Source organism: Acinetobacter soli (assembly GCF_000760595.1).
Lineage (GTDB): Bacteria > Pseudomonadota > Gammaproteobacteria > Pseudomonadales > Moraxellaceae > Acinetobacter > Acinetobacter soli.
Map to the genome: position 1 here is coordinate 57,672 of NZ_BBNM01000005.1, position 115,343 is coordinate 173,014.

The window sequence follows — 115,343 nt, forward strand, 5'->3', positions numbered from 1 at the left end:
TTTTTAGAATTTCTTTATTGGCCCAACTGGCACCTAATTTTTTTGTTTTAAAAATTGTGCCCATGCGCGCCATGTCACGAAAACTAAAATCGTAAACAAAATGTCCATTTTCTACCAGTCCCGCCGAAATTTTACGATCGGTACAGTAGAAATGCGCGCCTTGCTTGTTAAAACCAAAATTTGCAATATGCAATATTTTCATTAACTTAAGAACTCGATAAGCCCAAAATTTGAGATGCCACCCGATCGGCTTCACTCAGTGGAGCAGCATGATGCAGTAGACGAATAACATCCGTAATCTGATCATGTGCCAGTTGATCGATCATGTCCGTGATTCTATCAGATTTCAGCCGGTCAATTGCAATCACCCCCACGCGACACCCAGCAGTTTGGGCTTCAAAGATCATCGAGACACTGTCTTCGGTCACATAAACCGTATCGGCCAGTTGCATTTGCTCAAAGATCCAGCCTTGCGGCGTACGCTCCACCGGATAAATATCTAATCGCGCTGCATAGGATTGTTGGCCCAGATGTGCCAGAAAATTTTCAGGGGTACGACGCGATGTGGTCAAGATGACGCTCGATTGTGGATGCTGCTGCACAATCTGTTCAATGGCTTTGAGTACCTGCGCCTCGTTCCATTGATGGCGTTTAGAACTTCCACCGAGTGCAATCAGAATGCGTCCAGTGATATGACGCTGCTCATTTTGAAGCGGATTAAGTGCCCCTTGAGTGACCAATACATGCGGCGATGCTGCAACACCATCATGTGCTGGCACAACGGTGTAATCAAAACATGATATAGGCAGACTCGGCTTCATCAAAATGATGGTTTTGGCTTTTGGATAAATTTTCCCCAGCAACCATACCCGTAAATGTGTATGACTGCCCACCCCTACAATATAATCTGGTGCGTGTTCAAGATATGACAACCGATGCGTCCAGAATGCGTAAATTAATGAAAGCACGGATAACTGATCGAGTGGCAATTCTTGTAACTGTGCATGTGGCACCTTGCGCTTAATCGCACCAAACAATCCCAGTGCCTGTGATCGATGCCCTGCTTTACCGTCACTCACGTACACAATCTGCATATCTGAATTATCCAAAACCACAAAAAAAGGCGAAACTTTCGTTTCGCCTTGATCTTAACTGATTCGCTTACTTCACGTAAGTTAACCAGTGTTCATATTTTGGATTTTTACCCTGAACCGCATCAAAGAAGGTTTTCTGGATTTCTGTGGTAATTGGGCCACGGCATCCTTCACCAATTTCACGGTCATCGTATTCACGAATTGGCGTCACTTCTGCGGCAGTACCAGTAAAGAACGCTTCATCGGCAATGTAGAATTCGTCACGGGTGATACGGCGCTCAACCACGTCATAACCTAAGTCTTTGGCAATAGTAATGACTGTTTGACGTGTAATACCATCTAACGCACCGCCTGCGATATCTGGGGTATGCAGCACGCCATCTTTTACCAAGAATACGTTTTCACCAGAACCCTGACACACATAGCCTTGTGGGTCCATCAACATCGCTTCGTCATAACCTGAATGCGCGACTTCCTGATGTGCAAGAATCGACAAGGTATAGTTACCTGACGCTTTGGCTTTACACATGGTCACGTTAGGATGATGGTGCGTAAACGATGATGTTTTCACACGAATCCCTTTCGCCATTGCTTCTTCGCCAAGGTAAGCACCCCAGCTCCATGCCGCAACAGCAGCATGAATAGTATTGTCGGTTGCAGCGATACCCAGTTTTTCAGAACCGATCCAGATCAGTGGACGTAAGTAGCATGATGCGAGCTTGTTTTCACGTACAACATCAATTTGTGCCTGTTCAAGCGTTGCTTGATCAAATGGCACTTTCATTTGATAAATTTTTGCTGAATTTAACAAACGTTTTGTATGCTCTTTAAGACGGAAAATTGCTGTGCCTTGAGGCGTTTCATAGGCACGGACACCCTCAAACACACCCATACTGTAATGTAGTGTATGAGTTAAGACGTGGATTTTTGCATCACGCCAGTCGATTAATTGTCCATCTTGCCAAATAAAACCATCACGATCAGCCAAATTCATGGCACACACTCCAAATTTTTTTACACAATTATTTACTCTCCAACGCCATAAAATTTGCCGTTGGATCTATTAATCTTTGCCATAACTTGCAAACGATCACTCGGGTATCGTGCCAATCCGCAGCGTTCACTTGCATGGATTGATTTGCAAGTGCTAAACGGTGGCTCTCGGCTCGTTCGCTTAGATAAGCGTGTATTAATGCTGTGGCATCTTCACTGGATAAGCAGCCTGCTTGAGCAGCATCTTCTAGAATTCTCACATTATCGGAAAAATGGGCGAGATCAGAATTCGACCCACTCCATGCTAGAACCACATACTGTGCCATAAATTCGATGTCAACGATACCTCCCGCATCCTGTTTTAAATGAAAAATCCCATGTTTTTTTTGTTCATTTGATGAGCCTAGATGATCTTTCATCTTCTGACGCATTTTGAGCACTTCAGCGCGCACATGTGCTTCATCGCGCGGCTGAGTCAGAATCTGACAGCGAATCGCCTCAAACTTTTCGCGTAGTTCAGGCTCACCGGCAATCGAGCGTGCACGAACCAGCGCTTGATGTTCCCAAAGCCATGCATTTTTAAGCTGATACTGCTCAAAGGCTTTTAGGCTCGTCACTAAAAGCCCGGCCTCTCCAGAAGGTCTGAGTCGCGTATCAATTTCATAAACACGACCATCAAGCGTTTGTGTGGTCATGTATGAGAGAAATTTCTGTGCCACCCGCATGGCAAACTCAAATCCGGTAATGGTTTTATTGCCATCAGTTTCGGCTTGCTCATCAAAAGAATGAATAAAGACCAGATCCAGATCTGAGCCATAACCCAGCTCAATGCCACCGAGCTTGCCATAGCCTATTACGGCAAATCCTAAATGATCGGCTGAGCAGCGGTTACCCGTAACATCTTGTGGATAGCCGTGTTTTTTAGCCACGGTCTGATATGACAGTTGCAGTGTGGCCGCCACACTGACTTCTGCAATATCGGTCAATGCATCAGAAACTTTCATGAGTGGACTTTCAGCCAGCACATCACTGGCTGCCACAGTCAGGACATTGCTTTTCTTAAACAAGCGCAATACCTGCATTTGTTCTTCGACTTGATCTAGCTCAATCCGTAATAGCTGCTGACGTAATGAGTCTTCAAGATCTTGACGGGTAGGCAGACCAAAATCCATAGTCAAAAACTCATCGAGCAACACTGGATACTGGCTCAGTTCTTCACAGATCCATGGACTGACGGTAGCCATTTTGACCAAACGCTGCATGGCACCGCGACTTTCCATCAACATGACCAGATAGACCGTCCGGCGCATAACCGACTCGACCAAAGGCATCAAACGCATCAAGGCCAGTTGAGGGTGTTCAGATTGTAAAATTGCCTCAATCAAGTATGGCCAAAAATCTTTTAAACGCTGTACAGCTTTCGCAGGTAGTTTTTTTAGGGCATTACCGTGCCAAAACTCGTGAATTAAATTTTTAGATGCATCATCTAGCACTTCTGCAAGTCGCTGCTCAAGCTGTGTATCGGTCTGCTCAGGTGCTGTTATTTCATCCTGAATCAAATGCTTAAATTGTTCGCTGACTTTTTCACGTTTGGTGTTGAGTGTATTTAAAAACGCATCCCAAGTCGGGTAATGCAAGGTATCCAAAATACGCTGACGCAGCTCTGGATCATGTGGCAAAGATTGGGTTTGCTGATCATTCAAGGCCTGAATCGCATGTTCGACGCGTCTGAGAAACAGATAAGCATCTTCAAGTTGCACCACTGCCTCAGGCGTAAGTAGCCCGACTTGCCCAAGATGATGCAAACTTACCAAGCACTGCCGATCTTGCAGCTCACGCTTTGAACCGCCATAAATGAGCTGAAATACCTGAACAATAAACTCGACTTCGCGAATACCACCTGCTCCAAGCTTGATGTCATCGGCGATATTACGACGTGCGACTTCACGCTCAATCATGCTTTTCATTTCACGCATGGCTTCAAATGCCGAATAGTCGACGTAACGACGAAATACAAAAGGCCGAGTCATCTCCATCAAATGTTCGCCATGAACGCCCCCACTGATAATACGGGCTTTGATCCACGCATAGCGCTCCCACTCGCGTCCGTGCTGAATCAAGTATTTTTCCAAGGCCACATGACTAATCGCCAAGGCTGAGCCATCGCCCCACGGCCTTAAACGCATATCAACACGAAAAACAAAGCCATCTGCGGTGATATGATCGAGCAGATAAATGAGTTTTTGTCCCCACAAAATACAAAATTGCTGTACATCGATGGATTTTCTGCCCTGCGTTTCACCTTGTTCATCGAAGGCAAAAATCAGGTCGATATCACTAGAGAGATTAAGTTCTTGAGCACCTAGTTTGCCCATACCAATTACAATTAAATCTTGAACTTCACCAGAATAACCCAGCGGTTCGCCGTGCTTGGCCAGCAAAGGCCCTAATGCAAAGCGTTTAGCGGCACAAATACTGGCATCGGCAAAATCGGAGAGTTCGCGGGTGAGCGTGACCACATCGGTCTGTTGATTGGCATCTTGCCAGATCCAGCGAAACATCAAACGTGCACGAAGAATCCGCAGGCTTTTCATCCATGTGGCTTCGTCTTCAATACCCTCGAGTGTTTGTTCAACTGTTTGGAAAATATCGTCACGGGAAAGGTGAGCAGTAAACCGATCAAGTTGAAAGTCCTGCTCGAGAAAGGTGCGGTGTAATTCGAGCACGTGTTCTGCGTATTGACTTGATCTTAAAGTTATTTGTAACTGCTCAGCATTCATTGAATCAAACCTGCAACTTGATTGTTTGCATAGTTATAGCAGTTACATGCTAAAGATGGGAAATCTATTTAAACCAATTTTACTTCTGTATCAGCATGTTCAATCACATTGTCGGTTACATGCTGCGCCGCAGGCAATATCACACGAAAAGTTGTGCCTTCGCCTTCTTTTGATTCAACCTTAATCGAACCAAGATTTAAATCGACAAAGCGCTTACACAAGGTGAGCCCTAAACCTGCACCTTTTTCTCCAGCGGTTCCACGAAAACTTACCGTAATACGTGGCTGAAAGACTTCTTTAAGCTGCGACTCGGTCATGCCATGACCCGTATCCTGTACAGCAATTTCAACATTTTCAGCAATTTGTTTGGCCGAAATACTGACCCGGCCTGTACCGTCCATAGGCGTGAATTTCAGTGCATTCGACACCAAGTTTTGAATCAGCGAAGTAATCATGTTGATATCGGCAAAAAGCTTGATGTCTTCAGGTACATCGTCGATGAGCTGAATATTTTTTTTCAGCGCAAAGGTATTCAAAATACTCATGACAATGGTGGTCACTTGCTTAAGATTAAAACTGATGGGATGGTATACGAATCGCCCGCCCTCAGCCATCGCCCAATTGAGTAAACTTTCAAGCAAGTTGTAAGTCGACTGCGAAGTGTCATAAAGATAGTCTGCTATATTTTGAACACTTGACTCATCTAATGTTTCACGCTCTTTGGCCAATACTTCAGAGAAACCCAGCAAACCATGAAATGGAGCACGTAGGTCGTGCGCAATAATTGAAAAGAATTTGTTTTTACTAAAATTCAGCGCTGACTGCTGCTCATAGAGTTCTCTGAGCTCTTCAAAATTAAACTTGAGTTCGGCATGGCGCACAAATCCAGCGGTATAGCTCTGTACCAGTTCAATACTGGTTGGATCAAAAGATGTCAGTTCATCATCAAAAAAGATAGCAACCCCTATCGACTGCTGATCGGATTTTTGTAAATTAATCGCAATTAAACGCTGATAATTTACACCCAATGTCTGTAGCACCTGACATAAATGCATATATTGCGGGTGCACAGCATCGAGAACATCCATGTTATGGACTGCACGCAACGATGGTATTAATTCGATTTTAGATAAAGCATGAAGACCGTCATGATTGATATGCCATACGTACGGTTCTTCCTCAAAGCTGAGAATGGCATATTTGACATTGAGAAGCTTAGTGGTAAAACTGACATAGCGTTGTACTAGGTCATTGTCACTATTGAGTCCAAGCAGAAGCGATAGGCGGCATGCACTTAGCTGATCTGCTTGATCAAGTCGTATTAGTTGCATTTTCATGCGAGCCTCGCCAGGATTGTGATTATTATTGAGTAGATTTAATAAATTTAAACAACAGCGCAACAAAATAGAGATACACCTTATACATTTAACAAATTTTTCTAATAAAAGCAATTAGAAAACGACAGACCCTCTCCTGTTACCAACGTAAAACACGTATAAAAAAACCACCCCATGCGAACATGAGGTGGTGACTGAATTTTTTGTGCATGAGCGTATTTGCTATCCACCGACAATCCGATAAATACGGTTGCTCTTTTGGCTTTCAAAGAGTAGCTCTGTCGAAGGGAGAATCGTTTCATTTTCCACCTCGATTTTCTCGACACGCTGATACAGGCTCAGTTCTGCACCTGTAGGCGATTTGAGCTGATCTTTTAATAGCGCAATCGCGGGATATACTTTTTCAAATTGATCTTTCACCTTAATTTCTAAACGATTCATCTTGTTCTTCCTAAATTTTTTACTGTCTTTTTGTATAGCATGATTTTTGCTCAACCATCTCGCTAAGTTGTTAAATTTTATGGCATTGTTTCAGTGTGTAATATCAATTTGATCTGTGCTGCTATCCATCTCATTTGCAAGACTATTTTGAGTTCATTAAAGAGCTACTTTAGATGGTGATTGTATTTTTAACGTACATCGCCTCAAAAAGTGGTTAGATGAATACTGAGTCAGCTAGACTGCATACTGGATGGCTTGCTTTTTGGTAAACAGCAGCAAGCCATCTAAACCAAACGCATACCCTAATCCAGACTGTTTCCAGCCTCCAAACTCTGCAAACGGTGACACATCAGCATGACTGTTAATCCACACTGTACCAGTCTGCATTTTTGCTGCAATTTGGTGGGCTTGAGTCATGTCTTGCGTCCATACTGAACCACCCAATGCATAGGAAGACTGATTAGATTGCGCAATCACTTCATCAATATTGCGAAAACTTACGACAGGTAATACTGGCCCAAATTGCTCATTTGCAAAGATTTCACTGTGCTCATCGACATCGGTCAAAATTAAAGGTGCAATAAAATAGCCCGCCTCAGGTACTCGAGCAAGATTCTGATTCGCAATTTTGGCGCCTTGTGCAACGGCATCCTCAATCATATTTTTGACTTTAAGATACTGGTTGCGGTTTTGCACTGGACCAAGCGTGGTGTCCGTATTGCGACCATTGCCCAGTACCTGAGCATCGGCAATTTGTGCAAGTGCCGCCACCATTTGATCAAAAATGCTCTCATGTACATACAAACGTTTAATACAGGCACAGGTTTGGCCGGCATTTAAAAAAGCACTCATAAAAATCTTTTGCGCCGTTTCTGCCACATCGACATCTTGTAACACAATCGCGGCATCATTCCCCCCAAGCTCAAGCACCACATGCTTGAGTTGATCGGTTGCCGCAGACAGGATTTTTTTACCCACAGCAGTAGAGCCTGTAAATACGACTTTCTCAATTTCTGGATGCTGACTCAATGCAGCACCTACCTCACCCGCACCCAGCACCAGATTACATACGCCTGCGGGTACATGTCGCTGAATGATTTCAATCAGTTTGATGGTGCTCAGTGGCGTAAATTCTGAAGGCTTGTTGATGACACAGTTTTTGGTTTTCAGTGCCGGAATTAAGTGCCAGATGGCAATCATAAACGGCCAGTTCCACGGTGTAATCGAGGCAATCACGCCCAATGGACGATGAAAAATGCTCATCTGTTTACCCATTGGATCGGTATGCTGCAAAACTGGCACTTCAAACTGATTGGTCACCTCAAGCCAGTACAGCGCCATATCCACTTCCATTTCGGCTAAAAATAGCGGCTTACCTTGCTCAAGAGTTATCAGCTCAGCCAATACTGAACGCTCAGCTTTAATATCTTGGGCAATTCGATCCAGACTCAAGCGAATCTGTTCGTCAGAGGTATATTGCCATTGTTCAAAGGCTTTTTTTGCAGCCAAAACAGCATCATTAACCTGTGCTGTGGTTGCCGCTTTGCATTTGACAATGACGCTTTCGGTCGCAGGATTAATGACCTCAAATGTTGGGCCCTGTCCTTCTATTGCCTTGCCTGCATAATACATCGCTGTATTCATGGTGATCTCCGTCATTGTATTTTTCCTTGGCATTTTTTGTTGATGCGTTTTTTATTACGTTGTATCGAACGCTTGTACTTCCCGACTTTCTTTCTTGTGACTGGCAGATGCTTTTTACAGATGAGCCAGCATTCTGCCGATCATGTCGTATCAACACATTTATTCATACATAATATTGTATTCATTTGTTATTTCATATCATATATAGTTAAAAAAATAATAAACCAATGATTAATATAATTTTAAAAAAATATTTACGATACATTTTAATTTTTTTATTTATTTTTATGTATCTTTTATTTATTTTTTAAACCATACTCAAGTGGCGATGTTTTGAACAGGAATTCATCTACATCGGCAGCATTAGAGCTAAAAATATGACAAGAATTGAAAAGGAAAACACCACATGGAAAAAGCCACGTCACTCCCCTTAAGCAGGCCACATGCACAGCAGAGTACACAAAAAATCGCCTTTGCCACTTTAGCCGGCACCACTATCGAGTGGTATGATTATTTTATTTATGCCGCAGTGGCCGGACTGGTCTTTAATCAGTTGTTTTTTAAACCCGCAGGCCCAGTTTTTGCGACACTATTGGTGTTTGCATCGGTTGGAATCAGTTTTATTTTTCGTCCACTTGGTGCCTTCGTGGCAGGCTATTTTGGTGACAAAATTGGCCGTAAAACTATTTTAAGTGTCACTCTCATCATGATGGGAATGAGTACTGTGGCCATCGGGTTACTCCCCAGCTACGACACGATTGGCATTGCAGCGCCCATTTTATTGATTATTCTTCGAATCATTCAGGGCATTTCGACAGGAGGCGAATGGGGTGGCGCCGTACTCATGGCGGTTGAACATGCACCTCAAGACAAGCGCGGCATGTTTAGTGCTTTTCCTCAACTGGGAGTCCCGTTGGGCTTGTTATTGGCGTCACTCATGCTCGTGATCATGACCGGATACGTTTCACCGGGGGACGAATTTGTACAATGGGGTTGGCGCATTCCTTTTCTGGTGAGTATTTTTTTATTTGTACTGGGACACTGGATTCGACGCTCGGTCGATGAGAGCCCAGTTTTTGATGATCTCAAGCAAAAAGGCACTGCCGAGCAGCCGTTTCGAACACTGTTTAAAAGCTATAAAAAAGTCGTTTTCACGGCTGCACTTCTGATTGCTGGCACGACATGTCTGGGCTACATGACCGCAGGTGGTTTTTTGCAAAGCTATACCACCAATCCAAATGGCCTCGCCTTGGATCGACCAACCATTTTATCACTGGTCAGCGTTTCTGCTCTAATCTGGACATTTTTTACTTGGTTTACTGCCGTGCTCTCAGACAAATATGGTCGTAAGCGTTTATATGTGATTGGCTCAGTAATTCAAATTGTGACCGCACTTTGCCTATTTCCGCTGGTACAAACTGGTGACTACCTTAATATTATGATTGGTCTGGCGTTATTGTCTGCGGGCATTGGAATGACCTATGGCGTACAAGCCGTGTTTTATGCGGAGCTTTTTCCCGCATCTATTCGCTTTACCAGCATTTCCATTACTTATGCAATTGGCACGATAATGGGCGGTGCATTTGCGCCCCTAATTGCAGCAGCCCTGATTATCAAACCAAATGGCATTTTTTGGGTGAGTAGTTATCTATGTTTGATGGCAACGCTGGCTTTTCTGGCTATTTGTGTGTTTAAAGATCGCACAGGCATTCGCCTAGAAACCGATAATGAAGAACAACAAAAAGCAGCGCCTTTTGTATGGTCATCAAAAAGAGAATAATATTGAGTCTAAACAAGAAAAAACCCAGACCATTTAAATGATCTGGGTTTTTAGAATCTTGGTCCCGAGGGTCGGACTCGAACCGACACGTTCTCTCGAACAGTGGATTTTGAGTCCACCGCGTCTACCAATTTCACCACCTCGGGAAGAGCATGATGCTGCTTTGTGATGCGTATATTATCTGATTTTAAAATCTTGTCAACGCTAAGATATTGAGTTTTGCTCACTTTTAGTACAAACAGTAAAAAATCATAAAAAAAGCGCGCTGCCCAATCGGTTTGAAAAGCTCTATACTATCGCCACGTTTTGGTTTGTACTCGAGTTATGCAACTTTCCGATTTCAATTTTGATCTGCCTGACGAGCTGATTGCCCGTTATCCACTTGAAACACGCTCCGCATCGCGTCTGCTTCATCTTGATGCGCAGGGTCAATATCATGACCATGCCTTTACCGACATTCTAGAGCTTCTCGATGAAGGTGACCTTTTGGTATTAAACGACACCAAGGTCATGAAAGCCCGACTCAAAGGCAAGCGCGCATCAGGTGGAGCAGTTGAGGTATTGGTAGAGCGTATGCTCGATAACCGGATTGCACATTGTCATATCAAATCCAGTAATTCACCTAAAGCTGGTGCAGAGCTATTTATTGGTGAAGATCAAGTCTCTGTCACTGTACAAGGCCGTCATGAAAATCTCTATGTGGTTGAATTTTCTCAGCCGATCTTGAGCGTGCTTGACCGTTATGGTCAATTGCCTATTCCGCCGTATTTTAACCGTGAAGCCGAAGCCATCGACACCGAGCGTTATCAAACGGTGTTTCACAATCCAGATAAAATTGCCAGTGTGGCCGCACCTACCGCCAGCCTGCATTTCGATGAATCACTCTTGGCCAAGCTTGAAGCCAAAGGCATTCAAAAAACATTCGTGACCTTACATGTGGGTGCTGGTACCTTTTTACCGGTACGTACAGACGACATCAAAAATCACATTATGCACAGTGAATGGTGTGACGTGCCTGAACATACCGCAGAATTGATTCGTCAGGTGCAAGCTCGTGGCAATAAAGTGATTGCTGTCGGGACAACGGCCACGCGTGCCTTGGAAAGTGCAGTACAGGCCAATGGCGGAAAAATCGGTGCATGGACAGGCGACACCCAGATCTTTATTTATCCGGGCTATCAATTTTGTGCGGTTGATCGCCTCATCACCAATTTCCATTTACCAGAATCGACCTTACTGATGCTGGTGTCGGCCTTGTCAAATCGCGACAATATCTTAAATGCGTATGCACATGCTGTAGAAGCAAAATATCGCTTCTTTAGTTATGGTGATGCCATGCTGATTGATCGCGCAGCAACCCAAGTCAACTAACAAGTTTAATACTTTAGGTTGTATCTGTTTGACTCAAAAATGCCCGACATATCGTCGGGCATTTTTTATACTTAAGGCAACGCCTTTAGTGTTTTCGTTATCTTGTACATTTAGTAGTAGCACTCTCAGGACAAATCAAGGAAAATAGCCGCCTTTAAATAGGTTAATCAGCGAACTGTTTTTTCGCCTTGATTTGGAAAGTTGCATGAAGTTTGAAAAATTAGGTCAATCTGGCCGCGCCCGTCGTGGTCGTTTAACCCTTGCACACGGCGTGGTCGAAACACCTGTGTTTATGCCTGTTGGCACATACGGCACTGTAAAAGGTATGTTGCCGCGCGATATCGAAGAAATTCAAGCGCAAATTATTTTAGGCAACACCTTTCACCTGTACTTGCGTCCGGGCCTTGAGGTAATTAAAGAGCATGGTGGATTACATGAATTCATCAAGTGGGATAAACCGATTCTGACCGATTCAGGCGGCTTTCAGGTGTTTAGCCTTGGCGCGATGCGTAAAATCAAGGAAGAAGGTGTGACCTTCCGCTCACCGATTGACGGTTCAAAAGTGTTTTTGTCACCTGAGATTTCTATGGAAATCCAGCAAGTGCTCAACTCCGACATCGTGATGATTTTTGACGAATGCACGCCCTACCCAGCCACTCACGAAGAAGCACAAAAATCGTTGCAGTTGTCTTTGCGCTGGGCCAAACGTTGTAAAACCCATCATCACGAACAACTCAATAATACCAATGCGCTATTTGGAATTATTCAGGGCGGTATGTATGAAGATCTGCGTGATGAATCCCTTAATGGTTTGCTCGAAATTGGATTTGATGGCTATGCCATTGGTGGGTTATCGGTAGGCGAACCGAAAGAAGAAATGATCAAGGTACTCGATTATCTGCCGGCTAAAATGCCAGAAGATAAGCCACGCTACCTAATGGGTGTGGGTAAACCGGAAGATATCGTTGAAGCGGTGCGCCGTGGTGTCGATATGTTTGACTGCGTAATGCCGACCCGTAATGCGCGTAACGGTCATTACTTTGTGACAGACGGTTTGGTGCGTATCCGCAACAGTAAATATCGTCATGATCAAAGCCCGCTCGATCCACATTGCGATTGCTATACCTGCAAAAACTTTACCCGTGCCTACCTTTACCATCTTGAAAAATGTGGTGAAATGTTGGCATCAATGCTCGGTACAATTCACAACTTACGGTATTATCAACGCCTGACTCAAGGCATTCGTGATGCACTTGAGCAGGGTACCTTTGATGAGTTTGTCACCGACTTCTACACGCGTCGTGGTTTAGATGTACCACCCGCACCGGTGGATTAATTCATCAGAATTTGCGCTCAACAAAAAGACAAGGTAAATTGCAGAGCGAACTGGTATTTTTGTCATAATTTGACGCCCATTTTTTAACTTTAGGAAACCAAAATGAGCTTTTTAATTTCTACTGCTCACGCTGCAGATGCGGCGCCGCAAGGTCCAGGCATGATGGCTAACATATTGATGATTGTTGTATTTGTTGCAATCTTCTATTTCTTGATCTGGCGTCCTCAATCGAAACGTGCCAAAGAACATCGTACTTTGGTTGAAAGCCTAGGTGTGGGCAGCGAAGTTGTTTTTGCTGGTGGCTTAATGGGCCGTATCACCAAAATCGAAGGCGATTATGCCGTGGTTGAATTGAGCCGTGGCGTAGAAGTTAAAATCCAACGCGCTAGTGTGATTTCAGTTTTACCTGAAGGCACACTCAATAACCTTTAATCAAAAAGACAGTCGTGCACCCCGCACGACTTTTTCATTTTAAGAAGAAAGCGAATGCGTTACCCTGCATGGAAATATGTGCTGATCATTGTTGTTTTGATTATCAGCACTTTATACGCACTGCCAAGTTTGTATCCAGACGAGCCTGCTGTTCAGATTTCTGGTGCCAAAGCCGGTACTCAAATCGACCAGAGCATGGTGCAAAAAGCAGAGCAAATTTTAAAAACTGCCAACATCACCAGTCATGACAACAGCTTTGCCAACAATGCTGCCCTGTTACGTCTTAACTCATCGGAAGATCAGCTCAAGGCACAGGACGTATTGCGTCGTGATTTAGGCGACAACTATGTGGTGGCGTTAAACCTTGCCCCGACCACGCCAGAATGGCTTCAGAAAATTGGCGCCAAGCCAATGAAACTGGGCCTCGACTTACGTGGTGGCGTACACTTCTTGCTCGAAGTGGACATGAACAAGGCAATTGCGCAGCGCATGGAAACGTCGGTCAGTGATATTCGCCGTCAATTCCGCGACAACAATATCAAGTTCAATAGCTTATCGCTTAACAACAATGCGATTGTACTACAATTTGCCAATAACGCAGATCGCGACACGGCTATGGACTTTTTACGTCGTAATGGCAACGAATACACACAACAGGCGGTCGCAACGGCAACTGGTGCATCACTGCGTCTGAGCTACACCGATGCTCGTCGTCAGGAGATCGAGTCGTATGCGGTCAACCAAAACTTAACCACATTGCGTAACCGTATTAACGAGTTGGGCGTGGCTGAAGCTTTGGTTCAAACCCAAGGCAGCAACCGTATTGTGGTGGAATTACCTGGCGTTCAGGATACTGCTGAAGCCAAGCGTGTTCTAGGTCGTACGGCCAATCTTGAGTTCCGTTTGGTTGCCGATCAAAATGATCAATATATCGACCCGTATACCGGTAAATATAATGGTCAGCCATTGCCACCGGGCACAGAGTTGTTTGCCTATGAGTCACTCGACAGTGGTCGTCAGTTGTTGCTTAATCGCAACCGTATCTTGACCGGTGAACGTGTGCAAAACGCAAGTTCTGGCTTTAGTCAGGATACAGGCGGTGCCGAAGTGAATATCACGCTCGACAGCGCTGGCGGTAAGCTCATGGCAGATGCGACACGAAATGCAGTGGGTAAACGTATGGCGGTGTTGTTTATCGAAAATAAACAACGCGTCAGTTATGTGACGGATCCGGCAACTGGTGCACAAACCGAAGTGCGTACACCATATACCGAATCGGTCATTATCAATGCCGCGACTGTTCAAGCTGTTTTGGGCTCACAGTTCCGAATTACTGGTCTCGACTCTCCTCAAGAAGCGGCTGAACTTGCGCTGATGCTTCGTGCGGGTGCGCTTGCAGCACCAATGTACTTTGTTGAAGAACGCGTGGTTGGTCCAAGCCTTGGTCAGGAAAATATCGACAAAGGGATTCTGTCTACTGAAGTCGGCTTCCTTCTGGTCGCGATCTGGATGGTGGTGTTCTTCCGCTTGTTTGGTTTGATTGCAAACTTTGCCCTCGTGTTTAACTTGGCAATGATTCTCACCGTAATGTCTTGGATTGGTGCCTCGCTCACCCTGCCGGGGATTGCCGGTATCGTCATTACCATCGGGATGGCGGTCGATGCGAACGTACTAATTTGTGAACGAATACGTGAAGAAATTAAATGGGGGGCTTCACCCAAGCAGGCCATTGTGGCCGGCTATGATCGTGCCTACAACACCATTTTTGACTCGAACTTAACCACATTTTTGGTGGCGTTCATTTTGTTTGCAATTGGTACAGGTCCAATCAAAGGTTTCGCAGTGACGCTGATGATTGGTATTGTCTGCTCGATGTTTACTGCCATTACCGTGACCCGTGCAATTGTACAGCTCATTTATGGCAAACGTCGTAACTTGAAAAAGTTGAGCATATAAGGAGATCGATGATGACTGATATGACTCAACCTAAACCCAAGCAGTATGGCCGTCCAGACAACGAGCGGGTAATTCCGTTTATGAAAATTGCCAAACCAGCGGCAATTTTCTCGGTCTTGCTCACCTTGGCCAGTATCTTCTTTATTGTAACCAAGGGTCTTAACCTCGGTTTGGACTTTACTGGCGGCGTTTCGGCAGAGCTGAATTATTCGCAACCGGTGAATCAGTCCGCTGTTTCACAAGCGCTTGATAAAGCCGGCTTTAAAGATGCTGTCGTACAAACACTTGGTAGTAATAAAGATCTGATCGTGCGGATGCCTGTACAAGATGATCTCAAAGTAGATGATCTTAGCAATGCGCTGACCCAGGCAGTGCAATTGCCAAATAACACGGCCGTGGTACACAAGGTCGATGCTGTTGGCGGACAGGTGGGTAACGAGCTTTACCTACGCTCTGCTGGCGCTGTGGCTTTGGCATTGATTCTGATGCTGGTCTACGTGACCATTCGTTTTGAATTCAAGCTTGCGATGGGCGCTGTGATGTCGTTATTCCACGATATCATTATTATCATTGGTGCTTTCGCGCTGTTTCAATGGCAGTTCGATTTAACCGTGCTTGCGGCTGTTTTGGCGGTCATTGGTTTCTCACTGAACGATAACATCGTGGTATCAGACCGTATCCGTGAAAATTTCCGTAAGATTCGCGGTGCAACACCACGTGAAATTGTCGACATTGCATTGACCGAAACTCTCAGACGTACCATTCATACATCTATGACCCTGTTACTGGTGGTTCTTGCCATGATGTTCTTGGGTGGTGATGGCTTGAAATGGTTCTCTGTTGCGATGTTTGTAGGTGTCTTTGTCGGGACCTACTCTTCGATTTATATCGGAACAGCATTTGCATTGTGGCGTGGTCTAAACCGTCAAGACTTTGTGGTTCAAGTTAAACCTGAATTTGAAGATGATATTCCATAATCTTTAAATTTGAGTGTTATTAAAAATGCCAGCAATCTGCTGGCATTTTTTTTAAGCAATACATTTAAGATGGTGTTTTGGTTTTGGCCTCTAAATCGAGCTGACGCTGGCGCTCTCGCCGATTAATCTGCTCAATCTTTTCGAGTGCATACTGAATCGCATAGTAAAATCGGGCAAATAACATCATGACAAAAAAGGTATAAAATGCAGATAGATCGAACTGGTCTGCGTGCTGAAAAAATTTTTCATAACAGGCAGCCACCATCGAAATCACCATCATCGTGGCAAAAAAATAGTAAATAAATTGAATGTCTTTATCACGTATTTTTAATTTCATACTTATGGTCCAAAACGTTAACAACAATAAGAAAATTTAATTTTAAGGACGAAAAATTTGTATTTTTGGCAGAATGAATTGACCACATCCGATGTCTGAGCGCCATGCCACACACAGCATGGCAGCGCCAAGATCGAAGCACTGATAGGCAAAAATACCCAATCGATCATCTACGATTTGACCTTGATCAGAAGTGGGATGCATGTGCGTATTTAGAGTGTTTAAATCGAGTCGTATACCCATACCATGCGCTTTTAAAATCGCTTCTTTGGTGGTCCATACCTTGAACCAATAACGCACATCTTCGTCTAAAGCTTTCCAGCATGCATACTCATCGGGATGAAAAGCATGCTGAGCCAAGGCATCGAAGCGGATTTTACGGTTCAAACTTTCGATATCTACACCGATATCTACCACACGATCACTGATTGCCAAGGCATAGTCATCCTGACTGTGTGAATGATTAAACGCCAAGGTTGAATGGCGTAAATACGGTTTTCCGTGCGCGGTTACTGCATAATCTAGGGTATCGATTGATGTGTCTAAATGTCGGGCAATCTGCTGGTCGCGGTAGCCATAGATTTGCTCGCGTTTATACTGCTGATAATCACGTCTGGAAGCAAAATCGATTATTTCTGCCTGAACAATTGCCGAAAGCGGACACACATAAACCTGAATCGTTTTCAAAGCTCAAGCCTCAATCAGGTGTCTTGAGCCAAACACAGCTTGAGTATAGCAACGCGACATCAATGCATTCCCCCATTGACGGAAATAACCTGACGGGTGATGTAGGATGCCTCATCGGAGCATAAAAACCGAACCAGACTGGCCACTTCGTTGGCTTGACCTAAGCGTTGCATTGGGATCATGGCTAAAGCATGCGACTTGACCTCTTCTGTGACCATCTCGGTTTCGATCAGTCCTGGTGCCACACAATTGACGGTGATTTTACGTTTGGCCAGTTCAAGAGATAAGGCCTTGGTTGCACCAATCAGTCCTGCTTTGGCTGCACTATAGTTGACCTGCCCTCGATTGCCCATCACGCCCGAAACAGAAGACAACGTCACAATACGGCCGCCTTTTCTCAACTGAATCATCGGCATGATGATGGGTTTCAATACATTGTAAAAACCATCGAGCGAAGTAGAAATCACTTGATCCCAGTCATCATCTAGCAGTGCCGGAAAGGCTGCATCACGGGTCAAGCCAGCATTGAGCACCACCCCGTAAAAAGCGCCATGCTGTTCAATAAAGGCCTCAAGTTGTTGCTTAGTTCGCTCACGATCGGTCACATCAAACATTAAGACATCACTGCGACGTCCCAGCGCTCGAATCTCATCAGCAACGTGATTGGCTTCGTCGATGCGTGAGCGCGCATGCACCACCACATCAAACCCCGCCTGTGCCAACGCCAACGCAATCGCTTTTCCAATGCCTCGACTTGATCCTGTGACTAAAATACGTTTGTTCATATTTGACTCTGCTCTGGCGTCATTGAAGGAGGTTCATATACGGTAAGAACGGCACAAATACGATACCCACCCTCATCAATACAACACTCAAATTGTCCTAGGCCATCATGCATCGACTGTTTCTCGACCCGAATGGTCAACTGTGTTCCCAAGGCAAAAAATGGCAAAGGCAGATTCAGCTTACGTGTCCCGAGCAAAAATCCCACCTTGGGCCCTGCGCTGTTTAAATGACCCTGATAACCTGAAAATGCACTAATGGTTTGTGCCATTAGCTCGATACTGGTCCAGGTGGGTAGCCCTTGTGCAGTACAAAACATTAAGTCTGGCTGAATGCTTAAACTTGCCACCGCATACGTATCGGTGATTTCAATCAGATCATCCACCAACAGCATCGGTGCCTCATGCGGAATATACTGGCTGGCTTTTTCTTGTAGGATCATTTTAGGCACCGTCCAAAAATCAAACTGACATTGCTGCCACCAAAGGCAAAGGAATTACTCATCACATAATTCAAAGTATGCGCATGATCATTAGCCATTACATAGTGCTGATCATTGAGTTCAGGGTCTAAGCCCGTATGTTGCTGATGGAGAGGCAGCCACGACTGATCAAGCAATACGTGCTGACAAATAAATGCTTCAATCGCGCCCGCAGCACCTAAACAGTGTCCGGTACGATGTTTGGTGCTACTCAGTTGAGGGCCTTGTTTGCCAAAAACTTGACGCACTGCTTTGATTTCCATCTGGTCATTTTGCGGGGTTGCTGTGCCATGTAAATTCAGATAATCAATTTGTTCAGGCAAAATACCTGCTGTATCGAGTGCGCGCTGCATAGCCTGTGCTGCTCCAACACCCTCTGGGTGCGGTGCAGAAATATGCCAAGCATCCATCGATTCACCTACACCTACCAGCATAATCGGGGCCGACTCACGGGTGAGTAAAAATAACCCTGCTGCTTCTCCAATATTGATTCCGTCACGCTTATCGCCACAGGGCTGACAAATCTCGCGTGAAAGACTTTCTAAACTGTTAAAGCCATTTAGAGTGAGTCGGCAAAGCGTATCGACTCCACCCACCAGCACTGCATCGACCAATCCAGCTTGAAGCAAACGCTGGCCGGAAATAAAAGCTTTGGCACTCGATGAACATGCTGTTGAAATGGTATAGGCAGGTCCTTGCCAACCCAAATAGGCACGCAATCCTTTTGCCAATGCATTCATTTGTTGTTTGTGATGATTAATTTTGGCATGCGGCTGATCATGAAAATGGGCGGTAAAGAGTGCCTCATTATCGGAAATACCAGACGTTGACGTTCCCACAACCACTGCCAATCGCGTTGAATCTAAGTGCGCTGTCATTTGACGAAGTGGCTTTTCAATTTGCTGTAATGCGGTAACAGCAAACCTAAGGTTACGTGATTGCCATTTTTCACATTCAGGTGGTAAATGCTCAACCATCTCACCGGTATAAGCACCCACCCAGACCTCGCGCTCTACAAGTAGATCCGAACGGAGGCTTAAACTCGGCGCAACATCCGAGCAGCCTAATTGTGTGCGCAGTTGACTCGGCTGGTCGCCCAATGCCGACAGGCTGGCACTCAGTTGTATCCCAATGGCAGCAGCATGGTGATGTTGATCTTGCATAATGATGGTTCTAGTTGGATTCTAAAGTGTTTTCAATAGATGAAAAGGTCATATGATACGGCACCTGAATATTATCAAGGTCGATCGTGTCGGAGCTGTGCCGAAGATTCAATACTTTTTGATTTTGAATATAAACGTCTTGGCCAGTTGCGGTGGGTTTTACCGTTATCGTAGCGTTTGATTGCTTGGTAAAATCAGGATAAGTGGCCACCAGAATATCGCGGACTAAAAATTCAAATGGCAACAGTCGCATTTCATCAATTCGCTGCTTCACGATCACCCGACGACCATCGTAGTCCACATCAAATAGTTGCTGTCCTGTCAAGGTCAATGCCACCATTTGCAATGCTTCGCCTTGCTGACGCTGATACAGCAAAAAACTAAACTGCTTGCTGCGCCAACGGACATCGACCTGATCCTGTCGGACGTAATCGCGATGTTGTTGCTGTAGTTGTGCCCACTGTGGCTGCGGCAATCCAGGTGCTTTGGGCATAAAGCTTTGACATGCACTCAGCACCGCCATGATTGCGCCAATCACCATCCATCGTCCGCATGCTTTTAAATACATCGGCATGACTTATACGGCCTCCTGACGACAATATTCAGCCAAGTTACTCAAACGCCGTTTGGCATTTTTATGCATTGGATTCTTCATGTCCCAAGCGTAACCTGCCAATAATGAGGCAATCATGCGCTCAATCTCGTGATTTTTTTTGCTAGAAAATACGACATCCTGAAATTCACCTGAATACCATGCCTCGACATAGGCACGAAATACACTGATCCCCTCACGCAGCGGTTTTTCATACTCGTTCAGCCAATCGATACACTCACCTTGTAAATGACGCACGACCAAAGGCACCGCCAAACTCGATGATTTCATGGCAATGGTGACTCCCGACGAAAAAACCGGATCGAGAAACTCGCCTGCATTGCCAAGCAGTGCATAATTGGACTGGGCCAAATGTTTCACATTGGCGGAATATCCGGTCAGGCTATTTACAGGCATATCGAACTTCGCCTGCGCAAGAACCTTCGATAAACTCTGGTCATCGGCTAGAATGCGGCGCAATAAAGGTTCAGGTTGATCTTGCGCAGGATCATGGCTTAGGTATGTTTCAAAAAAGTCATGTTCAGCCACCACCCCAAAAGAGCTGCGACCATCCGCAAAGGGAATTAGCCAGTACCAAGCACGGCGGTCTTTATCATGCACTGTAATTAAAATCTTTTGACGATCAAAGGCAGGGTTATCGCCTATGCCATCTTCAATATGCGTAAACAATGCCCGACGAATAGGAAAGTTCGACGGCGACTCCAAATCAAGCAATTTTGGCAGCACGCGACCAAAACCACTGGCATCGAGTAAAAATTTGGCCTGAATTTGATAGCTTTGTCCATCTTCGCTGCGCACGGTCACGCACGGCTCTTTTGAGTCGACATCGACGCTGAGCACATCGTGTCCAAAGCGGAGATCAGCACCCAATTGTTGGGCTTGCTGCGCTAAAAGATGATCAAAGTCGCTGCGGCGAACTTGCCATGTGGTGCCTGGGCCATCACTAAATTTATCGGTGAAATCATAGAAACTACGTTCGGTTCCACGTAAAAAAGCGGCGCCATTCTTAAACTGAAAAGCACAGGGTTCAACATGTGCTCGAATGGTCTCCAGCAGCCCTGCTTCTTCTAAAAACACCATACACTGCGGCAGTAAAGATTCGCCTATGGAAAAGCGCGGGAAATGCTGTTTCTCTAGCACTAGCACATTAAGGCCATGCTGGCGCAGCAATGCAGCGGCCGAGCTTCCCGCCGGGCCAGCACCAATAATCACCACATCGGTGTATTCATTCGAGTGTTTTAAACTAGATGGCTGCATACGACACATGACCTGTAAATTTTAGTTATTGGACGGATAATGTGAAATCACCTGATGCGCTTCATCGGCTTTGGTAAATAGCGTCGCATATACAAAGGAAAAAATGACGCCAAACAAAACCGTCAGACCAAAACAATGAATTGCATAGGTATTGCTTAATGATAATAAACCAAAACCGAGCAAAGTCGACATCATACACAAGAATAATGCCATCCCCACGACCTGTGGATGATCGTGACCGTGACGATAAAAAATGGCATAGTCCACACCAATTCCAACAATCAAAAAGGTGGCCATAATACTAAACAGATTGATCTCGACGCCAAGCCATGCCTGAATTGCAAAAGTCGTCAGTAAGGCCAGCGATACAGGTATCACCAGTGGAACAACCGACCTTGGCCCATAAATAGCACCCAATCCAACAGCCAAGGCGATTAATGCGTAAAACAGCAAGTGCTGGGCCTGTATGCGGTGTTGTTGGAATAAATCTGACAATTCTTGTACGGGCTGCTGCAAAATAATCTGATTATTTTCCAGCGCACGTAATGAACTACTGTCCTGAATACCACTTAGCATGACCAGTCGTTCGGTCGGACTCACCTGCAAAAATGCCAGTGGATGCTCGCTAAATGCGTCTAAGGTCAGCGCAGGTGTCTTTCCAAGCTGTTGCTGCCAGCGTTGCAACGTCTCCAGCGGCAAACCCAGCGCTGTTGCGTATTGTGCCAATTCAGTTGCTGGGATTGTTTTGAGCATTGCAATATGTTGCTGTTGCTGCGCTACCGTTGGAATCCATTGCCCGAGTGCCTGCACACCAGTCAACTGCCCTTTTGCCTGTAACTGGGCAAGCTGCCCTAGCAAACGCTGTTCGTTTTGTTGCATATGCTCGGGTGTATCGCCGCGCACAATAAAATACTCACTGCCTTGCTGTCCGGTAAAGCGACTACGCACATAGTGATCTTCCTGCTTAAGCATCTGATCCATGCTTTGCAAGTTGCGAATGTCATCATTAGGTTTTAAAAACAACAGACTGACACCACCAATTACAACAATCGAAAGCAGCGTCAGGTAGCGTACGCGTGTGTGCTGCAAGAACCAGACACGCACTTTGCCCACCCATGCCAAATGTCGAATAGCTGCTTCGGCATGCAATGGAGGCAATCGAGGCAATAGTAAAATGCTGGTGATCCACGCCGAGACCAGCCCCACAATAGAAAACACGGCAATCTGGCGAAAGCCCGGAAATGGCGTAATACTTAAAAACAGATAGGCCACCACAGTGGTCATAAGCCCCATAAACAAGCTGGGCAATAGCGGTTTTAAAACGGCAAATCCATTGAGCTTGCGATGTTGTGACTGCATCGCCATAAAGTAAAAAGAAAAATCGACACATACCCCGATCAAACTTGCGCCGAATACCAAGGTCATCAGATGTATTTCAGAAAAAATCCAGTGAGTGACAGCAAAAGCCACCAAACTGCCTGTAGTGACGGCAATAAACTCGGTAAGAAGTGGGCGAAGTGAACGAAAGCCAAACCAGACCAGAAACACCAATCCTAGCGTAGAGCCTAAGCCAATCGTGGAAATTTCTTGTTTGGCCGACTGGGTACCATAATTGGCAAACAGTAACGTACCTGTCCAGTGACTGGTCACCTGCATGCGATTCAATTGTTGCCGAGTCGTATCGATCCATGCCGATACTTGCTCTTGATAGTCGATATTGTACGGGCTTTTGCTCAGATTCAAGGTAAATAAGCGAGAGATTTTTCCCGGCTCATGCAGCGTGGCAAAACCATTTTCCAGTTCAATATTGCTGCTTTGCAGGTGCTGTGCATTGGCCATCAGATAGCGACTAAACAGCATGAATGGATCTTGGGTTAGTCCTTCTGCTGTCACGGGCATACCCGGCGTCACCAATTGCAGCAAACTTTTTTCGGTCAGTGCGGCATAGTCCTGCTTTTGTAGCAGGGCTTGATCCTCTGGGCTAAGCAGGCCATCACGATGCTGGTACATCACTCGACCAATCTGCTCTAAGTCGGCTTGAGGCTTTAAGGGTGTAAATAACGGATTATGCTGCAATGACTGCTGTAAACTTTGCGTGGCCTGCTGCATCTGCGCGGGTGTCTTGGCATCAAGCACTAAAAATACGGTCTGGTTGAGCTGTCCCGCGACATACTGCTGCGTACGTTCTAACTGGGTATCCTGACTGAGTTTTGGCAGTAGGGCAAAAACATTGGTTTGAATATGAATGTCTTTTTTTAACCATGCAACACCCAAGATTAGGCTAATGACCAGTAAGATCATGAGCCATACCAAGCCGAGCTTATTTTGCCAATTGGAAAAGTGCATTTTCATGAGCAGTGAGTGTCGCAGGTTGGGCGCGTTGTTGGCTAAAATTCAGAACAGTGCTGTTATTGCCTTTTTCAACAATCACGATTTGGTTAATAAATTGCTGACCATTTAAATCTACTTGTGAAAAAAGCTTTTTAAATAAAGTACTTTTTGGCGTCATTTGAATCGACCAGCCTTGTGGATTAATCTTGGCCTGCGTCACATTAAAGTGCTGATCCAATACTGCTGGATTACCCGACATCAATTGTAAAAACAATGTCGCCACAGAACCATAAGGTGATTTGGCCACATCTAACTGACTCATGCTTTTACTGGTTTTTTGAATCAGTTTGGTCGGCGTGACCACAATATCGGCTTGTACAGGACGCTGTAACTGCCACAGCACACCGCTGTTTTTTGAAAATACGAGCTGACCTGTTGAAACAAAAGTTTTATTTAACGACGCCAGCTTCTTTTTTTGCTCAAAATCAGCACGTACTGTCGAGGTTTGTGCCAGTTGTTTAAAGATCTGGTTTACCTCAGGCGATGCAGCATGCGCATTGTTGAAAAGAACGATACCCAATAACAATGCACTCAAAACCGCCATCACGGCGCTGTGCCAGCGATGTGCCACATGACCAAAATGCTGTGTACTCATGCTTATGACTCCTTTAAAGGATGGAAGTCGGCCCATGCATTCAAACGCTCGAACAAGATTTTGGGCGACTGAAAACACATGGCTTTGCTCTGGATATCCACTGCCACTTGTGTCGTGTAGCCTTTGGTTAGACGTTGACCTGTTTCATTGTCGAAGATCACATACTCAATTTTCAAACGAGTCTCCCATTCTTTTAAAATGGCGCGAACCCGAATTTTTTGCTGAAACTGAATGCCTTGCACATATTTGACATGACTTTCAATCACTGGCCAGAGATAGCCCGAGGCTTGCATTTGCCGATAGTTATAATCAAATTGATCCAACAATTTACAGCGCGCAATTTCGAAGTATTTCAAATAATAGCCGTGCCAGACCACATTCATGGCATCCACATCGTGAAAAGGCACTTCAATGATAACCTCAGCCTGCATATTGCTGCTCCTGTTGCTGCATCCAAGATGTATTGGACAATTCAAAGTTGGCGAAACGATCAACAATCTGTTGCAGTTCGGTTTGCAATGGTCGGTCTTCAATGAGTAAATCAAATGAGGCTAAGGTCCAATCGCGAAATGAGCCCAATACAGGGCTAATCTGAGCCGAACGTCCTTTTAAATGCAGTGCTTGTACACTGGCACAGCACAGCGCTGCCATCACCTGCTCGGTTAATGCAATCACACGGCTTGCATCTCGGGCGGCAATGGTGCCCATACTGACTTTATCTTGGTTATGACATTCGGTAGAACGAGAAAAAATTGAAGCCGACAATGTATGTTTTAAGGCTTCTGCAGTCCAAGCAGATACGGCAATCTGAACCGCTTTAAAGCCATGATTGAGCGGCAAACGCTCTGCTGTGGCACCCGTCAGATTACGCGGTAGGCCGTGATTCATTTTATGATCGACCAATTGCGCCAGCTGACGATCCATCAAATCGGCCAGATTGGCCACCATGATTTTCATGCTGTCCATGGCCTGTGCAATATGCCCGCCATAGAAATGACCGCCGTGCAAGACCCGTAACTGATCGGGATCAATCAACGGATTGTCATTGCTTGAATTGAGTTCATTTTCGATAAATTGACGTAGCCAGACTTTTGAATCTTCAAATACACCAATCACATGAGGCGCACAACGTAGCGAGTAACGATCTTGCAGACGCGGACTTTGCGCCGCTGTTTGAGCCGCCTCGTTAAGCCACGTACGCAATTGTGCCGCGATGTTTTGCTGACCCGGATGCGGTTTTTGAGCAAATAAAACTTCATCAAAATGGCTAGGATTACCGTCGAGTGCGACCACATTCAGTGCAGTAACCAAGGTCGCCGCCGTACTCAATTGTGCTGCACGCATATAATTCAGACAGGCCAGCGCGGTCATGACTGCCGTCCCGTTCATCAGTGCCAACCCCTCTTTAGGGCGTAATACCAACGGCTGTATGCCTTTTGCACGATACACATCGGCCACAGGCACGATTTCACCCTGATAATAGACTTCACGTTCGCCAATCAGGGTTGCAGCAATATAAGACAGCGGTGTCAGATCACCACTTGCGCCTACCGAGCCTTCCGAGGGAATAACCGGAATAATATTTTCATTGAGCATCCATGTGAGACGTTCAAGCAGCGTTAGTGATACGCCCGAAAAGCCACGTGCCAATGAGCATAAGCGCACCAAGACCACCGCACGGGCACTCACCAGATCCAGATTTTGCCCTAGTCCGCAGCCGTGAAAGCGTGACAAATGTAGCGGCAACTCATGCACCTGATGTGCAGGCACATTGACCAAGCAAGAATCACCATAACCTGTGGTCACACCATAAATAACACCATCTCGTTGCAGCAATTCATCCAGAAAGTCTGCTCCACGCTGGATACGCCCGCGCCACTCGGTATCGTTCGGCAAGGCCACCTTGGCCCCCGCATGTGCAACCTGAACCACGTCTTCAATCTGAAGCGGCTGTAGTCCAACGGTAATGGGTATGCTGGCTGCGATCTTCAAATTATTTGTTCCAAAAATGATAAAAGTTAAACCATTGATACGGTGCGCGTAGGCAATGCTGCTCTAATAATGCAACATAGCGCCCTGTGACCTGTTGCATGGCGTGCAGACGATCTTTTCGAGGTAAATTGACGACATCAGCGATCTTATGCACATGTACTTCAAACTGCTGCTGATGTCGATAACAAAACACGGCTAAAACTGGTACCTTGAGTAAGCTGGCCAGTATCCAGGCGCCTTGTGGCCATGTGGCTTCACGCCCTAAAAATGCAAGATGCTGAACGCGATCAGAATCTACAGGCGTTCGATCTGCCGCAATAATCACCCATTCCCCTTGTTTGAGTTTTTCTTCAAGTAAAATGGCGGTTTCAAGTCCAAGTTCATCGACTGAAATTAGATTGACATCGACCTGATCATTGAGACGTTTTAAAAAGCGATTAAATTCAGTGGCATTTTTTTGATACACCAAAATCGTGACTTTCTGCGGATGTTCCGCTTTAATCGCCCGAAATAATTCGATATTACCAAAGTGAGACACCACCATTAAGGTACCTTTTTGGTAGGCTTCACGAAAATGCTGATCGCCAAATAGCTTTAATTTTTGTTCGGGAACATCGCCCAGCCAGCCTTCCATTTTATCTAAAATACATTCGCCGAAATTCATAAAATGACGGTAGCTGTGTAGCCATGAAGGCGCCGAAATAAAGGGCGAACGCGCACCAGCAAACTGGTGTAATTGCCTTAAATAAGCCAGCGATGCCTGACGTGCAGTCACCGCAAATAACCAGTACCATGCAATCACGATAAGCATCAATTTGCGGCAGAGCCAGCGCCCGCCCAAGCGATAAAAATACAGCACGACCATCAGCAGGCTTGAACTGCCACGCTCTCGGATTTTGCTCCAATCTTGTGTCGGCTGCTGCATATTTAGCCCTTAATTTTTTGTTTCAACAATCGTGGTAAGCGCTTGAGCATACCGCCTACCAAGCGAATGTGTGCCTGCGTCACCCCAATATTGTCACGCAACAAATGATAGTGCGAGATTCCATCATCAGGATAAATCACAGGCGTTGGTACATTAATAAAATGCAGATTTTCCCATTTGAGACGTACTAAAATTTCGGTATCGAAGCCCATACGCGGTTGGAACTTGCTTGCTTGAATCAGTTTAAGGGTGGGTGCCAGCGGATAAACGCGAAACCCACACATACTGTCTTTAATCTCAAATGATAAACTTTGAATCCAGACCAAAATATGCGTCAGATAACGTCCATACAAACGTTCTTTCGGGATGGAGTCATCAAATATAGGCTGCCCGATAATCACGCGATCGGGATATTGCTGCGAGACCGTCAGAAATTTTTCAATATCATCCCAGTGGTGTTGGCCATCGCAATCGATTTGTAAGGCATGGGTCAGGCCCAACTGATCGGCATAGATCAGGCCTGTGATGACTGCCTGTCCTTTGCCCTGATTATATGGATGTTCGAGCAGATGAACCTTGATGTATTTCTGATCCAGCTCACGCATCTTTTGGGTACAATGGGCATCACTGCCGTCATTAATCAAAATGATCTGCAAATCGAATTGATCAAGCGTGGCCACGAGCTGATCCAAATGGTGCGGATGATTAAACACCGGAACAATAAAACCATAATTCGTCATGTTAAACATCCTGACCCAAATCTGTTTTGATAAAGCTTAAACGTCCAGTGGCCATGCTGGTTTGATCTTGAGCAAATGTATAGCTGATCTTGTTGGCCTTACGTATCAGCGTTAACTCAACAATAGAATATGGCAAAATTGCCTGCTGAAATTTCACTTGTTCATAACCATTGCACCACACCAAATCTGGCCAAACCTCCCGAGCAAAGGCTTCAGCACAGCCAATTAAGGCCACGCCCGGATAAACGGGTTGATTTGGAAAATGCCCTTTAAAGCATTCCAGTTCTGGCACAAATTCCAGCCGATAACGCCAAGCCTCATCGCATGATAGGCGCTGAAGCATCACGGGCTGCTGCATCGGCTCAAAAAGCCGCTTTAAATACCGATGATCGAGCTTGGACTGCGTATTGTGTGGCAGCTCTGTTAAAAAGCGCCACAAACGTGGAATTGCAATAGGCTCCAGCGCCTCTTGCAATGCCTGTTTAATTTTTACCACCCAGTGCTGCTTGCCTTCGGTGCTCAACTGTTGATGTGCTTCGTCATGCAACACCACAATACAGGCCAGCAACTGACGCTGCTGACGATCGATCAATAATGCATGGCAATGCTTGACCCATGGTAATGTGGCAATCGTCTGCTCAATGGCATCTAAACTCAGACGTTTCTCTTCAAGTTTAATCAATCGGTCGGCACGTCCGCCCAAATGAAAGCCATGCCCCAAATGATCCGAATCTGCCCATACGGCCAAATCACCCGTGATGATCCAGTCATCGGTATGCGCATGCGCGGTTTGCACCATTAAATGTTGCTGATCGATACGAATCTGAACATCGTCAAATGCCCGCCATGGGTGCAAATCCTGATCCCGAAAGGCAATCCCACCGGTTTCAGAACTCCCCAGAATTTCAGTAATCGTAAAATCGACCTGTGCACGCACACCATCATCGAGTTTGCCTCCCGATGAAAAGACGATCTCGTTACGACTCAAGGTGTGATCTGCAGGCCATCGCTTGAGCAATGCAGGGCTTGAAATCAATATATTCGCGATTCCCTGCGCAGCAAAAGCATTCTGAACAGCAAGGATTTCCTCTGGAAATGTCACTTGCGGCGTATAGAAACTTCGTCCACCGACCAAGGGCCAAAGTACTTTAAACAGCAGGCCATAAATATGCTGATGGCTAACTGTTGCCAAGCTGACGGCCGTAGGCGAAATTGCAAATGTTGCATGAAGCCCGATTACCTCAAGCAGCAATTGCTCGAGCGTTCGTGCAATGAGCTTTGGCTCTCCGGTCGAACCCGAGGTATAAAAATCAATTTGAGCCCGAGCAGCAAAATTCGGACTGACATCCAATACGAGCGGCGCAAGAGTACGGTCAACTTCCTGACGACTTAAAAAACAAATCGATTCAGCTTTAAATTGCTGTTCAAGCTGCGCCACTTTGTGTGGCGGCAAACGTAAATGTTTTCCAGCCTGCAAAGCGGCAAAGAAAAGCACCAGAAAGTCATAGCTGTCTTGTTCCCAGAGCGCCCAAACAGGCTCGATCCGCTGGGCAATCCAGGCGGCTTGCTCAGCCACATCCTGCCAGAAATCGGCAAATGATATGGGGTGTAAGTCTCGGTTAAAGGCCAGAGGCAAAGTTGACGCTATACGCTGGCTTAAAAGATCATTCATTATTGTGCTGCAAACGCTGGTGGCGTTTTCTTAAAATAAATTCGCCAATTAATAAAATTCCCATGAGGACATAGGAAATAAAACCATTATAAAGTACCCAGATTTCGGTGGATGCATACACACTGGTCCACCATGAAATGGCCGCATTGAGAATAAAAAAACCACACCATACAAAGGTCACTCGACGCGTCCACTGTACGCCCGAGGCTGGCAAGTCAGGCTGCATGATTCGGGCAAAACGTTCAATCATGGAAGGTGGGCGCCACAAGGTCGATGCAAAAATGGCAAAGGCCCCCAGACTGGTCAATACAGGATAGACTTTTAGCCACATATGGTCATTAAACAAGACGCTCATGGCACCACACACCACAGTAAATAGACTGAGAGGCCATAAAAAAGCGCTACTTTTGACCAGTAAACGTAGTAAACCAAGCGCAATCAGCATAATACTGACTGCCATAAAGCTGCCCCGGGCCAGACTCCAGCCCACCAAAAAGGGATAGGCCACAAACATAAGGGCAATCAACACCTGCATTAATTTTTGCATGGATGGGCGATTCCTATTTCATATTTGTGGATGAGTCCACTTCGATATCGACCAATGTCACCAGCATGAATGTTTATCACCATCATGCAGTCGCCCCGTGCGTATCACTCATATCCGTCAGGCTTTTTGCTGACTTTCAACCAAAGCCACCAAGCTCTGGATCGAACGAAAATGCTGTTTGGTTTCATCCGATTCAGCATTCAAATGAATGTTGTAGCGTTTTTTAAGGGCCAAACCCAGCTCCAAGGCATCAATAGAATCGAGCCCCAAGCCTTCACCAAAAAGCGGTGCAGTATCATCAATGTCAGCGGCTTGAATATCTTCCAATGCCAATACATCAATGATCATTTGTTTTAATTCATTCGCAAGATTGCTCATGTAAATCACTCATACCAAAAATCTGACCGATACCGATTGAAAGCGTAAACACATCTAAATGCGACACTTAAACCAGCGAAAAAAGTTGAAAACTGTCTTGTTGATCGAGAATGTTCAACCCATCACGCGACCTTCTTGTATTTTTGTTAAATTGACAGGCCCACGTCGCACCATTATAGCCTGCATTTATCGATTCGCGTGTACTGCGATGCAGTTTTGATGCGTCACAATTTGCCATCATCCGTGAAACGTTCGGGAATATTGTGCGATAAACGTGGAACACAATCATGAATAAATTGATGAGATCTTGCATCAGAAATGTAATCAGGCCAACACGCTGCACCATCGAGATAAATGCTACTACTTCAGCTTGTGCCAGCCGCGCCATGCGTGTTGTTCCAATGCATTCCAAAACGCATAAAAGCCAAGTGCTTCTATTTCCTGCGAAGAGATTAATCCTTCAAGCGATAAATTTGGCGCCTCCAAGCTGACCACTGCCGACATAGCAAAAGCGTCAAATGTCACTTTATCATCGTAAATCTCTGGCAATGGCTCTTCGTAAAACACCACCATGACGCGTTTTACCTGTGGTTGTGTTTTTAAAATGGCGTAGGCTTCAATCATGGCTTTCGACCATGAGCAGCTTAAGCTCGTCGAAATAGTGTCATCTTGACATAAAATCGAATATAGGCCGCCAATGGCATTATGAACCGATGTTGAAAACTGCGTGGGTGATGGGGTCTGGTCGGTCAAAACATCTTTTAAGATGCCATAGGTTTTGGTTTCATCGCCATAACATGAGGCCCAGACAATATAGTCGACTGCTTGCTCATTCACGGTCTCGATGGCCACATTTAAGGCCAGCTTGGCCAATGCCGAAAGTCTCCGACGCTGCATGGCGGGTACAGATTCTAAAGCACTTTGCCCCTCACCAGCATAACAATGTCGTAAAGAAGAAAGATGAAGTTTGAGCATGTAAAATTTCAGCCTATTTTCATTATTGTGTTGAAACCGCACGAATTATAGCATTAGTCGATTCAGTAAAAACAAACGCTAAAGGCGATGCATGAGGATGCATCCACACAAACACGCAATAAAAAACCCCGAACATGTTCGGGGTTTCTCGATTGAGCAATTAACGCTTAAATTTCTTCTCAGCTTTCTTGAACTTCTGCACGTAACGACGACGACGAGCAGCCACACGTTCATCGACTTGCGATTTACGCCCTTCAAATGGGTTTTCAGAGGTTTTAAAGTCGATGCGAACAGGTGTACCCTCAAGCTTGTATACTTTACGGAATACATTTTCGAGGTAACGGCGATAATCCGCTGGTGTTTTATCAACCTTGTTTCCGTGAATCACAATCGTTGGTGGATTTTGTCCGCCCATATGCGCATAACGCATCTTGATACGACGACCGCTCACCATTGGAGGTTGATGCGCTTCGGTAGCATCATTCAAAATCTGGGTCAGTTTGGCTGGCGAAACTTTCAGATTTGCCGACTCGTAAGCACGGTGAATTGATGGATACAGCTCACCAACACCTGTGCCGTGTAAAGCAGAGATCAAGTGAATTTTTGCCCATGGAATAAAGTCAAAACGGCGCTCGACATCAAGCTTACATTGCTTGCGGTCATACTCGGTCATGTTATCCCATTTATTAATGGCAATCACCATGGCACGTCCAGCTTCAAGCGCATAACCGATCAAGTGCAAGTCTTGCTCGACAATGCCTTCACGCGCATCGACCACCACCACAACCACATGCGCATCTTTCATGGCTTGTAGCGTCTTAACGACCGAGAATTTCTCAATCATTTCATCGACTTTACCCTTACGACGCACACCCGCAGTGTCGATCAGCGTATATTGACGTCCATCACGCTCAAATGGAATATAAATCGAGTCACGCGTTGTGCCTGGCTGGTCAAATGCCACTACACGCTCTTCACCTAACAGGCGATTGACCAAGGTCGATTTACCCACATTCGGGCGACCAATAATCGCCAAACGCAAGCCTGTGGCTTTGTCGTGTTCTTCAGGATTTTCATCTTCAGGCACATCTACCAGCACATCTTCAAGCATTTGTGCCACGCCACGACCATGGCTGGCCGCCACATGTAACGGCTCACCAAAGCCAAGTTTGTAAAACTCAACTACAGCGGCTTCTGCATGTACTCCGTCTACTTTGTTGGCTACAAGGTAGACTTTTTTACCTAAGCTACGGATTTCACGTGCGATTTGCTCATCCGATGCCAACAGACCTGCACGGGCATCGACCACAAAAATGATGATGTCTGCTTCATGAATAGCTGTTTTGGATTGTTCAGCCATGTAGGCATCAATGCCCGCCTCACCCTCACCAATACCACCGGTATCGACAACAATAAATGATTTATTTTGGTAAACCGCATCACCATATTTACGGTCACGGGTAAGCCCTGCAAAATCAGCCACGAGTGCATCACGACTCTTGGTAATCTGGTTAAACAATGTTGATTTTCCGACATTCGGACGACCAATGAGCGCAATAACGGGTTTCATAGAGTAACCTTTTTCAAGATCTGCCATCTCTCATGGCATCTGCATCAGAAACGATAAATAAGGAAGACAAAAGGCCAGAGGCCCAAATAAAAATACGGGGTTTTGAATGGTTTAGTATTCAAAATACCCCGATGAATTTGATAAGCGTTTCGCCGAGCGGCTAGTTTAACACAAGCTGAGGAAAAATTAACGTACTTCCCAGATGGTTAAGGCACCTTTTGCGGTAGAGGTATATAAATGACCGTCTACTACACGCAGCGAACTGACTTCTCCACGTGTTTTGGCACGCCCGATGAGCTGACCAGAATTTGGATTGATCAAATGAATCACGCCATCTAGATCACCCACCACCAAGTCTTTTCCGAGCATAACAGGATTACTTAACTGACGATTAAGCAATACATCACTCTCCCAGAGCTTCGAACCTGTACCTAAATCAAAGGCACTAAGTTTACCGTCACTTTGCGAAATAAACACTTTGTTGTCATAGACAGCCGGGCGCTTGTTACTGCTTGAATCCTGATTCCATACCACACTCAAATTGGTGAGGTCAGTAACCGTTACTTGACCTTGATAACTCACCGTCACCAAATATTGGCCAGAAACGACCGGATCACCATCGATGTCGATCAGGCGCTGTACGTCAGAACGTCCTTCACTTACAGCAACGCGGCGCTGAAAACGTGGAATACCGCTGATGACGTCAATACCATAAACATAGCCGTTGGCACTGGCCGCAACAACTGTACGGTCGTCAAGCATGACAGGTGATGGCTGGCCGCGCAAACTAAATTGGATGCTTGGCATTTTGTAGGTCCACACCTGCTGACCTGTGGCAGCATCGTGTGCAAACACTGTACCATCATTGGCGATGGTGGTGACGCGTCCTTGATAAATCAGAGACGGACTAAGCACAGCACCACTAAGCTGTACTTTCCACTTTTGCTCACCCGTTTGCTGATCAAGCGCGAAAAGTTCACCTTTTGCAGTCCCGACCACGACAATACCTTCACCTGCGACCGTACCCGCAGTCAGACGATGCTTGGTCACACGTGTAGTCCAGAGGCGATCTTTACCACGATATGCCGAAACTTTACCTTTCGGATCTGGTACAAAAATGACTCCATTGACATTATCAAGCTGAAGACGCAAAGGATCTGCCTTAGGCATTGATGACACACGTTGAGAAAAAACAGGTACGAGCGCTTGCGTTTGCGTCTGTGCAAGTTTAGGCAAAGGATTCGGCTTGGCCTCTTCCTTTTTTAACTTGTTGGTTGAACAACCGACTAAGGCGGCTGATACAATCATTAATGCAAACGGAAATTTATACTTTATATCCATTAAGACTCATCCACCTGTGTGTCTAGAATCGGGCGCTCGATCTCAGGATCATCTACTAAAACGCCTACACTTTCGAGTTTAATTTGTAAAATTTGACGCTCTTGTTTACGTTCTAGCAAAACATCCCATGCACTTTGATACGCCTTGCGAGCAGAAGCGATATCATTTTTTGCAACGTAGACATCGCCGCGAGCTTCTTCAGCTGTGGCTTTGAATGCTGGATCGGTAACAGATGATAGCGTTTTTAACGCCTCATCATACTTCTTTTGCGCAAGTTGCGCATTAGATAAACGTAATTTGATGAGTTGCACAAGCCCTTCATCATTTATTTTTGTAGTCTCGATTTTTTTCAGCGACTTTTCAGCGCCTGCATAATCACCTTTGTCGTAGGCAATTTTAGCCAGCATGAATTCAACTTGAATCGCTTGAATTGAATCCGGCGCATCTTTGACAATCTTGTCTGCTGCTGCGTAAAGATTATTGAGTGCATCTGGATTCGATTCAGCCGCTTGCGCCTGATCCATCAGTTGCTGAACTTTTGCGGTACGAGTCTGGTTTTCAGCCAAGGTTTTCTTTTGCCAATACTGCCAACCCAAAAAGGCAATGAGCGCAATAAGGATTCCGATAATAAGAGCTGAACCATATTTTTTACTGAACGACTTCAAGTTATCGAGTTGTTCTTCTTCACTTAATGCGCTCATGCGTGTGTCCTTTATCCTTCAAATCTTCAGCTTAATTTGCAATTTTTTCAATTAAAAATGGTACAAGCGCCGAGAGCGCAACCTGAGACTGTTCTGCCGTTGCCAACTCTTTAATCGCAAGCTCCTGTGCAGTCCACTCTCGTTCTCCAAGAATCACAGCAAAGCGCGCACCAGATTGGTCGGCTTTTTTCATTTGACTCTTCATACTGCCCTGAGAACCGGTTTTAATTCGAAGCGGATGGTTGAGCTGCTCAAGCTGATCACGCACCTGTTCTGCCAGCACCAGTGCCTTGCCTTGATAGGCTGGTTCGGCCACTAAAAAGACATCACAATCACGCACGTCTTGAACCTGTTCAACTTGCTCAAGCAAGAGTAAAAGTCGCTCCATGCCCATGGCAAAACCTACCGCAGGTACAGATTGATCCGCCTTACCTTTGAGTTGTCCGACCAGACCATCATAACGACCGCCTGCACATACCGTCCCTTGCGAACCCAACAACGTTGTGGTCCATTCAAATACCGTTTTGTTGTAGTAATCGAGACCACGAACCAGTTTTTGGTTAATGACAAACGATACGCCAGCCTGAGTCAGATAATCTTGCAATTGCTGGAAATGAGCCAGACTTTCTTCTTTAAGAAAATCATGCAATTTCGGTGCATTTTCCAAGATCTTTTGGGTTGATTCAATTTTCGAATCTAAAATACGTAGCGGATTGGTGCCCAAACGACGCTGAGAATCTTCATCAAGTGCATCTTTGTGCTGATTTAAAAAATCGACCAATGCAGCTCGATATTCAGCACGCTCATCCATTTCACCCAAGGTATTGAGCTCAAGTTGAACTTTATCGGATACACCCATGCGTTTCCACAAACGTGCCGTCATCATGATCAGTTCGGCATCGATGTCTGGCGTTGCCACCCCAAAGGTTTCGACACCGAACTGATGAAATTGACGATAACGTCCCTTCTGTGGTTTTTCGTAGCGAAACATAGGTCCAACATACCAAACACGCGGAGTGGCGCCACGCAGTAAGTTGTGTTCAAGCATGGCACGTACACAACCTGCAGTACCTTCAGGACGCAGTGTTAAAGATTCTGGTGGTGTTCCTTTGTCGAGAAAGGTGTACATTTCCTTTTCGACAATATCCGTTGCATCACCAATTGCACGCTTGAATAAGCCCGTTTGTTCAACAATCGGCAAGCGAATCTGTTGGTAACCGTATGCATCCATCAAAGAAGCGAGATGCTGTTCAAGACGTCTCCATGCTGGCGTTTGAGCAGGAAGAACGTCATTAAAACCTTTAATTGCGACAATTGAACTCATGATGAACTACGAATAATTTCTTTAGATTTAGCTTCTTCGATCTCTTTCACACGCTGACGAACCATTGATTCGATTTCATCAACCAACTGGTCCGTATCGATCAGGTGACTTTTTTCACCGTTACGATAGACCAATGAACGAGGAGAAGCACCCACAACACCGATATCAGCTTCCTTCGCCTCACCCGGACCATTTACCTTACACCCAATCACCGACAGATCCATTGGGGTACGAACATCTTCTAAGCGCTCTTCGAGCGATTGCATGACCTTGATCACATCAAACTCTTGACGAGAACAGCTTGGACACGCAATAAAGTTAATCCCGTTTGAACGCAAACCAAGTGATTTGAGAATATCAAAGCCGATTTTAACTTCATCTTCTGGCTCAGCTGCCAAGGAGATACGCATAGTATCGCCAATGCCTTCCATCAGCAAGCCACCGAGTGCAATCGCAGATTTGACCGTGCCTGTGCGGTAAATCCCAGCTTCGGTTACACCCAAATGCAGTGGATTATCAATCTGCTGCGAAAGCAGGCGATAAGCATCCATGGTTAAAAATACATTCGATGCTTTCACACTGACTTTAAACTCATGAAAGTTCAAACGATCTAAAATATCGATATGACGCATGGCCGATTCAAGCAAGGCTGCACCTGTCGGTTCGCCATACTTTTTTTGCAAATCTTTTTCTAGCGAGCCAGCATTGACACCAATACGGATCGAAATATCATGATGACGAGCCGCGGCCACCACTTCACGCACTTTTTGATCAGAGCCGATATTGCCTGGATTGATACGCAAGCAGTCTGCTCCGTAATCAGCCACAGCCAAGGCAATTTTGTGATCAAAATGAATATCCGCCACCAGTGGCACTGAAACACGTTTACGGATTTGACCAAACGCTTCAGCAGCCTCCATAGAAGGCACAGAGACACGCATAATATCAACACCCGCATCTGCACATCGTTGAATTTGTGCAACAGTTGCATCGACATCACAGGTTTCTGTATTGGTCATGCTTTGAATACTGATAGGCGCATCGCCACCGACATAGACAGAGCCAACACGAATTTTACGGGTCGGACGGCGTTTTATAGGATTTTCGATCATCGTTGGGTGCTCTACTTTCTCTGTCTTAACGCGATAAACGGAATTCTGCTTTGCCGTTTACGGTATAAGGCGACAATGAAATTTGCTCTTGATTTAAACTCAACGACACAGCAGACGCATCATCAAGTCGAATCTGAAAAGGTGACTGGCCCGACAACTCCAGTGTGGATGCCTGACGACCTGTTGCAAGCACCTTACCGGTTGAATCTACAATATGAATAGAGGTCGGACGGGTAAAGTTCAAGACCAATTGGTCGCCCGATGCTGCCGAAGCATTTCCCATCGGTAAAATTTCAACGTTCGATGCCGCAGGCGCAGTAGCATCATTTTTCTTACTTGACCAGTTTTGAATGGCGGTAAAAATCAGTCCAAGAATAACCAGAACCAATACAATCAGCACACTACGTTTTAACCATTTACGATTACGCTCGCTGTTTGAACCCGGCAATTTACCCATGATCTTAATCGGCGAGTTGGTCAGCGCATGATTCGGCAATAAGCCCGTATCATTGGCATAGATTTCATCAAAACGTTGAATAATGATCGATGCATCCGCATTTAAATACTTTGCATACGAACGATAATAACCTTTGATAAACGTGGCCTCTGGTAGCACTTTATAATCATCGTTTTCAAGTGCCGTTAAGGTTTTTACCGGCATTTTCAGCGCGTCCGCAACGTGCTCGAGCTCCAGCTTTTTCGCAATACGGATTTGACGTAAATACTCACCGGGACGTTGTACATTTCCTAATGCAGAAGTGGGTAAACTTGAGCCAGTTGGCTGCTGTGAATTAGGATTTATTTCCATACGGCCTCAGTACTGTACTGTAATTGCATATAACGTTGATATTCTGGACTATCTGGGTAAAAAATACGAAGCTGATTTACCAATACTTGCACCCCAGTCCGGTCGGCATTCGCTCTCGCGACGCGAATTCCCACCCAAAGTGCACGAGCACTCTGATTTTTCTGCCCAACAGTTCGAACATATTGTTCATACATCTCTGTCGAGGCAGGAATTTTGTGTTGCAAATAATAAATTTCTGCTAACTCTAACATTGAAACAGTTGAATCACGGTTTGCCTGAAGTGCCTGTTTGAACATTTTTTCAGCATTCGAAACACCCCCCAGATGCAAATAAATCCGACCTAAATTTTCCAGTGCCAGATAGCGCTGGTCATATCCTAATGTACTACCGGCGCGTGTCAATTGTTGAATTGCATCATGATAACGTTTCATCTGATACAAATAAGCGCCATAGTTGTTTCTGGCCTGAGCATTCTCCGGATCCAGCGCTACAGCACGTGCAAAATATTCATCGGCTTTTTCAAGATTTGGGCGACTGCCCTCTTGCTGCAACAACACCCCCATCATCATGTTGGCATTGCTGTCTCTCGGTTCGACTTTGAGTGCATGATCTAGCGCACGCTTGGCAGCATCAAGATCACCTGTTTTGATATATTCTGCTGCAAGTTGAGTCCGGACTTTCGCGCCTTTTTGCGGATCTTTTTTTATTGAAGTCGTTTGGCATCCAGATAAAAGAAGCGCCGCCAGCATAGTGGCAGCGAATGACTTTCTAATTGTATAGGCCTTACTCAACTTACCACTCCCAATGCTTATCCTTGTGAGCGCATAATCTCTTGTCGCTGCGCAACTTTCTTTTTCCATTGTTCGGCGCGACGTGTACGGTCAGCTACCTGCCCGACTAACTGGCCACATGCCGCATCAATGTCATCACCACGTGTCTGTCGAATCGTACACACAAAACCGGCATCAGACAAAGCTTTTTGAAACGCCATAATACGATTACGGCTTGAGCGACCATACGGCGCGTGCGGAAACGGATTAAACGGAATTAAATTAATTTTACTTGGTAAATTTTTCAGCAGTTTAATCATCTGCTGTGCATGTTCAGGATGATCGTTTACGCCATCGAGCATCACATATTCGATGGTCACGTGCTTACGTGCACTTTCATTGCCATCTTTGGAAATATAACGCTGTGCTGCCGGAATAAGCTGTTCAAGCGGATATTTTTTGTTGATCGGCACCAACTCATCACGCAGTTCGTTATTTGGCGCATGTAAAGAAATCGCGAGGGCGACATCCAACTCTTCAGCCAACTTATCGATCATTGGAACGACACCCGACGTCGACAAAGTCACACGGCGCTTCGACATACCGTAGGCAAAGTCATCTAACATGATCGACATCGAATGAACCACAGGCTTGAAGTTCAATAACGGCTCGCCCATACCCATCATTACCACATTGGTCACCGAACGGGTACGTTCTGCGACGGGTACATCTTCAACATAAGACTGATTGGCCACCCAAAGCTGACCAATAATTTCATCAGGCGTTAAATCACGCTGAAAGCCTTGTTTACCCGTCGAACAAAACGAGCAATCCAATGCACAGCCCACTTGTGAAGAGATACATAGGGTTTTACGTGAACCGGTTTTATCTTCTGCCGGAATCAGAACGGTTTCGACCAGTGAGCCTTCACCATCCCCCACACGAAACACCCACTTACGCGTGCCGTCTTTAGAATAATGACGATGCACCACATGCGGCGCTTTGACTTCACACACTTGCTCAAGTTTGGCGCGCAGTTTGCCCGAAATATTGGTCATTTCGGCAAAATCGGTAACAAAATACTGATGAATCCATTTCATGATCTGACCGGCACGAAATTTCTTTTCGCCAATCTGTTCAAAAAATTGTTCGAGTTCTTTACGCGACATCCCTAAAAGGTTTAATTTCGGCTTCACGACGTCTTTGTCCACAGCCATTTGAGATGTAGATGAAGAATGCGGTGCGTCTGTATTTGGCACTGAAACGCCTACTGCAGATGTCATGAGATTACCTAAACCAAAATAGAGATGAAATTCGATTGTTTAAAAATAAAACAATCACTTCATGAGAGAATAAAAAAACCAGATAAGTATGATACCACTTATCTGGTTTAATTGCTTTTAATTAGCGAGTGCGCGGGAAGATTTCGTCCGCAGCAAAGAAGTACGCAATTTCGCGCTCAGCAGATGCAACTGAGTCAGAACCGTGCGCAGCATTTTCGTCAATGCTTGTTGCAAAGTCTGCACGAATTGTACCAGGAGCCGCTTCTTTCGGGTTAGTTGCACCCAAGATTTCACGGTGAGCAAGTACAGCGTTTTCGCCTTCAAGCGCAGAAACAACCACTGGACCAGAAGTCATGAACGCAACGAGGTCAGCAAAGAAACCGCGTTCTTTGTGCTCAGCGTAGAAGCCTTCAGCTTCAGCTTGAGTCAAGTGCTTGTATTTAACAGCAACTGGCTTCAGACCTGCTTTTTCGAAACGAGCGATGATTTCACCAATGTGATTTTTACCTACAGCATCTGGCTTGATAATAGACAGAGTACGTTCAATTGCCATGAGTGGCTCCTATACGCTTTAAACGTGAAAAAAATTTGCCGCATTATACCGATGTCCGGGCCAATAATCAGCTTCGAATCGGTAAAAGTTTGGTTTTTTCTGTGATTTTTATCGAACTTCGTCAATCCAGGCCATTTGGATGGCCTCTAACAGTCCTTCTGTCGATTTTTGCGGATCATCATTAAAATCGGGTAAGGCGCACACCCATGCGTGTAGGTCGGTAAAACGAATCCATTGCGGATCGACCTCTGGATGTGCTTCTGAAAGCTCAATGGCAATATCAATGGTGTCTGTCCAACGTAGGCCCATTCGAGGTTCCTGTCTGTTTAAGATGAAGTCTGGTTACTTTAGCAAATTTATAAAACAGAGAGAATCGTTTCTCAAAGCACAACGCCCAACATTGGCGCACAAAAAATAATCATGCCAGCGATTGATGCACCAATCAGTGCGCCGACCATCACATCACTTGGATAATGTAAACCCAAAATCATGCGAGATAACGCCACCAGCAAGGTAAACGGCAGCATGAGCGTTACGAGTACAGGCATAACATAACCTAAGCAGATGGTTGCCATGACCGCGTGTAAGGTATGCCCAGACGGAAAGCTGAAATGATCTAGCGGACGCTCTCCCAGTACAATCACTTGATGCACTTGGTAAGGGCGAGGCCGAGTCGTTTTATGCTTCAAAAATTTGTATAGCACGGTTCCAATTGAGCTACCCAGCACGAGGTACACGATTTGTATGCCATAAGGCAAACCTTTTGTTATCCAGACCATCGCCAGCATAGCGTACCAAAACGAACCGTCACCCAAACGGCTGACCACTTTAAAAAATGTGGCAACACGCTGTGAGTGTGAAAAATGATTTAGATACACACATCCTCTTAAATCGAGGTCCAGTATTCTTATTTTTGCATTCTTAAAATTCATGGTGTGTTCTCCTCACGCTTAACGTTTAGAATGATGTCATGTAGGGCTCCTTGACCACCCGATATAAGGCTTGTTCCATTTGTTGTACGGGAAATTGCCAGCCATCTTGTTCTACGCGCTGCCGCGCGAGACGTCCCATTTGCCGTAGCATCATAGCAGCAGGCAGCTGACGCATGTTGTGAATAAACGTAGCAGGTTGCCCGACAGGGCTCAACCATCCTGTTACACCGTGTTGCACATATTGATGCGCACAGGCGTAATCGTAAGCCACGACAGGTAGACCACTGGCCATGGCTTCGAGCACCACATTACCAAAGGTTTCTACTTGACTTGCAAACACAAATACATCTGCGCTTGCATAAGCTTCTGCAAGATTCCTGCCACTTAAACTTCCCGTAAATATTACGTCACGATTTTGATCAAGTGCCTGCAATCGTGCTCGGTCTGGGCCATCCCCAACAATCACCAGTTTCTGGCGTACCCGCTCGGTACGCTGCATCGCCAGATAATTTTCAATCAGTAGGTCAATCTCTTTTTCAGGAGACAGACGCCCGACATAAAGCATCACGCATGTATCGGGTGCAGCCTGCCAAGATTGCCTTAAAGATTCGTTTCGATGGCTTGGTGAAAAAAAATCTGGATCAACCCCTCGCCCCACAATCGCTAGCGGGCAAGTTACACCAAATGCACGTAAGGCTTTCTCGGTGTCTTTACTGGGCACACAGGTCATTTGGGTATGATTATGAAACCAGCGTAAATAGCCCTGTATGGGTTTGAGTAAAAATGCCAAATCAAAAAAGCGGCTAAAATCCTGAAACGGCGAGTGAAACCCACTGGAAAGCGGGATTTTTCGGGCCTGCGCCGCATATAACGCACAGAGTCCTAATGGCCCTTCCGTTACAATATGTACCACATCAGGTACAAAGCTTTCTAAAGCTTTAGATACTTTCAGATACTGTGGCCAGCCGAATTGCAGCTCTGGATATTTGGGAATTTTTTGTGCATGCACCAAACATTCACGATGCGGCGTAAATTCAGCACAAGCTCGTTTTTGTTGTGGTCGAATCAGTAGAATTTTATGACCTTGTGCCTGTAAGCCCTTGCAGAGCTGTAGCAAAGACATGGCCACCCCATTGATTTCTGGCGGCCACGTTTCGGTTACGATCGCAATTTTTAAACGTGGGCGAACCAGCTCATTCAGGCAATCTAGATCCCGTGAAAAAGGATTGAAACGACGTTTAAAATAAAATTTAAAACTTTCTGGAATCTGTTGTTGTTTTAGTAGCGTTGTAGCGGGAAAACCGTACATACAAGCGTCCATTGGCGTATTTATCATAGCTCAAAGTTTAAGCAGCCTCTTTGACACTTTCATGATCTTGATATGACAGTTTTCTGACAACCCTATAAAAAAACCTCCTCACCATCCTTATACATTGATCGCGAGAAGGTTTTTTAAAGCATGTTAAGGCTTATTTTCCTTGGAGCTTTGAGTAGTCTAGCAACACATTCATCGCCTCATTCACAAAAGCCTCTTCTTCAGGAAGCGGCGGACGCTGCGTAGCTTTCATTTTGGCACGCGATTCACTGAGCGCATCCAAAGAAGCCTGATAGGTTTCCCAATTAGCATAAGGCTTCAAACCTGTCGCCGCACGGCGTTTGTTTTCCGCATCTAGGGTTTGCTTCTCTAATGCCAAAATTTCAGCCTTGCGTTGATCGATATCGAGCACAGTACGTTTCTGATCTTTGGTTTCTTGTGCAATCGACTTACGTGTTTCCAAGTAGTTAAATTGCGGATCTTTCGAAACACGTTGCGTTGATAACTGCGCCAATTTAGTCACGTAAGGCTGAATTGAACCTTCACGTTTGAATGGTGCGGTCGGAATGGTATCCCACTTCAATGCATTTTTGGCTTTACGCTCACCAAACTCTTCATCGTAAATATCCACCAGCTTAATGTCTGGAATAACCCCTTTATTTTGGGTACTTCCACCGGTCACGCGGTAGAATTTACGCTGTGTCAAGGTCGCCTGACCATAGGCCAGACTGTCTAACTGCACCTGTGCAGTTCCCTTGCCTGTAGTGGTACTACCAATCACCACGCCACGCTCATAGTCTTGTATGGCCGCAGAGTAAATTTCACTCGCCGATGCAGACGCCAGATTCACCAAAATCGCCAGCGGACCTGCGTAGGTCTGTGCGCCACCGTCGTTGTCTTCAAAGACACTGACATTACCGTTACCATCTCGAATTTGAACCACAGGACCAGATTTAATCACTTGCCCAAGCATACGCGCCACTTCTTCAAGCGAACCACCTGGGTTATTACGTAAATCGATGATAATCCCTTCAACATTTTTGGCAGAAAGTGCCTTCAAGGCATTATTGGTATCTTCAGAGACCGAACGATACTCGGTACCGGCACGACGGGCGCGATAATTTAAGTAAAACGATGGAATTTCAATCACACCGTACACATGTTTTTTACCGTCACGAGTCAGATCTACAGTACGTGAACGCACACCGGCATCTTCTTCCTGAATGACATCACGCACCAAAGTCACACTGCGGGCCTGACTCATCTGCGCCCCCGGACCCAACACACGAATCGTGACTTTGGTACCGCGTTTACCGCGAATCAGTCCTACAATTTCCGAACTTGGCCAGCCAATCACGTCGACCATCTTGTCGCCATCTTGAGCCACCCCAATGATACGATCACCGGATTTAATTTGACCCGACTTACTTGCCGGACCACCTTCTACAATGGTTTCAATTTTGGTGTAATCTTCATTACCACGTTCAGGACGAATCGATACCCCAATCCCTTCAAGCTGTAACGTTGTCTGGCGGTTGAGCTCAATGGCATCGATTGGCGGATAATAATTACTATGTGGATCATAGGTCGCCATCATCGCGTTGAGTGTCTTATCAAGCACGTCATCGCTTTTCACCCGCTTCAAACGTTCCAACTGACGTGTGTAACGTTTCACCAAGGTTTGAACAGGGGTTAAATCATCTGCACTGGCCAAGTCTTGTCCATTTGCAAGTGAAGGATTGTCTTTAAGTGCCTTTTGTTTGGCCAGATCCTCTTCTTTGCTGATGGTCATGTTGATCAACTGCGACACCAGCATTTTACGCCAGTAATCTTGCTGCTCGGCAGCCGTTTTAAAAAATGGTGCTTTTTCGCGGTCTGTCTCGATATAGACATTTGGCTGTTTGAGATTTTGTGGCTTTTTCAGCTCATTAAGTACAAACTCGTAAAACGCTTTAAGATGTTCACGGTATTGCGCATGAATGGTAAACGGACCAGATAAATCGCCTGCTTTTAAGGCAGCACCGAAGGTCGGTCCGTATTTTTGCTTATATTGAGCCACTTCAGCAGCAAGAAAAATCGAATGATCCGGATCGAGGCTATCGAGATACATATCTAAGATGCGGTTCGATGTGGTGGCATCCAGACGCATGTTGAGATAATGCTGACGATCCACCAGCGTTGCGAGTTGGCGCGACACCAGCGCTTGTTCTTTGGTAGGTTGAATCGACTGAGAAACAGAAACAGTATCGGTCGCGGCAATTGCCTCATTAATTGCATGGGAGAAGAAAAAACCGCCAGTTGCGAGCGCAACTGCACATGCGAGTACTTGAAGTTTCATAAATTCTTAATACGTCCTGAGCTTTCCATTATCAGGGTGGATTGCCTAGCCGTTGAAAATGCAATTCACCCCACACGCCGAGTCTTCGATCTTTATCGTCGATTCAACATCTTAATCAACTTAATTTGTGTACGTCGTGTAGTTTTATCATATTCTGTGCTGACAAAATGTAGCAAATCATTGCAAAATTCCGTTATCGTTCTTTAATTCACACCCCAAAACGGATTCTTATATGATTGGCGCATTGATGCTCGACATTGCTGGCACAGAGCTTACTCAAGAAGATATTGAACTCTTGCGCGCTCCGCAAGTCGGCGGCATGATTTTATTTTCAAGAAACATCGAATCACCCGCTCAAGTACGCGCCCTGACCGATCACATGCGTCAAATTCGTCCCGACATTTTAATTGCCGTGGATCAAGAAGGCGGACGTGTGCAACGCCTGAGAACCGGTTTTACCGCACTTCCTGCCATGGGTAAATTCGGTGAATATTATCTTGAGCAACCCGAGCAGGCAGTTGCTCTGGCCGAACAATGCGGCTGGCTAATGGCCACCGAAGTACTGGCTGTCGGAATCGACTTTAGTTTCGCGCCAGTACTTGATATCAATGCCATCAGTGATGTGATTGGTGATCGGAGCTTTGCCAACAATCCGCATGATATTACCGTGCTTGCGGCGGCCTTTATGCGCGGAATGAAACAAGCAGGCATGGCGACCACAGGAAAACATTTTCCGGGACACGGCTCTGTCAAAGCCGATTCGCATGTAGCCGCGGCGATTGACTCGCGTCACTACGATGAGATTTATCGGACCGACATGCAGACCTTTATTCAGTTGATGCCTCAACTGGATGCCCTGATGCCTGCACACGTGATTTATGATCAGGTCGATCCACATCCGGCTGGCTTCTCACCGTTTTGGATTCAAGAGGTGCTGCGCAAGCAACTTGGTTTTGATGGCGTTTTGTTTTCAGATGACTTGACGATGCAAGCCGCTTGCGTGGCTGGTGGCGCAGATGAACGCTTAAAAGCGGCACTTGATGCAGGCTGTGATATGGGACTGGTTTGTAATGATCGCGCAGCAGCATGTTTGGCGCTGGATGCCATTTCCACTTATGCACTTCCTAATCAAGATCGTTTAAGCCGCATGCGTGGTCAATGCCCTGAACTGAAAATTTCAAGTGCATTATCGCTCGGAGAAACATGGCAAACGACTAAAAATGCTATTGAAGCGTTTAAAAATTCATTTTAACTTGCATAGAGCAGCAACGATCTAATCTAAACCAGAAGCTGTACGCAGCTTCTGGTAAAACGCGAGAAGCAAAACACAACGATTAAAATAAAAATGAGTCAGGACGATATGAAGCCATCTCTTTCCAAACATCGACATATTTCATTTACCGCACATTATACCGGTTACATTTGGTACAAAATGGGTATTTCACATCAGGTGTTTGCCACCCGTAAAGGTCGATCGCTGGTCTCTTTGGCGCACCCACTGGAAACTTGGGCAGAAAAATTTGTGGGCGGCAGCATGCGCAGCACACTCAAACAACGCCATCAAATGCTGGATCAGACACTTGAAGCGCTGATTGCACAACATCCAGACCTTCAAGTACTTGAAATTGCTTGTGGCCTATCACCGCGTGGCTGGCGGTTTAGGCAGCAATATCCGAATATTGAGTTTCGCGAACTGGATTTACCAGATATGGCAGCTGTCAAACAGGCAGCTCTTAAACAACTCGACCCAAATAGTCCGGATGTATTATCGGTGGATCTGTTTACACCTGATTTTGCAACAGTATTTGAACTTTTCGATCCTAAAAAACCGTTGGTGATTATCAGTGAAGGATTGATCAATTATTTTAGCAAAGCCCTGCTGGGCGAATTATTAGATGCACTCTCGACTCATGGTCATGAATTTAAACAATTACATTATTTGACCGACTGGTATCCCGAGCCTACACAAAACAAACTGGCTGCTGTAATTTGGCATAGCAGTAAGCTTCTTAAATGGGTGTCACGCAGTGCATTCAGTTTTCACTTCACTACACCGCAAGAAATTCAGCGCTTTTTTAATCAGCACGGATTTGCGCAGGTTCAAATTCTTCAACCTGCACAATTATCTCAACCATTTAATTCAGTGAATCCAGAACAACACGCACATTTAGGTGATTTGGTCTGGATGGTCCATGCACAACACTTGGCGCAATCCTAGACGACCGCTGCAAAGTGCTGCTGACGTTGCTTTTGACGCTCGACATAACGCAATAAGCGATCGGCAAGCGTGAAGCTGCCATGTTTGAAGATCGCTCTAACTCCAGAGGCTTCAGCTTCAAAGATCAGACATTCAATCTGAAAGCTTCCTTCGTCATCATGTAAATGCAGTGCCAAATCACGAGGTGCATCATTGACTGCATTTAAATCCGTCAACTGCTCTAATCGAAAAAATACCCCAAAAAAACTCAGATCAACAATTTGCACATCAATCGAATGATCGTGTAATCGATGGGTCAGCTTCGTTTTAGACGGATTAACCGGAATACGAATTTCGCCGCGACGCTCCATCATCTGCATCTGATCGCGAGTCATCGGTAAAATTCCGTCTAACTGATGAATTGAACGACCACTTAAAAATGCCTCAAACAGACGCATGGTTTCCTTACGGCGCTGAAGCTGGGGAACATGATCGGCATTGACAATAAGCGCAAATTGCATATTCGGACATTGCAGTGCAAAGTTGGCATTTTCATAAGGCAAGGTAAAACTATCGAACTGCCCTGCCGCGACCAGTGTTTCGCATATTGGTACGGGCACATCGGTTAGACGTAACAAACGCTCACAGTTGATTTGATAGCGTAGTCGTTCAGTGGCATTAAACTCTGACATTTGCTGAAAAAACAAACGTTTTGCTGTAGGTGACATTCGGGTCTGATCTAGCTTGGCATGATTGACCAAATATAAAATCACCGCCTGACCAAATTCAGACATACGGTCTTCTTGCATGAGTTTGAGCGACTCTTCCAAAATCATGCGCCAGCTTTTTCGCGTTTTTTGCATAACCCCCATCAGCACCAAGCGCTCGACCATATCGGGGCGTAAGTCTGCAAAGCAAGAAGCGATCACCGAGCCCAAAGACATTCCCATGACCGAAATTTTACTTAGTTGAACCTGTTCAAGCCACTGTACAAGAATTCGCGCCAGATCAGGCAGCTCCAAGCTTGCCGCCGATACACCGCTGTCACGGTTGGTAATTTGCTGATTTGCGCCCATCGATGGCAGATCGATTAAAATCACAGGGCCGCACTGGAATAACTGTTCGACACAATATTTATAAGAATTAAAGTTTTGAAAGGCACCGCCAACAATTAAAATCGGCGTTTGATGCGCGGTTTCTGGTGTGGCAATCGCCATGTATTCGACTTTCCAGCCTGCGATCCAAGTTTCTCTTGCTGGCTGTTTAAAGCTATCTCGGTGGTATAAATCAAAAAAACCTGATGACATCCCTTCACGATGAACATCCTCATCCATGCGGATAATGGAATTCATGTTCTCCCTCCTGCTTGCATTGGATTTTTATTTCTACAAGCTATGTTCAACCATTCATTAAAATTTGAGTTTTACAGGTAACGCTGTTATTTCACTAAAAAAAAGAGTTAAGTGACCGTGTTTTCATTCTATACAGATGCAGGATTTTTAAGCAATACATTTCACCGCCACTTATCCAGATTCATTTTCAAATAGATTACAAAATATATCGCGCGCTATTTATGCACGCTTTTTGCATTGCAAGCATTCATTGTTTGTAAATTGCCTGCTACTATGGAAAGTCCAAGAATAATTCTTTGAAAGCGTATGCAAGATTCAATTGAACATTATATGCAGACAGTAGGTCAGCAGGCACGTCGTGCATCTCGACTGCTCTCAAGCGCATCTACGTCCGTCAAAAACCATGCACTGTCGTCGATTTATACAGCTTTGGCAGACCGTCAGAACGAGATTCTTGCGGCCAATGCCATTGATATGAAAAAAGGCCAAGAACAGCATCTTGACAGCGCATTACTGGATCGATTGGAACTTACCCCCACACGCTTTAAAGGAATGCTGCAAGGCTTAAACGATGTCATCGCATTGGTCGACCCCATTGGCGAAATTACCGATCTGGCCTATCGTCCATCTGGTATTCAAATTGGCAAGATGCGTGTTCCGCTTGGTGTAGTGGGCATGATTTATGAGTCTCGTCCTAACGTGACACTAGAAGCTGCTGCACTAGCCCTAAAATCGGGTAATGCGATTATTTTGCGTGGCGGCTCTGAGGCTTTTGAATCGAATAAAGCCATTGCGGCAGCCATCCAGCACGGTCTCAAACGTGCGGGCCTACCAGAAGCAGCCATTCAGGTGATTGAAACCACTGACCGCGCAGCCGTAGGTCAGCTCATTACCATGTCTGAATATGTAGATGTGATTGTGCCACGTGGTGGAAAAAGCCTGATCGAACGCATCACCAATGAGGCCCGTATTCCAGTCATCAAGCATCTCGATGGCAATTGTCATGTGTTTGTGGATGTTGAAGCTGATTTGCATAAAGCCTTACCCATCGCACTCAATGCCAAAACACATCGTTATGGCGTATGTAATGCCATGGAAACTTTACTGGTTCATGAGGAAATTGCCGAAGAATTCTTGCCGGGCATTGCCGAACTATATGCAGAAAAACATGTCGAGCTGCGCGGCTGTCATGCAACGCGTAAAATCCTCGGTAGCGGTGTAAAAACAGCGACTGAAGAAGACTGGTATACCGAATATTTGGCCCCTATCTTGGCCATTAAAGTGGTTGCCAATATTGATGAAGCCATTGAACACATTAATAAATATGGCTCGCATCATACCGATGCCATCGTGACCGAAAATTACAGTAAAGTCCGTAAGTTTCTGGCCGAAGTCGATTCAAGCTCAGTGATGATCAATGCCTCTACACGCTTTGCCGACGGATTTGAGTATGGTTTAGGTGCTGAAATTGGTATCTCAACAGATAAAATTCACGCACGCGGTCCGGTTGGTTTGGAAGGATTAACCTCACAAAAATGGATTGTGTTTGGCGACGGTCAAATTCGCCATTAAGTTAATAAACCATTCATAACTTTCAATCAAAGCGTCTGATCAATCTCAGGCGCTTTTATTTTTATCTTTAAATGTTTAAATAAAAAAACCAGCCCTCAGGCTGGTTTTTTTATATTTAGTGTTTAGAAAATAAAGTCGGTATTTACAAACTTCGAGTAATGCTCAGACACCATAGAAGCCAACATGCCTTTATTGTCGTCGGTTTGTTTGGTTGCAATCATTGAGCGGATAGAGAAGGCACGCAAGGCATCATGCACAGACAAGGTTCCTTCCGCAGAATCTTTACGGCCGCCAAACGGGAATACATCCGGACCACGCTGACACTGGCTGTTAATATTGACACGGCAAACCTGATGCACCAATGGATCGACCAAATGACCAATCTGCTCAGGATCACTACCAAAAATACTCACCTGCTGACCGTGATCAGAAGTTGTGACATAGTCCAGTACTGTTTCAACATCATCATACACACAGATCGGCACAACTGGACCAAATTGCTCTTCACGATACAGTCGCATCTCTTCTGTCACTGGATACACCACGGCCGGATAGAACATGGTTTTACAGTGCTCGCCGCCCTCTGGATTGATTACCTTCGCCCCTTTGGCTTCAGCATCTTCGATCACTTCGGTCATATAGGCTGTGCGATGCATACCTGGTAATGGCGTAATAAATACACCTGGTTCCCATGGCATACCGACTTTAAGCTTGCCTAGTTCAGCCGTTAAACGCTGTGCAAATTCATCGGCAATCGAGCGATGTACCATCAACATTTTAAGCGCCGTACAACGCTGACCATTAAACGACAATGCTCCGAGCAAGCACTCTTTCACTGTCAGGTCTAAATCTGCATCTGGCAAAATAATCGCTGCATTTTTGGCATCTAGTCCTAAAATTGAGCGCAGACGATGTGATTTTGGATGTTGTTTTTTCAAGTAATCTGCAACTTTACTCGAACCAATCAAAGCCAGCACATTGATTTTACCCGATGCCAGCAAATGAGGAACCACCAATGAGCCAGGCGCATAGATGGTATTGATCACACCTTTCGGGAATGAATCACGAAATGCCTCTAACAGTGGTTCGAACAATAAAGTACCAAATTGAGGTGGCTTAAATACAATGGTGTTACCCATCAGCATGGCCGGAATCAGGGTTGCAAAGGTTTCATTGAGCGGATAGTTGTATGGTCCCATACACAGCACGACACCCAATGGCGTACGACGGATCTGCCCGATGGTTCCTTCGGCCATCACAAAACGTGAGTTGGCGTTGTCCAGATCTTTTAAGGCATCAATGGTCTGACGCATATAGGTCACAGTACGATCAAATTCTTTTTCAGAATCTGCCAAGCTTTTGCCAATTTCCCACATGATCAGCTTCACAATCAAGTCACGCTGTTTCACCATACGCTGAATGAAGTTTTGCATGCACACAATGCGCTCGGCCACTTTCATCATTGGCCATTCACCACGGCCATTGCTGTAAGCACGTACGGCTGCGTCTAGTGCTTCATCACTTTCTTTTTCACCCATTAACGGATAGCTACCTAGCTCAACTTGCTGTAGGCTGCCATCTGGCTGCTGTGTCCAGATCGGAGACAATGTGGTCTTGGTTGCTCCTGCCCATGTCTTGAGTTCACCATCGACCAGTGAAACACGTTGATGAATCTGAGGTAGACGCATATTTTCAGGAACGCCGTCTACTGTAGGGAATTTCTGCTGCAAATGATTTGATAAGCCCATTGTTGTTATCTCCAATTAATTATATGTCTAAACCTGATCAATAGCGGTCAGATTTAGCTCCTGTAAATACCAGCATTGCAGCTGGTATGGATCTTGGCTTGTACCATAGGGGTCACAAGCCTTCGAGAATTGCATATTTCTAAAAACTACTACCCGCGACAGACACTGTTGCTTATGCCTAATTTTTGGGTCACTTGTTCGATAATTTGTCTCGGTGAAAGCGTGATATCCACAACAATCGCTTCACCGACACTCGGCTCTTCGAGTGTATCTAGCTGGGTTTGCAACAACGATGGATCAAAGAAGTGATCCGCTCGTTCAGCAAGTCGCTTTTGCAAGACCTCGAACGAACCTTTTAAATAGACGAACCGCACATCTTGATCATTCGCGCGCAAGATCTCGCGATATGCATGTTTAAGCGAAGAACAAGTAAACACTGCGGTCTGGCCCATCTGCTGTTTTTGCTCGATTGCCTGACGAATGGCGTGTAACCACGGCAACCGATCTTCATCGGTGAGCGGAATCCCTTGGCTCATCTTGCTTTTATTGGCAGCCGAATGCAGCGTGTCGCCATCAAGAAAATCACAAGACAACCGCTCGGACAATAACTTGCCAATTAACGACTTACCTGTTCCACAGACACCCATTGCGATCACAATCATGGCGATTCACCTTTAACTATATGAGGACGCTGAGTAACAGCGTAAAAGCCAAACCCAACACCGAAATAATGGTTTCCAATACAGACCAAGTTTTAAGTGTCTGCCCCACCGTCATACCGAAATATTCTTTGATCAGCCAAAAGCCTGCATCATTGACATGTGAAAACACCAATGAGCCTGAACCTGTAGCAAGAACCAACAGTTCCGGTCTAACTTCAACGCCCGCTGTGGCCGCAATCGGGGCGACAATACCGCAGGCTGTCGCCATTGCAACAGTAGCGGAACCCGTTGCCAGACGAATCAAGGCTGCAACAAACCAGCCTAAGAGTAATGGTGATAAATTTGCTTTTAATGCTGTAGAGACAATTTCATTCGAAATCCCGCTATCACGCAAAATGCCACCAAAACCACCACCCGCGCCAACGATCAACATAATGCCGGCAATCGAAGCCAAACAGCCGCCACAGAATTTTTCAATTTGTACGCGGGTGAAACCTTGCATGGTGCCAAAGGTAATAAAGCTCACCAGTACTGCAATTAACAATGCAATATCAGAGGTTCCAATAAAACGCAGCAAATCGTTGGCAAAAGTTTTAGGTGCAAAAAATAGATCCGCCCAGCTACCTACCAGCATCAAGGCCACAGGCAACATAATGGTGAAGATCGTGATACCAAAGCTTGGTAATTCGCGTGTTCTGTTGCTGTCTGCATCAATAAACTGCTGAGCCAAAGGGTTATGTTCAGGCAATTTGACATATTTGTTGATCCAGAGCGCATACACAGGCCCCGCAACAATCGCGGTAGGCACACCGACTAAAAGTGCATAAGCAATGGTTTTGCCAATATCAGCATTGTAGGCCTGCACCGCGAGTAGTGCTGCTGGATGTGGCGGAATCAAGCCATGCACCACAGATAAGCCTGCCAGCATAGGTAAACCCACAATCAGTAACGACTTACCCGTACGCTTGGCAATATTAAAAACAATCGGAATGAGCAGTACAAATCCGACTTCAAAAAACACAGGTAAACCCACCACAAGACCAATCACCATCATGGCCCAATGGATATTTTTCTCGCCAAACCATTGAATCAGTGTAATCGCAATGCGTTCTGCACCGCCCGACTCGGCCATCATCTTACCGAGCATGGTACCGAGTGCGATCACGATCGCAAGGTGGCCCAAAGTTTTACCAGTACCAGCTTCATATGATTTAACAATGTCACCCATTGGCATACCAACAGCTAAGGCCAAACCGAGTGAAACAATAATCAGCACCAGAAACGGGTAAATTCTGAACTTCGCGATCATAACCACTAAGGCAATAATCGCAACTATGGTGTAAATAAGTAACATGCCACCCTGTACGGTCTCCATGTGACACTTCTCCTTGATTTAATTCAATTTGAGCAAACCACCCAAACGAGTGTCTTCAATCGATTAATTTCCTGCGACTGAGACACTATTTTTTATCTTTAAGTATGATCAATATCAGATGATCACGTTCATGCAATATCTAAAAACTAATTAAAATTGATGCTTATTCAGTACGTAACTGACTTGCGGCTTGCGCCAAACGCGTAATTTCAGCCCAGTCTTGCGCCGCTACTAACTTTTTAGGTGTTAACCACGAGCCACCCACACACACAACATTGGGTTGCTTTAAGAAATCTGGAGCGGTCTCAACTGTGATGCCACCGGTTGGACAAAAGCGTAAATTTGGAAATGGGCCATAAAATGCCTGAAGCATTGCCACACCACCCGCTTGCTGGGCTGGGAAAAACTTAACTATGTCATAGCCGAGCTCAATCGCCTGAATCAAATCGCTTGGCGTCATCACACCAGGTAATAGCGGCAAACCGGCGTCTTGTGCTGCCAGATGCAAGTCTTTAGTCAAACCTGGCGACACACCAAATTGTGCACCTGCCTTTTTGGCTTGGGCGCAGTGTTCCGGTTTGGTGATGGTACCGACACCAACCACAATGTCATCAGCCAACTGGCTTGCACGCTCAATTGCAGCCAACCCGGCAGCCGTGCGTAAGGTGATTTCAAGCACTTTCACACCGCCAGCATGCAATGCACGAGATACATGCTCACCTTGTTCCGCCGAATCAAATGCCAGTACCGGAATCACAGGGCCTAACTGAACAACATCTTCCATCTTGATCATGATTTTTTGTTCCTATTCTTTATTCTTCAACGTTAAACTTGAACGTCTTCGCCGACCAAGGCACCAAATACAGAAGCACCATGCTCGGCAGGTGCGGCCGCCGAGCGAAATACACCAAATAACTCACGACCAAAACCAACTTCGTTTTCAGCCTGATGCGCTGGCTGTGCAACAGGACGTGATTGCCAAACTTGCTCATCAAGCTCCACATCAAGTACGCCAGCCTCGGCATCGATGATCAGCATATCGCCGGTTTGTACCTTGGCAATCGGGCCATTGAGTAAGGCTTCTGGAGACAAATGAATCACGGCTGGAACTTTGCCCGATGCACCCGACATGCGCCCATCGGTGACCAAAGCAACATGAAAACCCTGATCTTGTAATACACCCAGCAAAGGTGTTAAACGATGTAGTTCTGGCATTCCGTTGGCACGTGCACCTTGAAAGCGAACCACTGCGATAAAATCACGATGCAACTCACCACGATCAAATGCAGCTTGCACTGCCTCTTGTGAATCAAACACAATGGCAGGCGCTTTGACTTTACGGTGCTCCGGTGCAACCGCAGAAATCTTGATCACACCCCGACCTAAACGGCCCTGCATTAAACGCAGACCACCATCAGGCTGAAACGGCGCATCAATGCTACGCAATACTTTTTCATCTAAACTTTGCGCGACTGCATCCACCCAAGTCAGCTTACCCTCTATAAGTTTTGGCTCTTTGGTATAGTGCTGCAAACCTTTACCAGCTACCGTGTTGACATCGTTGTGCAACAACCCAGCCTCAAGCAAATTACGAATGAGGAAGGCAACACCACCGGCAGCTTGGAAGTGATTGACATCGGCCTTGCCATTTGGATAAATCTTCGCAAGCAATGGCACAACAGCAGACAACTCATCGAAGTCATCCCAGTCAATTAAAACGCCTGCCGCACGGGCAATGGCAATCAGATGCAAGGTATGGTTGGTTGATCCACCTGTGGCTAGTAAGGCCACAATGCCATTGATAATTGATTTTTCATCTACAACATGGCCAATTGGCGTATAGTTGCCGCGTTCAACAGTTAAATCGAGCACACGAATTGCTGCTTCTGCCGTCAGCGCATCGCGCAACGGCGTATGAGGATGAACAAATGCCGCACTCGGCAAATGCAAGCCCATCACTTCCATCAGCATTTGGTTGCTGTTCGCGGTACCGTAAAATGTACAGGTCCCTTGACCATGGTAAGCAGCAGACTCAGCCTCTAACAACACGTCACGCCCGACTTCACCTGTTGCAAACTGTTGGCGGATTTTGGCCTTGTCGTCATTCGACAAACCACTGGTCATTGGGCCAGCAGGCACAAAAATGGTCGGTAAATAGCCAAATTGTAACGCACCAATCAATAAGCCCGGTACGATCTTGTCGCAAACACCCAGACACAATGCCGCATCAAACATATTGTGAGACAGCGCAATGGCAGTACTCATCGCAATCGTTTCACGAGAAAATAACGACAGTTCCATACCTGCATTACCTTGCGTAATGCCATCACACATTGCGGGTACACCGCCAGCAAATTGTGCTACACCGCCATTTTCTCGCGCTGCTGTTTTAATTAAATCTGGAAATGATTTATAGGGTGCATGCGCCGAGAGCATTTCATTATAAGAAGATACAATGCCGATATTGGGTTCGCGTCCGACTTTAATAATGAGTTTTTCTGAATCGTCCATGCTGGCAAAACCATGTGCCAGATTGGCACATGAAAGCGCACCACGAGCAGGAAATTTGCCTTGCGCATCTTCAATACGCTGTAAGTATGCAGCACGGGTTTTTTGGCTACGTGCAATCACACGCTCGGTCACTTTTACTAATATCGGATTCGGCAAGTCCATGCTGGGCGCTCCTTTTACAACCGGATAAGCTGGCAAAAAAATAAACCAAATGATTCTAAGATCATTTGAAAAAATAAATAATAGTATTGGGGTAAAAAGCCACGTGCTATCTCAGTGAATACTAATTCGACAGTCCGTATACATACTTTAAATGGTATAGAGAAATTAGATTTTTAAAATCAGAAGCTCTTAAAAAAGCCTATATATCATTACACTCAAAACCGGTTTTTAAAACTACAGCAAGATTATCTCAATATCAATACCAAGAAATACATTTAAATACACACCATCCAATGACTGTATAAAATAAAATCATATTACAAATTAAATATTTGATTTTTATGTTTTTATTTTGATTATTTCTTTTAATTATACAAGAAATTTAATAGAAAAATTTCATTATATTTTTAAAATTAATAGTAGTATTTCTATTTTTTATATCAATTCATGATTACCAATTTTAATAGTACATATACTTATCTGTATACCTTGTTAAGTTAATACAGCTTATTTATATTCTGAATGGAAAGAATTTATTCAAATAAATCTAAAGGTATTTAAAAAATTAATTGTATGAGCCATGAATTATTTATGTACAAAAAAACTGAACTATTCACTGCTGTGAAAATAAACACATCGATTAAAATATGGACGAAATTAAGATTAGTGAGAAATGGTTTGAAGAAGATTATTCTGAGTGATTAATACTTAATATATATAAATCTTAAAGTGTATTAATTAGGCACCAAGCTTATTTATTTCAATTTTTATAAAAAACCAAACTGCCTTTCTGTTCGTAATGGCTTCTTAGTGATGCTTCATTTTTATCAGCGAATATTCTTTTCGCTTCATCTATCCCTATTGATGCTGGCTTATAGTTTGCATCGCGCAGTTTAGATTCACATCAATCAAATATCCGAAAAAATAAAAACAACTTAAAATAATGATTTTTAATCATTTATTTAAAAATTTAAACCATTTTTCAAATAAAATTATCTTACCAAAAGCCAAATTTTTATACAGGAGGTTCGCCCCTATAGAGTTCCAGATCACACGATTTTCATCAATCATTTACCTGACAGACAGTCTAATTCGCTATGATCAAAGCTCGGCATGGATCTTGTGCGTGGTGCAATTCCTTACAACCAATATCGTGCTCTTTTTTCAATGCCAGTGTGATTGGTGCTTGGCAGTAGGCTATAAATTGTTTAATCGTCGATAGTGCTTAAGTCTAATCTGCTAAAGTCTATCTTGGACATAAAAACAACACATGTTAAAACATTAAGTATGCGCTAACCTTCGAATCGTTCATGAATTTGAATTTCAAGTGAACAAATAATTTACAACAGCAATCGGGTAACCTATCGTGTCTACATCAGTATTAGTTATTAACTGCGGTTCTTCCTCTATCAAATATGCGTTGGTTTCTGAACGTCGTGAAGATCGGATCTATGGGCTGGCAGAGAATTTGGGTGGTGCAGATGCGCGTATCAAAGGTATTACCGTTGGAGGCGAGCCGCTTGAACTCTCTATTCCATATGCAGATCACGAAAAAGCACTTGAAACCTTATTGGCTCGACTCGCCAATTACAAACCGCAAGCCATCGGGCATCGCGTCGTTCATGGCGGCAGCTTAACCAAAGCCGAACTCCTCACGCCAGAAATTATTGATCGAATCCGCGCTGCCACACCGCTGGCTCCGCTACACAATCCAGCACATTTAATTGGTATTGACGCCACCATGCGTTTGTTCCCAGAATTGCCACAAGTGGCTGTATTCGACACGGCGTTTCATCAAACCATGCCGGCACATGCATACCGCTATGCTGTACCTAAATTTTTGTTTACCGAACACAATGTTCGCCGCTATGGTTTCCACGGCACCAGTCACGCTTATGTATCAGAGCGTGGAAGTCAGTTGGCAGGGCAAGTTAAACAAGGGGGTTGGTTAACTGCTCATTTAGGTAATGGGAGCTCGACCTGCGCCATTTGGAACGGCGAAAGCCAAGATACGTCGATGGGCATGACCCCACTTGAAGGTGTTGTTATGGGCACACGTAGTGGTGATATTGATCCTAGTCTTCATAGCTTTTTAGCCAGCAATCTAGGTTGGGATATTGCCAAGATCGACACCATGCTCAACAAAGAAAGTGGCTTACTGGGGCTTTCAGATCAACTCTCCAATGATATGCGCACGCTGATTGAGGCCGCAGATACAGGGCATGAAGATGCCCAACTTGCAATTGAAGTGTTCTGCTATCGTTTAGCCAAATCGCTGGCTGCATTAAGCTGCGCACTTCCACGCCTTGACGGTTTATTCTTCACAGGTGGAATTGGGGAAAACTCAGCATATATTCGTGAAAAAACCATGGCATATTTGCCACACTTTGGTTTTGCGCTCGACAAAACACGCAATAACGGCTTAAAACGTGGTACGGAAGGTCGAATCGACAATGGCACTGGACCTCAAATCTGGGTTATTCCAACCGATGAAGAAGGTCGGATTGCCAAAGAAACCGAACAGGTCGTCGAACAGGCTAAAACTGCTGATGTGCATGTGCAAATGGCGTAAGCATTCAATGATTTCTATAATTCTTTTTTGATAAGGCGGTTATGAATACTCTTTTACTGATTCCTACCGGGGAAGGCGTTGGCCTGACTTCAGCCTGTTTAGGCCTGATTTATGCACTCGATTGCAACGGTATTAAGGCCGGATTTTTAAAGCCATTTTCACAGGAACTCCCGAATCAGGTGGATCGAACTACCTCCTTATTCAGCCATCTTTTCCAAGGCACCACCGTGACCTCGATTGCGCACGAAAAAGTGCTACAACGCTGGGCACTCGGTGAGCGCGACGAACTACTCGAAGAAGCAGTGAGTCTACATCGAAATGTTGCAGCCAATTATGACGTGATTATTGTGGAAGGCCTTTTACCCAATGCTCAAGATCATTTTGCGACTGAACTAAATGCAGCGTTGGCTCAAGCACTCGATGCAAAGGTGGTGCTGGTGAGTACAGCAGATGTGCAAAATCCGCGTCGTACAGCAGAGAAAGTTGAAGCACATCTACATCAGTTTGGCGGTACATCCTCAAATCGTACCGCTGGTGTGCTGTTTATGCGTACCCGTGGCTTACCTGAAGAAACTGCGCATATTCCACTGACCATTGATCCGTCATTGCGCCTAGATACTGAAATTGCAGACTTTAGCAAAGAGTTACAACGCTATAATCGACATCTTGGCTCACCAACCTTGCCAATTATTGGCATGGTGCCTTTTAGCAATACCTTAAGTGTACCGCGCACGCTCGATATTGCCTCTGTGGTTGAAGGTGACTGGATTCATCAAGGTGATGCCAAACATCGTCGTATTTTGCATTCGAGTCTAATTGCGTCCAGTATCGAATATGAGCTAAATAAGTTTATTGCGGGTGAACTGATTATCAGTGCATCGGAGCGCACGGATGTCCTGTTGGCCAGTAGCTTAGCCACCAGTAACGGTATTCCACTGGCAGGCTTGGTGCTCACCGAACGTAAAGCGCCGAATCCACAAATTCTGGATTTTTGTCAGCATGCCATCAAGCAAGGCTTACCGATTTTACACACCCAACTCAATACACTGGAAACTGCACAACGACTGGCCGATTTTGGAAACGAGATCCCCACTGATGACACCGAACGTGCAGAACAAGTCACGCGTTTTGTCTCAAGTCATATCGATGTGACTTGGCTGCAAGCCCAGATTAATACAGGGGTTCAACCGCGTTTATCTCCATCGGCATTTCGTCATGAACTGGTACAAAAATCAATTGCAGCCAAAAAGCGCATTGTACTGCCAGAAGGCGATGAACCACGCACCGTTCAGGCCGCTGCCATTTGCCAGTCTCGCGGAATTGCGCACTGTATCTTGTTGGCCAAACCTGAAACTGTGGTAGAGGTAGCCAAAGCACGAGGAATTGAATTGCCCGATGATCTGGAAATTATTGATCCCGATCTGATTCGCAATCAGTACATCGCACCAATGGTGGAGCTACGTAAAGGAAAGCTGAGCGATCTTCAAGCCAAAGAGCAGCTTCAAGATACCGTAGTTTTAGGCACCATGATGCTGGCACTCGATCAGGTGGATGGATTGGTTTCTGGTGCAATTCATACCACCGCCAATACAGTTCGCCCCGCTTTTCAATTGATTAAGACAGCACCCAACTATTCTTTAGTTTCCTCTGTCTTTTTCATGCTGCTTCCAGATGAAGTTTATGTGTATGGTGATTGCGCAATTAATCCAGACCCAGATGCCGATCAACTGGCCGAGATTGCCATTCAATCGGCAGATTCTGCAAAAGCCTTTGGCATTGAACCGCGCATTGCCATGATCAGTTACTCTACCGGCACTTCGGGCACAGGTGCAGACGTAGAAAAAGTGGTCCGTGCCACTGAAATTGCCAAACAACGTCGCCCAGACTTACTGATCGATGGACCACTGCAATACGATGCCGCCTCGGTTGAAAGTGTTGGTCGACAAAAAGCACCAGATTCAAAAGTCGCTGGCCGCGCCAATGTATTTATTTTTCCAGACTTAAATACGGGTAATACCACCTATAAAGCAGTTCAGCGCTCGGCAAACGTGGTGAGTGTTGGCCCGATGTTGCAAGGCCTAAATAAACCGGTTAATGATTTATCACGTGGCGCATTGGTCGATGACATCGTGTTTACCATTGCGCTGACCGCGATTCAGGCCGAGCAGCAACTTGAAGCAAAAGCTGCTGCGCTAGCCTCATAATCACTTTTAATCGCTCTTTAAAAAGCCATTTGCCACGATCAAGTGGCTTTTTAAATTGATTACCAGTGTTACTTCTTTTGAGCCAACCATACCGTATGTCCAGTACATTCTGGATCTTCTGCAATCATTTTGATGATTTTAAAGCCATATCGAGCCAGTAAGTTCCGATATTCTGCGGCATCTAAACTGGCATGATAAAGTGGCTCACCAAACATATCACCAATCGCCTCCCCATCGCTTGGCCCACTGGTAAACATAAGCACACCACCTGATGCTGCATGCATTGAAAACTGTGCAAACATTTGGCGCTGATCTTCAGGATTAAGATGAAAAAAACTATCCCACGCCAAGATACCATCAAAGGTTTGCTCAGCACGAAACTGACGAATATCGGCATTTATCCATATCTGTTCAGGAAAATTTTGCTGTGCCATATCTAGCATGACTGTGGACGCATCAACTCCCGTCAATTGACACCCCTGCTCAATCAAATATTTTGCAATGGGTATCCCCGAACCACATCCTAAATCAACTACCTTTGCAGACATGGGTAATAGACCTAAAAAACGATCAAGCCATATTTTTTCGTGTAGAAAATCGCCTCTTAACTGTGTCCAATCACGACCATGTTTTTGATAAATTTCAATAATATTTTTTGCTAAATCACTATACTGCATTAGGATCTTCTCTGTATTAATAGCACAATTTCCTGCTCTGAATCGCAATCTATGTATCCCTTCGACCTTTAGCCAAAATCTCGCCAAAACTCCCCACAGCCTGATCGTTTTATCATATAATTTAGCCCGCTAGCTAACTGCCCGCTCAAGAGATTTTTTGGTATGACCACAATTATCAAACAAAAAGACTTGATCACTTCGGTCAAGGACGCCCTTCAGTTCATTTCTTACTATCATCCGCAAGATTTCATTCAGGCCATGAGCCGCGCGTATGACCGTGAAGCGAACCAAGCTGCAAAGGATGCAATCGCGCAAATTCTCATCAACTCTCGTATGTGTGCAGAAGGCCATCGCCCAATCTGTCAAGATACGGGGATCGTCAACGTTTTTGTTGATGTAGGTCTAGACGTTAAGTTTGATCTGAGCATGAGCCTAGACGATGCAATCAATGAAGGTGTACGCCAAGGTTATCTTGAAAATACCAACGTACTGCGTGCTTCAGTGCTTGCAGATCCGGCTTTTGGTCGTAAAAATACCAAAGACAATACGCCTGCCGTGATTCACTATAAGCTCGTTCCGGGCAACAAAGTTGACATTACTGTTGCAGCAAAAGGTGGCGGTTCTGAAAACAAATCTAAACTTGCCATGCTCAATCCATCAGATTCGATTGTAGACTGGGTACTCAAAACAGTTCCAACCATGGGTGCTGGCTGGTGTCCGCCAGGTATGCTCGGTATCGGGATTGGCGGTACTGCTGAAAAAGCCATGATGCTTGCCAAAGAAGCACTGATGGAAGAAATCAACATGGACGAGCTACTTCGCCGTGGGCCAGAAAACAAAATCGAAGAACTTCGTATCGAAATCTTTGAAAAAGTAAATGCGCTCGGGATTGGTGCACAAGGTTTGGGCGGCTTAACCACAGTCCTCGATATTAAAATTAAAGATTATCCATGTCATGCAGCAGGTAAGCCTGTTGGTATGATTCCAAACTGCGCCGCAACCCGTCATGCCCACTTTCAGCTAGATGGTTCAGGCCCAGCGCATATTCAAGCCCCTAAACTTGAAGATTACCCAGAAGTGACGTGGGATGCGTCTAAATCAAAACGTGTGAATCTCGACACCATCACCCAAGAAGAAATGAACTCTTGGCAGCCGGGCGATACCTTGTTGCTCAGTGGCACCATGTATACTGGCCGTGATGCAGCGCATAAACGCTTAGTCGAAATGATCGACAACGGTGAAGAGCTTCCTGTCGACTTAAAAGGTAAATTTATTTACTACGTTGGCCCGGTTGATCCTGTACGTGACGAAGTGGTTGGACCTGCTGGCCCAACAACCGCAACGCGTATGGACAAATTCACACGTAAAGTGCTTGAGCACACGGGTCTGTTTGGCATGATTGGTAAAGCAGACCGTGGCCCAACAGCCATTGAAGCGATTAAAGACAATCAAGCCACTTACCTGATGGCTGTCGGTGGTGCAGCGTATTTGGTTTCAAAAGCAGTTCGTGAAGCCGAAGTGGTTGCCTTTGCAGATTTGGGAATGGAAGCCATCTACAAATTTGTAGTTGAAGATATGCCGGTTTCCGTTGCAGTTGATGTAAACGGTACATCGGTACATGCCATTGCACCTAAAATCTGGCAAGAAAAAATTGGCAAAATCCCTGTGATTGATGCCACTGCGGGTTAATCAAAAGAGAAAGCGCCTTCGGGCGCTTTTTTATTCTTCAGATTTTGTGTTCACTCACCATGTGAGTGGATTCCACAGTTTAAACGGCTTGACCAACAATACATCACTCTTTTCATCGTACTTTGCCGGTTTAAGCTCTTGCGCTTTACTTCGAATCTTACCGTTTTGATCTTGTGCAACAAAATTATAACTCGATGATTTTAGACGGGTAAATGCAATCTGATTGCGCCCAGTTTTTTCAGGCACGATTAAAAATGGTCCAGAGCGCTCTTTGCGCCCCGGATTTTCTTCATCGTATTTCACGTAATAGCTTTGTCCAGCCTCAACACTCATGTCGATATATTTAGGGTCTTGAAAATGAAACACTGTGAGTGGACGACTGCTCGACAGTCGATAGGTACCCGCGGGAAGCTCAATCCAGTAATAATGATTGTTTAACAAGCTTGGAATGCGTTTACCATTGATAAATAAATTGGCTGCCGCAATTTCCTGCTGATTCCAGCGCGTGTCGGGTCGATATAGATACACCACGGCCGCTTGTGGATTTTGTGGCTGAATGGGTTGAAAGTATTGACCCAGTTTTTGATTGACCCACCCTCCCACGCTAAATTTCCCGACATGATACTGATCGGTAATTCCGGGTTTCTGCGTCACATCGACAGGCGGTAAAGTCGAGCGCAGTGCTTGCGCATCAGACGATTGAGGCACACTGTGCTGACATCCTGTAAGCAACCCCAGACCACACAATAAAAAACATAGATTACGCATGACATCCCTCGAAGCGCTTTTTTTGAATTATTTTTGAGCAATCACTTTGCATCTTTTGTTTTTTTAGATTAACACCAGCTGTTTTTAAAGCCAATAAAAAAGCATGAAATGCGTAAACAAATCATGCTTTTTCAGACGAAACAAATTAAGCTGATTTTGAATCAATCACCTTTAGGTCTGAAGCACTTAGCTCTTGACCAGATGTTTTGGCTAAATGTTCCTTCTTGTAAACAGGCGCAGCTTTGCCCTGAATCACCTCTTCATTGACAATCACAGTACCCACATCTTGACGGCTTGGTAGGTCGTACATGGTTTCAAGCAATACATTTTCCATGATCGAACGCAAACCACGTGCACCGGTATTACGCTCTAATGCCTTTTTGGCAATGGCTCGTAAAGCCGACTCTTCAAATACCAAATCTACATTTTCCATCTGGAATAAAGATTCGTATTGACGCGTTAATGCATTTTTTGGCTCAGTCAAAATTTGCATAAGTGCTGCTTCGTCTAGCTCTTCAAGCGTTGCAATCACTGGCAAACGGCCAATAAATTCAGGAATCAAACCAAATTTAACCAAATCGGTTGGCTCAACCTGACGGAAAAGCTCAGCCAGCTTTTTGCTTTCGTCTTTCTTTTTGACTTCTGCATTAAAGCCAATACCGCCTTTTTCATGGCGCTGCTGTACAATTTTTTCCAGACCAGAAAAAGCACCACCACAAATAAACAGTATATTTGAAGTATCAATCTGGATGAATTCCTGCTGTGGATGCTTGCGACCACCTTGAGGCGGTATAGAAGCCACAGTGCCTTCAATCATTTTAAGCAAGGCTTGCTGCACACCTTCACCCGAAACATCGCGTGTGATAGATGGGTTTTCAGACTTACGGGTAATTTTATCGATCTCGTCGATATAAATAATCCCTTTTTGCGCCTTCTCGACATCGTAATCTGCTTTTTGAAGCAGCTTCTGTACGATATTTTCTACATCCTCACCCACATAACCTGCTTCGGTAAGGGTGGTGGCATCGGCCATTGCAAACGGTACATCCAGCAAACGTGCCAGTGTTTGTGCCAGTAAAGTTTTACCAGAACCCGTTGGTCCAATCAGCAAAATATTACTTTTTGCAATTTCGACTGCATGTTGCTTGTTGGCCTGCCCAGACTGTCCTGCTTTTAAACGCTTGTAATGGTTATATACCGCAACAGATAAGGTTTTCTTTGCCAGATCTTGACCAATCACATACTGATCGAGTGCCGCCCGTATCTCATGAGGTTTTGGCAAATCACGACTTGCCCAATCTCCTGCTTCAACTTGCTGGCTCGTTTGAACAAGATCCAAGCACACATCCACGCATTCATTACAGATATAGGCGTTCTCGCCTGCGATTAGTTTCCCAACCTCAGACTGAGACTTGCCACAGAATGAACAGTGTTTTTGTCCTTGAGGATGTTCGGACATATCTACTCCACAACTTAAATCTTAAAAATTAGGGACGTTTAGAGAGCACTGCATCGACTAAACCGTATTCTTTTGCCGCTTGCGCAGTCATGAAATTATCACGATCGGTATCACGTGCGACACGCTCATAGTCTTGGCCACTATGCTCTGCCATCAGACGATTTAAGCGCTCTTTGATAAATAGAATTTCACGCGCGTGAATTTCGATATCCGATGCCTGACCACGGAATCCACCTAAAGGTTGGTGAATCATAACACGTGCATTTTCAAGGCAATAACGTTTGCCCTTGGCACCCGCATTCAGCAAGAAAGCACCCATAGATGCAGCCTGACCCATACAGTAAGTCACGACATCAGGCTTGATAAACTGCATGGTATCATAAATTGCCATGCCCGCTGTCACCGACCCACCTGGTGAGTTGATGTAAAGGTGAATGTCTTTATCTGGGTTCTCTGCTTCTAAAAACAACATCTGAGCAACAATTAAGTTTGCCATATTGTCTTCGACTTCACCCGTCAAAAAGATGACTCGCTCACGTAAAAGACGTGAAAAAATATCAAATGAACGCTCGCCGCGTGATGATTGTTCAACTACAACAGGAACTAAAGCATTTTCAATCGTTGGAACATACATACGTTTATTTATTCCTAAATTTTTTGTAACTTAACCCATAATCACAATATGAGGGATAATTACTGAAATTGCAAAAAGATTCCAAAGGAAATATCAGATAATTTCAGCTGAAGATAGCGGATTTGGTTGAAACACAACAAAATCACTACAACCATAAAAAAAGGCGCTTGCGCGCCCTTTTTTATCAACAACAATTAACGCGCTTGGCGAGCTTGCTGTTCTTTTAACAACTCTTCGTAAGATACCGCTGTATCTGTTACTTTTGCAGCAGCCAAGATGTGGTCCACTACTTGATCTTCAAGCACAACAGCTTCGATTTGAGCGCGTTGTTGCTGATCATTTTTGAAGTATTCAACGACTTCTGTTGGATCTTCGTAAGAAGACGCCATTTCGTCGATGTAGGCATCAACACGCGCTTGATCAACTTCAAGTTTCGCATCAGCAAGTACTTTGCTTACAAGTACGCCAAGTTTCACTGATTTTTCAGCTTGTTCCTTGAACAATTCGTCTGGAAGCATGCTCTTGTCAAATGATTGAGCGCCTGCACCACCAAACTGCTGCGTGAACTGCTGAATCATTTGCTGACGCTGACGATCAATTTCTTGTGCAACCATTGCTTCAGGCACTTCGATTTCGTTCGCTGCAACAAGTGCATCAAAAGTCGCTTGTTTCACTTGGTTACGAAGACCGTTACGTACTTCGCGCTCCATGTTTTTGCGTACATCTGATTTTAGCTTTTCTACGCCTTCTTCTTCAGTAAGACCGAAGATTTTTAAGAATTCTGCATCGATTTCTGGAAGCTTTGGTTTTTCAACTTGCTTCACAGTGATTTTGAATTTCGCTGCTTTACCTGCAAGGTTAGCCGCTTGGTAATCTTCTGGGAAAGTCACATCGATAACTTTCTCTTCACCCGCTTTCATGCCCACGATACCGTCTTCAAAGCCCGGAATCATACGGCCAGAACCCAAGACCAATTTAAAGTCTTCAGCAGAACCGCCTTCAAACTTCTCACCGTCTACTTCGCCTTCGAAGTCAAAAGTTACTTGCATGTCTTTTTTCGCCATGCCTTTGGTCACAGCCCAAGTTTGACGTTGTTTTTGCAAGTTTTCGATCATGACATCAACGTCTTTGTCGTTGATTTCAGTCGCTTTACGCTCAACTTCTAATGCATCAAACGCGTTTACTTCAACTTCTGGGTACACTTCGACAGTTGCTTCGTACACCAAAGCATCATCTTTATGTTCAACTTTTTCAATGTTTGGCATGCCAACAGCATTGATTTTTTCTTGTTGAATCGCTTCGAATACGGTGTCACGAATGATGTCATTGACCACTTCTTGGTAAATGCCAGCACCGAAATCTGAACGAACGCGAGACAAAGGCACTTTTCCAGGACGGAAGCCGTTGATTTTCACAGTTTTGGCAGTGCGTTTTAAACGAGCTTCAAATTGCTCATTAATACGGCTCGTCGGTACAGAAACATTTAAACGACGGGCAACGCCCGAAACCGCTTCAGTCGTTACTTGCATGGCTTCCTCGATAATTTGGTTAGGTAGTAACAATTTTTAAAGTGCCACATTATATGACAACTTTACCGATATACAAAACGGATCATGAAATTGCAACTTTTTTATTCATTTTTCAAGGTAAAGTTGGCTGAAATAGGTCTGATGAAGCGATCAAATCAGATTTGTAGCATCTTTACAGCACAGATTGCGCTAGATCACCACTTTATCGTGATGAATTGAATAGCTGAAAGAAAGTCTCAGCGCATTTACTTAAATGATGTAAAGTCTTTTAGCTGTTACTACCAAAAAAATTTATTTAAATCTTAAAAAATTCTTAAAAAATTTATAAAAAAATGATTTTTTCTCTTCTTAAAATTTAATTATTTTAAAAAATATAAATTAAAACAATAATCTATACCAAAATAGAAAATTTAGTATCGTTTAAATTCCATAATTTCTCCATTTTTAATAATTAAATCCAATTACATTCGACTACAAATTTTAATAATAATCATTATTATTCGCATACTGTTTCTTATTGCTACTGAGACTTCTATGGCGTTTATCACCACTCGAAAGAAGATTGTTTCTTCTGCTATTGCCTCTTCCCTCGCTGTTATGGCCACTCCCGTTATTGCGCAAGACGAGGTCTCTCACCTTGCGACCATTCGTGCACAAGCAGAACAAACAGAAAGCTTAAAAGTTGATACATCTGCCAACAAAAAATATGTCGCGCCGCTACTCGATACCCCAAAATCCGTTGCGATCGTTTCACAAAAATTACTACAGGACACGGGTGCAACTTCTTTAACCCAAGCATTGCAAAATGTACCAGGCATTACCTTTGCAGCCGGTGAAGGCGGTACACCATTTGGTGATACGCCTTATATCCGTGGATATAGCGCGCAGTCTTCCATTTATGTAGATGGCGTAAGAAATGCCACCACACAAAATCGTGATAACTTTGCAGTCGAACAAATTGAAGTCACCAAAGGCTCAAGCTCTACTCTTTCAGGTGGTGGCGGCGTGGGTGGTAGTATCAATCTGATCACCAAACAGGCACACCAAGGCGATGAATACCAAGGGACTGTTGCTGGCGGCACAGATAATTACCGTCATATTCAACTCGATGCCAACAAAGATTTCGGCAACGGTGTTGCAGGCCGTGTGGTCGTGATGGGACATCAAAATGAAAAGCCGGGCCAAAGCAATGGTGCCGAATACAATCGTGTCGGTTTAGCCCCGAGTATTGCGTGGGGGCTGGGTACTGCAACACGTGGTTTGCTCAGTTATTACTACTTACAAAGCTACGATGAACCAGATGCAGGTATTCCATTTCCAACCACAGGCGGCAAGCCGATTTCGGTAAAGCAAGGCACTTACTACGGCTGGAAAAATCGTGATTTTGATAAACGCGAAAACCACATTGGTACGTTCAAGCTTGAACACGATTTAAGTGATAATCTCACTGTATCGAATGTAGCCACCTATACCAAATCCAAAACTGACTACATTTATACTAATGCTGACGATTCAAAAGGTAATGTGGCTAATGGCACCGTATGGCGTGGTCATTCGTTGAGTCGTATCTCAAATACCGATGCCTTTGCAGATCAACTGGCTCTAACAGGTAAATTTAATACTGGCATGCTCAAGCACAGTTTTAATACTGGTATTGAATACAGCGATCAAAGCACTGATCTTGGTCTATATATCACACCTGCCACAAGTAGCACTTGTACCAGCACCAACTATCAATGCACAGATCTCTATAACCCAAGTAATCCGGCATACACGGGTACCATTACACCTTATGCCAATATGTATACCACACGCAGTAAAACAACTTCATTGTACGCACTGGATAGCATTGAATTCACGCCACAATGGTTACTGAATTTAGGCGTGCGTTGGGATAAATTTGATACCAGTGTGAAATATCATAAAGCCGCGATGAACTATGCTGGTGTCGCATCTACAGGTGTCGATGTAGACAGTGACAGTGACTTTTTCTCTTATCAAGCTGGTCTGACCTTTAAGCCAACAGAAAATGGCAGCATCTATGTAAGCTATGCCACATCTGCAAACCCTGTGGGAATTGGTCAAGGAGACAGCAGCGAATCCAGTGTGAGTACCTCGATTGCAGATCTTTCACCTGAAAAAGCACGTACTGCCGAATTGGGCACTAAATGGGATTTATTTGATAAGCGTGCTAATTTAACAGCTGCCATTTTCCGTACCGAAAAGCAAAATACACGCATTCAGGATGCATCTGGTCTGTACTCAAATGTAGGTGACAGCAAAGTTGATGGTTTTGAGCTGGAGTTAAACGGTCATATCACACAAAAATGGGATATTTCTGCTGGCTATAGCTACCTCGATAGCGAACTGAAAAATGGTGGCTATTCACGTGGTACAGCCGTACCATCGGGCGGTCCAATTCCATTTGTAGCCAAAAACAGTGCGACGCTTTGGTCAACTTATAAAGTGATGCCAAAATTCACCCTTGGTGCGGGTGCACAGTACAAAGACAAAGTCTTTGTAAACTCAAGTACAACCGCAGAGAAATACTTACCGGCTTATACCATTTATAATGCCATGGCCAAGTACGATATTAATCCGAATGTGAATCTACAGCTCAACATCAACAATATTTCGGACAAACGCTATTTCACTAGCGCACATGCGGCACACTATGCTTTTGAAGGTGACGGTCGCAATGCAGTGTTGGCAATCAACTTTAAATACTAATCGCTATTCAGCTCAACCTCGTTGAGATTGATGCTTGATCATTTAAAATAGCCTCAGCATGGGGCTATTTTTTAATTTTAAATCCACTGAACAGACAGGTTTTGCACGTGATCCATCATATTCCAAATGTTCTCAGTAAAGAACAAGTTGCTGAATTTCGTACCCTTATGCATAGTGCCAACTGGGTCAATGGAAAAGTTACCGCGGGAACACTGTCTGCCTCTGTAAAAAACAATCAACAACTTTCAGAGCAAGACCCGCTGACCCACGAGTTAAGTGATCGAGTCATGAAAGCCATCTGGAATCATCCGATGTTTCAGGCAGCTGCATTACCGCATCAAATGATCCCCCCCCTGTTTAACCGTTACGATGTTCAAGAAAGCTTTGGCTTTCATGTCGACAACTCAATTCGGTTGATTCGAGGCACACAGCAGCAAATGCGTACTGACCTTTCATGTACGCTATTTTTGAGTGAACCAGACGAATACGATGGCGGTGAGCTCGTGATTGAAGACACTTACGGCTATCACGAAGTCAAACTTCCTGCCGGAGATGTTGTACTGTATCCCGCGACCAGCCTACACGAAGTGAGCAGCATTACTCGCGGTACACGTTTTGCCTCTTTTTTCTGGGTGCAAAGCTTAATTCGTGATGACAGTAAACGTCATTTGTTGTTTAACTTAGATGAAAGTGTTCGTAGTCTTCGCATGCAGCATGGCGATGGTTATGCTGAAGTGGTTAAGCTAACCAACATCTACCACAACCTCATGCGTATGTGGTCTGAGCTGTAATAAGCAGATACTTACAATATTCGGAAAATGTTTTAGAGATAATAATTTTTATCGAATTAAGAATTTTAAGTGGGAAAAATTTCCACTTAATTTAAATTATATGCAAAACTCAGGGAAATATTTTCCAGTTTTTCAAATTAAAATCTACACTATAATTTTGCATGCCTGTGGTTTTTCGCCTAGACTCAAATGATCAACAATGGTATTGAGTGAATTGAAATACCTCAGCATTTAACTCATGGTATATGGAAATGAAACACGTTTTTGCTTGTCCCTCGCTCACCACATCCATCATGGCTCTCCTGATGCTGCGCCTCGCGCGCGTATAAACCTTATGCCGTAATCGGCAGCCTTAATTTTTGACTTTCACTTTTTTATTGAATACCCATATAAGAGCAGTGCGCAACGCCAATAAGACGACAGCATGCACACTGCAACAAGGAGCACTCTCATGATGTTAGCAGATCCAAGCAAGAAATATCGTCGTATGTACCAACGTGTCGATTTGCCTGATCGCCAGTGGCCAAATAACGAAATCACCAAAGCGCCGATCTGGATGAGTACGGATTTACGCGATGGCAACCAAGCCATTTTTGAGCCGATGAGCATTGAACAGAAATTTAAAATGTTTCAAATGTTGGTCAAAATCGGCTTCAAACATATTGAAATTGGCTTTCCATCGGCATCACAAATCGATTTTGATTTCACCCGTAAACTCATCGAAGAAAACCATATTCCAGATGATGTGTACATTGAGGTATTGGTTCAGGCACGTGATCACTTGATCGAACGTACGTTTGAGTCTTTGGTGGGCGCCAAGCGTGCAATTGTGCACATTTACAATGCGAACTCTCCAACTTTCCGCCAAAAAGTGTTGAATGTTGGCGTTGAGGGTGCCAAAAAATTGGCCATCAATGCTGCTGAAAAAGTAAAAGAATACGCTGCACAATACCCTCAGACCGACTGGATTTTTCAATACAGCCCAGAATGTTTCTCTGCCACTGAATTAGAAGTGGCCAAAGATGTCTGTGATGCTGTCACCGAAATCTGGGAAGCCTCACCTGAAAACAAAGTGATTTTAAACTTACCGGCTACAGTCGAAGTTTCTACACCGAATGTATATGCCGACCAAATCGAGTGGATGCATCGCAATCTTGCTCGTCGTGACGGTGTGATTATTTCGGTGCATTGCCATAATGACCGTGGCTGTGGTATCGCGGCATCTGAACTTGCCATTATGGCTGGTGCAGACCGTGTGGAAGGCTGTGTGTTTGGAAACGGCGAGCGTACCGGAAATGTCGATGTGGCTGCGATTGCATTAAACATGTACACCCAAGGCGTTGCACCTGAGCTAGATTTTTCTAATATTAATGAAATCATTGCGACAGTTGAAGAATGTACTGGCTTGCCTGTGCATCCACGTCATCCATATGCGGGTGATTTGGTCTTCACTGCATTTTCAGGTTCACACCAAGATGCCATTAAAAAAGGCTTTGAGTTCCAGAAAAACGAAAACATCTGGGATATGCCATACTTGCCAATCGATCCAAAAGATTTGGGCCGCGACTACGATGCCGTGATTCGTGTGAACAGCCAATCTGGTAAAGGCGGTATTGCTTACTTGCTCGAATCGAATTACAACGTGGTGTTGCCTCGTCGTTTACAGATCGAGTTTTCACAGATTGTACAGCAGCGTACCGACGAAAATGGAACCGAAATCAGTGCATCTGATATCTGGACCTTGTTCCAAGACACTTATGTGAAAGTGAAAGAACAGCACTATACTGCCAAAAACTATCGTCTTTCAGATATTAATGGTACTCAAATTATTGAGTTAGATGTGGATATCGACGGTGAAGTTCAGCAGCTTCGCGGTGAAGGCAATGGACCAATTTCGGCCTTTATGAATGCGCTTCAATTGCCAATTGATGTTTTGAACTACGAAGAACGCAGTATCAGTTCGGGTGCCAATGCCAAAGCCCTCACCTTGATTGAAATTCAGGTTAAAGGAACCGGCAAGAGTGCATTTGGTGCAGGCGTACACGACAATACAGTCACCTCATCTATTGAAGCGATTTTAGCCTGTACCAACCGCTTGATTGAGCAAGGCGTGCTCAGTACGGATCAAGTGGCCGCCGCCGCAGTTTAATCTCGCTAAAACCCTCTTTTTGAAAGGATACCTATGGTATCCTTTCTTTTATTATTGATTTAAAGATAAAAGGCGAATTGCTCCCGTGTCTTTTCCATCTGACTCAGTGGGGTTGGTTACTCCGCAAAAATTCCAATTTGAAGATCCTTTGCATTTAGAATGTGGACGTATCTTGCCGCGTTTCGAACTTATGGTTGAAACCTACGGTACACTCAATGCCGATCATTCGAATGCCATCTTGATTTGTCATGCCTTATCTGGCCATCATCATGCAGCAGGTTATCATCATCAAGACGATAAAAAAGCAGGCTGGTGGGATGCATGCATAGGCCCCGGCAAAGCGATTGATACCAATTTGTTTTTTGTGGTGGCCTTAAACAACATTGGCGGATGTAACGGATCGACAGGCCCGACATCTCCTAATCCTGAAAATGAAAACCGTCCTTATGGTCCTGACTTTCCACTGGTGACGGTGCGTGACTGGGTCAAAACACAAGCATTACTCTCAGACCGTCTAAAAATTGATGCATGGTATGCCGTAATTGGTGGCTCTTTGGGCGGAATGCAGGCACTGCAATGGTCGGTCGATTATCCAGATCGTCTCAAAAACTGTGTGATTATTGCCAGTGCGCCAAAGCTTTCTGCACAAAATATTGCCTTTAATGAGGTGGCCCGCCAATCGATTCTTTCCGACCCCGACTTCTATCACGGTCGTTATTTAGAACATGACAGTTACCCAAAACGTGGTCTGATTTTGGCACGTATGGTGGGGCATATTACCTATTTATCAGAAGAAGCCATGAAGCAGAAATTTGGCCGAGACTTAAAATCGGGTAAATTTATGTATGGCTTTGATGTTGAGTTTCAGGTCGAAAGTTATTTACGTTATCAAGGCGAGCAATTTAGCCGAAACTTTGATGCCAATACGTATTTAATCATGACCAAGGCACTCGACTACTTTGATCCTTCACGTGAATACGAGCAGTCGCTGACCCGCGCCATGGCCAAAACACAATGTCGCTTTTTAGTGGTGTCTTTTACCACCGACTGGCGTTTTGCACCTGAGCGTTCACAAGAAATTGTAGATGCGCTGATTACCAATCATAAACCTGTGACTTATCTCGATATCGATGCCGAGCAAGGTCACGATTCATTTTTGTTTCCGATTCCACTTTACGTCAAAACGCTTCGCGCATTTTTAGGTGGTGAGGCACATCTCAAATCGACACCAAATCTGGAGGCGATCTAATGCGTATTGACCAACAACTGGCAGAAACATGGATTAAACCGGGTACAAGTGTGCTGGATTTGGGCTGTGGCGATGGTGAATTATTGGCCCATATGAGCAAAAAACATCAAATTCGTGCCTATGGACTAGAAATTGATCAAGAAAAGATTGCAATTGCGGTCAGTCGCGGGTTAAATATTATTCAACAGGATTTGAACTTGGGCTTGAGCCGTTTTGCCGACCAGTCTTTTGACTCGGTGGTGATGGCACAAGCACTGCAAGCCGTCGATGCACCAGACGTGTTATTACGCGATATGGTGCGTGTAGGGAAACAAGCCATTATTACCTTTCCAAACTTTGCGCACTGGAAAACGCGCTCTTTTTTAGCCTTGAAAGGAATGATGCCTGTTTCAGATGCGCTGCCGTATATGTGGTATAACACACCCAATATCCACCTGTGTACATTTAAGGATTTTGAAGCACTCTGTGCTGAAAATGATATTCAAATTATTAATCGACTTGCCGTGAATGGGAATCAGCAAGGGAGCCTTCTGAGTAAGCATGTCCCGAATTTGTTTGGTGAAGTCGCAATTTATCGAGTGAGCGCTCTATGAAAAAAGCACTGTTTGGCACACTAGTAATTGGACTTTTAAGTTTTCAAGCACATGCCGATTACGTTCCACAACCCCAATCGATTGCTGCACAGGCTGCACGTTATTCAGTGATGAGTATCAGCGAACTGACTCAAGCTGCACGAGCTGGTCAGGCAGGTGCTCAGTTTTATCTGGGCGCACATTACCAACATGGTAAAGATGTTGCCAAAGATGATAAGCAAGCGTTTACCTGGTTTAAAGCAGCAGCAGATCAAGGCTTATCCCCTGCTCAGTTAAATGTAGGCCGTATGTATGCAGATGGCGTGGGTGTAGCTAAAAACGAAAGCATGGCGCGTAAGTATTTTGAAAAAGCGGCCAGCAATGGTGATAACCGTGCCAGCTACAATCTGGCAATGATGGAAGAGCAAAAGAAAAACTATCAGGGTGCTTATCAGTGGTACGAACTGTCCACCCGCGATGGCATGCTTGACAATAAAGTCATCAATATGTCGCAAAGCAAAAAAACAGCTTTGGCAGCAAACCTGACCCAAGATCAGATTCGTCAAGCGGTTGACCGTGCAGACAAATGGATTCAAGCGCAGTAAATTTTTTTAGCATTAAGAGCACCTTCGGGTGCTTTTTCTTTTGTTAAAATCACCTCAAAATTTTGTTCGAGCATTTATTATGTCCAATTCAGCATGGTTAAATCAAGGTACACTGGTCTTAGCCAGTAACAATAAAGGGAAGATTAGTGAGTTTGAAAAACTGTTTGCCGAACTCAAACTTCCTGTTAATGTCATTCCGCAAGGTCAGCTCAATATTCCCGATGCCATTGAAGATGGTTTAAGCTTTATCGAAAATGCCATTATCAAGGCGCGCCATGCCGCCAAGATTTCAGGTAAACCCGCTATTGCAGATGACTCGGGCCTGTGCGTACCTGTTTTGGGCGGTGCGCCGGGTATTTATTCAGCACGCTATGCGGGCGATCATGGCAATGATGCCGCCAATAACGCAAAGCTTTTAGAGGATTTACGCCCTTATCGACAGCACAATCAGCCGATTGCCGGTATGTTTGTCTGTGTATTGGCTTTTGTGGAACATGCTGATGATCCGCTACCACGTATTTTTGAAGGTTTCTGGCACGGCGAGATTCTTAATGCACCGCAAGGTGAGCACGGTTTCGGCTATGATCCGCTGTTCTGGCTGCCTCAACTCGGTATGAGTAGCGCCGAAATGCCAAAAGAACAAAAAAATAAAATCAGTCACCGTGGTAAAGCCATGCAGCTTTTCCGCGACAGTCTTTCGACATCGGTTTAATCACGCCTCGAAGTGGATGTGAGGCTCGCCTTACATCCAACTCAGCAAAGATGTTGTATGAATTATCAGTGCATAGAGTGCAATCAATATACAGCTCATGATTGTACCTGATGCAATATATTTAGCCGATACACCTGTACCTTGATAATGTGTTTCCAGTGCCACAATATTCGCCGCGGGTGGCAAGCAAAACAGTAAAAACATTACGCCAATCGATTGCTGCATATTGGCAATCGGTAAATAAAAATAAGCTGCTGTGCAGAGCACAACACCGCAGATCACTTTTAAACCTAAAATCGCAGCACTGCGTTTTAAATCCTGAACATGCACTTTTGTATGTCGTAACCACATGCCGAGCACACACATGCCAGTAAAGCTCATCCCTATTTTCGCAGCGCTGTAAATAAGCTCAAATATGTGAGGATCGTGAATATTTTGTATCCCGACCACTCGGCATAGCGCAGCCAGAATGAGCGCAACACATGGCGGAGACTGTACGACCTTTTGCACAATGGTCCGCATGGACTGCGGCGCATTAGAAACAGCCGTGACCGCCCAAATATTGCCAAAAATAGAACCGCCAATATAAAGCGCCACCATGGCCGAACTGATTTGAGGGCCAAAAATCGCAATTGCAAAAGGAAAGCCCAGCCACGCCATATTGACATAACTAAAGCACAGTGCGCCCAGTCGCTCTTTAAACAAGGCCATATAGACAGCATATAAGATTAAAGAGACAACGAAGCTAAACAGCATTAAGGCAAGGCTTCCCGCCTGATAAAACACCATGTTGTAAATAATGACAACTGGGATAAATACACGGGCAAGCACAGTGGCAAGCCATGGCTTGAGTCGCTCACTGTATGTTCCTTGTGCCAGCAAAAGCCCAACAATAAATGCCACGACGGGCAAAATTAAATTCACAACATCGCCTTATATGTTTAATAAATTCATTCAACTTGAGTCTAACAGTACTCGCTTAAAATACGCTTGTCTTAAAACTGAAATAAATCAGTCACATTCCTGTCATGCCTTCTTGCTCAAATATCTGCAAAACATTGGAGTAGAAAAAATGGCAGGTTTATCGATTTGGCACGTGATTATCTTTTTAGTGGTGGTGGTGCTGTTATTTGGTACGTCAAAACTTAAAAACCTGGGTAAAGATGTCGGCGGCGCGGTTAAAGACTTTAAAAAATCAATGCGCGATGAAACAGAAGAAAATGCGCAATTACACACCCCGCGCACGATTGATGCAGAAGTGAAGACGGCTGAACGTTCTTCTGCTAAAAGCTAAGAGTACGTTGCTATGTTAGATGTCGGTTTTGGTGAACTCTTTTGCTTTGGGATAATTGCCCTGCTGGTGCTCGGCCCAGATAAACTTCCGGTTGCCGCACGCTTTGCTGGCCGCTGGTATGCCAGAGCCAAACGTTACATTTCCAATATACAAAACGAGATTGATCGTGAGCTCAAGCTGTCTGAATTTAGAAAAGAAATGCAAGATGAGCTAGACCGTTTACATTCGTTAGAACAAAGTATGCAGGCCCGTTTAAAAGAAATCGAAAAAGCCTCTCAAGAACAACGAATCCATCTCGCAGAGCAACCTGAAGCCACTTGTGTACCCCAGCTAAAAACAACTTACATCTTGTGTCATGTACCACAACACGTTGTACCGTTTTGTAAACATCAACAACCCCGAAGATGTGAACGCCAAAACGATGTGATTCCTCAACATTCTTCTGTCGAGTTAAAGATTGCCGTATGAGCCAGCTTCCTTCAAATGACATCATGCCTGCACCAGAGTCTCTGGAGCAGATGCCTATTACTCAACATTTGATTGCTTTAAGACGTCATCTTTTTAAGATTGTGGGCGTGACACTGCTTTTGTTTTTTATTTTATTGCCTTTTCGAAACACCACCTATCAGTGGCTATCTGAGCCTCTGCGTCGCCAGATGCCAAGCACATCATCGATGATTGCCACCGACGTTACCGCTACATTTATGGCGCCGTTCAAGCTCAATCTATGTGTTGCACTCATGTTGGCAATGCCGTTTATCCTATTTCAGCTTTGGACCTTTATTAAGCCCGCGCTATACGCAAAGGAAAGACATCTGGCTATTCCGCTACTTGTAGGCAGTATTGTGCTTTTTTATACCGGCATTGCATTTGCATACTTTATTGCCCTGCCCGGTATCTTGCATTTCTTTATGAGTGTTTCACCAGAAACCGTTGCCCCGATGACCGACATCAACAGTTATCTGGACTTTTGTCTAAAATTATTTCTGGTTTTTGGATTTACCTTTGAAATTCCAATCGCCACCTTGCTGCTTATTTTAATCGGCATTGTAAGCACTCAGAGCTTGATTGAAAAGCGACGCTTTATTGTGGTGGGATGCTTTTTTATCTCAATGTTTATTACACCACCCGATGCGATTTCGATGATCATGCTCGCGGTACCAATGTGGCTATTGTTCGAATTGGGACTTCTGTTTGGAAAAATGCTGGAAAAACGTAGAGCTTAGTCTCTGCGTTTTTTTATGCGCTATTTTCGTATTTTACGCATCATCAGTTTCATAAATTCATATAAGCCATTCATCACACTGTCTTCAATCTGACATCAAAGTGCAAAAAAAGCGTCATTAAGCTTTTCTAAAATCAGTGCTGTTTTCCTTCTCACATATAATGAACACGGATCTCTCATGACAACGACACCGGCAAATCAACATCCTACCCGTCGCGATCTACTCAAATGGTTTACTGGTCTTCCTTTTTTACCACTCGGGGCTATGGCAACAGCCGCGACACTGGCAGGCTGCAATGACAGTGATAATGGCACCACTACGATGCCAACCAAAACCGTTAATTTAAAAACGGCAACCTTTACCTCAATGGATGCCCCTTCACTTGCCAATCCTGCTGCAATGGCCACCACAACGGTCAACTCGAAACTGAGCGTAAGCTGGGACGACGGCTCACAAACTGACTATCAGTTGGCCTATAAGCCATTCTTCAAAACAGGCGACTCGGTGCCTAACCTGAGTGGTGGAACCATTATTGCAGGGGGTTATGTCGATGCAAAAGGCAACCCAATTGTCGATAAGTCGGTGGCGGGTAAAGAGCGTCAATTCTTTTCTGACTGTCCAGATGGTTCTTCATTAATTACGGTACCCAATGCCAGTGTCGCAGGTGTCACCAATCCGGTTTTTCATGTAGTGCAATTTGAATACACCACTAAAGATCAGGCAGGTGCCAGCATGTATGGCAAGCTGCCTTCTCCGATTGCGATTTTGACACTCGATCAAGACCAAAAAACCGGTCATTTAGAGCTGAAGAAATATTACAACGTTGATATGTCGAGTGCCTACGGACTCTGGATCACCTGTGGTGCCAGCATGTCACCGTGGGGAACACATCTGTCGAGCGAAGAATACGAGCCAGACGCCTTTGATCAGGGTATTGGTACAGCGTTGAGTACCGTGACCGCATATAGCCAAAACTATTTTGGTGATAGCACGACTGCCAATCCGTACAACTATGGTCACTTGCCTGAAATTACAGTCAATAAAGACGGTACAGGCAGCGTGAAGAAGCATTTCTGTTTGGGGCGTATTTCTCATGAACTGGTGCAAGTAATGCCAGACAACCGTACCTTAATTATGGGTGATGACTATACCAACGGTGGCTTTTTCATGTTTGTTGCAGACAAAGAAAAAGACTTATCTGCAGGTACACTGTATGTCGCCAAATACACCAGTGTATTTTCTGAAAATACCATTGCCCCAATTCAATGGATTAATTTAGGTCACGCCACCAGCCAAGAGATTTCAGACCTGATTAACGTTCGCAAAATCAAGCCAAGCGATATCATGGAGAGTCTGACCACTCAACCTGCCGATCTAACTGGTTACACCAAGATTATACTCAATGCCAAAACCCTCTGGGTAAAAGTTAAATCGGGAATGGAAAAAGCTGCGGCGTTTCTTGAAACACACCGTTATGCAGCACTTAAAGGCGGTAGTATGGCCTTTACCAAACTTGAAGGAACAACCGTCAATATCAAAGATAAAGTGGCTTACTCTGCCGTATCATATTTACAAAAATCGATGGTCAAAAATGGCGCTGGCTGGACAGAATCTAATAACGTGTCATTTAGTGCTGCAATCAATTCAGGCGCTGTGGTTGCCCACGACATGAAAGGCGGTCAAATCGACTCGACGGGTGCGGTCATCAATAGTGACTGGGTTGCGTATCAATCGCGTGTCTTGATTACTGGTGAAGATCTTGCATCGCCAGATGCGCTAGGCAATACGGCAAATCCGAATAAAATTGCCAATCCAGACAACCTGAAGTTTTCAGAAAGTTTGCGCACCTTATTTATTGGCGAAGACAGCGGCATGCATGTCAATAATTTCTTGTGGGCCTATAACGTCGATACCAAAGTGCTCTCGCGTATTTTGTCGACGCCATCAGGCGCTGAATCGACTGGTTTGCATGCGGTAGATTCGATTAATGGCTGGACCTATATCATGAGCAACTTCCAGCACCCAGGTGACTGGGAAGGCATTCACTCAAATGTAAAAGGTACTTTGCAAAGTTATATCAATGCCAATTACAACAACGGTTATGCTGCGGCTGTCGGCTATATCACCGCAGACCCAATTGCGCCGTCGAGTGTAAAAAAATCTTAATCTAGATGGCTTGAACCATAAAAAATTGAGCTCGCAACCGCGAGCTCAATTTTTTTATCAGTGTAAATTGCAGGTATACATCCAGTTTTTTTCAATCCAGTGTAAACTTAAAACTTGCTTAAATTCATCGAATTGCAATCAGAATGTAAAGACACCGTCATATTAAAACTCTACTTTGAATGGAAAATTTTGATATCCATTTATTGTTTGGGGAAAATACATGACACAGCCAACGCCATATCATGAAGATCAAGAGTTAGACAACAATACATCTGACAACATTCATTTCCGCGATATTTTAGAACAATCGATGTCTCGCCGTTCACTCATTGCAAAAACGGCAAGCGGTGCCGTTGCACTGGCCTTGGCCTCTACATTGACCGGTTGTAACGACAGCAATGATGACAATAACAGCTCTACCCCTGCGGTTGATCCAAACAAACGCCCTGAAAAGCTCAACTTCAAACCTGTCGCAAAAAACTTAAACGATATCGTGACAGTACCAGAAGGCTATCAAGCCACAGTACTCTATGCGCTCGGCGATTCAATTAATCCGCGTGTTGGTGCGTGGGACGACAACAATATTCCATCAGGTCCGAGCTTCCAGTTTCGTTCTGGAGACTGCCACGACGGCATGCATTATTTTGGTTTAAACACGAGCAGCAACCGATTTGATGACAACGTCTCGACACAGGGGTTGTTGGTGATGAACCATGAGTACATCAATCCAACCTTTTTGCACCCGAAAGGCCCAACCAAAGTCGATAATCGCCGACCAGAAGATGAAGTACTCCGTGAAATGAACGCACACGGTGTGTCGATTATCCACATTAAAAAAGACGCCACCACGCAAAAAGTCGAATTCATTCAAAGTTCGGTGTTTAACCGTCGTATTACGGCCTCGACCGTGATGGATTTTGCGGGTGCGGCAGCCGGTGCTGATCTGTTGGTGACCAGCTACTCGCCAAGCGGTAAACAAACCCGAGGAACCCACAACAACTGTGGTAATGGTTACACACCTTGGGGCACGTATTTAACCACCGAAGAAAACTTTATTGGCTATTTTCAGCGTTCGAGCAGCGATGACCTGAAACGTCAACCGCATGAAATTATCGCACTCAACCGTTACGGCCTTAAAGCGGGTGCAAGCTCGCGCTACGGCTGGGAAACGGCGATTGGTCAAATTGAAGCACAAGACCTCTATAGCCGCTGGAATGCCGATGTCAATGCAGCACAGGCAGCGCAGGATTATCGTAATAGCCCGAATACCTTTGGCTGGATGGTCGAAATCGATCCATTTGATGTGCGCCAAAACCCTGTAAAACGGACTTCACTGGGGCGTTTTGCTCATGAAGACAGCGCATGCCGCGTGGTTGCCGGTCAGCCACTGGCCTTTTATATGGGCGATGACTCACGTGGTGAATACATCTATAAGTTTGTGAGTACGGCAAACTGGGATGTTAAAGATATCAATGGCGGCTATACCGCAGGTGATAAATATCTCAACAGCGGTATTTTGTATGTGGCCAAATTTAACAATGACGGCACTGGTCAGTGGATCGAGTTAAGCTATGGTAAAAATGGCCTCGATGCCAGCAACAAAACCTATCCGTTTCGTCATCAGGCCGATGTCGTAACCTTCGCGCGTCTGGCCGCAGACAGTGTTGGTGCCACGAAAATGGATCGCCCAGAATGGTGTACGGTGCATCCAGAAAATGGTGAAGTGTACGTCACCCTCACCAACAACTCGAACCGAGGCAGCAGCTACCCAACCGATGCCGCCAATCCGCGTAACTATGAAGACACCTATGCGGGCAGCAAAACCAACAAAGGTAACGTCAACGGTCATATCATCCGTTTCAAAGAAACCGACAACAAAACCACGGCTACGACCTTCAAATGGGACATTTACCTGTTTGGCGCAGAAGCTAAAATGGCAGCAAATATTAACCTGTCGGGTTTAAATGACAACAACGACTTTTCAAGCCCGGATGGTATGTGGTTCGATGCACGCGGCGTCCTGTGGATTCAAACCGATGACGGCGCTTATACTGATGTGACCAACTGCATGATGTTGGCGGCTTTACCGGGAACCCTTGGTGACGGTACGACAGCCACGACATCAAATGGCCAGCAAACCATTGTGGGCGCGAAAGTAACCGATGAAAATCTGCGCCGTTTCTTGGTGGGACCAAAAGAATGTGAGATTACCGGCATTGCCATGACGCCAGACAATAAAGCCATCTTTATTAATGTTCAGCATCCGGGTGAAGATTCTAGCAGTTACGACAAGCCAAGCAGTCACTGGCCTGCAACCCAAACAGACCCAAGCAATACGACAGCTCGCCCTCGCTCGGCGACCGTGGTTATCACGCGTAAAGACGGTGGCGTGATTGCAGGTACCTAAACCCGCATATAATAAAAAAACTGGCTTCGGCCAGTTTTTTTATTATTGTCGTTCAATCTTGATCTCGGTGATCTGTCCCTGCTGCTCACCTTGCTGAATTTTTTCACGCCAGTGCCAGTGATGATCATCAAGCGTCAGAAAATTTGAGCAGCGTGTGCCGTATACGGGGCTTTGAATAAAGGTCGAAGAGAGCAGCTCTTCCATCTCAAGGCTAATTCCGGTTTCGGGTAGCCGTGCAGGAATCACCTTGCGTTCATCTTCCAATATATCCCACGCGGCATGCTCTAAAGTTGCCGCGGGTGTATGCACCTGCATCATAGGTAAAAACTCTTGGGTAAAGCGCTTACGTAAATGTGCTGTTTTTTCCCAGTGCTCCGACATTAAACCGTTGGAGACCACATAAACGCCTTTGGCCAAAACTTGTGGCGCTTCACCGCGGTTGCTCATATAGACTGCCTGCGTTGCATCACCTAAAAATAGATTAAATCCCGCATATGCCTGCTGATGTTGCTCAAGGGTCTTCGCAAAACGGATCGGCGACAGATCTGAGTGTAGAAAATCGGCAATCAATGCCCCACGTGATGTAGGATAGTGCTGCTGATCTTTGCCATCACGAAAATTGGTCACCACCGCCCAGCGTCCAGATGCTGTAATGCCCATCCATGTCCCACCCGATTGCAGATCTTGACCCGCAATAATCGGACTATCGGGCCATTGCTTTAAAGACGCAGTGGGACGCGCGTAAAACTCATCACGATTTGAAAGTAAACAGACAGGCGTGTGGTCGAGCACCTGCCATGCCAAGGCAACAATACACATGATCTTTTCTCGTCATCTTTACACATTGAATGTACAACATTTTTCTGACATTCCGTTAAAATCTCTGGCAAAGATAAAAGCAAGGTACAGGTATGCTCACCTATCCCAATATAGACCCGGTTGCTGTTTCGCTTGGTCCGCTCAAGGTCCATTGGTATGGACTGATGTATTTACTGGCATTTTTATGTGCTTGGGGGCTCGCGTCCTATCGTGCAAAACAACGTGATGGCTGGACCTCGGAAATGGTTTCCGATCTGGTCTTTTACGGCGCTCTCGGCGTGGTGCTGGGTGGACGTGTCGGCTATGTACTGTTTTACGAGTTCGACAAATTTCTTGCCAATCCGATCTGGCTGTTTCAGGTCTGGACAGGCGGTATGAGTTTTCACGGCGGCTTTATCGGCGTGATGTTGGCCATGATCTTGTGGTGCCGCAAATACCAGAAAACTTGGTTTGAAACATTGGATTTTATTGCACCCTGCGTCCCAACCGGTTTGATGTTTGGTCGTATTGGTAATTTTATTGGGGGCGAGCTGTATGGTCGCGAAGTCCAAGATCCGAACTATCCTTTCGGGATGATCTTCCCAACCGATCCGTTTCATCTGGTGCGTCACCCATCCCAAATTTATCAAGCTATTTGTGAAGGCTTATTGCTGTTTATCTTGTTGTGGTGGTTCAGCTCAAAACCGCGACCACGTATGGCAGTGTCTGCCTTGTTCCTGATGGGATACGGTGTAGCACGCTTTGTGATCGAATTCTTCCGTGAGCCCGATGCAGATCAAGGCTTTATTTTGTTTGGATGGATGACCAAAGGTCAGATTCTGACTGTGCCGATGTTACTGATTGGCTTGTGGATGATGTGGTACGCCTACCGCCGTAAACTTTACGACTGGGGACCACTCAAAACCCGATAACATCTTTCGCTTTAATTTTAAAGGCGGGTCAAGTCAAGCTTTTCCCGCCTTTGATTTTTTGTGGTAAATTCTGCCTATTCTTTTTGAATGATACCTGCACATGCTTGAATTCTGGTTTGACCCGAACATTTCTCGGATTCAAAAATTTTTCATTCTTCTTCTCACCCTCATCGTGGCGATTGCACTGTTTTATCATCAGCCTTTACCACTCGACGTGGTGCTGATGTTTACAGGAACAGGCATAATCTTTCTGATATGTCGCTACCTAAAGCTGCATTTTGCTGCGCAAAAGCCAACTGGTTTACTGTATCGCCTGCTGACCTGGATTCCAATTGCACTGATCTTTGCACTGTTGTTTGTAAAAACCATGAACAATCTGATGTGGTGGGGTATTCAAGGGATTGCCTTTATGGCGCTGGCGGTGTTTATTTTTTCACCGCAGTTTTTATTTAGATCTTCAAATTCAGGCGTGAATCCCGATGCTTGATTTTTGGTATTCCGAGCGTATCACCCGCCCGATACGTTTTGGATTTTGTATTGTGTTATGCGCAGTGATTTACTGGCTCTCGCACATACAGCCGCTTAGCCCGAAATATGTCGTGGTCAGCGTTTTGATTGGAATAGTGACGCATATCATTCGCCATAAACGACAACAGATTCATCATGATAATCCTTACCGCGAAGGCTTTAACATTTTAGCCAACGTGTTTCCAATTATAGCCCTCATCATTACCATTTCGCTGCTGCCCGACTCATCAAAATGGATACCGGGCCTGCAAGTATTGGGCTTTAGCGTGCTCGGATTATGCTTGGCCTCTACCGCCCATTATCGTGAGCCACGTAAATAACGCAGGCAAGATTGTTTGCTGTTCTTTGAAGGCAAAAACGGCTAAAATTTGCAGTCGATTGAAACTTGTTGTCGCTTAGTCAAGCGGCGACTATACGATTAGAGAGAACCATGCGCACCTACTTAAACCTTTTACAACATATCCTAGACAATGGCGGCGATAAAGGTGACCGTACAGGGACAGGAACACGTTCTGTATTTGGTCATCAGATGCGCTTTGACCTCAGCCAAGGCTTTCCTCTGCTCACCACCAAAAAAGTACACTTTCGTTCGATTGTGATTGAACTGTTGTGGTTTCTAAAAGGTGATACCAACGTACAGTACCTCAAGGACAACAAAGTCAGCATTTGGGACGAATGGGCGACAGCTGAGCAAACCGCGCGTTTTGGTCGCCCAGAAGGCGAGCTTGGCCCGGTGTATGGTCATCAGTGGCGTAATTTTGGCGCCAGCAAAAATGCAGATGGCAGCTATAACCAAGACGGATTTGATCAGATTTCATGGTTAGTCAATGAAATTAAAACCAATCCGAACTCACGCCGCTTGATTGTATCTGGCTGGAATCCAAATGAAGCCGGACAGGTCGCACTGCCACCGTGCCACACGTTGTTTCAGTTTTTTGTACAAGACAATAAATTGTCGTGTCAGTTATATCAGCGCAGTGCCGACGTATTTTTGGGTGTGCCGTTTAATATTGCCAGTTATGCACTCCTTACCCACATGATTGCGCAAGTCTGTGGCCTCGGCGTGGGAGATTTTGTCTGGACAGGTGGCGATACACATTTATATGCCAACCATTTTGAACAGGCCAAACTGCAACTCACCCGTGAACCGTTACCACTTTGTCAGCTTAAATTAAACCCCGAAATTACCGACCTGTTTGATTTTAAATTTGAAGATATCGAGATTGTTGACTACCAGTCTCATCCTGCAATCAAAGCACCTGTCGCTGTATAAGGAAAGCAATTAATGGCATTTCAAGGCTTAGAAGTGGTTCACGTGGTGGCCATGGATCAAAAACAGTGTATTGGTCAAGGTAATGCATTGCCGTGGCATATTCCTGCCGATCTCAAGCACTTTAAAGCAATTACCCAAGGTGGCGTGGTGGTTATGGGGCGTAAGACACTTGAATCGATGGGGCGCGCATTGCCCAACCGCAGTAATTGGGTGATTACCCGCGATGTAAACTGGTCATTCGCAGGTACACATGTAGCACATAGTATTGAAGCCGCTTTAGAAGGTGCTGCCCAAGAGGCAAAAGCCGCGAATCAGCGTGCGCTCTTTATTATTGGCGGGGGAGAAATCTTTAGTCAGACACTGGATATTGCCGACCGGCTTGAGCTGACGCATGTCGAGCTTGATGTGCAAGGTGATGCATTTTATCCAGACCGACCTGCTGCCTTTAAAAAAATTGCCAGTGAATCACATATTGATGACAAAACAGGTATTGCGTTTGAGTTCGCAAGTTACCGAAAATAAAGGCAATCCCTAGCTGATTGTTGGTTATGCATACAACTGGAAAAAAAGAATTTTTACATGCCCTAGGGATGGGGCTTTTACATATGATTTTCAGTGTTTTTGTGATCTGCTCAAGTATTTGGGTGTGTGCAGCACTCTGGATTCAGCAACCTTTTGGATGGCTAGGTAGTCGAATTCTCATCGGGATCTGGATTGTTTTTGCCCTTAGCGTATTGGGGATTTATATCAGTCAGCATATTTTAGGGCGCGGTAAAGATATCGTGCTGTACATGCTGGCATTCTTAGTTGCACTCCTGTGGTATTTTTCATTGGCGCCCGCGCAAAATCGTGATTGGGACCCTGAGGTCGCTCGGCTACTAGATTACCAACGCCAAGGAGATCAGATTACCCTGCACAATGTACGAAATTTTGACTGGCAACCTGATGGCCAGTATACCGAACGCTGGGAAACTCGCCATTACAACCTGAATCAGCTTCGAGGGGTCAATATCATTACCTCATACTGGATGGGCCCGCAAATTGCCCATACCTTGGTGAGCTTTGATTTCGAACAGCAAAAACCGCTGGTGTTTTCCATCGAAATCCGTAAGGAAAAAAATGAGAACTTTTCGGCAATTGGTGGTTTTTTTCGGCAGTTTGAATTGAGCCTAGTCGCAGCCGATGAAAAAGATATTGTGTATACCCGCAGCAATGTTCGCCATGAACAGGTCTATCTGTTTCCTGTTCAGGTATCTAAAGAGCAAGCCAAGGCTTTATTTTTGGAATACCTTAAAACCTCAGATGAACTACGGGCAACACCAAAATGGTACAACACCCTGACCAGTAACTGCACCACCTTGGTTTTTGATATGGCACAAGCCATCAATCCAGATGAACTTCCTAAAGATTATCGCTTACTGGCGTCGGGATACCTACCAAACTACTTATATGACTTAAATGTACTCAGTCATGACTACAGCATTGCCAAGTGGTATCAGATGGCTTACATCAATGAACGGGCAGCCGAGTATGAGAAATTCAAACACCAAAACAGTCTAAATTTCTCAGAAGTGATTCGTTATGGTATTCCACAGCCGAAGCAGTGACACCTCAATCTTCGAGGATTACCCCGTTCTTCAACCCGATTATGCTGTATATTTTTTCTTAATGATCGAGAATCGATCGGGTTAGATTTTGTCTCATCATCTCGTAAAATAAGCTTACACAATCACACGCTTTTCTACTCGATGTATCTACATTGATTTGTTTTGCTACTGCTCAAGAACAAGTTGTGAAGCAAAGAGACATCAACATGATCAAAACATGGCTAACAGGGACTTGCCTGTGTGCAAGCGTGCTTTTTACCGGATGTGCGGTAACCCCTTCGACATCATCAACTGATTCTACGACCAAAACAGCTGTAACCTCTAGCAGTAGCGCCAATGCGAGCACGGCCAATGTACTGCTTGATCGCAACTGGACGGCTACTGAAATTAATGGCTTTCAAATTAGCACTCAGGTCGCGAATAAACCGAGTTTGAAATTTGATTCAAAAACACAGCGATTTAGCGGTACAGATGGATGTAATCGTATGATGGGAAGTTTTAAGGCAGACGCCGAATCACTTCAATTGGGCGCTGCGGCATCGACCAAGATGATGTGTCCAAATACGGATCAAAACATCAGTGTGCAATATCAGCAAGCACTTACAAACGTATCGCGTTACCGAGCAAGCCCTGAACATCTCATTCTGATGGATCAAAGCGGACGTATTGTGATGGCTCTCGATGCATCAAAATAAAGACATTGTGTCTTATGGTCTTTTAATTGAGCAGGTCGCCTCAATATAGATTGTACGTAAACGAAAAAACGTGATATTAAAACCCTTTGCTATTTCGAGGAAAACCATGCAACAGGCATTATTTGGCGGCGGATGTTTCTGGTGTACTGAAGCAGTATTCTTACAAATCCGTGGCATCGAAAAAGTTGTCAGCGGTTATGCAGGCGGTGATACACAAAATCCGACCTACGAACAAGTCTGCACAGGTGAGACCAATCACGCAGAAGTGATTTTGGTGGATTTTGATGAAACACAGGTTAGCTACGACGATTTACTACACGTGTTTTTTGCTATCCACGATCCAACCACGCTGAACCGTCAAGGCAACGATATCGGTACGCAGTATCGTTCTGTCATTTATTATTTTGACGAGCAACAAAAAGCAGATGCAGAAAAACTCATTCAAGAGTTAAAAGCCGAAGGCATGAATGTAGTCACCGAGCTCAGCCCAGTACCTACTTTTTATGCGGCTGAAGATTATCATCAAGATTTCTACACCAAGAATCCGTCTCAAGGCTTTTGTAATTTTGCAATTCCTCCAAAAATTGCTAAATTACGTAGCAAATTTCAGTCTTTACTTAAGGCCTGAACAAAAAAAAGCAACTCGATCGAGTTGCTTTTTTATTGCGCTCAATCTAGAGCGTTTAATTTTCACTGACAAAAGCAATATCGCTGAGTCCGGCTCCACTCGCACGAGACATCACTTGTGCCACAGTATCATAACGTGAGGCTTTATCGGCTTTTAGCATAACTGTCGGCTTTTGCGCCTGCTGGCCTGCCTCTTGAAAACGCTGATTAAGCTCATCTAACGTAATGGTTTCTTGCCCCCAAGAGACATCACCATTGGCATTGATGCTAATGGTAATCTCTTTCGGTGGCGGTGGCTGAATCTCAGCCGTGGTTTTTGGCAAACTTAATGGTACCGATGGGTTTGCAACCGTTGCTGTGACCAAAAAGATGATCATCAGTACCAACATGATGTCAATTAACGGAATGAGATTCATCTCATTCATGCCACTGTCGTGGTCTTCACCCAATTGAAATGCCATTAAGCCTGACCTCCAGCAAAGCTTTGTTGCGCTGTCTTCACTTCAGTTTTGTGTTCAGCAGATTCTTGCTGCAACATGGTATCGATCAGCAAGCTATGAGCCTGATCTTGTAAATCATGTGCTAAACCGCGGTTGTAACGTACACAGATGTTGTATGCCAATACCGCAGGAATCGCAACAGCCAGACCTAAACCGGTCATGATCAGCGCTTCACCTACCGGTGTCGCAACTTGAGCCAACCCTGCTTGTCCGCTTTTACCTACTGCCACCAGCGCATGGAAGATTCCCCAAACCGTACCAAACAGGCCGACAAACGGTGCCAAAGAGGCAATGGTACCGAGTACTGCAACGCCTTTTTCTGCACTGGATTTTTCAGCAGAAATCTGACGCAGTAATGCCTGCTCTGCCACTGCCTTACGCTGCTCGAAGGTCAAGTGAACAAACTTGGCTTTCAGACTGCTCAGTGCTTTAGCGAGTTGAGCATAAGCTTGTTGTTTTAATTGGCGGGTTCCCATCAAACGTAAGATAAGAATCGTCCAGGTTGCAATCGACATTGCCAAAAGCACGAAGTACAGTGTTTTGCTGACTGCATCTGCATGTTGCCAATAAACTGAAAAGTTCATACTCGAACTCCTGAAAATGTTAGCCGTTAGGATTTAATGTTAAGTCAAAGGGTTGCTCAGCACGAATAGGGTAAGCAACACCATTTTCTTTATACGGTTTAAATTTTGCACTACGTACCGCACGCAGAATCTTGTCATCAAGCGCAGGCACACCACTACTACGGGTAATCCGCGCATTGATAATCTTGCCAGTTTCGTCCGCCTCAATCATCACCACAATACTGCGTGTTTGACCTTGCAAATCACGGTTGGTATATGAAGGACGCGGCGTACGACTCCACTGCACCCCAGCACCGCCAATCGATACACTCTTTGGTGACGGGTCGCGGTTCACCTGCGGCTGTGCAGCAGGTTGAGGCTTGGCTTTTTCAACAACCTTTTCCGTAACGGTGGTGGTTGTCGTCACTGGTTTGAAGTCTACCTGTGGCTCAGTTTTCACCACTTGTTTTGGCGTTTCTGCTTGCTTGACCTGTTGAACCTTTTCGACTTTTTTCGGTGGTGGTGCAACTTTCTCTACCACCTTGACTTCCTTCACCTCTTTTTTCGGCTTAGGTTGCTCTTTTTTCGGTTCAGGCTTTGGTTCAGGTGGGCGCGGCGGCGGTGCTTGAATTTTTACAAAGCGCACATTGAGTGGTTTTTGTTCAATGGGTTTGAGTTCTGGGCTTTTCATCTGGTTGACAGCCCATAACACTCCCGCATGACCAATCACAACCGCGACAAGTGCAGTGATGACTTTTTTCTTCATCGGATTGGGAGAATTCGGAGGTGTAGAATTCATCGATAGTGCAGGAGATTGACTCATAAGAATCTAATTACCTATTTGAGAAGCAATTCACAATCACAACATGTCATCGCGATACAGCTTATCGGTTCAAACAATTAAAGTATCGCAATAATAAATGAGAAGTGTTTTCATTTTCAACTGTTTTTTTTCACATTCAAAAGATCTACTGAAATTTCAATATTTCTCATTTGATTGGAAAATGCGATACACCCTCTTTATATCAAGATGCATGACTGGTACAACACCCTTTAAATGAAATGCTATATCATAACATCAATAAGATTAAAAAAAGTATGCGGCATGCATACTTTTTTAGGAAATAAACTTATTGAAACACGACAGTTTTGTTGCCATCGACAATAATTCGATCTTCTAAGTGCCATTTGACTGCACGTGCCAGTACGTTACGCTCAACATCTTGGCCCAGCTCGCGTAATTGCTCAACAGTAAAGTCATGATTGACACGCTCGACATCTTGTTCAATGATCGGCCCCTGATCCAAATCCGCAGTCACGTAGTGAGCAGTTGCACCAATCAGCTTCACCCCTTTTTCATGCGCTTGCTTGTACGGATTTGCCCCTACAAATGCAGGCAAGAACGAGTGATGAATATTAATAATTTTCATCTCCCAGTTTTCAACAAAAGTCTCATCTAGGATTTGCATGTAACGTGCAAGGACTAACAAGTCATTGCCCTGCATCAATTCATCAATTTTGGCGTACGCTTCGCGTTTGTTTTCCTTGTTGACGGGTACCACTTCAAATGGAATACCAAAGTTTTCCACGGCCTCACGTAAATCTTCGTGATTTGAAATGACTTTAGTAATTTCACACGGTAAACCACCGCGCGCATGACGCCAAAGCAATTCAAGTAAGGCATGATCCACTTTCGATACCAAAACACCCACTTTTTTCAGATCGTTGACAAATGCCAAACGCCATTGCATGTTGTAGCGCTCTGCAACATTGGCCGAAAAAGTCTGAATCAAGGTATCCTTACGACTTTGTAAATGTTCTAACTCAAACTCAACACGCATGAAGTAACGTCCGCCTTGAGCCTCTGTAGCGTATTGATCAAGTGCGGTAATATTTGCTCCCTGATGATACAAAAAGCTCGATACAGCTTGCACGATCCCGGGCCTGTCTTCACAAGTAATCAGTAGACGTGCTGTATTGGCAGTAGTGGTGTTCATTTGATTAATATCACTATAGGTCAGTTTAAAAACAAGCGGGCTATTCTAGCGCGTTTTTATCGCAGACTGAATAGGGTCTGACAATTACTCGGTTTTCGAGGAAATGCGCGCAAACAAATCAGATGGACCAAAGCTCTCAAGCAAACGCTCGTAGGTTTCGCGGCTTTCTCCCATCAAATATGGTCCTTCTAAAAATACCATTTGACGTAGTGCCTGCCACACCCATTTCTCTTCCAGATGATTACTGTCGCTAATATGGCCCGACATATACAAGAAGTTGGTCCAGTTGGTCAGCACAATCCATAAATTGATGATCAGGGCTTCAATTTCAGAAGCCGTCATTTTCATCAAACCCGCGTCGACGAAAGCCTGATAAATTTTTTGCCCCTGCTGCATCACCTGCCCAGCAAATTTTGGATAGATCTTTTTAAAGTCATCATTGTTTTCAATTAAATGATAAACATCTCGATGCAAAAAACGGTATTCCCATAACTGACTACTGAGCACTTGAAAATAACGAATCTTGTCATTGGCATTGAGCAATCGATCTTTGGGCAAGGCCAGCATATCCAGTGTTTCACGCTGATACTGCTCCATAAGCTCCTTAATAATCTCTTGCTTGTTGCGAAAGTGATAATACAAATTACCCGGGCTAATGCCCAATTCAGAGGCAATATGATTGGTGGTGACAGACCGCTCACCACGCTCATTAAACAGTTGCAAGCTGGTATGCAAAATACGATCTTTCGTTTTGACTGTTTTCGATGCGGACATTGTTTACAACCGTTGATATCTAATGCATTAGAAAACTAACACAGAAACCTTCTTGACTCTTTAGAGTATTTACTCTAAAAATTATATATAGCTCAGTTCCACACTATGGTAACGCGTCATGAACAGTCAAACAAAAACAACTTCGATGACTCCACATTCACTTGATGTTCATCACTTACACGATGTCCTAGAGCAGCAAAAACGTGCCTATGAGCGTTATCCTGTTCCATCTGCAAAAGATCGTATTGATCGATTGGCTCGTCTGAAACGTATTTTGGTCAAATATCAGGACCAGTTTGCAGAGGCCATTAATCGCGATTATGGCAACCGTTCGATTGGTGAAACCAAAATCGGTGAACTACTCACCTGTCTTGAACATATTGGCTATTATAGCAAGCATTTGACACAGTGGATGAAACCGTCCAAACGCCATATCAGTATTTTGCATCAACCGGCCAAAGGCTGGGTCGAGTATCAACCGCTCGGTGTAATTGGGATTATTACGCCTTGGAACTATCCATTGCTGCTGTCTGTAGGGCCACTTATTTGTGCGCTGGCCGCTGGCAACCACGCCATGATTAAAATTTCCAGTGCCTCTAGTCAATTTGGTCAAGTTCTTGAAAATGCCCTTTCAGAAGCTTTCCCGCAAGAGTTGGTTACCGTTATTAATGGCGGTGGTGCCATCTCGGATGCCTTTAGCCACCTTCCCTTCGACAAGATGATTTTTACCGGCTCAACTGCGGTGGGAAAAACGGTGATGGCGGCTGCGGCAGAAAATCTGGTACCGGTGATTTTAGAGCTGGGTGGAAAATCCCCAGCCATTGTTCATCCATCAATGGACATGAAAGAGGCTGCACAGCGCCTTGCGGTGGGTAAACTCTGGAATGCAGGTCAGACCTGCGTCGCACCGGATTATCTCTTTTTACCTAAAGGCCGCGCTGCGGAGTTTATTGAAAACTTCAAGCTGATCGCAACGGGGATGTATCCACATTTGCGTGACAATCAAGATTACACGTCAATTGTCAACGACAAGCAGTATCGACGCCTGCAAGGCTATTTAGATGATGCACGTGCCCAAGGCGCACGTATTATCGAAATCAATCCACATAATGAATCACTTGAAGATGTGCGCAAGATTGCCCCAACGCTACTTACTGGGGTCACCACCGAAATGGACATCATGAAGAATGAAATCTTTGGTCCAATCTTCCCAATTTTTGAATATGATCAAATGGAAGACGTGATCGAGTTTATTAATCGCCGTCCACGCCCACTTGCGCTATACTACTTCGACTTTGATCAGGCACGTGCCGATTACATTGCACAGCGCACGCATTCGGGCCACTTCGGAATCAACACGGTATTGACTCATGTGGCGCAGGATGATCTTCCATTTGGAGGCGTCGGTGCATCGGGTATGGGTAAATACCATGGCCCTGAAGGTTTTTTCAACTTGTCGCATGAACGTTCAATGATGTCGAATCCAAAGCTCTATAGCTTAAAATATATTCTGCCACCATTTAACAAACCGATTCATCGGCTTATTTCGAAAACACTTCTTCGATAACCTGATCAAGGCATGATCTGTTACACAGCTTCATGCCGCGTTTTTACCGAATTCGCTTGTCTTTTAATCGTATTTTTGGTATAAAACGCCCCTTGAATAAATTCAATCCGTTTATTTGTATGACTGGCCACAGATTTGCTGTTGGCTAAATCAATGGAGTTCCACCATGTCTAAGGTTTGCCAAGTTACCGGCAAGCGTCCAGTCGTTGGAAACAACGTCTCACACGCCAACAACAAAACCAAGCGCCGGTTCGAGCCGAACCTGCACCACCACCGTTTCTGGTTAGAAAGCGAAAAACGTTTCGTACGTCTTCGTCTAACCACTAAAGGTATGCGTATCATCGACAAATTGGGCATTGAAAAGGTTGTAGCTGATCTTCGTGCTCAAGGCCAAAAGATCTAAGGAGACCTTGCAATGCGTGACAAGATTCGCTTAGTTTCTTCAGCTGGTACTGGTTATTTCTACACTACCACGAAGAACAAACGTACTATGCCGGAAAAAATGGAAATCAAAAAATTTGATCCAAAAATCCGTCAACACGTGATTTTCAAAGAAGCTAAAATCAAATAATTTTAGATTCTGTAAAAAAACGACTTCAAATGAAGTCGTTTTTTTTTGCATTATTTTTGTTCTGCTTGTTAATATTTATCAATATAAAAATTTGGCATTTTTTTTGCTAATTCATACACATTCCATATTTAAGGAGTCTTGAGTGCCACATGACGTAGATTTAATTATTTTACTGGCAGTCGGATTTGGTTTGGCCTTATTTTTTGGCTATATCGCTGCACGTCTACGCCTTCCTCCGCTCATTGGCTATTTGGTTGCAGGTATTTTAATTAGCCCCAATACTCCAGGAATTGTCGCCGATATGAAACTCGCCAATCAATTGGCCGAGCTTGGGGTGATGTTTTTAATGTTTGGCGTGGGAATGCACTTTTCCCTCAGTGATTTACTTCAGGTACGCCGTATTGCGCTTCCCGGTGCGATATTACAGATAGCAGTGGCCACATTACTCGGCATTGGCGTGGCGATGTGGTGGGACTGGAGCTTCGGGTCTGCGTTGGTCTTTGGTTTAAGTCTATCGTGTGCCAGTACAGTGGTCTTACTCAAAGCGCTTGGTGATCGTGGCCTGCTCGATTCGGTCAACGGCAAAATTGCCGTCGGCTGGCTCTTGGTTGAAGATCTGGTGATGGTCTTGGTACTGGTACTGCTGCCTGCCATGGCCGTACTGCTTGGCGGCAAAGAGCTGGCACACGGTGCAGCGAGCAGCAATATCTGGCTGACCATCGGCTTAACTTTGCTAAAAGTTGCAGGATTTATCGCTTTTATGCTGATTATCGGCAAACGTTTAGTGCCGATGATCATGCAGTTTGTGGCACGTCTGGGTTCCCGTGAGCTGTTTACCCTTACCGTGGTGGCTGCGGCAGTTTCGATCGCCTATGGCTCCTACGCTGTTTTTGGCGTATCGATGGCACTTGGAGCGTTTTTCGCCGGCATGGTGGTGAAGGAATCCGATTTTAGTCACCGCGCCGAAGAAGAAACGCTACCCCTACGTGAAATTTTTTCGATTTTGTTTTTTGTGTCTGTGGGCATGCTATTCGACCCACGCATTTTGCTTGAGCAACCGCTACAAATTCTGGCAGTTGTGGCAATTATCATGGTGGGTAAAACATTGGCCGCCATGGCACTGGTTTTGTTTTTTCGCTATCCGATCAATACCGCACTGACTGTCGGTGCCAGTCTGGCACAAATTGGCGAATTCTCGTTTATTTTGGCCACATTGGGTGTGACTTTAGGCCTACTCACGCTCGATGCACAAAATCTGATTTTGGCAGGGGCGCTGTTTTCAATCACCTTAAACTCTTTTATTTTCTCGGCTATTGAGCCAATCCAGCGCTGGATTCGAGAACGCTCACATCTGGCACGTTTACTCGAACGTAGTGGTGACCCGCTGGCGATGCTGCCCGATGAGCTTGATCAAACCTATTTACGTGATCAAGTGGTGATGGTCGGCTATGGTGAGGTTGGGCGACGCATTACCAAAACCCTCATGCAACAAGAGATTAAGGTGGTGATTGCAGAAGAAAACCGTGAAATTGTCGAAGATTTACGTAAAAAAGGCATTGCTGCAGTGAGTGGTGAAGCGACTGAGCCTAGCGTGCTGATTCAGGCACATATTATGCACGCCAGACTTCTGGTACTCTCGCCAATGGATATTATTGATATTCACCGGATTGTAGATATTGCCAAGCAGTTAAATCCACGCATTGAAGTGCTTTGCTGTGCAGAAAGTCACGAAGAAGCCGACGTGATTCGTAAAGACAATGTAGGACTGGTGTTTTATGCCAAAGAAGAAATGGCCAAAACCATGAGTGCCCATATTTTAGGGCAAATTGAACGTGCACATCAGGCACCAGCAACGCATTAAAAACAACAGATCTAAAAAAAGCGTACTTAAAGTACGCTTTTTTTTAACTCATAAATTCTGGTTGCTCATCCACGACCTCTGCATGCCATTGGTTCACTTGTTTTTCAAGTAAACCAAACAACGCTGCCTGAATCATGTGCTGGGCAACAAGCGCGGTTTGATCGCCGAGAAGTGCTTTGACTTCATCGTTAAACTGGATCTTCACCAAAGGCTCTTGATTAGAGCCCGCATTGCGCAAGGCCAATTCGCCACCTTCAAGTTGAACCAACTCTAAGATTGCTTCTTGGTTACCAAATAATTCTTTCAACTGTTGTATCGACATAAACCCTCCATGCTTCAACATGGTGGCAAAGAGCACCTGCACTTTGCTAACTGTAGAATTTATATATAGGAGCTCTGCTTGAAAATTTCAAGCATCTCCATCGAAAGATGCACTAAAACTCAACCATTTCATTACGAAAACCGTCAATCAGCTGACTCAGTTCTCGGTGCCATTCACGGAGTATTTTAACATCGGGTAACCACGATTGCGGCCCTTGCGTGACTTTAATAATCAGATTTGAAGAGGTTTCTTCTTCAGGTGTCGGCTCAGTCGGCTCAGGTGCATACTGACACATGCGATAAGCACGCTTAAGCTCTGCAATAAAGCCATCTTTGGCAATTTGCTGTAGCACGGCGACTTCAGGCGATACCTGCCCCTTTTCTGCCATTTTCTCTTCAATCGACTTGAGCGTCGGTTGCAGGTCGTTTAAACGATAATAACGCACCAGCTCTTGCAAAAACGCCAGCACTGCACCGTGCAAATGAAAGACGGCTGCCTCACGATATGCCTGTGCTTGCTGAACATGCTCAATCTGCTCGGCTTGCTGACACGCCAAACGCGCAAAATAAAGTTTTTGATTGGTTCGGTCGGCATGATAACGAGCAACACGGGACATACAATTTTCCTAATTTCTTGGCATGTGTTATAGGCCTAAGATTAAACTTAATTGAATTCAATGCACAATAAAAAATTACACCACATCCAACTCTATCCAATAAATCTTTCTTCGAGCTGGTATATCCACAGGAGGATGAATAGGCCTAACATTTTCAATGACCCAAGCCCAATAGCCATCTTCCCAATAGTTTGCTTTAGCCTGTTCAATCTCACTTTTCTGCCAAGCATGAACAGATGAAATACCCCCCATGCAACTGCTCGACCTAATTCCTCATCTCCATCCTGATTCAGATCATGTGCATTTTCAACAATAACTAAATCTTTAAGAGGAAGCTCATTGGGGCGCCATGAACGTATTTCCAAGGTTTTTATTCCTTCAGCAATATAGCTTCCCGATGGCGCAACAATCGATAAAGCAGGATAAATTCTTCTCATGATTTTCCCATAAAAAAAGGAGCATACTCTGCTCCTCTCCTTTAAGCCTGTGGCTTATCTTCAGCCTGCTTTACACGAATTCCTGTCCCATGTAAACGCAAAGTATTTAAACCTTTAATGGCTTTCACCGCTTCACGACCATGTGGCATCTCCACAAAAGCAAAGCCTTTAGATTTACCTGTTTCAGCATCTAAAACCAATTGGCAGGTTTCTACTGTGCCATATTGTTGGAACAGTTCCAGTAACTCAGCTTCTGTGACAGTACGTTCTAAATTACGAACTAAAATTTTCATTTAACAACCTTCAAAAATAGGCAAAATCATCAAAAAGCAATCGCCTACGCTACTTTCTGAACATTGCACATCAACTACCACAATGTAATTCGCTTAGTTTAATCGAGATTAATCCCAAAATCTAAATTAATCGACTGTCGTTCCATTAAGGCACTTTTTACCGTTTGCTGGCGGGGTTTATGATGCGTTTCCAAGGTACACAGATTGCGGGTGAGATCATTTAAGAAATAGCTTTCAACTTTACGTCCTTGCTCATCCACCACATCTCGCGCCCACAGATTCAGATTTTGCTTGGTAAGAATCAGTTCATTCTGTGCACGAGTCAGCGCGACATAGAGCACCCGACGCTCTTCCTCGACCGCGTCAAAATCACCCTGAGCACGCGCATGTGGGTACTGACCAGCCGTCACATTCGCGACATAACACACTTTCTGCTCCGTACCTTTAGCAGAGTGAATGGTAATCAATGTGACTACATCTGTATCCGACTGACGTTCAATTTCAGAAATAGAAACAGGGTCAAGTACATATTCCTCAAGAAATTCGCTTAATTGTCCATGTTTGGAAGCCAATTGTTTAACCAACTCAAAGTCACCTTGGCGACGGTTCCAGTCTTTTTTATAGTTCTCGGCCAATTGTGCTTCAATTGCTTGAATACCCAAACCAACACACGCTTGTACTTCCTGCTTCAGCACCATCATCTGTTTCATCATCAATAAGGTTTCAACAGGAATACGTCCAAATTGTTCTAATTGATTAAAAATTAGTTCGAATTCAGGTTGAAGTAACAACTGCTGTGCCAGACGACTTGCCCCCACATCGCCCACCCCATTCCATAGGGTAATAAAGCGCATCCACGCAATATCATCCAAAGGATTGGCAATCACACGTAATAAACTGAGTAAATCTTTCACATGGGCTGTTTCAAGCAGTTTCATCCCTCCAATAAACCGATACGGGACATTGGCTGCAATACATGCCGCTTCAATATGCCGCGCAGCAAAGCTAGAACGGACCAAGACCATATGATCCGACCAGTTATGCCCCTGCAAATAATGACGCTCTTTAATATCAATTGCGATCCATTTGGCTTCATCAAACTCATTCGGGAAAATATGCATGCGCGGCTTAATTCCCTCACCTCGATAGGCATCAAGACGCTTGTCATATTGAATCTCCGATTGATCGAGTAACCAATTCGAAAGGTCTAAAATTTCTTGGGTGGAGCGATAATTCTTTTCCAGTTTATACAACACTGCATCCGGAACACGCTCCTTAAAATGGTGGATATTTTCAAAATCGGCACCGCGGAAGCCGTAGATGGATTGCGCATCATCCCCCACGCAAAACAGGCTGACTTTATCCTTTAAAGGTTCAAGCAATGCCCACTGTAAGGGATTGGTGTCTTGCATCTCATCCACCAACATGTGCTTACAAATCGATGCGACATAATCAACCAAGCCTTCAGATTGATCGAGTGCTGAAGCCACAATCGCCAAAATATCATCATAGTCCAGAAAGCTACGTGCACGCTTGCGTGTCTCATACTCTTGCATGATCTTGGCAATTTGATCCTTAAATGCCAAATATTCAGGATGTTGTTTCTCTAAAGCTTCACTCAATTTCTGGCGGGTATTACGCGCAAAAGAATACAAATCACATAGCTCTTGTGGCTTTGGAAGTTGATTTGGATTCTTCTTGTCATCTTTACCGCGAATCAGACGGAACATCATCAGTTGATCATCCCGATCAATAATCGAGAATTGTTCTAAACCAAAGGCTTTCGGTACACGGCGCAGCAGATACATACAAAACGTATGAAAAGTCGATGCGCGGAGTCCTTTGGCTTGCTCCCCCAAAGCCAACTCGACCCGCGCCACAATTTCACTGGCTGAACGACGGGTAAAAGTTAAAATTTGAATTTGATTGGCAGGAACCCCTTGCTCAATGAGATAAGCTGCACGTGCCACGATGGTTTTGGTTTTACCACAGCCTGCTCCTGCTAGCACAAGACAATGCTGGGCCTGAGTCGTTGCAGCCGCGTGTTGCTGCGGATTTAACTCGCCCATTAATTGGTCAAAACTCATAGCACATCGATCAATTCAAAAATATGCCTTAGTGTAGCAGACTCTACTACACCTGCGCATGGGGGCTTGTTTTCATCTGTGGCTCGCACCGCTTGCAAAGCTACACAGCAAAAAAATGCGAGCTGTTTGCTCGCATTTTTTATTGGACTTAGGCTTCGATCCACTTACCCTTTTCAAACACCAGACTCCATTTGGTCTGTTTACCTTCTGGTGTTTCAGATCCGATGTACTGGGCCTGATTTTTTCGGCTGAATTTAATCAGTGTCGGGTTACCTTCTGGGTCTGCATCGGGCGCATCCAAAAGATATTGATACTTTGGATCGAGTTGCTCGGCCACCGTGCGAAGCTCAGCCACTTTTGGCGCTCGCGTTTCACGAATTTTTGGAAACTTGCTGGCTGCCAAAAATAAGCCCGCAGCACCATCACGCAAGACAAAATAATCATCATGCTTGGTCGAGCGCAAGTGCTCCATCTTGATCGGATCTACACGCGGAGGTGCAGGTTGACCACTTTTCAATACTTTACGGGTATTGTCACAGCTGGTGCAGGCAAAGTATGGTCCAAAACGTCCCGTCTTGAGCTGCATTTCACCATCACATTTATCGCATGGGATGGTCGGGCCGTCATAACCCTTGATTTTAAACTCGCCTTCTTCGACTTCGTAGCCGTCACAATCTGGGTTGTTACCACATACGTGCAGCTTACGGCCACCATCGATCACGTAGCTATCCATCGCGGTGCCACATTTTGCACAGCGATGTTTGGCCATCAAATCTGCTGTTTCAGCAGCATCATCGTCGGAAAATGCAGCCAACGATTCCACAGGGGTTAAGTTCAGGGTACCTTTGCAACGTTCTTTTGGTGGCAGGTTATAACCAGAACATCCTAAAAACACGCCTGTGGTGCCCGTACGAATCTGCATTGGTCGACCGCACAATTGGCAGGCCACATCTGGCACTTCAATCGGCTGATTACGACGCATGCCATCATTGCTGGCAGCAGTATTCAAACGATTTTTGAAATCACCATAAAAACTGTCGAGCAATTCTTTCCAGTTGCGTTCGCCTGTCGCGACTTTATCAAGCTGACCTTCTAAATCTGCGGTAAACGCATAATTCATCAGGTTGTTAAAGCTCTCGTCGAGTCGGTCCGTCACAATCTCGCCCATTTTCTCGGCAAATAAACGACGATTTTCCAGCTTGACATAGCCTCGATCCTGAATGGTCGAGATAATCGCCGCATAGGTCGATGGACGACCAATCCCACGTTTTTCCAGTTCTTTAACTAAAGAGGCTTCGGTAAAACGCGCAGGCGGTTTGGTAAAGTGCTGACTTGGATCGAGTTTTTCAAGTTTGAGTGTTTCGCCAACTTTTACCGCAGGCAGTAACACGTCGTCGTCGGATTTGTTGGCACCACGAACACGGGTAAAGCCGTCAAACACCAAGGTACGGCCTTTGGCACGTAATTCAATATTATTGGCATCGACCGTAAGCGTCGATGACAGATATTCAGCAGGCGTCATTTGGCATGCCACGAACTGGCGCCAGATCAGATCATAAAGTCGCTGCGCATCACGTTCCATTCCTGCAAGTTGGTCACCTGTCAGTGCTACATTGGATGGGCGAATGGCTTCGTGCGCCTCTTGTGCGCCAGCTTTGTTGCCATAGCGGTTTGGTTTGGCAGGAACATATTTGTCGCCAAACTGTTGCTGAATATGCTCGCGTACCATATTCACCGCATCATCACTTAAAAAAGTCGAATCGGTACGCATATAGGTAATAAAACCAGCCTCATATAAGCGCTGTGCCATCATCATGGTCTTTTTCACTGAAAAGCCCAAACGTGTGCTGGCAGCCTGCTGCAAGGTCGAGGTGATGTACGGTGCGCTTGGATTGACCTTAGTCGGTTTGTCTTCGCGCTGTGCAACTTTATATTCGGCATCTTGAAGCAGCTTCAAAACAGCATCGGTGTCTGCTTTGTTACGCAGCTTCAGCGTTTTGCCCGCCTGTTTAACGGCTTCTAAGCGAATTTGATCTTTTTTAGATAGCGTATCGGCAAAAATCTGCCAGTATTCTTCGGGAATAAAAGCACGAATTTCACGCTCACGCTCAACCACCAGCTTAACCGCGACCGACTGCACGCGTCCGGCAGATAAGCCACGTGCAATTTTTTCCCACAGTAAGGGCGAAATCATAAAGCCAACCACACGATCTAGGAAGCGACGCGCTTGCTGAGCATTGACTTTATTGGTATCGAGCCGTGCGGGATGCTTAAATGCTTCCTGAATGGCATTTTTAGTGATTTCGTTAAACACCACGCGCTGATAACGACTCTCGTCGCCACCGATCACTTCTTTTAAATGCCATGCAATCGCCTCTCCTTCACGGTCCAAATCCGTTGCGAGATAAACTTCATCGACTTGCGAAGCAAGTTTTTTCAGCTCGGCCACGACATTTTCTTTGCCTGGCAAGACTTCGTACTGCGCCGTCCAACCGTGCTCGGGATCTACTCCCATACGATTAATCAAGGCCGTTTGAGCTTTTTTCTCTTTTTCTTCAGCGCTGAGTTTGGCTCGGCTGACTGGCTTTTTTTCACTTGATTTGGCTGAACCACCTGTCGGCAAATCTCGCACATGGCCGACCGAAGACTTTACAATGTACTGAGAGCCTAAATACTTGTTGATGGTTTTCGCTTTAGCAGGCGACTCCACAATCACTAAGGCACGTTTATTCGCAGCAGACTCTGAAGATGCTGAAGTGCTCTTTTTGCTTGCGGATCGAGGGGCATTCGCCATAATAAACTGTTTTTCCTGTGAATTAATAATGTTTAGACTTCGGCGAGCTTAAGTAAATACGCTTTCATCTCGTCAAGTTGTGTTGCTTTTAGATCGGATTCTTCATCCCAGTACACGCCGACACAGTTTGCCTGCATATCAATAGCATAAATCCCTTTTAATGCAATGGTGGAATGATTAAATTTAGTATCGCCAGCCACGACATTGAGCTGATTGTCCACCACACGCGCACGCATTAGAGCTAAACGCGCTTCTGGAATCAGTACACTATAGTAGGCGACCATACTGGCACGGTTTTCAGAGGCCATCGGAATTTTTGTCCACTCAGGGGCTGGAACAAGACGTGGATGCAGTCCGATCTTACGCGCTTTGTCACGCATCAATCCTAACGCTTTTTCGCGCGGACTGACGCGCAAGCCAAAAATTGAGCCCAATACAAAGACCACGATAATAATCGTAACCCATAATCCTAAATGTTCCATAGTTAACCCTGTTCTACTCTTTTATTAGAGTTGCATAAGCGCAACATAAAACGCAAGTTTTTCATGCAAAGCATCTTAAGCTGGCGCAATGGCCTGTAAAACGAATGCGTTCAGTGAATAAATGTCTGGGCTGTATAATGTAGCTGATCATCATCTAACTGAATGTATCCCTTATCCATTAACCCTTTCAAAAGATGATGAATATTGGCTTTGGGAAACCAGTCTTGCAACATATCGCGTAAGCTGAAAATATCTTTGGGCCGTGCCAGTTTGAGTTCATGGAGTTTTTGTAACGCCTGCCATTGCAACTCATCTAAAGACGGCGGAAAAGGTCCTTCGGCTGGCGCCTGCTGTTCTTTTAAAAACTGCATGATGGTATCGACATCCCCCACCACCACTTGTGGCATCGCGCTATGGGCTTGGCTTTTCTTCGGCTGTACCTCGGGCGGCTGAGTCTTTGTGCTAGACGCAAGTTCAAGTGCTATCCATTGTTTTAGCATCTTTTTGCGAAAGCGCACTTGCCCTTGATCGCGTTTAATCAATTTCAAACTCACCAGCAGCGCCAGAACTTGCGGCACCTGATCTGCACTGAGTTTTAAGATATTGGCAATCGAATTTTTAAGGGCGTCCATGGTCAAGGGTAAACGATCGGGAGCTTGACCAATTGCATCACAGTAGCGCTTGATTTGTAATAAAGCCGGTTGTTCGGCCACAGTATGTGCAGCCGGCATCGCACTGCTGTTCGCCTCTAGACGCGCAGTATCTTGTGTAACAACTGTTTTGCCCGCTGCGCGCAGCAACTCCGCCAGTTCATTTGCGGCTGAATGCTTCGACTGGAGCTCTATCGATGCTTCTGGATCTAAAAGTGCCAGCAACTGTCCTGCAAGCAAGGCATAGGCTGAAGATTTAGCCGTATGTGTTGGTGTGTCGAGTACCACCAGTTGCCCACTGCTGACCCAACTCGCTAACTCCGTGAGCGCCTGCAAATTACAGGTGAGTTTGTCACGTAAATTAAAGACATAAATCAGCTGATCATTTTCAATATATGAACGCAAAAGGTCGATCTGAATGGAGGTCTTTTCCAGATCGATGAGCAGAATACTTTTCATTTCAGATCACTTTGGGGCAAAAGGTGTCAGGTTAAACTTAATAATGTGGCGGCTTATTGGTCATCGGGTCGAAAGGCGCAATACCTTCAGATAAATCGGAGGCGTCGACACGCTGATATAAAATTTGCATTTGTTTTTTCAAATCAGCAATTTCAAGTGACTGTAAAGCCAACTGTGTATTTAATTGCTCAACTAATTCATCTAAAAATGCAATTCGGACTTGCAAATCTTCAATGGGTGCGGAAAATGACGCATGATCATCAGACTCTGTTGGTTTAGTCATTTAACTCTCCTCATTTGGGATTCTGGAAAACATTATGGCCTATATTACTTTAAGGGATGTCCAACTTGCATTTGGTGGACCTGCCCTCCTCGACGGCGCGAACTTCGTACTCGAACGTGGCGAACGAGTGTGTTTGATTGGTCGTAATGGTGAGGGTAAGTCTACTTTACTTAAGCTCATTGAGGGAAGTCTCTTGCCCGACCGTGGTGAAGTTTCCATTCAAAATGGCTTAACTGTTTCTATGCTGGCGCAAGATGTACCGATGGATTCAGGTAAAGTGGCCGACATTGTAGCCGATGGGGCTGGCGAAGCGGCGGTGGTACTCAAAGCCTATCATGAAGCCAGTGATGCCTGTGTGCTGGGTGATATGGACGCCTGTGACCGGATGGGCCACTTACAACACAAACTTGACCAGCTCGATGGTTGGGCGCTTGAAAACAAGGTCAATACCATTTTAGGCAAGATGGGACTCGATCCGAATGCTGATCTGGCCGATCTTTCAGGCGGTCGTAAGCGTCGTGTATTGCTGGCTCGTGCCCTACTGACTCAACCTGACATCTTGCTCCTTGACGAACCGACCAACCATTTGGATGTAGAAAGTATTGAGTGGCTTGAGAAGTTTCTTCTTGAACAAAACAATCTGACCTTACTGTTTATTTCGCATGACCGTTCGTTTGTCGATCGTCTGGCCACACGTATCGTCGAGCTAGACCGTGGTATTTTGCGTAGCTATGAAGGTAACTATTCTCGTTACCTTGATCTAAAAGCACAGCAACTTGAAGCCGAAGAAAAGCAAAATGCGCTATTTGAGAAAAAACTCGCCGAAGAAGAGGCTTGGATTCGTCAGGGTATTAAAGCACGTCGTACTCGTAACGAAGGCCGTGTTCGTGCCCTAAAGGCATTACGTGAAGAATCGAAGGCACGTCGTTTCCAACAAGGCAAAGTCGCCATGGGTGTTCAGGATGCTCAGCGCTCGGGCAAATTGGTGTTTGATATTGAGCACTTGAGCGTGAGTTATGATACAAAGCCATTGATTCATGACTTTTCTGCCGTGGTTCTGCGCGGTGACCGGATTGGATTGGTTGGTGATAACGGCGTAGGCAAAACCACATTGATCAAAGCCATTTTGGGTGAGCTTGAGCATGAAGGGACAGTCAAAACCGGCACTCAACTCGAAGTCGCGTATTTCGACCAGTTGCGTAACCAACTTGAACTAGAAAAATCGGTGATGGCCAATGTCTCTGAAGGGTCAGATTTTGTCGATGTAAACGGTCAGCGTCGACACATTTACAGTTATTTGCAAGATTTTCTATTTTCTCCAGAACGTGCGCGTACGCCGGTTAAAGCATTATCGGGGGGTGAACGTAATCGTGTCTTACTGGCCAAGTTACTGCTTAAACCATCGAACCTGATCGTCATGGACGAGCCAACCAACGATTTGGACATGGTGACATTAGAACTGCTCGAAGAAATGCTGGCAGACTATACAGGGACCCTACTGCTGATCAGTCATGACCGTGCCTTTATGGACAATGTCGTCACCTCAACATGGGTCTTTGATGGCAAAGGCGGTATTGAAGAGTATGTCGGCGGCTATCAGGACTATTTAATGCAGCGTCCGAACCAGACAGTGGTCGATCAAAAAGCAGATGTGAAAAAAGCCCAAGCCAAAGCCGCAGCAAATACCGCTCCCGCGCAGAAAAAAGTGAAACTGAGTTTTAAAGATCAGCGCGAACTTGAACAACTTCCAGTTGAAATTGAAAAACTTGAAGCCGAGCAAACGCAACTCTCAGATCAACTCGCAGATGGTTCGTGGTTTGTAAAAGATGCAGTAGCAGCAACAGCAGCCAGTGAGCGTCTGGCCGAGATTGAAGAGCTGTTGCTTGAAAAACTTGAGCGCTGGGAAGCACTGGAAAGTTTAACAAAAGGCAATTAAAACCAAGTTTCAACGATCCTCTTCTCGTTCGCGATGGAGAGGATTTTTTTATCCATAACTAAACAAGATACAAGCTCAATTTAGAGCATCTGCTTTTCTGGAAAAGTTTAGACCATTGCCACTTCAACCCCATGATCATGACGCTACAAGTTCAAAATCAGTTCATGTTACACTTCTCGTTCTTTTAAGCGACGACTTACTGTACACGTATGAGCCAGCCATCCTCCTATACCCCCGGTCAATTTCAATGGTCTTTCTTGTTACCAAAGTATTGGGGTGTCTGGATCGGGATCGTATTTTTGATGCTGCTGGCAATTTTACCGTGGGCAGTTCAATGGCGTCTGGCACATGCACTGGGCAATTTTGCATTTAAATATCTCAAATCACGCCGTAAAACCACCGTTCGCAACCTTGAAGTCTGTTTTCCCGAGTGGTCTGAGGCCGAAGTACAACAGCAAGCACGACAGGTTTTTATCGATATGATGCTGGGGGTATTTGAAACCCTGAATGCGTGGTACTGCCCCGGCTGGTTTAAACAGCGCTGTAGCATTGAAGGACTCGAACACATTACCGACGCCCAAGCGAGAGGACAAGGTGTGTTGTTGATGGGAACACATAGTACGCTACTCGATGCGGGTGGATATCTGTGCGCACAGTATTTTGAACCTGATGTGGTTTATCGTCCGCAAAACAACCCCTTACTAGATATGCTGATTTATCGTTGCCGCGCAACCATTTATAAACATCAGATTGATCACGATGATATGCGTGGCCTCATTCGTAAACTTAAAGACGGCGATGCCATTTGGTACAGTCCAGATCAGGACTTTGGTCTGAAGCAAGGCGTAATGGCACCTTTTTTTAGCGTGCCTGCTGCGACTGTTACGGCACATCGTCGTTTATTAAAAATAGCCAAAGCGGCGGCTGTACCTTTGTATTTTTATCGTCACGGTGATATTCGAAATCCGAAATATCATGTTTTAATTGAACCTGCCATTGATCATTTTCCAAGTGAAGATGAAGTGGACGATGCAACACGCGTAAACAAAATTATTGAAAATCAGCTACGTATTGCACCGACACAATATATGTGGTTCCATCGTCGCTTCAAAACACGTCCAGATGGATATGACAAAATCTACTAATTCCAATCGGCCAATGAGACCTTTTCATGAAAGTGATGCAACTTCTTCCAGAGCTCAATAGTGGTGGTGTAGAACGCGGCACACTTGAAATTGCCCGTGCACTGGTTAAGGAAGGGCATCAGTCCGTGGTGGTCTCTAATGGTGGACGGCTGGTGGCACAGCTTGAAGCTGAAGGCTCAACGCATCTTACCCTGCCTATTCATAAAAAATCATTGTCTAGTCTTTGGCAAATTCGTCCTTTACGTCGACTCATACAAACCGAGCAACCCGATATTGTACACGTCCGCTCACGGGTTCCGGCATGGCTGACCCATTTTGCACTTCGCGGCATGCCAGCACATAGCCGCCCTCATCTGGTGAGTACCGTGCATGGCTTCTATTCGATCAATCGCTACAGCGCCATCATGACGCAAGCGGAAAAGGTGATTGCGGTTTCCGACAGTGTGGTGGATTACATCACCACGCATTATCCGCAGTGTCCACCAGAGCGGATTGTTCGGATTTATCGTGGCATTGATCCAAAGGCATTTCCGCACGGCTATCAGCCATCGGCACAGTGGATAAATCAGATATACACCTTGTTTCCACAACTTGAAAACAAGTTTCTGATTTGTTTGCCGGGACGGATCACTCGGCTAAAAGGCCATGAAACCCTGATTGAATTGATGGAAAACCTGCAAGCCGAGTATCCCGATGTACATGCCATTGTGGTCGGTGGTGCAGATCCAAAGAAAAAAGCCTATCTGGATGAACTCGAAGCCACCATTCGTGATCGAGGATTACGTGACAAGATTACCTTTGTCGGACATACCTCAGAAATTCGTGAGTGGCTTGCAATCAGCGATCTGGTGCTATCTTTGTCTAATCAGGCCGAAACCTTTGGACGAACGGCTCTTGAAGCATTGTCTTTGGGCACGCCCGTTGTGGGATGGAAGCGAGGTGGTGTTGCTGAAATTTTATCGAGCCTATATCCGCAAGGCTTGATTGAAGTAGATGATCGGGTTGCCCTGACAGACGCCATCAAACGACATCTGGATCAATCCCAAGTGGTTGCACCTGTCGATCGTTTTCGTCTAGATGAAATGTGTGGTCAGACACTCGCGTTATATCGTGAATTGACACAAACCCAATAAAAAACAGGAAGCATATGCTTCCTGTTTTTTTAAAAGGAGGTCAATTAAGCCTTCGGCTGGTTCAACGTCGCTTCGTATTCTTTTGCTTTTTCAAAATCGTAGGCATTTTCCCACTTACTGATCACCAGTACAGCCAAGGCGTTACCCACGACATTAAGTGCCGTACGTGCCATGTCCATAATACGGTCAACACCTGCGATAAACGCCAAACCTTCTAGTGGAATACCGACACTACCCAATGTTGCCAGTAACACCACAAACGATACGCCCGGAACACCTGCAATTCCTTTAGAGGTAATCATTAAGGTGATCACCAAAATAATTTGCTGCATCAACGACAACTCAATGCCATAAAGCTGCGCAATAAAGATTGCGGCAATACTTTGGTAGAGCGTAGAACCATCAAGGTTGAACGAATAGCCTGTTGGAATCACAAAACTACTGATCGCTTTTGGCGCGCCGTAAGCTTCCATTTTTTGCATGATACGCGGTAAAACGGTTTCAGAGCTGGCAGTAGAGTACGCCAAGATCAATTCATCTTTTAAGATACGCATCACGGTCAAGATGTTGATTTTGAAGATACGTGCAGTAATGCCGAGCACCACAAAAGCAAAGAACAAGATTGCGGCATAAACCAAAACCACCAACTTACCGAGCGGGATCAGCGATGCAAAACCAAAGTTGGCAACGGTCACTGCAATCAAGCCAAACACACCAATTGGCGCATATTTCATGATGATGTGAGTCACGCGGAACATGGTTTCAGATACGGCATGAAACACATGCAATAATGGCTCTTTGGTGGTGGTTGGTAATGAAGATAAACCGATACCAAACAACACTGCAAAGAAAATCACCGGCAGCATTTCACCATGTGCCATAGAGTTGATGATATTGGTTGGAATCATCGACAAAATGGTCTGGATCAGGCCATGTGACTGAGACTGTACTTCTTGCGTGGTGTGCTGATATTGAGTGATATCCGCTTTCACCAAATGAGACATATCTACGCCAGCACCAGGCTGAAAAATATTGGCTGCAATCAATCCAACAACAATCGCGATTGTAGTAATGATTTCAAAATAAAGAATGGTTTTAAAACCCAGACGACCCAGACTTTTGGTCGATCCAACGCCTGCAATACCCAAAATCAGAGTAGAGAACACAATTGGAATCACAATCATCTTGATCAAGCTAATAAAGATCTGACCCAACGGTTTCAGAACGTTATTTACCATGAAATCTTTATATTCAGGCTGATTATGTAAAATAGCCCCAACAACAATCCCTAGGATCAACGCAATTAAAATTTGCCATGCGAGGCTAATTTTAAAATTTTTCATAAGATAATCCTTATGCGTGACAAGCACAAAATTAGAACGGGAGAAAACCATTTGCTCTACAAATAGTTCGTTCGTAAAACTCCTTTTTATGAGATCTTAGAAAAACTCAGCGATCATCATCATGGCATTTAGGCATATAAAGTCGTTTCTACGGACTGTGAGCGATAAAATGATCGCAACATTCTATTGAGATTTAATTATTAAACAAGGCTTAACTGATGAAAACAGGGTTTAAAATGATAAAAATAACAATTTATTTAATATTTTCAAAAACTTAAAAAGAAAACAGATGATCATTTATCAATCAAAACCGGGCTAAAAATGCACCATATTGAGGATTTATGCAATTTTTTTATTCAAATTAAGTAGTTTTTTTAACCAAAATCAGTGTGTAAATTCGTCATCCATGTATCTAATTGCACAAATTAAACACAAACCTATAAATTTTGGGATCATGAAAAAACAGCATGAACATTTGATAAATGTATTGCTTTTGTAACAAAAGGTAAAATTTAAGAATGTTTTTTTGATTAAAATATAGGATTGAAAAAGGATAATACAGATAAACACAACCCGAGTTATACATCCTGTAAAACTCGGGTTAATGAGGTTGTGCTTTCGAGACATTTCTTGTTTTGTGTTGCGTCCATCGCAGCATCAAGTCCGTGATGCATTCCAATCAGCGTCGTCTTCCTTAGTGGGATGATCCGTTCCCGTGTTCCGTGTGCCGATGAAGTTATAGTATCCCGATGTACGACAGCTGCCTATTGGCTACATTCGCCAATGAATGTAAGCATTTTCCTACAAAATGATCCAATTTACTAAGGTTTCGAGAGCTGACTGGCTTCATGTGCACTAAGCTGTTCTTCTTCACGTGCCTTTTGAATCCCTTCCTGAATCGCCTCTTGCGCGTCTTGATGATCCTCTGAAGTTTCTTCAAGTTCATCTTGAAGCTGTTCAAAATGCCGATCGGTTTGTAAAACCACATACACAGGAAAATGATCCGAACCCACATGCGCTAAACGCTGCATATTGACCAGTGCAAAATCATTGCTATGAAAAACATGATCGAGTGACCAGCGTAACAGCGGATAGTCGGCATGAAAAGTATTGACAAAATGCCGCCCTACCCGTGGATCCAGTAATCCACTGATTCGCTGAAACAATCGAGTGGTTCGCGACCATGCCACATCATTTAAATCCCCCATGACAATACAGCTCTGATCTAGATCTTTAACCTGATCGCCCACAATCAACAGTTCGGCATCTCGCAGGGTCGAATCTTTGGCTTCGGTTGGACTTGGCGGTTTAGGGTGCAGACAGTACAGATCAATCGGAAGCCCTGAAGGCAGGCGTACCGTGGTATGAATCGATGGGATTTCTTTACTCAGAATAAATTTGACTTCGGTATGCTCTAACTTAAAACGGCTATACAAATGCATGCCATATAAATTGTCGAGTGGAACAGCAACCCGGTACGGATAATCAGGTTCAATTACCGACAGTTCATTTTGCCAAGTCTGATCGGTTTCCAGCGTAAGCACCACATCTGGCTTAAGCTTACGAATCTGATCAATCAATAAATGATACTGACGGTTTGGAGTCAAAACATTACTAATTAATAGCGCAATCTGATGGCTCGGATTATGTAGCTCTGGCGGTACCTGTAATACCTGCTTTTTCCATAAAAAAGTATACGGCAGTACCATTTTCAACTGATAGGCAATTGCAGCAATCAGAAGAATTAAAATGAGTTCACGTGGCAGCGTCCAGGGTGCATCCCAGAGCGCATAAGCCAATAAAACCACAGCGCCTAGTGCCAAAATTTGCAGACGTGGAAAGTCGGCGCCTCGAATCCACCACTCATCTCGTGGGATCAATGACCAAAACGTTAGCCAGATCACCAGCACCGCACAAACTTCCAAAAAAAGCATCACGTTTTGTTCCACCTTGTCATTTTGAATTTATTTTTATCTCGCGTCTCTCTATGTAGCACATTCATAAATTTATTCACAATAAAGGGTATGTTTTAATTGGATAATACTTGCAGTTGTGGTCGCTTTTGATACACTCAAGCCCCTCTTTTACATTTTTTAACGCACCGAGGCAAAGTGACATGAAAGTAGGTCTGGTCGGTTGGCGCGGGATGGTTGGTTCCGTCCTTATGCAACGTATGGTTGAAGAAAATGATTTTGCTCATTTTGAGCCATTTTACTTTTCTACCAGTAATGCAGGTGGTGAAGCTCCTTCATTTGGTGGTAAAACTGCCCCAGCACTTATGGATGCGACAGACATTAGTAGTCTGAAGCAAATGGATGTCATTATTACCTGCCA

At 44.9% G+C, this 115,343-nt stretch carries 106 protein-coding genes, 1 tRNA gene and 1 pseudogene (2 of these 108 cut by a window edge); 40 read left to right on the forward strand and 68 right to left on the reverse strand.

Annotated features, from left to right (window positions below):
- From Aso01_RS07590 to Aso01_RS07620, 7 genes are all read right to left on the reverse strand, one after another.
- On the reverse strand, positions 1-202 hold the 5' end (the start) of the coding sequence (locus Aso01_RS07590) for a glycosyltransferase family protein (protein ID WP_004933019.1). Its footprint begins 827 nt before the window's first position; 202 of the gene's 1,029 nt are visible here — the first part of the coding sequence; it begins with the start codon at positions 200-202; the stop codon falls past the left edge of the window.
- 4 nt (positions 203-206) lie between these two features.
- Positions 207-1,094 (reverse strand): ELM1/GtrOC1 family putative glycosyltransferase, encoded by an 888-nt coding sequence (locus tag Aso01_RS07595; RefSeq protein ID WP_004933016.1) that lies wholly within the window; start codon positions 1,092-1,094, stop codon positions 207-209.
- Positions 1,095-1,161: 67 nt separating this feature from the next.
- Positions 1,162-2,088, reverse strand: coding sequence for a branched-chain amino acid transaminase (locus Aso01_RS07600; protein ID WP_004933014.1), 927 nt, complete (start codon positions 2,086-2,088; stop codon positions 1,162-1,164).
- 28 nt (positions 2,089-2,116) lie between these two features.
- On the reverse strand, positions 2,117-4,867 hold the full coding sequence (glnE, locus tag Aso01_RS07605; protein ID WP_004933011.1) for a bifunctional [glutamate--ammonia ligase]-adenylyl-L-tyrosine phosphorylase/[glutamate--ammonia-ligase] adenylyltransferase: 2,751 nt from the start codon (positions 4,865-4,867) through the stop codon (positions 2,117-2,119).
- A 68-nt stretch (positions 4,868-4,935) separates the two neighbouring features.
- Positions 4,936-6,204: a sensor histidine kinase gene (locus Aso01_RS07610; RefSeq protein WP_004933007.1), complete on the reverse strand. Its 1,269-nt coding sequence runs from the start codon at positions 6,202-6,204 to the stop codon at positions 4,936-4,938.
- A 222-nt stretch (positions 6,205-6,426) separates the two neighbouring features.
- A complete protein-coding gene (locus Aso01_RS07615; protein WP_004933004.1) occupies positions 6,427-6,645 on the reverse strand; it encodes a hypothetical protein in 219 nt (72 codons plus the stop codon).
- A gap of 234 nt (positions 6,646-6,879) precedes the next feature.
- Positions 6,880-8,304, reverse strand: a complete 1,425-nt coding sequence (locus tag Aso01_RS07620) for an aldehyde dehydrogenase family protein (RefSeq protein WP_004933002.1) — start codon at positions 8,302-8,304, stop codon at positions 6,880-6,882.
- Positions 8,305-8,695: 391 nt separating this feature from the next.
- On the opposite strand from Aso01_RS07620, the gene Aso01_RS07625 reads away from it, so the two are divergent.
- On the forward strand, positions 8,696-10,069 hold the full coding sequence (locus Aso01_RS07625; protein ID WP_004932997.1) for an MFS transporter: 1,374 nt from the start codon (positions 8,696-8,698) through the stop codon (positions 10,067-10,069).
- A gap of 59 nt (positions 10,070-10,128) precedes the next feature.
- Here the strand turns inward: Aso01_RS07625 and Aso01_RS07630 are convergent.
- Positions 10,129-10,215 (reverse strand) — tRNA-Leu (locus Aso01_RS07630).
- A 178-nt stretch (positions 10,216-10,393) separates the two neighbouring features.
- On the opposite strand from Aso01_RS07630, the gene queA reads away from it, so the two are divergent.
- The 5 genes from queA to secF all read left to right on the forward strand — a co-directional run bounded on the left by queA (position 10,394) and on the right by secF (position 16,141).
- Complete coding sequence (gene queA, locus Aso01_RS07635; RefSeq protein WP_004932995.1) at positions 10,394-11,440, forward strand: tRNA preQ1(34) S-adenosylmethionine ribosyltransferase-isomerase QueA; 1,047 nt, start codon at positions 10,394-10,396, stop codon at positions 11,438-11,440.
- 205 nt (positions 11,441-11,645) lie between these two features.
- Positions 11,646-12,776, forward strand: a complete 1,131-nt coding sequence (gene tgt, locus Aso01_RS07640) for a tRNA guanosine(34) transglycosylase Tgt (RefSeq protein WP_004919919.1) — start codon at positions 11,646-11,648, stop codon at positions 12,774-12,776.
- 102 nt (positions 12,777-12,878) lie between these two features.
- The gene (yajC, locus tag Aso01_RS07645; RefSeq protein ID WP_004919921.1) at positions 12,879-13,208 is read left to right on the forward strand and encodes a preprotein translocase subunit YajC; all 330 of its coding nucleotides are present in this window, start codon (positions 12,879-12,881) and stop codon (positions 13,206-13,208) included.
- Positions 13,209-13,262: 54 nt separating this feature from the next.
- Positions 13,263-15,164: a protein translocase subunit SecD gene (secD, locus tag Aso01_RS07650; RefSeq protein ID WP_004932990.1), complete on the forward strand. Its 1,902-nt coding sequence runs from the start codon at positions 13,263-13,265 to the stop codon at positions 15,162-15,164.
- Positions 15,165-15,172: 8 nt separating this feature from the next.
- The gene (gene secF, locus Aso01_RS07655; protein ID WP_104124602.1) at positions 15,173-16,141 is read left to right on the forward strand and encodes a protein translocase subunit SecF; all 969 of its coding nucleotides are present in this window, start codon (positions 15,173-15,175) and stop codon (positions 16,139-16,141) included.
- Between the two features lie 64 nt (positions 16,142-16,205).
- Here the strand turns inward: secF and Aso01_RS07660 are convergent, their stop codons facing one another.
- The 31 genes from Aso01_RS07660 to Aso01_RS07810 all read right to left on the reverse strand — a co-directional run bounded on the left by Aso01_RS07660 (position 16,206) and on the right by Aso01_RS07810 (position 45,724).
- Positions 16,206-16,478 carry a hypothetical protein gene (locus Aso01_RS07660; protein ID WP_004932984.1) on the reverse strand — a complete coding sequence of 91 codons (273 nt, stop codon included), beginning with the start codon at positions 16,476-16,478 and terminating at the stop codon, positions 16,206-16,208.
- A 42-nt stretch (positions 16,479-16,520) separates the two neighbouring features.
- A complete protein-coding gene (locus Aso01_RS07665; protein ID WP_004932981.1) occupies positions 16,521-17,165 on the reverse strand; it encodes a 4'-phosphopantetheinyl transferase family protein in 645 nt (214 codons plus the stop codon).
- Positions 17,166-17,224: 59 nt separating this feature from the next.
- Positions 17,225-17,950: a 3-ketoacyl-ACP reductase FabG2 gene (locus Aso01_RS07670; RefSeq protein WP_004932979.1), complete on the reverse strand. Its 726-nt coding sequence runs from the start codon at positions 17,948-17,950 to the stop codon at positions 17,225-17,227.
- A complete protein-coding gene (locus Aso01_RS07675) occupies positions 17,947-18,390 on the reverse strand; it encodes a hotdog family protein (RefSeq protein ID WP_004932976.1) in 444 nt (147 codons plus the stop codon). Before Aso01_RS07675 ends, Aso01_RS07670 begins: the two co-directional genes overlap by 4 nt.
- A complete protein-coding gene (locus Aso01_RS07680) occupies positions 18,387-19,592 on the reverse strand; it encodes a beta-ketoacyl-[acyl-carrier-protein] synthase family protein (RefSeq protein WP_004932973.1) in 1,206 nt (401 codons plus the stop codon). Before Aso01_RS07680 ends, Aso01_RS07675 begins: the two co-directional genes overlap by 4 nt.
- Before the next feature lie 10 nt (positions 19,593-19,602).
- The gene (locus Aso01_RS07685) at positions 19,603-20,166 is read right to left on the reverse strand and encodes a DUF3261 domain-containing protein (RefSeq protein WP_004932970.1); all 564 of its coding nucleotides are present in this window, start codon (positions 20,164-20,166) and stop codon (positions 19,603-19,605) included.
- 3 nt (positions 20,167-20,169) lie between these two features.
- A complete protein-coding gene (locus tag Aso01_RS07690; protein WP_004932967.1) occupies positions 20,170-21,462 on the reverse strand; it encodes an NAD(P)/FAD-dependent oxidoreductase in 1,293 nt (430 codons plus the stop codon).
- Between the two features lie 21 nt (positions 21,463-21,483).
- Positions 21,484-23,808 carry an MMPL family transporter gene (locus tag Aso01_RS07695; protein ID WP_171063711.1) on the reverse strand — a complete coding sequence of 775 codons (2,325 nt, stop codon included), beginning with the start codon at positions 23,806-23,808 and terminating at the stop codon, positions 21,484-21,486.
- A complete protein-coding gene (locus Aso01_RS07700; protein WP_370685087.1) occupies positions 23,783-24,400 on the reverse strand; it encodes a LolA family protein in 618 nt (205 codons plus the stop codon). Before Aso01_RS07700 ends, Aso01_RS07695 begins: the two co-directional genes overlap by 26 nt.
- Before the next feature lie 50 nt (positions 24,401-24,450).
- Positions 24,451-24,879, reverse strand: coding sequence for an acyl-CoA thioesterase (locus Aso01_RS07705; protein WP_004932955.1), 429 nt, complete (start codon positions 24,877-24,879; stop codon positions 24,451-24,453).
- The gene (locus Aso01_RS07710) at positions 24,869-26,422 is read right to left on the reverse strand and encodes an HAL/PAL/TAL family ammonia-lyase (protein WP_171063715.1); all 1,554 of its coding nucleotides are present in this window, start codon (positions 26,420-26,422) and stop codon (positions 24,869-24,871) included. The genes Aso01_RS07705 and Aso01_RS07710 overlap by 11 nt, the downstream gene beginning before the upstream one ends.
- Before the next feature lie 19 nt (positions 26,423-26,441).
- Positions 26,442-27,365, reverse strand: a complete 924-nt coding sequence (locus Aso01_RS07715; RefSeq protein ID WP_004932950.1) for a lysophospholipid acyltransferase family protein — start codon at positions 27,363-27,365, stop codon at positions 26,442-26,444.
- Positions 27,366-27,367: 2 nt separating this feature from the next.
- A complete protein-coding gene (locus tag Aso01_RS07720; RefSeq protein ID WP_004932947.1) occupies positions 27,368-28,105 on the reverse strand; it encodes a glycosyltransferase family 2 protein in 738 nt (245 codons plus the stop codon).
- A gap of 1 nt (position 28,106) precedes the next feature.
- On the reverse strand, positions 28,107-29,777 hold the full coding sequence (locus Aso01_RS07725; RefSeq protein ID WP_004932944.1) for an ApeI family dehydratase: 1,671 nt from the start codon (positions 29,775-29,777) through the stop codon (positions 28,107-28,109).
- Complete coding sequence (locus Aso01_RS07730; RefSeq protein WP_004932942.1) at positions 29,770-30,324, reverse strand: COG4648 family protein; 555 nt, start codon at positions 30,322-30,324, stop codon at positions 29,770-29,772. Before Aso01_RS07730 ends, Aso01_RS07725 begins: the two co-directional genes overlap by 8 nt.
- Before the next feature lie 117 nt (positions 30,325-30,441).
- Positions 30,442-30,702 carry a phosphopantetheine-binding protein gene (locus Aso01_RS07735; protein WP_004932939.1) on the reverse strand — a complete coding sequence of 87 codons (261 nt, stop codon included), beginning with the start codon at positions 30,700-30,702 and terminating at the stop codon, positions 30,442-30,444.
- Between the two features lie 67 nt (positions 30,703-30,769).
- Positions 30,770-31,090: a hypothetical protein gene (locus Aso01_RS07740; RefSeq protein ID WP_004932936.1), complete on the reverse strand. Its 321-nt coding sequence runs from the start codon at positions 31,088-31,090 to the stop codon at positions 30,770-30,772.
- A complete protein-coding gene (locus tag Aso01_RS07745; protein ID WP_004932934.1) occupies positions 31,063-31,677 on the reverse strand; it encodes a beta-ketoacyl synthase chain length factor in 615 nt (204 codons plus the stop codon). Before Aso01_RS07745 ends, Aso01_RS07740 begins: the two co-directional genes overlap by 28 nt.
- Before the next feature lie 160 nt (positions 31,678-31,837).
- Positions 31,838-33,247, reverse strand: coding sequence for a ribosome biogenesis GTPase Der (gene der, locus Aso01_RS07750; protein WP_025095396.1), 1,410 nt, complete (start codon positions 33,245-33,247; stop codon positions 31,838-31,840).
- A gap of 186 nt (positions 33,248-33,433) precedes the next feature.
- Positions 33,434-34,588 carry an outer membrane protein assembly factor BamB gene (bamB, locus tag Aso01_RS07755; protein WP_004932930.1) on the reverse strand — a complete coding sequence of 385 codons (1,155 nt, stop codon included), beginning with the start codon at positions 34,586-34,588 and terminating at the stop codon, positions 33,434-33,436.
- On the reverse strand, positions 34,588-35,289 hold the full coding sequence (locus Aso01_RS07760; protein WP_004932928.1) for a YfgM family protein: 702 nt from the start codon (positions 35,287-35,289) through the stop codon (positions 34,588-34,590). The genes bamB and Aso01_RS07760 overlap by 1 nt, the downstream gene beginning before the upstream one ends.
- A gap of 31 nt (positions 35,290-35,320) precedes the next feature.
- A complete protein-coding gene (gene hisS, locus Aso01_RS07765) occupies positions 35,321-36,613 on the reverse strand; it encodes a histidine--tRNA ligase (RefSeq protein ID WP_004932925.1) in 1,293 nt (430 codons plus the stop codon).
- On the reverse strand, positions 36,610-37,725 hold the full coding sequence (gene ispG / locus Aso01_RS07770) for a flavodoxin-dependent (E)-4-hydroxy-3-methylbut-2-enyl-diphosphate synthase (protein WP_004932923.1): 1,116 nt from the start codon (positions 37,723-37,725) through the stop codon (positions 36,610-36,612). The genes hisS and ispG overlap by 4 nt, the downstream gene beginning before the upstream one ends.
- A 25-nt stretch (positions 37,726-37,750) precedes the next feature.
- Positions 37,751-38,533 carry a helix-turn-helix domain-containing protein gene (locus Aso01_RS07775; RefSeq protein WP_004932919.1) on the reverse strand — a complete coding sequence of 261 codons (783 nt, stop codon included), beginning with the start codon at positions 38,531-38,533 and terminating at the stop codon, positions 37,751-37,753.
- Positions 38,524-39,282 (reverse strand): type IV pilus biogenesis/stability protein PilW, encoded by a 759-nt coding sequence (gene pilW / locus Aso01_RS07780; RefSeq protein WP_004932917.1) that lies wholly within the window; start codon positions 39,280-39,282, stop codon positions 38,524-38,526. Before pilW ends, Aso01_RS07775 begins: the two co-directional genes overlap by 10 nt.
- A gap of 59 nt (positions 39,283-39,341) precedes the next feature.
- Positions 39,342-40,586 (reverse strand): dual-specificity RNA methyltransferase RlmN, encoded by a 1,245-nt coding sequence (gene rlmN, locus Aso01_RS07785; RefSeq protein WP_004932914.1) that lies wholly within the window; start codon positions 40,584-40,586, stop codon positions 39,342-39,344.
- Positions 40,587-40,707: 121 nt separating this feature from the next.
- Positions 40,708-41,139, reverse strand: coding sequence for a nucleoside-diphosphate kinase (gene ndk / locus Aso01_RS07790; RefSeq protein WP_004932912.1), 432 nt, complete (start codon positions 41,137-41,139; stop codon positions 40,708-40,710).
- Positions 41,140-41,247: 108 nt separating this feature from the next.
- Positions 41,248-41,448, reverse strand: coding sequence for a Fe-S cluster assembly protein IscX (gene iscX / locus Aso01_RS07795; protein WP_004932909.1), 201 nt, complete (start codon positions 41,446-41,448; stop codon positions 41,248-41,250).
- Positions 41,449-41,519: 71 nt separating this feature from the next.
- Positions 41,520-42,071 carry a phosphatase PAP2 family protein gene (locus tag Aso01_RS07800; protein ID WP_004932906.1) on the reverse strand — a complete coding sequence of 184 codons (552 nt, stop codon included), beginning with the start codon at positions 42,069-42,071 and terminating at the stop codon, positions 41,520-41,522.
- A 25-nt stretch (positions 42,072-42,096) separates the two neighbouring features.
- Complete coding sequence (locus Aso01_RS07805; RefSeq protein ID WP_004932903.1) at positions 42,097-43,380, reverse strand: glycosyltransferase family 4 protein; 1,284 nt, start codon at positions 43,378-43,380, stop codon at positions 42,097-42,099.
- 160 nt (positions 43,381-43,540) lie between these two features.
- Entirely contained in the window at positions 43,541-45,724 is a 2,184-nt protein-coding gene (locus Aso01_RS07810; RefSeq protein WP_004932900.1) for a carboxy terminal-processing peptidase, read from the reverse strand.
- 232 nt (positions 45,725-45,956) lie between these two features.
- Here Aso01_RS07810 and nagZ point away from each other — a divergent pair, with 232 nt between their 5' ends.
- Both nagZ and Aso01_RS07820 read left to right on the forward strand, forming a co-directional pair.
- Positions 45,957-46,976: a beta-N-acetylhexosaminidase gene (gene nagZ / locus Aso01_RS07815; RefSeq protein ID WP_004932897.1), complete on the forward strand. Its 1,020-nt coding sequence runs from the start codon at positions 45,957-45,959 to the stop codon at positions 46,974-46,976.
- A gap of 108 nt (positions 46,977-47,084) precedes the next feature.
- Entirely contained in the window at positions 47,085-47,942 is an 858-nt protein-coding gene (locus Aso01_RS07820; RefSeq protein ID WP_004932895.1) for a class I SAM-dependent methyltransferase, read from the forward strand.
- Here Aso01_RS07820 and Aso01_RS07825 read toward each other — a convergent pair.
- Positions 47,939-49,273: an alpha/beta fold hydrolase gene (locus Aso01_RS07825; protein ID WP_004932892.1), complete on the reverse strand. Its 1,335-nt coding sequence runs from the start codon at positions 49,271-49,273 to the stop codon at positions 47,939-47,941. The genes Aso01_RS07820 and Aso01_RS07825 overlap by 4 nt on opposite strands.
- A gap of 306 nt (positions 49,274-49,579) precedes the next feature.
- Between Aso01_RS07825 and Aso01_RS07830 the strand changes: the two genes are divergently transcribed.
- The gene (locus Aso01_RS07830; RefSeq protein ID WP_004932889.1) at positions 49,580-50,845 is read left to right on the forward strand and encodes a glutamate-5-semialdehyde dehydrogenase; all 1,266 of its coding nucleotides are present in this window, start codon (positions 49,580-49,582) and stop codon (positions 50,843-50,845) included.
- A 122-nt stretch (positions 50,846-50,967) separates the two neighbouring features.
- Here the strand turns inward: Aso01_RS07830 and Aso01_RS07835 are convergent, their stop codons facing one another.
- From Aso01_RS07835 to edd, 5 genes are all read right to left on the reverse strand, one after another.
- Entirely contained in the window at positions 50,968-52,593 is a 1,626-nt protein-coding gene (locus Aso01_RS07835) for an NADP-dependent glyceraldehyde-3-phosphate dehydrogenase (protein WP_004932884.1), read from the reverse strand.
- 149 nt (positions 52,594-52,742) lie between these two features.
- Positions 52,743-53,255 (reverse strand): gluconokinase, encoded by a 513-nt coding sequence (locus tag Aso01_RS07840; protein ID WP_004932877.1) that lies wholly within the window; start codon positions 53,253-53,255, stop codon positions 52,743-52,745.
- 16 nt (positions 53,256-53,271) lie between these two features.
- Entirely contained in the window at positions 53,272-54,630 is a 1,359-nt protein-coding gene (locus Aso01_RS07845; protein ID WP_004932875.1) for a GntT/GntP/DsdX family permease, read from the reverse strand.
- 163 nt (positions 54,631-54,793) lie between these two features.
- The gene (eda, locus tag Aso01_RS07850; RefSeq protein WP_004932873.1) at positions 54,794-55,423 is read right to left on the reverse strand and encodes a bifunctional 4-hydroxy-2-oxoglutarate aldolase/2-dehydro-3-deoxy-phosphogluconate aldolase; all 630 of its coding nucleotides are present in this window, start codon (positions 55,421-55,423) and stop codon (positions 54,794-54,796) included.
- A 32-nt stretch (positions 55,424-55,455) separates the two neighbouring features.
- Complete coding sequence (edd, locus tag Aso01_RS07855) at positions 55,456-57,303, reverse strand: phosphogluconate dehydratase (protein ID WP_004932871.1); 1,848 nt, start codon at positions 57,301-57,303, stop codon at positions 55,456-55,458.
- A 1,366-nt stretch (positions 57,304-58,669) separates the two neighbouring features.
- On the opposite strand from edd, the gene Aso01_RS07860 reads away from it, so the two are divergent.
- Both Aso01_RS07860 and pta read left to right on the forward strand, forming a co-directional pair.
- Complete coding sequence (locus tag Aso01_RS07860) at positions 58,670-59,875, forward strand: acetate/propionate family kinase (RefSeq protein ID WP_004932868.1); 1,206 nt, start codon at positions 58,670-58,672, stop codon at positions 59,873-59,875.
- A gap of 41 nt (positions 59,876-59,916) precedes the next feature.
- Positions 59,917-62,079 (forward strand): phosphate acetyltransferase, encoded by a 2,163-nt coding sequence (pta, locus tag Aso01_RS07865; RefSeq protein WP_004932855.1) that lies wholly within the window; start codon positions 59,917-59,919, stop codon positions 62,077-62,079.
- 68 nt (positions 62,080-62,147) lie between these two features.
- Here the strand turns inward: pta and Aso01_RS07870 are convergent, their stop codons facing one another.
- Positions 62,148-62,756 (reverse strand): class I SAM-dependent methyltransferase, encoded by a 609-nt coding sequence (locus Aso01_RS07870; protein ID WP_004932853.1) that lies wholly within the window; start codon positions 62,754-62,756, stop codon positions 62,148-62,150.
- Between the two features lie 162 nt (positions 62,757-62,918).
- Here Aso01_RS07870 and Aso01_RS07875 point away from each other — a divergent pair, with 162 nt between their 5' ends.
- Positions 62,919-64,445: a fumarate hydratase gene (locus tag Aso01_RS07875; RefSeq protein ID WP_004932850.1), complete on the forward strand. Its 1,527-nt coding sequence runs from the start codon at positions 62,919-62,921 to the stop codon at positions 64,443-64,445.
- A 54-nt stretch (positions 64,446-64,499) separates the two neighbouring features.
- Here the strand turns inward: Aso01_RS07875 and Aso01_RS07880 are convergent, their stop codons facing one another.
- The 4 genes from Aso01_RS07880 to tig form a co-directional block, all read right to left on the reverse strand.
- On the reverse strand, positions 64,500-65,213 hold the full coding sequence (locus Aso01_RS07880; protein WP_004932848.1) for a DUF2846 domain-containing protein: 714 nt from the start codon (positions 65,211-65,213) through the stop codon (positions 64,500-64,502).
- 145 nt (positions 65,214-65,358) lie between these two features.
- Positions 65,359-66,672, reverse strand: a complete 1,314-nt coding sequence (clpX, locus tag Aso01_RS07885) for an ATP-dependent Clp protease ATP-binding subunit ClpX (protein ID WP_004932846.1) — start codon at positions 66,670-66,672, stop codon at positions 65,359-65,361.
- 28 nt (positions 66,673-66,700) lie between these two features.
- On the reverse strand, positions 66,701-67,306 hold the full coding sequence (gene clpP, locus Aso01_RS07890) for an ATP-dependent Clp endopeptidase proteolytic subunit ClpP (RefSeq protein WP_004932834.1): 606 nt from the start codon (positions 67,304-67,306) through the stop codon (positions 66,701-66,703).
- A 194-nt stretch (positions 67,307-67,500) separates the two neighbouring features.
- Positions 67,501-68,835 (reverse strand): trigger factor, encoded by a 1,335-nt coding sequence (gene tig, locus Aso01_RS07895; protein ID WP_004932831.1) that lies wholly within the window; start codon positions 68,833-68,835, stop codon positions 67,501-67,503.
- 534 nt (positions 68,836-69,369) lie between these two features.
- Here tig and Aso01_RS07900 point away from each other — a divergent pair.
- From Aso01_RS07900 to rdgB, 7 genes are all read left to right on the forward strand, one after another.
- Positions 69,370-71,565 carry a TonB-dependent receptor gene (locus tag Aso01_RS07900; RefSeq protein ID WP_004932828.1) on the forward strand — a complete coding sequence of 732 codons (2,196 nt, stop codon included), beginning with the start codon at positions 69,370-69,372 and terminating at the stop codon, positions 71,563-71,565.
- Positions 71,566-71,672: 107 nt separating this feature from the next.
- The gene (locus Aso01_RS07905; RefSeq protein ID WP_004932825.1) at positions 71,673-72,356 is read left to right on the forward strand and encodes a Fe2+-dependent dioxygenase; all 684 of its coding nucleotides are present in this window, start codon (positions 71,673-71,675) and stop codon (positions 72,354-72,356) included.
- 451 nt (positions 72,357-72,807) lie between these two features.
- Positions 72,808-74,505, forward strand: coding sequence for a 2-isopropylmalate synthase (gene leuA, locus Aso01_RS07910; protein ID WP_004932822.1), 1,698 nt, complete (start codon positions 72,808-72,810; stop codon positions 74,503-74,505).
- An 85-nt stretch (positions 74,506-74,590) separates the two neighbouring features.
- Positions 74,591-75,754: a homoserine O-succinyltransferase MetX gene (gene metX, locus Aso01_RS07915; RefSeq protein ID WP_004932819.1), complete on the forward strand. Its 1,164-nt coding sequence runs from the start codon at positions 74,591-74,593 to the stop codon at positions 75,752-75,754.
- Positions 75,754-76,347: a methionine biosynthesis protein MetW gene (gene metW / locus Aso01_RS07920; protein ID WP_004932817.1), complete on the forward strand. Its 594-nt coding sequence runs from the start codon at positions 75,754-75,756 to the stop codon at positions 76,345-76,347. The genes metX and metW overlap by 1 nt, the downstream gene beginning before the upstream one ends.
- The gene (locus Aso01_RS07925; protein WP_004932816.1) at positions 76,344-76,931 is read left to right on the forward strand and encodes a tetratricopeptide repeat protein; all 588 of its coding nucleotides are present in this window, start codon (positions 76,344-76,346) and stop codon (positions 76,929-76,931) included. Before metW ends, Aso01_RS07925 begins: the two co-directional genes overlap by 4 nt.
- Before the next feature lie 79 nt (positions 76,932-77,010).
- Positions 77,011-77,643 (forward strand): RdgB/HAM1 family non-canonical purine NTP pyrophosphatase, encoded by a 633-nt coding sequence (rdgB, locus tag Aso01_RS07930; RefSeq protein ID WP_004932814.1) that lies wholly within the window; start codon positions 77,011-77,013, stop codon positions 77,641-77,643.
- A 30-nt stretch (positions 77,644-77,673) separates the two neighbouring features.
- Here the strand turns inward: rdgB and Aso01_RS07935 are convergent, their stop codons facing one another.
- Entirely contained in the window at positions 77,674-78,567 is an 894-nt protein-coding gene (locus Aso01_RS07935; RefSeq protein WP_004932812.1) for an AEC family transporter, read from the reverse strand.
- 148 nt (positions 78,568-78,715) lie between these two features.
- Between Aso01_RS07935 and tatA the strand changes: the two genes are divergently transcribed.
- The 5 genes from tatA (at position 78,716) to Aso01_RS07960 (ending at position 84,736) form a co-directional block, all read left to right on the forward strand.
- Positions 78,716-78,937: a Sec-independent protein translocase subunit TatA gene (tatA, locus tag Aso01_RS07940; protein ID WP_004932808.1), complete on the forward strand. Its 222-nt coding sequence runs from the start codon at positions 78,716-78,718 to the stop codon at positions 78,935-78,937.
- Between the two features lie 12 nt (positions 78,938-78,949).
- Positions 78,950-79,405 (forward strand): Sec-independent protein translocase protein TatB, encoded by a 456-nt coding sequence (tatB, locus tag Aso01_RS07945; protein ID WP_004932807.1) that lies wholly within the window; start codon positions 78,950-78,952, stop codon positions 79,403-79,405.
- Complete coding sequence (gene tatC / locus Aso01_RS07950) at positions 79,402-80,163, forward strand: twin-arginine translocase subunit TatC (protein ID WP_004932804.1); 762 nt, start codon at positions 79,402-79,404, stop codon at positions 80,161-80,163. The genes tatB and tatC overlap by 4 nt, the downstream gene beginning before the upstream one ends.
- Before the next feature lie 177 nt (positions 80,164-80,340).
- The gene (locus Aso01_RS07955) at positions 80,341-82,329 is read left to right on the forward strand and encodes a PhoX family protein (protein WP_004932802.1); all 1,989 of its coding nucleotides are present in this window, start codon (positions 80,341-80,343) and stop codon (positions 82,327-82,329) included.
- Positions 82,330-82,549: 220 nt separating this feature from the next.
- Positions 82,550-84,736, forward strand: a complete 2,187-nt coding sequence (locus Aso01_RS07960) for a PhoX family protein (RefSeq protein WP_004932800.1) — start codon at positions 82,550-82,552, stop codon at positions 84,734-84,736.
- Between the two features lie 42 nt (positions 84,737-84,778).
- On the opposite strand, the gene Aso01_RS07965 is transcribed toward Aso01_RS07960, so the two are convergent.
- On the reverse strand, positions 84,779-85,555 hold the full coding sequence (locus Aso01_RS07965; RefSeq protein ID WP_004932797.1) for an NRDE family protein: 777 nt from the start codon (positions 85,553-85,555) through the stop codon (positions 84,779-84,781).
- Positions 85,556-85,647: 92 nt separating this feature from the next.
- Between Aso01_RS07965 and lgt the strand changes: the two genes are divergently transcribed.
- From lgt to msrA, 8 genes are all read left to right on the forward strand, one after another.
- The gene (gene lgt, locus Aso01_RS07970; protein WP_004932795.1) at positions 85,648-86,466 is read left to right on the forward strand and encodes a prolipoprotein diacylglyceryl transferase; all 819 of its coding nucleotides are present in this window, start codon (positions 85,648-85,650) and stop codon (positions 86,464-86,466) included.
- A 100-nt stretch (positions 86,467-86,566) separates the two neighbouring features.
- The gene (locus Aso01_RS07975; RefSeq protein WP_004932793.1) at positions 86,567-86,953 is read left to right on the forward strand and encodes a hypothetical protein; all 387 of its coding nucleotides are present in this window, start codon (positions 86,567-86,569) and stop codon (positions 86,951-86,953) included.
- A complete protein-coding gene (locus Aso01_RS07980) occupies positions 86,946-87,314 on the forward strand; it encodes a hypothetical protein (RefSeq protein WP_004932791.1) in 369 nt (122 codons plus the stop codon). Before Aso01_RS07975 ends, Aso01_RS07980 begins: the two co-directional genes overlap by 8 nt.
- Positions 87,315-87,424: 110 nt before the next feature.
- Positions 87,425-88,267, forward strand: coding sequence for a thymidylate synthase (thyA, locus tag Aso01_RS07985; RefSeq protein ID WP_004932789.1), 843 nt, complete (start codon positions 87,425-87,427; stop codon positions 88,265-88,267).
- Positions 88,268-88,279: 12 nt separating this feature from the next.
- Positions 88,280-88,789: a dihydrofolate reductase gene (locus Aso01_RS07990; RefSeq protein WP_004932787.1), complete on the forward strand. Its 510-nt coding sequence runs from the start codon at positions 88,280-88,282 to the stop codon at positions 88,787-88,789.
- Positions 88,790-88,815: 26 nt separating this feature from the next.
- Positions 88,816-89,874, forward strand: coding sequence for an Lnb N-terminal periplasmic domain-containing protein (locus tag Aso01_RS07995; protein WP_004932783.1), 1,059 nt, complete (start codon positions 88,816-88,818; stop codon positions 89,872-89,874).
- 206 nt (positions 89,875-90,080) lie between these two features.
- A complete protein-coding gene (locus Aso01_RS08000; RefSeq protein WP_004932781.1) occupies positions 90,081-90,569 on the forward strand; it encodes an META domain-containing protein in 489 nt (162 codons plus the stop codon).
- A gap of 106 nt (positions 90,570-90,675) precedes the next feature.
- Positions 90,676-91,197, forward strand: a complete 522-nt coding sequence (gene msrA / locus Aso01_RS08005) for a peptide-methionine (S)-S-oxide reductase MsrA (protein ID WP_004932778.1) — start codon at positions 90,676-90,678, stop codon at positions 91,195-91,197.
- 55 nt (positions 91,198-91,252) lie between these two features.
- On the opposite strand, the gene Aso01_RS08010 is transcribed toward msrA, so the two are convergent.
- The 5 genes from Aso01_RS08010 to Aso01_RS08030 form a co-directional block, all read right to left on the reverse strand.
- Entirely contained in the window at positions 91,253-91,657 is a 405-nt protein-coding gene (locus tag Aso01_RS08010) for an ExbD/TolR family protein (protein WP_004932775.1), read from the reverse strand.
- On the reverse strand, positions 91,657-92,280 hold the full coding sequence (locus Aso01_RS08015; RefSeq protein WP_004932772.1) for a MotA/TolQ/ExbB proton channel family protein: 624 nt from the start codon (positions 92,278-92,280) through the stop codon (positions 91,657-91,659). The genes Aso01_RS08010 and Aso01_RS08015 overlap by 1 nt, the downstream gene beginning before the upstream one ends.
- A 19-nt stretch (positions 92,281-92,299) precedes the next feature.
- Positions 92,300-93,082, reverse strand: a complete 783-nt coding sequence (locus Aso01_RS08020) for an energy transducer TonB family protein (RefSeq protein ID WP_004932770.1) — start codon at positions 93,080-93,082, stop codon at positions 92,300-92,302.
- Between the two features lie 307 nt (positions 93,083-93,389).
- On the reverse strand, positions 93,390-94,256 hold the full coding sequence (purU, locus tag Aso01_RS08025) for a formyltetrahydrofolate deformylase (protein ID WP_004932769.1): 867 nt from the start codon (positions 94,254-94,256) through the stop codon (positions 93,390-93,392).
- Positions 94,257-94,340: 84 nt separating this feature from the next.
- Positions 94,341-95,030, reverse strand: coding sequence for a TetR/AcrR family transcriptional regulator (locus tag Aso01_RS08030; protein WP_004932767.1), 690 nt, complete (start codon positions 95,028-95,030; stop codon positions 94,341-94,343).
- Between the two features lie 118 nt (positions 95,031-95,148).
- Here Aso01_RS08030 and Aso01_RS08035 point away from each other — a divergent pair, with 118 nt between their 5' ends.
- From Aso01_RS08035 to Aso01_RS08050, 4 genes are all read left to right on the forward strand, one after another.
- Positions 95,149-96,597, forward strand: a complete 1,449-nt coding sequence (locus Aso01_RS08035) for a coniferyl aldehyde dehydrogenase (RefSeq protein ID WP_004932763.1) — start codon at positions 95,149-95,151, stop codon at positions 96,595-96,597.
- Positions 96,598-96,763: 166 nt separating this feature from the next.
- Positions 96,764-97,000, forward strand: a complete 237-nt coding sequence (gene rpmB, locus Aso01_RS08040) for a 50S ribosomal protein L28 (RefSeq protein WP_000048256.1) — start codon at positions 96,764-96,766, stop codon at positions 96,998-97,000.
- 12 nt (positions 97,001-97,012) lie between these two features.
- Positions 97,013-97,168: a 50S ribosomal protein L33 gene (gene rpmG, locus Aso01_RS08045; RefSeq protein ID WP_001205031.1), complete on the forward strand. Its 156-nt coding sequence runs from the start codon at positions 97,013-97,015 to the stop codon at positions 97,166-97,168.
- 142 nt (positions 97,169-97,310) lie between these two features.
- Complete coding sequence (locus tag Aso01_RS08050; protein ID WP_004932760.1) at positions 97,311-99,029, forward strand: cation:proton antiporter; 1,719 nt, start codon at positions 97,311-97,313, stop codon at positions 99,027-99,029.
- A 43-nt stretch (positions 99,030-99,072) separates the two neighbouring features.
- On the opposite strand, the gene Aso01_RS08055 is transcribed toward Aso01_RS08050, so the two are convergent.
- The 9 genes and pseudogenes from Aso01_RS08055 to Aso01_RS08095 all read right to left on the reverse strand — a co-directional run bounded on the left by Aso01_RS08055 (position 99,073) and on the right by Aso01_RS08095 (position 107,452).
- Positions 99,073-99,351: a hypothetical protein gene (locus Aso01_RS08055; RefSeq protein ID WP_004932755.1), complete on the reverse strand. Its 279-nt coding sequence runs from the start codon at positions 99,349-99,351 to the stop codon at positions 99,073-99,075.
- A 112-nt stretch (positions 99,352-99,463) separates the two neighbouring features.
- On the reverse strand, positions 99,464-99,967 hold the full coding sequence (locus Aso01_RS08060; RefSeq protein WP_004932752.1) for a DUF6586 family protein: 504 nt from the start codon (positions 99,965-99,967) through the stop codon (positions 99,464-99,466).
- Between the two features lie 75 nt (positions 99,968-100,042).
- A pseudogene (locus Aso01_RS08065) lies at positions 100,043-100,404 on the reverse strand (ASCH domain-containing protein).
- A gap of 41 nt (positions 100,405-100,445) precedes the next feature.
- A complete protein-coding gene (locus Aso01_RS08070) occupies positions 100,446-100,697 on the reverse strand; it encodes an RNA recognition motif domain-containing protein (RefSeq protein WP_004932746.1) in 252 nt (83 codons plus the stop codon).
- A 98-nt stretch (positions 100,698-100,795) separates the two neighbouring features.
- Entirely contained in the window at positions 100,796-102,784 is a 1,989-nt protein-coding gene (locus tag Aso01_RS08075) for an ATP-dependent helicase (protein ID WP_004932743.1), read from the reverse strand.
- A 148-nt stretch (positions 102,785-102,932) separates the two neighbouring features.
- Complete coding sequence (gene topA / locus Aso01_RS08080) at positions 102,933-105,578, reverse strand: type I DNA topoisomerase (RefSeq protein ID WP_004932739.1); 2,646 nt, start codon at positions 105,576-105,578, stop codon at positions 102,933-102,935.
- 32 nt (positions 105,579-105,610) lie between these two features.
- Positions 105,611-106,060, reverse strand: a complete 450-nt coding sequence (locus Aso01_RS08085; RefSeq protein WP_004932736.1) for a hypothetical protein — start codon at positions 106,058-106,060, stop codon at positions 105,611-105,613.
- 110 nt (positions 106,061-106,170) lie between these two features.
- Positions 106,171-107,169: a hypothetical protein gene (locus Aso01_RS08090; protein WP_004932733.1), complete on the reverse strand. Its 999-nt coding sequence runs from the start codon at positions 107,167-107,169 to the stop codon at positions 106,171-106,173.
- A 37-nt stretch (positions 107,170-107,206) separates the two neighbouring features.
- The gene (locus Aso01_RS08095) at positions 107,207-107,452 is read right to left on the reverse strand and encodes a SlyX family protein (protein WP_004932731.1); all 246 of its coding nucleotides are present in this window, start codon (positions 107,450-107,452) and stop codon (positions 107,207-107,209) included.
- Positions 107,453-107,486: 34 nt separating this feature from the next.
- On the opposite strand from Aso01_RS08095, the gene Aso01_RS08100 reads away from it, so the two are divergent.
- From Aso01_RS08100 to Aso01_RS08110, 3 genes are all read left to right on the forward strand, one after another.
- Positions 107,487-109,388 (forward strand): ATP-binding cassette domain-containing protein, encoded by a 1,902-nt coding sequence (locus Aso01_RS08100; protein ID WP_004932728.1) that lies wholly within the window; start codon positions 107,487-107,489, stop codon positions 109,386-109,388.
- A gap of 209 nt (positions 109,389-109,597) precedes the next feature.
- Positions 109,598-110,533, forward strand: a complete 936-nt coding sequence (lpxL, locus tag Aso01_RS08105; RefSeq protein WP_039909735.1) for an LpxL/LpxP family Kdo(2)-lipid IV(A) lauroyl/palmitoleoyl acyltransferase — start codon at positions 109,598-109,600, stop codon at positions 110,531-110,533.
- 26 nt (positions 110,534-110,559) lie between these two features.
- Entirely contained in the window at positions 110,560-111,666 is a 1,107-nt protein-coding gene (locus Aso01_RS08110) for a glycosyltransferase family 4 protein (protein ID WP_004932724.1), read from the forward strand.
- Positions 111,667-111,710: 44 nt separating this feature from the next.
- Here Aso01_RS08110 and gltP read toward each other — a convergent pair whose 3' ends face one another.
- Complete coding sequence (gene gltP, locus Aso01_RS08115; protein ID WP_004932722.1) at positions 111,711-113,009, reverse strand: glutamate/aspartate:proton symporter GltP; 1,299 nt, start codon at positions 113,007-113,009, stop codon at positions 111,711-111,713.
- 821 nt (positions 113,010-113,830) lie between these two features.
- On the reverse strand, positions 113,831-114,943 hold the full coding sequence (locus tag Aso01_RS08120; protein WP_004932720.1) for an endonuclease/exonuclease/phosphatase family protein: 1,113 nt from the start codon (positions 114,941-114,943) through the stop codon (positions 113,831-113,833).
- Between the two features lie 182 nt (positions 114,944-115,125).
- Here Aso01_RS08120 and asd point away from each other — a divergent pair, with 182 nt between their 5' ends.
- On the forward strand, positions 115,126-115,343 hold the start of the coding sequence (gene asd / locus Aso01_RS08125; protein WP_004932718.1) for an aspartate-semialdehyde dehydrogenase. 901 nt of this gene lie beyond the right edge of the window; only the first 218 of its 1,119 coding nucleotides appear in the window; it begins with the start codon at positions 115,126-115,128; the stop codon falls past the right edge of the window.

Excerpts from the sequence above, each read along its gene's own strand:
- gltP (WP_004932722.1), bottom strand. The coding sequence starts at position 113,009 with ATGAAAAATTTTAAAATTAGCCTCGCATGGCAAATTTTAATTGCGTTG.
- Aso01_RS07980 (WP_004932791.1), top strand. The coding sequence starts at position 86,946 with ATGCTTGATTTTTGGTATTCCGAGCGTATCACCCGCCCGATACGTTTT.
- queA (WP_004932995.1), top strand. The coding sequence starts at position 10,394 with ATGCAACTTTCCGATTTCAATTTTGATCTGCCTGACGAGCTGATTGCC.
- Aso01_RS07735 (WP_004932939.1), bottom strand. The coding sequence starts at position 30,702 with ATGAGCAATCTTGCGAATGAATTAAAACAAATGATCATTGATGTATTG.
- Aso01_RS08030 (WP_004932767.1), bottom strand. The coding sequence starts at position 95,030 with ATGTCCGCATCGAAAACAGTCAAAACGAAAGATCGTATTTTGCATACC.
- topA (WP_004932739.1), bottom strand. The coding sequence starts at position 105,578 with ATGGCGAATGCCCCTCGATCCGCAAGCAAAAAGAGCACTTCAGCATCT.
- hisS (WP_004932925.1), bottom strand. The coding sequence starts at position 36,613 with ATGAGTTCAATTGTCGCAATTAAAGGTTTTAATGACGTTCTTCCTGCT.
- Aso01_RS08075 (WP_004932743.1), bottom strand. The coding sequence starts at position 102,784 with ATGAGTTTTGACCAATTAATGGGCGAGTTAAATCCGCAGCAACACGCG.
- Aso01_RS08085 (WP_004932736.1), bottom strand. The coding sequence starts at position 106,060 with ATGGAACATTTAGGATTATGGGTTACGATTATTATCGTGGTCTTTGTA.
- yajC (WP_004919921.1), top strand. The coding sequence starts at position 12,879 with ATGAGCTTTTTAATTTCTACTGCTCACGCTGCAGATGCGGCGCCGCAA.
- Aso01_RS08060 (WP_004932752.1), bottom strand. The coding sequence starts at position 99,967 with ATGTCCCGTGTTGCTCGTTATCATGCCGACCGAACCAATCAAAAACTT.
- Aso01_RS07690 (WP_004932967.1), bottom strand. The coding sequence starts at position 21,462 with ATGCAGCCATCTAGTTTAAAACACTCGAATGAATACACCGATGTGGTG.
- lpxL (WP_039909735.1), top strand. The coding sequence starts at position 109,598 with ATGAGCCAGCCATCCTCCTATACCCCCGGTCAATTTCAATGGTCTTTC.
- Aso01_RS08000 (WP_004932781.1), top strand. The coding sequence starts at position 90,081 with ATGATCAAAACATGGCTAACAGGGACTTGCCTGTGTGCAAGCGTGCTT.
- Aso01_RS07975 (WP_004932793.1), top strand. The coding sequence starts at position 86,567 with ATGCTTGAATTCTGGTTTGACCCGAACATTTCTCGGATTCAAAAATTT.
- Aso01_RS08110 (WP_004932724.1), top strand. The coding sequence starts at position 110,560 with ATGAAAGTGATGCAACTTCTTCCAGAGCTCAATAGTGGTGGTGTAGAA.
- ndk (WP_004932912.1), bottom strand. The coding sequence starts at position 41,139 with ATGGCAATTGAACGTACTCTGTCTATTATCAAGCCAGATGCTGTAGGT.
- tatB (WP_004932807.1), top strand. The coding sequence starts at position 78,950 with ATGTTAGATGTCGGTTTTGGTGAACTCTTTTGCTTTGGGATAATTGCC.
- Aso01_RS07675 (WP_004932976.1), bottom strand. The coding sequence starts at position 18,390 with ATGATCCTACAAGAAAAAGCCAGCCAGTATATTCCGCATGAGGCACCG.
- Aso01_RS07960 (WP_004932800.1), top strand. The coding sequence starts at position 82,550 with ATGACACAGCCAACGCCATATCATGAAGATCAAGAGTTAGACAACAAT.
- rpmG (WP_001205031.1), top strand. The coding sequence starts at position 97,013 with ATGCGTGACAAGATTCGCTTAGTTTCTTCAGCTGGTACTGGTTATTTC.
- metW (WP_004932817.1), top strand. The coding sequence starts at position 75,754 with ATGCGTATTGACCAACAACTGGCAGAAACATGGATTAAACCGGGTACA.
- bamB (WP_004932930.1), bottom strand. The coding sequence starts at position 34,588 with ATGGATATAAAGTATAAATTTCCGTTTGCATTAATGATTGTATCAGCC.
- edd (WP_004932871.1), bottom strand. The coding sequence starts at position 57,303 with ATGGACTTGCCGAATCCGATATTAGTAAAAGTGACCGAGCGTGTGATT.
- Aso01_RS08095 (WP_004932731.1), bottom strand. The coding sequence starts at position 107,452 with ATGACTAAACCAACAGAGTCTGATGATCATGCGTCATTTTCCGCACCC.
- Aso01_RS07840 (WP_004932877.1), bottom strand. The coding sequence starts at position 53,255 with ATGATTGTGATCGCAATGGGTGTCTGTGGAACAGGTAAGTCGTTAATT.
- Aso01_RS07900 (WP_004932828.1), top strand. The coding sequence starts at position 69,370 with ATGGCGTTTATCACCACTCGAAAGAAGATTGTTTCTTCTGCTATTGCC.
- Aso01_RS07995 (WP_004932783.1), top strand. The coding sequence starts at position 88,816 with ATGCATACAACTGGAAAAAAAGAATTTTTACATGCCCTAGGGATGGGG.
- Aso01_RS08055 (WP_004932755.1), bottom strand. The coding sequence starts at position 99,351 with ATGTCGATACAACAGTTGAAAGAATTATTTGGTAACCAAGAAGCAATC.
- Aso01_RS07775 (WP_004932919.1), bottom strand. The coding sequence starts at position 38,533 with ATGGAAATAAATCCTAATTCACAGCAGCCAACTGGCTCAAGTTTACCC.
- Aso01_RS07740 (WP_004932936.1), bottom strand. The coding sequence starts at position 31,090 with ATGGCGCGGCTGGCACAAGCTGAAGTAGTAGCATTTATCTCGATGGTG.
- Aso01_RS08010 (WP_004932775.1), bottom strand. The coding sequence starts at position 91,657 with ATGGCATTTCAATTGGGTGAAGACCACGACAGTGGCATGAATGAGATG.
- secD (WP_004932990.1), top strand. The coding sequence starts at position 13,263 with ATGCGTTACCCTGCATGGAAATATGTGCTGATCATTGTTGTTTTGATT.
- Aso01_RS07660 (WP_004932984.1), bottom strand. The coding sequence starts at position 16,478 with ATGAAATTAAAAATACGTGATAAAGACATTCAATTTATTTACTATTTT.
- Aso01_RS07610 (WP_004933007.1), bottom strand. The coding sequence starts at position 6,204 with ATGAAAATGCAACTAATACGACTTGATCAAGCAGATCAGCTAAGTGCA.
- Aso01_RS07715 (WP_004932950.1), bottom strand. The coding sequence starts at position 27,365 with ATGCAGCAGCCGACACAAGATTGGAGCAAAATCCGAGAGCGTGGCAGT.
- rdgB (WP_004932814.1), top strand. The coding sequence starts at position 77,011 with ATGTCCAATTCAGCATGGTTAAATCAAGGTACACTGGTCTTAGCCAGT.
- pilW (WP_004932917.1), bottom strand. The coding sequence starts at position 39,282 with ATGCTGGCGGCGCTTCTTTTATCTGGATGCCAAACGACTTCAATAAAA.
- Aso01_RS07990 (WP_004932787.1), top strand. The coding sequence starts at position 88,280 with ATGGCATTTCAAGGCTTAGAAGTGGTTCACGTGGTGGCCATGGATCAA.
- Aso01_RS07730 (WP_004932942.1), bottom strand. The coding sequence starts at position 30,324 with ATGCAAAAATTAATGCAGGTGTTGATTGCCCTTATGTTTGTGGCCTAT.
- thyA (WP_004932789.1), top strand. The coding sequence starts at position 87,425 with ATGCGCACCTACTTAAACCTTTTACAACATATCCTAGACAATGGCGGC.
- Aso01_RS08070 (WP_004932746.1), bottom strand. The coding sequence starts at position 100,697 with ATGAAAATTTTAGTTCGTAATTTAGAACGTACTGTCACAGAAGCTGAG.
- clpP (WP_004932834.1), bottom strand. The coding sequence starts at position 67,306 with ATGTATGTTCCAACGATTGAAAATGCTTTAGTTCCTGTTGTAGTTGAA.
- Aso01_RS08120 (WP_004932720.1), bottom strand. The coding sequence starts at position 114,943 with ATGCTTTTTTTGGAAGTTTGTGCGGTGCTGGTGATCTGGCTAACGTTT.
- Aso01_RS07615 (WP_004933004.1), bottom strand. The coding sequence starts at position 6,645 with ATGAATCGTTTAGAAATTAAGGTGAAAGATCAATTTGAAAAAGTATAT.
- Aso01_RS07955 (WP_004932802.1), top strand. The coding sequence starts at position 80,341 with ATGACAACGACACCGGCAAATCAACATCCTACCCGTCGCGATCTACTC.
- Aso01_RS07820 (WP_004932895.1), top strand. The coding sequence starts at position 47,085 with ATGAAGCCATCTCTTTCCAAACATCGACATATTTCATTTACCGCACAT.
- Aso01_RS07810 (WP_004932900.1), bottom strand. The coding sequence starts at position 45,724 with ATGAAACTTCAAGTACTCGCATGTGCAGTTGCGCTCGCAACTGGCGGT.
- Aso01_RS07880 (WP_004932848.1), bottom strand. The coding sequence starts at position 65,213 with ATGCGTAATCTATGTTTTTTATTGTGTGGTCTGGGGTTGCTTACAGGA.
- purU (WP_004932769.1), bottom strand. The coding sequence starts at position 94,256 with ATGAACACCACTACTGCCAATACAGCACGTCTACTGATTACTTGTGAA.
- iscX (WP_004932909.1), bottom strand. The coding sequence starts at position 41,448 with ATGGGCCTACGTTGGACAGACACCATTGATATTGCCATTGAGCTTTCA.
- Aso01_RS07595 (WP_004933016.1), bottom strand. The coding sequence starts at position 1,094 with ATGCAGATTGTGTACGTGAGTGACGGTAAAGCAGGGCATCGATCACAG.
- tatC (WP_004932804.1), top strand. The coding sequence starts at position 79,402 with ATGAGCCAGCTTCCTTCAAATGACATCATGCCTGCACCAGAGTCTCTG.
- Aso01_RS07825 (WP_004932892.1), bottom strand. The coding sequence starts at position 49,273 with ATGAATTCCATTATCCGCATGGATGAGGATGTTCATCGTGAAGGGATG.
- secF (WP_104124602.1), top strand. The coding sequence starts at position 15,173 with ATGATGACTGATATGACTCAACCTAAACCCAAGCAGTATGGCCGTCCA.
- clpX (WP_004932846.1), bottom strand. The coding sequence starts at position 66,672 with ATGTCCGAACATCCTCAAGGACAAAAACACTGTTCATTCTGTGGCAAG.
- lgt (WP_004932795.1), top strand. The coding sequence starts at position 85,648 with ATGCTCACCTATCCCAATATAGACCCGGTTGCTGTTTCGCTTGGTCCG.
- Aso01_RS08020 (WP_004932770.1), bottom strand. The coding sequence starts at position 93,082 with ATGAGTCAATCTCCTGCACTATCGATGAATTCTACACCTCCGAATTCT.
- Aso01_RS08015 (WP_004932772.1), bottom strand. The coding sequence starts at position 92,280 with ATGAACTTTTCAGTTTATTGGCAACATGCAGATGCAGTCAGCAAAACA.
- Aso01_RS07600 (WP_004933014.1), bottom strand. The coding sequence starts at position 2,088 with ATGAATTTGGCTGATCGTGATGGTTTTATTTGGCAAGATGGACAATTA.
- Aso01_RS07800 (WP_004932906.1), bottom strand. The coding sequence starts at position 42,071 with ATGAATTTTAAGAATGCAAAAATAAGAATACTGGACCTCGATTTAAGA.
- tig (WP_004932831.1), bottom strand. The coding sequence starts at position 68,835 with ATGCAAGTAACGACTGAAGCGGTTTCGGGCGTTGCCCGTCGTTTAAAT.
- der (WP_025095396.1), bottom strand. The coding sequence starts at position 33,247 with ATGAAACCCGTTATTGCGCTCATTGGTCGTCCGAATGTCGGAAAATCA.
- Aso01_RS08100 (WP_004932728.1), top strand. The coding sequence starts at position 107,487 with ATGGCCTATATTACTTTAAGGGATGTCCAACTTGCATTTGGTGGACCT.
- nagZ (WP_004932897.1), top strand. The coding sequence starts at position 45,957 with ATGATTGGCGCATTGATGCTCGACATTGCTGGCACAGAGCTTACTCAA.
- Aso01_RS07720 (WP_004932947.1), bottom strand. The coding sequence starts at position 28,105 with ATGACGAATTATGGTTTTATTGTTCCGGTGTTTAATCATCCGCACCAT.
- Aso01_RS07805 (WP_004932903.1), bottom strand. The coding sequence starts at position 43,380 with ATGTACGGTTTTCCCGCTACAACGCTACTAAAACAACAACAGATTCCA.
- msrA (WP_004932778.1), top strand. The coding sequence starts at position 90,676 with ATGCAACAGGCATTATTTGGCGGCGGATGTTTCTGGTGTACTGAAGCA.
- tgt (WP_004919919.1), top strand. The coding sequence starts at position 11,646 with ATGAAGTTTGAAAAATTAGGTCAATCTGGCCGCGCCCGTCGTGGTCGT.
- Aso01_RS07760 (WP_004932928.1), bottom strand. The coding sequence starts at position 35,289 with ATGAGCGCATTAAGTGAAGAAGAACAACTCGATAACTTGAAGTCGTTC.
- Aso01_RS07725 (WP_004932944.1), bottom strand. The coding sequence starts at position 29,777 with ATGAATGATCTTTTAAGCCAGCGTATAGCGTCAACTTTGCCTCTGGCC.
- Aso01_RS07745 (WP_004932934.1), bottom strand. The coding sequence starts at position 31,677 with ATGCTCAAACTTCATCTTTCTTCTTTACGACATTGTTATGCTGGTGAG.
- Aso01_RS07625 (WP_004932997.1), top strand. The coding sequence starts at position 8,696 with ATGGAAAAAGCCACGTCACTCCCCTTAAGCAGGCCACATGCACAGCAG.
- tatA (WP_004932808.1), top strand. The coding sequence starts at position 78,716 with ATGGCAGGTTTATCGATTTGGCACGTGATTATCTTTTTAGTGGTGGTG.
- glnE (WP_004933011.1), bottom strand. The coding sequence starts at position 4,867 with ATGAATGCTGAGCAGTTACAAATAACTTTAAGATCAAGTCAATACGCA.
- rlmN (WP_004932914.1), bottom strand. The coding sequence starts at position 40,586 with ATGACATCTGCAGTAGGCGTTTCAGTGCCAAATACAGACGCACCGCAT.
- Aso01_RS07875 (WP_004932850.1), top strand. The coding sequence starts at position 62,919 with ATGACCACAATTATCAAACAAAAAGACTTGATCACTTCGGTCAAGGAC.
- Aso01_RS07685 (WP_004932970.1), bottom strand. The coding sequence starts at position 20,166 with ATGCCGATGTATTTAAAAGCATGCGGACGATGGATGGTGATTGGCGCA.
- ispG (WP_004932923.1), bottom strand. The coding sequence starts at position 37,725 with ATGATCGAAAATCCTATAAAACGCCGTCCGACCCGTAAAATTCGTGTT.
- Aso01_RS07870 (WP_004932853.1), bottom strand. The coding sequence starts at position 62,756 with ATGCAGTATAGTGATTTAGCAAAAAATATTATTGAAATTTATCAAAAA.
- Aso01_RS07705 (WP_004932955.1), bottom strand. The coding sequence starts at position 24,879 with ATGCAGGCTGAGGTTATCATTGAAGTGCCTTTTCACGATGTGGATGCC.
- Aso01_RS07695 (WP_171063711.1), bottom strand. The coding sequence starts at position 23,808 with ATGCACTTTTCCAATTGGCAAAATAAGCTCGGCTTGGTATGGCTCATG.
- Aso01_RS07670 (WP_004932979.1), bottom strand. The coding sequence starts at position 17,950 with ATGAACAAACGTATTTTAGTCACAGGATCAAGTCGAGGCATTGGAAAA.
- Aso01_RS07925 (WP_004932816.1), top strand. The coding sequence starts at position 76,344 with ATGAAAAAAGCACTGTTTGGCACACTAGTAATTGGACTTTTAAGTTTT.
- Aso01_RS07620 (WP_004933002.1), bottom strand. The coding sequence starts at position 8,304 with ATGACGGAGATCACCATGAATACAGCGATGTATTATGCAGGCAAGGCA.
- rpmB (WP_000048256.1), top strand. The coding sequence starts at position 96,764 with ATGTCTAAGGTTTGCCAAGTTACCGGCAAGCGTCCAGTCGTTGGAAAC.
- Aso01_RS07830 (WP_004932889.1), top strand. The coding sequence starts at position 49,580 with ATGCAAGATTCAATTGAACATTATATGCAGACAGTAGGTCAGCAGGCA.
- Aso01_RS08035 (WP_004932763.1), top strand. The coding sequence starts at position 95,149 with ATGAACAGTCAAACAAAAACAACTTCGATGACTCCACATTCACTTGAT.
- Aso01_RS07835 (WP_004932884.1), bottom strand. The coding sequence starts at position 52,593 with ATGGGCTTATCAAATCATTTGCAGCAGAAATTCCCTACAGTAGACGGC.
- Aso01_RS08090 (WP_004932733.1), bottom strand. The coding sequence starts at position 107,169 with ATGAAAAGTATTCTGCTCATCGATCTGGAAAAGACCTCCATTCAGATC.
- Aso01_RS07845 (WP_004932875.1), bottom strand. The coding sequence starts at position 54,630 with ATGGAGACCGTACAGGGTGGCATGTTACTTATTTACACCATAGTTGCG.
- eda (WP_004932873.1), bottom strand. The coding sequence starts at position 55,423 with ATGATCAAGATGGAAGATGTTGTTCAGTTAGGCCCTGTGATTCCGGTA.
- leuA (WP_004932822.1), top strand. The coding sequence starts at position 72,808 with ATGATGTTAGCAGATCCAAGCAAGAAATATCGTCGTATGTACCAACGT.
- Aso01_RS07965 (WP_004932797.1), bottom strand. The coding sequence starts at position 85,555 with ATGTGTATTGTTGCCTTGGCATGGCAGGTGCTCGACCACACGCCTGTC.
- Aso01_RS07680 (WP_004932973.1), bottom strand. The coding sequence starts at position 19,592 with ATGCAAGATCAACATCACCATGCTGCTGCCATTGGGATACAACTGAGT.
- pta (WP_004932855.1), top strand. The coding sequence starts at position 59,917 with ATGAATACTCTTTTACTGATTCCTACCGGGGAAGGCGTTGGCCTGACT.